We start from the raw sequence: 112688 nt of genomic DNA on the forward strand, positions 1-112688 counted from the left end.
AAGACCACCTTTGCGGATGTCGCGGGCTGTGACGAAGCCAAGGAAGAGGTCAAGGAGCTGGTGGAATTCCTGCGCGACCCCAGCAAGTTTCAGCGCCTGGGCGGCAAGATTCCCCGCGGCGTGCTGATGGTGGGCCCGCCCGGTACGGGTAAAACCCTCCTGGCAAAAGCCATTGCCGGTGAAGCCAAGGTGCCGTTCTTTTCCATCTCCGGTTCCGACTTCGTGGAAATGTTTGTCGGTGTCGGTGCCTCCCGTGTCCGCGACATGTTCGATCAGGCCAAGAAGCAGGCACCGTGCATTATCTTCATCGACGAGATTGACGCAGTGGGTCGCCATCGTGGTGCCGGTCTGGGAGGTGGTCACGACGAGCGTGAGCAGACCCTCAACCAGTTGCTGGTGGAAATGGATGGCTTTGAAGGCAACGAAGGCATAATCGTCATCGCGGCCACCAACCGTCCTGACGTGCTGGATCCGGCGCTCCTGCGCCCGGGTCGCTTCGACCGGCAGGTGGTCGTGAGCCTGCCCGATATCATCGGGCGTGAGCAGATTCTGCGGGTTCACATGCGTCGGGTGCCCATCGCCGATGACGTGGATGTGAGCGTGATTGCCCGCGGCACGCCGGGTTTCTCCGGTGCGGATCTGGCCAACCTGGTGAACGAGGCGGCTCTGTTCGCTGCAAGGGCCAACAAGCGGCTGGTCAGCATGCACGAGTTCGAGCTGGCCAAGGACAAGATCATGATGGGTGCCGAGCGCAAGTCCATGGTCATGTCCGAAAAGGAAAAGCTCAATACGGCTTACCATGAGGCCGGCCACGCGATCGTGGGGCGGCTGGTGCCTGACCACGACCCGGTCTACAAGGTGTCCATCATTCCCCGCGGGCGGGCACTGGGTGTCACCATGTTCCTGCCGGAAGAGGATCGTTACAGCCAGAGCAAGCGGGCTCTCATTTCCAGGATCTGCAGTCTCTATGGCGGCCGCGTCGCGGAAGAGCTGACGCTGGGACCTGACGGGGTGACGACCGGCGCATCCAACGATATCAAGCGGGCGACGGAAATTGCCCGCAACATGGTCACCAAGTGGGGGCTGTCCGACAAGCTCGGCCCGCTGATGTACGACGATGAAGGTGAGGAAGTCTTCCTGGGCCGCAGTGCGGGGCACGCTCCCAAGGTGTATTCACCGGAAACGGCGCAGCGCATTGATGAAGAGGTGCGCCAGATCATCGAGGACTGCTACGAGACCGCGAAGCGGATCCTGACCGAAAACCGCGACAAGCTGGATCTCATGGCGCAGGCCCTGATGAAGTACGAGACCATCGACAGTCATCAGATTGATGACATCATGGCAGGGCGCGAGCCTCGTCCACCCAAGGGCTGGAGTGATGACAAGGGCTCCGGTGGCAGTGCGCCGGTTACGGACGCCGGAGACGCATCGTCCGGCAAGACGGGCCCCGAGCCCGACAAGGATGGCAGTGTCGGCGGGCCTGCCGGCGAACACTGACCACACCCCGGAGGGCTGCCAATCGGCAGCCCTTCTGATTCAACCTTTCGGATCATCACTCATGCAGTTTGGTAACCGTTCACTGGATTTGTCCGTGCCCAGAATCATGGGCATTCTCAATGTCACGCCCGACTCCTTCTCGGACGGCGGGCGATTCTGCGACCTGAATGCAGCTGTCAGCCATGCACTGGCCATGTGCGAGGCGGGTGCGGATTTTATTGATGTCGGGGGCGAGAGCACCCGCCCCGGTGCACAGCCGGTTTCCGTGCAGGAGGAGCTGGATCGTGTCTGTCCCGTGGTCGAGACGCTGCTGAAGCAGACCGATGCCCTGATCTCCGTGGACACCAGTACCCCCGAAGTGATGCAGGAAGTCATCGCCCTGGGCGTGCACCTGATCAACGACGTGCGGGCTTTCAGCCGCCCCGGCGCCGCTGAGGTCGTGCGTGATGCCCCCCAGGCGTTGTGTATCATGCACATGCAGGGTGAACCGGCCACCATGCAGGACAATCCGCAGTACGACAATGTCGTGGAGGACATTCGCCGCTTCCTGCTGCTGCGTGCGCAGGCCCTGACCCGAACCGGGATCAATTCCCGACGCATTTTGATCGATCCGGGCTTTGGTTTTGGCAAGACACTGGCGCATAATGTGGCCCTGTTGAAAGGGCTGGACCGCTTTGCAGACATCGGTTACCCCGTGCTGGTGGGCATGAGCCGCAAGCGCATGATCGGTGAGCTGACCGGGCGGGAGACCCCGGAACGGGTTGTGGGTAGCGCCGTCGCCGCGGCAATGGCCGTGGAACGCGGTGCCGCGATCGTGCGCGTCCATGATGTAGCGCAGACCCGGGACGCCATTCGTGTGGCCATGGCCGTTCGGGAAATGAAGGAGTATGGACATTGAGCAGACGTTACTTCGGAACAGATGGTATTCGCGGGCATGTGGGTGAGGCACCCATCACGCCGGATTTCATGCTGAAACTGGGCTGGGCCGCAGGGCGCGCACTGAGCTCGGGTGCGGAGCGCAAGCTGGTATTGATCGGCAAGGATACGCGCCTGTCGGGTTACATGTTCGAGTCGGCGCTGGAAGCCGGCCTCTCCGCGGCAGGCATTGATGTGGCTCTGCTCGGGCCGCTGCCCACTCCGGCTGTCGCGTATCTCACCCGTACGTTCAGGGCCTGTGCCGGGATCGTGATCAGTGCCTCCCATAACCCCCACCATGATAACGGCATCAAATTCTTTTCGGGCAGCGGATTCAAGCTGCCGGATGAGGTCGAAGCCTGTATTGAAGACTGGCTTGAAAAGCCGCTTGCCATTGACGATGCGGCTGCACTGGGCAAGGCCGTTCGTATCGAGGATGCACGCGGGCGCTATATCGAGTTCTGCAAGAGTACCGTGCCCTTCAGTCTGTCGCTGGACGGCATGAATATCGTGCTGGATTGCGCCCAAGGCGCCACGTATCAGGTCGCCCCGGCGGTGTTCCGGGAGCTGGGCGCAAAGGTGACGGTGCTGGGCAATCAGCCGAACGGACTGAACATTAACGATGGCTTCGGTTCCACGCACCCGGAAGCGCTGCAGAAAGCCGTAGTGGAATCCGGCGCCGACCTGGGGATCGCTTTTGACGGAGATGGCGACCGGGTGCTGATGGTGGATGGTGATGGCCGTCTGGTGGATGGTGACGAACTGCTCTACATCATTGCCTGTCATCGTCAGGACAAGGGGCTGCTCAAGGGAGGTGTGGTCGGTACACTGATGACCAACTTCGGTATCGAGCAGGCATTGCGCAAGCGGGAGATACCTTTTGTCCGCGCCAAGGTGGGGGATCGCTATGTCATGGAAAAACTGTTCGAACATGACTGGTGGATTGGTGGAGAGGGATCCGGTCACCTGGTGTGCCGCGATGTGACCACCACCGGAGACGGCATTGTCTCCGCCCTGCAGGTGCTGGCCGCGTTGCGTGATGCCGGTGCCGCTCACCTGTCCGAGGTCCTGGAAGGTGTGGAGAAGACGCCGCAATCACTGGTGAACGTCCGCATGCGTGAAAAAGAGACGTCACTCAGGTGCCGGAAGTGGCACGGGCTGTTGCTGATGCAGAGAGGGAGTTGGGCGATCAGGGGCGCGTACTCTTGCGCCTTTCGGGCACGGAGCCGGTCGTCAGGGTCATGGTGGAGGGAACTGATGCAAATCGGGTGGCCGGTCTTGCGCAGCGTATCGCAGACGTGGTCGAGAGCCTGGCCTGACAGCCCGCTGATATCCGGAGGAATGAATCATGAGACCTAAAATTGTTGCCGGCAACTGGAAGAGTCATGGCTCCCTGGCATTCTGTGATCAATATGCCAGGGAACTGGTCTCCCGGCTTGAATCGCAGCCCGCCCGGGATGTCGAGATCATGGTGGCGGCACCCTTTGTATATCTTGGTGTCCTGAGTGGCGCATTCAGGGGATCGCCAGTGGCACTGGGGGCCCAGAACTGCTCAGCCACTGGCCCCGGGGCGTACACGGGCGAGGTGACCGCGGAAATGCTGACGGATGTGGGCGTGACCCATGTCATTGTCGGCCATTCCGAACGCCGCAACCTTTACGGCGAAACGGATGAAACGGTACGTCACAAGCTTCAGCAGGCCTTTGCTGCCGGTCTGGTACCGGTGCTTTGTGTCGGTGAAACCCTCGAGGAGCGGGATGCAGGGCAGGCAGAAGAGGTGTGCCGCCGTCAGCTGGGGGTGCTTGAAGGGATGGTGCCGGAAGGGGCGCGACTGGTCATTGCCTACGAGCCGGTCTGGGCCATTGGGACCGGCCGCACGGCCAGTGCAGAGCAGGCACAGGCCATGCATGCGGTGCTCCGCGATGCACTGAACGGCATGGGACTGCCGGGCGAAAGTCTGCCCATTCTCTATGGCGGATCGGTCAAACCGGACAACGCTGCAGGACTTTTTGCCTGTGAAGACGTGGATGGTGCACTTGTTGGGGGTGCATCTCTTGAAGTTGAAAGTTTTGCCTGTATAATTGCAGCCCTCTCTGAGAGGACATGAAATGGGCTTTGTTGAAACACTGGTAGTTGCCGTACATGTGCTGTTGTCAATCGCGCTGATTGCGCTGATTCTGATTCAGCATGGCAAGGGCGCGGATGCAGGCGCAGCCTTCGGTAGTGGTGCATCCCAAACAGTATTTGGTGCTCAGGGCAGCGCATCTTTTCTTCAGCGCTTGACATCCTGGCTGGCTGTATTATTCTTTGCGACCAGTTTCACGCTGGCAGTGTTTGCCAAGCAGCGGGCAGATATCGCGCCTGACGAAGGTATCCCCGGTATTCCGGCGATTACCGAGAGCGCAGCGGATCAGCCGGCACCGCAACCTCAGGCGGGCGAAGGTGCTGAAAAGAATGATGTGCCGGCACTGGATGCGACTGCTGGTGAAGCTGGAGACAGCAACGCAGCACCGGATTTGCAGTAACAGTTTTTGAGTTTTGCCGAAGTGGTGGAATTGGTAGACACGCTATCTTGAGGGGGTAGTGGCCACTGGCCGTGCCGGTTCAAGTCCGGCCTTCGGCACCATATCTGAAGCAGGCGGGCATTGACCCGCCTGTTTTTTTGGGGCTATAATAAGCGCCGCCGCTGACAGGATGTCAGCCAGCAAGAACCCCGTCAGGGGTTTTTTGCTACATGGATCAAGCAGTATTCATAAATGGGCGCTCGGTGCCCATTTTTTATTTGTCACATCAACAAGGCAGTACACATTGGCACGAAAAGACGATCTGGTAGAGCTGATCAGGCCCGTGGTCGAAGGGCTGGGTTACATATTCTGGGGGCTGGACTATCTGTCCCAGGGCCACCGCAGTCTCCTGCGCATTTTTATCGACTCCGAAGACGGAGTGACCATTGATGATTGCGAGAAGGTGAGCCGGCAGATCAGCGGCATCCTGGATGTGGAAGACCCCATCAAGAATGAGTACACCCTGGAGGTTTCCTCCCCGGGGTGGGACAGGCCACTGTATGAGCCCTGGCAGTATCGCCAGTATGTCGGAGAAACAATCAGCTTGCGCCTGAGCGCGCCTTTTGAAGGCCGACGCAAGTACAAGGGTGTGCTGACCTGTGTCGAGGACACAGATGAAATCGGTTTGTATGTGGATGGGGAAGAATATGTCTTTCCTGTTGAGTGGATTGAAAAAGCGAACATCGTGCCGCGGACAGACGGCCCAGCGACAGAGGTATCTGGAAAATGAGTAAAGAATTGTTGATGGTTGTGGAAGCGATCGCCAACGAGAAGGATGTCGACAAGGGCGTCATTTTCGAAGCCATAGAGCTGGCGCTGGCCGCAGCCACGAAGAAGCAGTTTGAAGACGAAGAAGCGGATGTGCGTGTCGAGATAGACCGCAAGACCGGTGAATACAAGGCATTTCGCCGCTGGCTGGTGGTGGACAACGATGCTGTACCGGCACTGGGTACGGAGCTGACGCTTGAGGAAGCGCACGAAATCGACCCCAATCTCAAGCCTGGCGACATCTACGAAATCCCGGTGGAAGCCGTGGACTTCGGCCGCATCGGTGCACAGGCCGCCAAGCAGATCATCGTGCAGAAGGTACGTGAGGCCGAGCGCGCCAAGATCGTCGAAGCCTACCGTGACCGGGTGGGCGAACTTGTGACCGGTACGGTCAAGAAGACGACACGTGACAACATTATCGTGGACCTTGGCAACAATGCCGAAGCGCTGCTGCCCAAGGACCAGACGCTGCCGACCGACCGTTTCCGCATGGGGGAGCGTGTTCGCGCTCTGCTCAAGGAGATTCGGGAGGATGTCCGGGGTGCCCAGCTGATTCTCAGCCGGACCTGCAATGAAATGCTGATCGAGCTGTTCCGCATCGAGGTGCCGGAGATTGCCGAAGAGGTCATCGAAATCAAGGCTGCAGCGCGGGATCCCGGAGCGCGCGCCAAGATTGCCGTCAAGACCAATGACGGACGCATTGACCCTGTTGGTGCCTGTGTCGGCATGCGGGGTGCGCGGGTGCAGGCCGTATCCGGCGAGCTCGGTGGCGAGCGTATTGATATCATCCTCTGGGATGACAATCCCGCCCAGTTGGTCATCAACGCCATGGCACCGGCGGAAGTGGCTTCCATCATCATGGATGAGGACACCCACACCATGCAGGTGGCGGTGGCCGAGGACAACCTGGCCATGGCGATCGGCCGGGGCGGTCAGAACGTGCGACTGGCCAGCCAGCTCACCGGCTGGGAAATCGACGTGATGACAGAGGAAGAAGCGCGCAAGCGTCAGGAAGAGGAACTGAATCAGTACGTCAGGCTCTTTGTGGAAGAGCTGGATGTGGACGAGGAGCTGGCGCAGGTACTGGCGGAAGAAGGTTTCACCAGTATTGAAGAAGTGGCCTATGTCCCTTCAGAAGAAATGCTGATGATCGAAGGGTTTGATGAAGACCTGGTGACGGCATTGCGGCAGCGTGCCAAGGATGTGCTGCTGAACAAGGCGCTGGCGGATGAAGAGAAGCTCGAGCAGGCACAGCCTGCAGAGGACCTGCTCAATATGGAGTCCATGGATCGCCACACGGCGTTTCAGTTGGCCGCCAAAGGCATTATCACTATGGAAGATCTGGCCGAACAGTCCGTTGATGAGCTCATGGACATTGATGGCATGACCGAGGAGCGTGCGGCGGAGTTGATCATGATCGCACGCAAGCCCTGGTTTGAGGATGCTGAAGAGTAACGGCCAACAGGAGAGTCCCGTATGACAGAAGTAACCGTATCCAAACTGGCGGAAGAAATCAGGACGCCAGTCGAAAAACTCCTGAAACAGATGCATGAGGCCGGTATCAAAAAGGCAGCGGCGGATGATGTGGTCACCGCTCAGGAAAAGCAGGCGCTGCTGGCTTACCTGAAGCAGGCCCACGGTGAAGATCTGGCCGAGCCCAGCAAGATCACCCTGAAGCGCAAGAAGACGACAACCATTCGTGCGGGTGCCAACCGTACGGTCAATGTCGAGGTGCGCAAGAAGCGGACCTATGTCAAGCGCGCAGCCATTCAGACCGGGCCGACGCCGGAAGAGCTGGCCGCGAAGGAAGCCGAAGAAGCGCGTCGCAAGGCTGAGGAGGAGGCCGCCGCGGCAGCGGCTGCAGCGGCAGAAGCCAAGGCACGTGAAGAAGCTGAAAAGGCCGCGGCAGAGGCTGCCCGGTCGGCTGAGTCCGAGTCCGGGCAGAAGGATGCCCCGGCAGCAGTGGAAGAGGTAGCCGGTTCACCCGAGCCCGAAACCAAGGCAGAGCCTGCCGAAGACGCACGCCCGCACAAGAAAAAGCATCACGAACCGCGTGATGACAAGGATGATGCACCCAAGCACAAACCCAAGCCCAAGCCCAAGGCGGAGAAGAAGTCGCCCAAGAAGCTGGTGGAAGCCGAGCTTGTCGAGCCCGATGAAGTGGAAGAGGTGGTGGCGGATATTCCGCGTGCCAAGCTCAAGGTTCCCGTCAAGTCCATGCAGCGCCGCAAAAAGAAGGCCAACAGGCAACAGGCTGCACAACAACGTACTCAGCAGCCGGTGGTCAGAGAAGTGGTAATTGGTGAAAGCATAACAGTGGGCGAGCTGGCCCAGAAGATGTCCGTCAAGGCGGCGGAAGTGATCAAGCACCTGATGAAGCTGGGTGTGATGGCGACCGTGAACCAGCCCCTGGAGCAGGAAGTCGCTCAGCTGGTGGCCGAAGAGATGGGACACAAGGTGGTGCTCACCAAGGAAAATGCCGTGGAAGAAGAGGTCATGGAATCCATTACCTACACCGGCGAGCCCGAGCCCCGGGCACCGGTTGTCAGTGTCATGGGTCACGTGGACCACGGCAAGACGTCGTTGCTCGACTACATCCGCCGCACCCGCGTGGCAGCCAAGGAATCCGGTGGTATCACCCAGCATATCGGTGCCTATGCGGTCAAGACGCCGCACGGCAAGATCACCTTCCTGGACACCCCGGGCCACGCCGCCTTCACGGCCATGCGCGCACGCGGTGCCCAGTGTACGGATATCGTCATTCTCGTGGTGGCCGCGGACGATGGCGTCATGCCGCAAACCAAGGAGGCGGTCGAGCACGCGCGTGCCGCCGGCGTGCCGCTGATTGTCGCGGTCAACAAGATTGACAAGGAAGAAGCCGACCCGGATCGCGTCCGCAACGAACTGTCAGCACTTCAGGTCATCCCGGAAGAGTGGGGCGGTGACGTGCAGTTTGTGAATGTGTCCGCACACACGGGACAGGGCATTGATGACCTGCTGGAAGCCATCCTGCTGCAGGCCGAGATTCTTGAACTCAAGGCCTGGCACAAGGGGCCGGCCCAGGGTGTGGTAATCGAGTCCAGCCTCGACAAGGCGCGGGGTTCGGTGGCGACCGTCCTGGTTCAGAACGGTACGCTGCAGCGTGGAGATATTGTGCTGGCCGGTACGCACTACGGCCGTGTGCGCGCCATGCTGGACGAGAACGGCAAGCCGGTGAAGCAGGCCGGCCCGTCAACCCCTGTGGAGATTCTGGGTCTGTCCGGCACCCCGGATGCCGGTGATGAATTCCTGGTGGTGGAAGATGAGCGCAAGGCCCGCGAAGTTGCGCAGTATCGCGAGGAGAAACTGCGTGCCGAGCGACTCGCCCGCCAGCAGAAGGCATCTCTGGAGAACCTGTTCGACAATATCGGCAAGGGTGCGGTGCGTTCGCTCAACATCATTCTGAAGACGGATGTGCGCGGTTCGCTCGAAGCGCTGACCAGTGCCTTGCAGGAGCTGGGTAACGATGAGGTCAAGGTCAACATTGTCAGCAGCGGTGTCGGTGGGATCGCCGAAACGGACGTCTCCCTGGCGGTGGCCTCGGAAGCCATTATCATCGGCTTCAACGTGCGTGCGGATGCCAAGGCCCGCAAGCTGGTCGAGCAGGAAGGCGTCGAACTGCGTTATTACAGCGTCATCTATGACATCATTGATGACATCAAGGCCGCACTGACCGGTATGCTGGAACCCGAGTTCAAGGAAGAGATCGTGGGCATCGCCGAGGTGCGTCAGACCTTCCGCTCGCCGAAGTTTGGCCAGGTGGCCGGTTGCATGGTGGTGGAAGGTACGGTCTACCGCAACAAGCCCATCCGTGTCCTGCGTGACAACGTGGTGATCTTTGAAGGCGAGCTGGAGTCCCTGCGTCGCTTCAAGGATGACGTGTCCGAAGTGCGTGCCGGCATGGAGTGTGGTATCGGTGTGCGCAACTATGAAGTGAAAGTCGGCGACCTGATCGAGGTCTTCGACCGCGTCAAGGTTGAGCGCAAACTGTAAGCGGAGGCGCCTGTGGCACGTGAATTCAGTCGGACCGATCGGGTTGCCGATCAGGTGCAGCGGGAGCTGGCCGTCCTGATCCAGCGGGAGTTGAAAGACCCCCGCCTGGGCATGGTGACGGTCAACGCCGTACGCATCAGCAAGGATCTCATGTACGCGGACGTTTATGTCACGGTGCTCAATACCCGGGACATGGACGATGAGCAGGCGGCACTGGAGTCCCTGGAGATTCTGGAGGGGGCCAAAGGTTTCCTGCGCAGTGAACTGGGCCGGCGCATCAAGATCCGCGTCATGCCCGAGCTGCGCTTTCACTATGATGAAAGTGTAAGCTACGCTCAGCGCATGAACCGCCTCATTGCGAAGGCGCGTGCGCGGGATGGTCAATCCAGTGGTGACGATGGCCAGGAGTAAGTCTCGCGGCAGACCTGTGCATGGCGTTGTGCTGGTGGACAAGCCTCAGGGCATGACGTCCCACACGGTGGTGCAACGGGTGCGCAAGTGCTTTCAGGCGGCCAGGGCCGGGCATACGGGAGCGCTGGATCCGCTGGCCACCGGCCTGCTGCCGGTCTGTCTGGGAGAGGCCACCAAGTTCGGCAATGTGCTGCTTGAGTCGGACAAGGGCTACGAAGCCATAGCCCGCCTGGGACAGACGACGGACACCGGTGATGCTGACGGTCAGGTGCTGGACACCCGGCCCGTTCCCCTTCGGCACGAGGTGGATCTGGATGATCTGGTTCGCCGCTTCAGCGGTGTGATCGAGCAGATTCCGCCCATGTATTCGGCGCTGAAGCACAAGGGTACCCCGCTGCACAAGCTCGCTCGCCAGGGGGTGGAGGTGGAACGCGCACCACGGCCCGTGACCATCCATGCGCTCAATCTGGCGTGGGTGGATGATGAGCGTCTGAAAGTCACCGTACGGTGCTCCAAGGGGACCTATATCCGTGTGCTGGTGGAGGATATGGGGCGCGTGCTGGGTTGCGGTGCTCACGTGGAACAGCTCCGGCGGACGGAAGTGGCCGGATTGCAGGTCAGTGAGGCCGTTCCGCTGGATGTGCTGAGCGAATGTGGTGCACCGGAAGATTATCTGTTGCCCGTGGACACGCTGGTTCAGCATCTGCCGGTTCAGGTGCTGGATTCGGCGCAAAAGCACTCGCTTCTCCATGGGCAACCGGTTACAATAACGCCCCGTTCTGAAGCGGGAGACGTACGACTGTACGGCCCCGGGGGCGAGTTCATCGGACTGGGTATTGCGGAAGGCGCGCAATTGCGCTCGCGACGGCTGGTCAGTACGGACTATCTTCAGATACTGAACCTCTAGCCCGGCTGCAGATATGCGTGGCCGGTGCCGGATTCATTGGCATATTCATCGGAGTACGATCACATGGCACTGAGTGCAGAAGAAAAAGCAGCAATCATCAAGGAATACCAGACCAAAGAAGGCGATACCGGTTCTCCTGAAGTTCAGGTGGCACTGCTGACAGCGAACATCAACAAGCTGCAGGAGCACTTCCAGAACAACAAGCAGGATCACCATTCCCGCCGCGGTCTGATCCGCATGGTCAACCAGCGTCGCAAACTGCTCGACTACCTCAAGGGCAAGAGCACCGATCGTTACGCTGATCTGATCAAGCGTCTGGGTCTGCGTCGCTAAGCTTTTTCAGTGGGGGCGGGCTGTGCCTGCCCCGACAGGTTTTACGCAGTGCCGGCAGGGGAGACCCTGCTGGCTTGCGGCGTTTGTGGCCGCATCATATATTTGAATTGAATGAGCAAGAAAGAGAAATCAAGACTTTAAAGGAGTCACCGTGAATCCCATCCGTAAAACGTTTCAATATGGCCAGACAACAGTAACTTTGGAAACAGGGCGGATTGCCCGGCAGGCCACCGGTGCCGTCATGGTGACCATGGGCGACACAGCCGTACTGGCCACGGTTGTGGCGGCAAAGGAGGCCAAGGAAGGACAGGGCTTCTTCCCGCTGACCGTTCACTATCAGGAAAAGACCTACGCGGTGGGCAAGATTCCCGGTGGCTACTTCAAGCGTGAAGGCCGTCCGACCGAAAAGGAAACCCTGACCTCCCGCCTCATCGACCGCCCCATCCGCCCCCTGTTCCCCAACGGATTCATGAACGAAGTACAGCTTATCTGTACCGTGATGTCCGCCAGCAAGGATCACGATCCGGATATCGCCGCCATGATCGGTGCCTCGGCAGCGCTGGCCGTGTCCGGCATCCCCTTCGAGGGGCCGATCGGCGCCGCCCGCGTCGGCTACACGGACGACAAGGGCTATATCCTCAACCCGGCCAATCATGAGCTGGAGCATTCCCGCCTGGACATGGTTGTGGCCGGTACCGGAGATGCTGTCCTGATGGTGGAATCCGAAGCCAAGGAGCTGTCGGAAGACGAAATGCTGGGTGCCGTGCTGTTTGCCCACGAAGAAATGCAGTGCGTGATCCAGGCCATCAACGAGTTTGCCGCCGAAGCCAATGTGCAGAAGTGGGACTGGACGCCGCCGGCAGAAAATGAGGCGCTCAAGACGCTGGTGAAAGAGAAGTACGCCGCCGCCATTACCGAGGCCTACACCATTTCGGACAAGATGCAGCGCTATGCGCGTCTGGGTGAGCTGCGTGATCAGGCCATCGCCGAGCTGGCTCCGGAAGAGGGTGAGTACAGCGCGGAAGAGGTGAAGAGCTACTTCGGCAAGCTGGAAAAGGAAATCGTCCGCGAGCGCATTCTTTCCGGCCAACCCCGGATTGACGGCCGCGATACCCGTACCGTGCGGCCCATTACCTGTGAAATCGGTGTACTGCCGCGTACCCATGGTTCCGCCCTGTTCACCCGCGGTGAAACCCAGGCGCTGGTGACCGTGACGTTGGGTACGGCCCGTGACGCACTCATCGTCGATGCCCTGGAAGGCGAGCGCAAGGAGCCTTTCCTGTTCCACTACAATTTCCCGCCGTTCTCCGTGGGTGAAGTCAGCCGCTTGGGCTCCGTCGGCCGCCGTGAAATCGGTCATGGTCGTCTGGCACGCCGTGGTGTGCAGGCCGTGATGCCGAGCCAGGATGACTTCCCCTATGTCATCCGTGCTGTGTCCGAAATCACCGAGTCCAACGGCTCCTCGTCCATGGCCAGTGTGTGTGGTTCATCCCTGGCACTGATGGATGCAGGGGTGCCCATCAAGGCACCGGTGGCGGGTATTGCCATGGGCCTGATCAAGGAAGGCGACCGCTATGCCGTGCTGACCGATATCCTCGGTGACGAGGATCACCTGGGTGACATGGACTTCAAGGTGGCCGGTACCGCGGAAGGCGTAACGGCCCTGCAGATGGACATCAAGATCAACGGCATCACGGAAGAGATCATGGAAATCGCACTGGCGCAGGCCCATGAAGCCCGGTTGCACATTCTTGGTGAAATGGCGAAGGTGATCGCCAAACCGCGTGAAGGACTGTCCGATACGGCGCCGCGCATGGTGCAGATCAAGATCGATCCGGACAAGATCCGTGACGTCATCGGCAAGGGGGGTGCTACCATCCGTGCGCTGTGTGAGGAAACCGGTGCGTCCATCGACATCGAGGACGACGGCACGGTGCGCATTTATGCCGACACGGCTCTGGCGGCAGATGACGCCCTGTACCGCATCCAGGAAATCACTGCGGAAGCGGAAATCGGCAAGGTCTACAAGGGCAAGGTGGCGCGCATCGTGGAATTCGGTGCATTTGTGACCTTCCTGCCGGGCAAGGACGGACTGGTGCACATCTCCCAGATCGCCCAGGAGCGTGTCAAGGATGTGAATGATTACCTCAAGGAAGGGGAAGAGGTTTACGTGAAGGTGCTGGATGTGGATCAGCGCGGCCGCGTGAAGCTGTCCATCAAGGAGGTGACCGACGCGGACAAGGCGGAGCTGGAGGGCTGAGTTCATGACGGTTCGCACGCGTATTGCGCCGTCGCCCACCGGTGATCCGCATGTGGGTACCGCCTATATCGCGCTGTTCAACCTCTGTTTTGCCCGCCAGCATGGCGGGCAATTCGTGCTGCGTATCGAAGACACGGATCAGACCCGCAGCACGGCCGAGTCCGAACAGGCGATTCTGGATGCCTTGCGCTGGCTGGGGCTGGAGTGGGACGAGGGCCCCGACGTGGGCGGCCCGCATGGGCCGTACCGGCAGAGCGAGCGCAAGGACATCTATCGCCAGTACGCCGAGCAACTCGTCGAGGCGGGGCACGCCTTCCGGTGCTACCGGACACCTGAGGAACTGGACGCCCTGCGGGAGCAGATCCGTGCCGAGGGTCAGACGCGCGCGCTCAAGCCTTCGGATCTGGAACTGCCGGCTGAGGAGCAGGCACGCCGTGAGGCCGAAGGACATCCGTATGTGATCCGCATGCGTGTGCCCGAGAGCGGCCGTTGTGTCATCCGGGACCGGCTGCGTGGCGAGATCGAGCTGGACTGGGCGCTGGTGGATGCGCAGATTCTGCTCAAGTCCGACGGCATGCCCACCTATCATCTGGCCAACGTGGTGGACGACCATCTGATGGGTATCACCCACGTGATCCGGGGCGAGGAGTGGATCAACTCGGCACCCAAGCACAAGCTGCTCTATGAGTACTTTGGCTGGGAGATGCCCGAGCTGTGTCACATGCCCCTGTTGCGCAATCCGGACAAGAGCAAGCTGTCCAAGCGCAAGAATCCGACCAGCATCCTGTTCTACGAGCGCCTGGGCGTGCTGCCCGAGGCCTTGCTGAACTATCTGGGACGCATGGGCTGGTCCATGCCGGACGAGCGTGAAAAGTTCACGCTGGCCGAGATGATCGCGCACTTCGATATTGACCGGGTGTCGCTGGGCGGACCGGTGTTCGACGTGGAGAAGCTGCGCTGGCTCAATGGTGTCTGGATCCGGGAGGAGCTGGATGATGACGCCTTTGCCGAACGCCTGCTGGACTGGTCATTCCGCCGCGAGCGCCTGATGCCGCTGGTGCCTCACGTCAAGGGACGGATCCACACCTTCTCCGACGTGGCACCAATGAGCGCCTTCCTGTTTTCCGGCATGCTGCCGTTGACGGAAGCAGACTTCGAACACAAGAAGCTGGATCCGGATACGGTGAAGCTGGTGCTCCAGTTTGCCCTCTGGCGTCTGGAAGCGCAGCGTCACTGGACCAAGGAGAACATCTTCGCGGATCTCAAGGCGCTGGCCAAGGGCATGGGCATCAAGATCGGTGATTTCATGGCACCCATCTTCGTGGCCATTGCCGGAACGCCCAACTCCTGGTCCGTGGTGGATTCCATGGAGTGGCTGGGCCCGGACATGAGCCGTGCCCGGTTGCGGCATGCGCTCAATGAGGTGTTGGGCGGCCTGTCCAAGAAAGGTCTGAAGAAGGCGGAGAAGGCGTACGCAGAACTGACGCAAGGCGACGGGTAACCGTTCGCCGCGCTTTTGCCTTCACATCACAAGCCCGGTGTCATCCTCCGGGGACTGCGGATCCGAGGTCGCCTTCACGTACTGGACAAGCCCGGTGCCATCCTCCGGGAACTGCGGATCTGCGATCCTGAGGTTCCCTTCGGATGGCACCGGGCTTCGTTGTGTGCGGGGCTATCGGATTGAGCTTTTCCCGGTTGGCAGATTGCTTATCGGTAACGATCCCTTGCAATTGCGAGGCGGCTCTTTTGTCCACAAGCCCAAGGCGTGCCTCCCTCTTCATTATCGTGAAACCTGCCTCAGCACCCTGAGCATGAATCACCAAACCCGATGCCATCCTCCGGGGACTGCGGATCTGCGATCCTGAGGTCCCCTCCGGATGGCACCGGGGTTCGTTTTGTGCGGGGCTATTGGGTTGAGCCTATCCCAATTGGCAGATTGCTCATCGGTGGCAATCCGATAAGCTCGCAAAGAGGATTATTTTTCCGCAAGTCAAAGGAGTGACCGTGAAGAGAATCTTTCGTTACCTGTCAGTTGCCTGCCTGCTATCTTTGGTTCTGGTTCAGCCTGCATTTGCTCAAACACTCGTGCTGTCTGATCGTCTCAGGATTGAGTTGGACGCTCCCCTCACACTGGCTCATTCCGAACGTATGCTGATCATGAAATACAGTGATTGGTCCCTGATGCACGAGGTCGTCAACCCGGCCGAGATGTATACCCAGATTAACCTGACGGGCATCGAACGGGACTACATCATCGCGATGTTTGACCCACAGAAACGACGACACTTGCCGGGCTGGCTTGCGGCGCTGGCAGACGAACAAGCCAGGATACTGGGTATTGAAAAAGGGCATGTTAACAGGACAGACGCAGGAGATGTTTCGATCTACTCCGTTTATGACCCGGAGCGCCAGGTTGGTCATCTGTACGTTTTTGAGCCCCTGAAGATTCATCATCTGATCATGCAAGGCCCTGAGAGCCGTTTGATGGACGTGATTGGAAAGCTGGGAGGCAAGTAGTGATGGATTTTCATGGGGGGATTTGTGCGCATCCGGCTTTGGTCTGAATCAGGCTGACTGCTTCGCCTGAGAGTTTGCAGAGAAGTCTTCAACCCGTATCGTAACCGGAAGATCAATCACCAAGCCCGGTGCCATCCTCCGGGGACTGCGGATCTGCGATCCTGAGGTCCCCTCCGGATGACACCGGGCTTGGTTCGGTTCAGGCTCGTTGACCCTAATCGCCCAAGATATTAAATCTTAGTTTTGGGGTATGTCTAATGACCATTTAGAGTGTTTTGCCCAATCCATGCTAGACCAACCAGTTTCTAAGATCTTTAGAGATTATTGTATCCCAGTCAGGGTCCTCTTGCTTCTTATGAAAGGCCAAATCTGCCAAGCGCTGTAGGTGTTTTAATAACTGGTCTTCAGCATTTTCGGGCGTATCTGGGACACCAAAACTATCGTTTGCGGCTATATTGGTGATACAGAATGTCATCTCATCGCCAGTATCTGAATTCCGAACACTGATGCAAATTTTTTCAGGGTTGGCTACATGCCATGGTTTTTGAGTGATCTCCCACATATAAATATTCCTCCAAAAATTTGGTTTGGTGAAGATGGCCGGTGACCTGCTCCCCACTTTCTAATCCCCATCTTCCGCCGGTTTCTTCTCCGGACAGTGATAACTGGCCACGATCCGGTCCTCGTCCACGGAATAGAGTTTCACATCAAACCCCCACAAGCGGTGAATGTGCCGCAGCGTTTCCTGAGTGTCTTCGGGATGCAGCGGAATGCGGTCCTGTGGCGTATGACGCAGGGTCAGTGAGCGGTCGCCGCGGATGTCCACGTTCCAGACCTGGATGTTCGGGTCGCGGTAGCTCAGGTTGTATTGTTTCGAGAGCTGCTCACGCACGGCCCGGTAGCCGTTTTCATCATGGATGGCGGTGATCTCGTACTCTTCGCGCTGGTCATCGTCCAGTATGCAGAAGAGCTTGAAGTCCCGGATCAGTTTCGGTGACAGGAACTGCAGGATGAAACTCTCATCCTTGAAGTTGCGCATGGCGAAGTCCAGCGTTTCCCGCCAGTCCGATCCGGCGATATCCGGGAACCATTTCCGGTCTTCGTCCGTGGGGTTTTCGCAGATCCGGCGGATGTCTCGGAACATGTTGAAACCGAGCGCATAGGGATTGATGCCGCTGTACCACGGACTGTCGAACGGGGGCTGGTAGATGACCGCCGTATGACTCTGCAGGAATTCCAGCATGAACCCGTCGGTCACCAGCCCCCTGTCATAGAGGCTGTTGATGAGGGTGTAGTGCCAGAAGGTGGCCCAGCCTTCGTTCATCACCTGGGTCTGGCGCTGCGGGTAGAAATACTGGGCCAGCTTGCGTACGATGCGGATGATCTCGCGCTGCCAGGGTTCCAGCAAGGGCGCATTTTTCTCGAAGAAGTACAGCAGGTTTTCCTGGGGCTCCTCCGGGAAGCGACGGGTTTGCTCCGACTCCGGTTGCGCCTTGGGTGCGGGAATGGTGCGCCAGAGGTCATTGATCTGGCGCTGGAGGTATTCTTCCCGTTCCTGCTGGCGCCGGGCTTCCTCTGTTGCGGAGATGGGCGGCGGGCGCTGGTAGCGGTCCACGCCCTGGTTCATGATGGCGTGGCAGGAGTCCAGAAAGGCTTCCACGGTCTCCACGCCATGGCGTTGCTCGCACTGGGCGATGTAATTGCGGGCAAAGACCAGATAGTCGATGATGGCGCTGGCGTCGGTCCAGGTACGGAACAGGTAGTTGCCCTTGAAAAAGGAGTTGTGGCCGTAGCAGGCGTGGGCGATGACCAGCGCCTGCATCATCATGGTGTTTTCTTCCATGAGGTAGGCGATGCAGGGATTGGAGTTGATGACGATCTCGTAGGCCAGTCCCATCTGCCCGCGCTTGTAGAGCTTCTCTGTCTGCAGGAACTGCTTGCCGAATGACCAGTGGTGATAGCCTACGGGCATGCCGACGGATGAGTAGGCGTCCATCATCTGTTCGGCACTGATGATTTCGATCTGGTTGGGGTAGGTGTCCAGGCCATATTCTTCCGCCAGCGCGGCAATGGCCCGGTCGTAGGCTTCGATGAGCTCGAAGGTCCATTCCGATCCGGTGGAGATGGGGCGGCGGCCGGGTTGCCCCATGCCCTGGCGGTCCCGATCGGTGATGCCGGTGTCGTCACGCGGTGACATGCTCCACCTCCTGTTTGCGGAAGAGCTTGCGGAAGACCGGGTAGATGTCCGAGACATCGACGATCTGCTGCATGGCGAAGCGCTCCCTGAATCTGGCGGCCAGCTTTTCATACTCGTACCAGAGCATCTGGTGGTCGTGGGGTGTAATTTCGATGTAGGAGTAGAACTGGCAGCGGGGCAGGATGTCGTTGGCCAGCAGCTGACCACAGCGGGGTGAGTCGTCGTTCCAGTTGTCGCCGTCCGAGGCCTGGGCGGCATAGATGTTCCAGTCACTGGCCGGATAGCGATCATCCATGATTTCCTTCATCAGCTTGAGTGCACTGGAGACGATGGTGCCCCCGGTTTCCCGGCTGTAGAAAAACTCTTCCTCGTCCACTTCCTTGGCACTGGTGTGGTGCCGGATGAAGACCACCTCGATCTTTTTGTAGTTCCGCTTGAGGAACAGATAGAGCAGGATGAAGAAACGCTTGGCGATGTCCTTGTGCTGCTGGCTCATGGAACCGGAAACGTCCATCAGGCAGAACATGACTGCCGCAGTGGCGGGCTGGGGTTCCTTGACGTGCCGGTTGTAGCGGATATCGATTTCGTCCAGAAAGGGGATGTGGCTGAGCCGGCGCTTGATCTTTTCGATGCGCGCTTCCAGTTCCTCGATCCGGGGACGGGTGTCCAGGGCCGGATCGTCGCTGGCGGGCAGGTTGCGCAGGGTTTCGAGTTCGGCCTCCAGTTCCCGCAGTTCCTTGCGCTTCTTTCCGGACAAGGCCAGACGCCTGGCGTAGGCGCCACGCATGGATCTCACCACGTTGATCTTGGCGGGAGTGCCCTGGGTGGTGTAGCCGGCTCTCACCAGTTTGAAATTGGAGGCTTCCTTGAGCTGTTTCTGTACCAGGTTGGGCAGGGCCAGGTCCTCGAACATGAAATCGAGAAATTCGTCCTGGCTGATCTGGAACACGAACTCGTCCAACCCTTCGCCGCTGTCACTGGCCTGACCCTGTCCGGCACCACCACCTCCGGCACCACCCGGCGGACGGGGCAGGGTGTCGCCGGTGACGAATTCCTTGTTGCCGGGATGCACGACACTGCGCCGGCCCCCCTTGCCGTGATGCAGGGTCGGTTCGCTGATGTCGCGCTTGGGGATGCTGATGCTTTCTCCCCGGTCGATGTCCGTGATGGAGCGTCTGTTCACGGCATCCGCCACCGCTTTCTTGATGTGTTCGCGATAGCGGCGCAGGAAGCGCTGGCGGTTGACGGCACTCTTGTTCTTGCCGTTCAGCCGCCGGTCAATGATGTGCGAGCCGGTCATGGAACCTCCCCGTCAGTGGGATTTGCGAACGCGCAGGTACCATTCGCAGAGCAGGCGGACCTGCTTCTCGGTGTAGCCCCGTTCGATCATGCGGTTCACGAAATCCTTGTGCTTCTTCTGGTCCTCCGCGGAGGCCTTGGCGTTGAAGGAGATGACCGGCAGCAGGTCCTCCGTGTTGGAGAACATCTTCTTCTCGATGACCGTGCGCAGCTTCTCGTAACTCAGCCAGGACGGATTCTTGCCGCCATTGTTGGCCCGTGCGCGCAGTACAAAGTTCACCACTTCGTTGCGGAAATCCTTGGGATTGCTGATGCCGGCGGGCTTTTCGATCTTCTCCAGTTCGTCGTTGATGGCCGAGCGGTTGAAGATCTCGCCGGTCTCCGGATCCCGGTACTCCTGATCCTGAATCCAGAAGTCGGCATAGGTGACGTAGCGGTCGAAAATGTTCTGCCCGTATTCGCTGTAGGATTCCAGATAGGCAGTCTGGATTTCCTTGCCGATGAATTCCACATACTGGGGCGCCAGGTATTCCTTGATGAAGCGCAGATAACGGTCCTGGACTTCCTGGGGAAACTGTTCCTGTTCGATCTGCTTTTCCAGCACGTAGAGCAGGTGTACCGGGTTGGCTGCCACTTCGGTGGTGTCGAAATTGAACACCTTGGAAAGGATCTTGAAGGCGAAGCGGGTGGACAGCCCGTCCATGCCTTCGTCCACGCCGGCAGCGTCCCGGTATTCCTGAATGGACTTGGCCTTGGGATCGGTATCCTTGATGTTCTGGCCGTCATAGACCTTCATCTTGCTGTAGATGCTGGAGTTTTCCGGTTCCTTCAGGCGCGACAGGACAGTGAACTCGGCCAGCATCTTGAGGGTATCGGGGGCGCAGGGGGCACCGGCCAGCGAGCTGTTGCGGATCAGCTTCTCGTAGATCTTGATCTCTTCGGTCACCCGCAGGCAGTAGGGGACCTTGACGATATAGATCCGGTCGAGGAACGCTTCGTTGTTCTTGTTGTTGCGGAAGGCCTGCCACTCGGACTCGTTCGAGTGGGCCAGAACGATGCCCTCGAAGGGCACGGCACTCATGCCTTCGGTGGTGTTGTAGTTGCCTTCCTGGGTTGCGGTGAGCAGCGGGTGCAGCACCTTGATGGGAGCCTTGAACATTTCCACGAATTCGAGAATGCCCTGGTTGGCCTTGTTGAGGCCGCCGGAGAAGCTGTAGGCATCCGGGTCGTGCTGGGGGAAGTCTTCCAGCATGCGGATGTTGACCTTGCCCACCAGCGAGGAGATGTCCTGGTTGTTTTCGTCACCGGGTTCGGTCTTGGCAATGGCGATCTGATCCAGGATGGACGGATAGAGTTTGACCACCCTGAACTTGCGGATATCCCCGCCGAATTCGTGCAGGCGCTTCACCGCCCAGGGCGACATGATGTAGTTCAGGTAGCGTCTGGGAATGCCGTACTGTTCTTCCAGAATGTCCGCATCTTCCTTGGGATCGAAGAGCCCAAGGGGGGATTCGTACACGGGCGAGCCCTTGAGGGCGTAAAACGGCACCTTCTGCATCAGGGACTTGAGCTTTTCTGCCAGCGAGGACTTGCCACCACCCACCGGGCCCAGCAGGTAGAGGATCTGTTTCTTCTCTTCCAGCCCCTGGGCGGCGTGACGGAAGAAGGAGACGATGTTTTCCACCGCCTCTTCCATGCCGTAGAACTCGCTGAATTCCGGATAGCGCTTGATGACCTTGTTGGAGAAGATCCGGCTCAGGCGTGGATCACGCGAGGTATCCACCAGTTCCGGCTCACCGATGGCCATGAGCATGCGCTCCGAGGCCGAGGCGTAGGCCGTGGGATCGGACTTGCACAGCTCGAGATATTCCTCGAGCGAATATTCCTCCTCCTGACGGGATTCATAGCGGCTCATGAACTGGTTGAAGATGGTCATAGGTCCTCCCCTCGTGACTGAAACCGGCAATCTCCCTGTGCCTCAGATCCGGAATGGGTCTGATAAATCTGACTCCTTCAACTTCAGAATAGTTCAGCTTTTGACCATTGGACAGGCAGGAAGATGACGATGCGGTTACAAATTGTACAGATGAGGGTCAGAGTCTGAAGGCAGCCCGGCTCCCGCCCAGGTCCTTGGCCTCTGACAAGGCATCCCGGGCGGCGTTGACCAGTTGCTGCCAGCCCGGCTCCTGGCTGGCCAGTTCGGAGGATACGCCGGCACTGACCGTCACATGCAGGCGTTCGCCTTCCACGTCAAAGACACGGTGGCCGATCCGGTCACACAGCTCTTCGGCGACCTGCATGGCCCCTTCCAGTGGTGTGTGGGGCAGCAGCAGGGCAAAACGGTCACCGTCCAGCTTGAACAGGCTGTCGCCGGCACGCTGCACGCGTGTTTCCAGTACCCGCGCTATCTGGCGCAGAAGTTCGTCGCCGGCAAGGGCGCTGTGTTTCTGGTTGATGTCGCGGAAATCGTCCACATCCAGAAGGATGAGTGACAGCGGGGAAATGGCCCGGGCGCAACGGTTCCACTCCTCTCGCAGGGTGTCGTTGAAATAACTCTGGTTGCGCAGCCCGGTCAGCGGGTCGAGGGTGGCAATGTGTCGCAGCTTTTCCTGGGCATTGGACAGGCGGCTCATGGCATCCTGAAGCTGGCGGCTGCGCAGTTCCAGGCGGTCTTCCATTTCCCGGGCGTAGTGCTCCCGTGCACGCAATGTGGCGGCCTGAGCTTCACGCAGTTCCCGCTCCTGCTGCACCAGGCGTTTTTGCATGGCCAACCGCTGTTCGCGCTCTTCCTGGACGCGGTGCGCCAGTGCGATGGAGAACAGCAGTGCCTCCAGTGCCACGCCCACCTGGGGCGCATACTCGAATTCCGGCAGCCGGGGCAGTATGCCGCCCTTGCTCAGGGAAATGAGAATATTGCCGAGCAGAAATACGAGCCAGCCGAGGGTGAAGTAGCGGGCGGATTGCACGCCCCTCAGCCACTGGTAGCCACCCACGCCAATGCCGATGAGGGAGGCGACGAAGATGGCCAGCAGAATCAGCATGACGGCCGTATGGTAGCTGCCAAAAAGGGCGACTGCCAGACAGATCAGCCCCAGCAGGATGCCGCCCTGAATCAGCCGGCCGGGAATGCCCGGGCGTATGCCGAAGTTCAGGAAGCGATAGGAAAAGGTGGTGGCAAACACCGTTGCCAGAGAAGCCAGAATGACAAAGGCCAACTGCCCCCACTCGGCGGCTTCCGGCCACAGAAACTGCCGGGTAAAACCATGCAGATCCAGCTGAACCAGTCCGATGGATGCAATATAGAGGGTGTAATACAGGAAGGCGCGGTCACGCAGAAAGAGAAACAGCATGAAGTTGTAGGCCGCCATGATCACCAGCAGGCCGAAAAAGGCGGATTGCAGCATGAGAGGTACCTGATCGGCCTCAAAGAAGGCCTGGGGTGACCAGAGCATGAGCGGCACCTGGAGGCTGCCTTCTGTCTGCACGCGCAGGTAGAGGGTGTAGTCCGTATCGGGTTTCAGTTCGAACGGAAACAGGAAGTTGCGATGCCGGATCGGGCGGTGGGAAAAGGGCAGCGCATCACCCGAGCGATAGACGGTCACGACCTGGCCTTCGGCGACCACGTACAGGTCCACGTGATCCAGGAGGGGGTAGGCCACTTCCAGCAACCGTTGAAGCGGCTGGCCGGTGGTGTTGTAAAGCCGCAGTTTCAGCCACCAGGGCTGATTGTCGAGTCCGAAGTTCAGCACGTCCTGCCGGTTTTTCTGCCAGGACAGGTCATCCCGGGCAAGGATGCGGTCAATCTGATCGGCATCCGGGGATGCCTGGGTATACCAGATCTGGTTGGCCACATACACCTGTTGCTGATTGCCGAGCCGCAGAGCGGGTTCCCGGTGCTGGCTCGCCTGCGCATTCAGGCCGAGCGCAAGGAGCAGTACTGTGAGAACCTTGAGAAAGCTTGTCATTCCATGCGGATCGGTTAAGGTGGATGACCGTCAGTATAGATGATAAATGACACGGGAATGCAAAACGTGAAGGCAGTTTTTCTGGATGCGGCAAGCATGGGGGAGGATCTGGATTTCTCCCCTCTGGAAGGGACCGGCGTGGAGCTGGTGTGCTGGCCACAGACCTGCCCGGAACAGGTGGCAGAGCGCCTTTCCGGTGCCGGTGTGGCGATCGTCAACAAGGTGATCCTGAGCCGTGAGGTGCTGGAGGCCTGTCCGGACCTGCGCGTCATCGCGGTGACGGCCACCGGGATGAACAATGTGGATCTGGAGGCAGCACAGGCACTGGGCATCCGGGTGTTCAACGTGACCCACTATGGTACGGATGCAGTAGTGCAGCATGCGCTGACCCTGATGCTTGCGCTCTGTACGCGCCTGGTGGACTACGTTCAGGATGTGCGGGCCGGAATGTGGCAGCAGGCCAGCCAGTTCTGCCTGATGCATCATCCTGTCCGGGAAGTGGCGGGCAAGACCCTGGTGGTGGTGGGATACGGCGATCTGGGTCAGCGCATGGCCAGTGTCTGCCGTGCGCTGGGGATGACGGTGCGGGTGGCTTCGCGGCCCGGTCAGCCGGGCGGTGTGCGCAAGGGCGTCGAATACCTGCCCTTTGATGCGGCGCTGGCCGAAGCGGATGTCCTCTCGCTGCATTGCCTCCTGAGCCCGGAAACGGAGCGCATGATCAATGCGCGGACGCTGGCGCTGATGAAACCGGGGGCTCTGCTGATCAATACCGCTCGCGGCGGTCTCATCGACGAGCCGGCTTTGCTGGATGCGCTGAAATCCGGACACCTTGGCGGTGCCGGGCTGGATGTGCTGTCCAGCGAACCACCGCGGGACGGCAATCCGCTGCTGGATGCGGGGCTGCCCAATCTGCTCATTACACCTCACTGTGCCTGGGTCAGCCGGGAAGCCCGGCAGCGGCTCATTGACCGGACCGCAGAGAATATTCGCAACGGCTTGAAAATACTGGAGGTCACCCCATGAAACTCATGATTCTGGGCGCGACCGGTGCGGTGGGGCGGGAAGTGATGGCTCAGGCGCTGGCGTCGGGACGCTTCGCGGAAGTCGTGGCCCCCACACGCCGGCCCCTGCCGGCCCACAGGGGGCTGGTCAATCCGGTCTGGCCCATGACCGTACCCTTGCCGGACAGCCCTCATTGGTCGGTGGACGGAGTGATCTGCTGTCTGGGCACGACCCTGCGCAAGGCGGGCAGCCGCGAAGCCTTCCGGGTCGTGGATGAAACCCTGGTGCTGGCGGCGGCGCGCAAGGCCTGGGAGGCCGGGGCGCGGACGTTTGTGCTCAACAGCTCCATGGGGGCAGATCCGGGGGCGCCGGCATTCTACCTGCAGGTCAAGGGCAGGGTGGAGCAACAGTTGAAGGACATGGATTTTGAACGCCTGGTGCTGGTGCGGCCCTCGCTCATCGATGCGGAGCGTGAGGAGTTCCGGCCTGCAGAATGGCTGGGACGCAAGCTGTCCCGGGTGGTGCGGCCGCTGATACCGGATCGTTACAAGCCGGTCACGCCCGAGGCCATTGCCCACGCCATGCTTGCAGCGCTGGAGGGGCCGCCGGGCGTGGAGATCATCGAAAATGCGGAGATCATCAACGGAGGCTGACCGTGCAGAAGTTGCTGATTGTTCTGGGGCTGTTTCTGCTGATTCTGGGCCTGCTCTGGCCTTGGCTGGGGCATCTGCCGCTTGGCCGGTTGCCGGGGGATATCGTGATCGAACGCCCGGGCTTCCGGTTCTACATGCCCATTACCACCATGCTGCTGATCAGTCTGGTGCTCAGTGCGGTGCTGTGGCTGTTCAATGGGGCGGGGCGGTGATGTCATGTGGTTCCAGAAAACCCTGACGCTGAAGCCCCGCCCGCGGGGCTTTCATCTCATCACGCCGGAGGTGGAGGCGGCCATACCGGAGCTGGCCCGTTTCCGTGTGGGGTTGTGTCACTTGTTCCTGCTGCATACGTCCGCGTCCCTGACGCTCAATGAAAATGCCGATCCCACCGTCCGGTCCGACATGGAAGCCACCTTCAGCCATCTGGTGCCGGAGAATGCACCCTGGTATGCCCATACGCTCGAAGGGCCGGACGACATGCCGGCACACGTCAAATCCTCCCTGCTGGGCGCCTCCCTGCTGATTCCTGTGTCCGAAGGCCGTCTGGCGCTGGGTACCTGGCAGGGCATCTACCTGTGCGAGCATCGTTACCGCGGGGGAGCACGGCGTCTGCTGGTGACCCTGCAGGGCGCGGCAGAGGTGGACACCTGAGCCGGTCCGTGCCCATAATCAGCAGATTCAGACAGGAGACATACATGAAAAGATGGTTTCTGATGCTGGTGGTCACCGGCGCAATGCTCACTCAGGCCCGGGCCGAAGGCGTGCTCATGCCGGCCTGTCCGGATTCGCCCAACTGTGTCAGCTCGCTGGCGCCGGAGGAGGACAGCCACTACGTGGCGCCACTGAATGTGCCGGCGGACATGAGCGAGACGGAAATGTGGATGCGTCTGCGCACGGCCATAGAGGAAACGGGCGGGGTGATCACCGCGCAGGACAGCATGCGCCTGGATGCCACCTACACGACCCGGTTTCTGCGTTTTGTGGATGATGTGACCGTGATCTGGAATCCGGTGAACCGGACGCTGGATATCCGCTCTGCATCGCGTACCGGATACTATGACTTTGGCGCCAACCGGCGGCGTGTGGAGGCCATTCGCAAGGCCTTCCTGAAGCCCCGGGGCAAGCCGGTATGAGCGTTGAGGTCCTGAAACAGCGGCTGGACTACTGGCTCTGGGAGAAGCCCCGTTCGGCCATGACGGCTGGCGAGATGCGCCTGCGGCAGGTGGCGCGGGTGCTCTATGCGGTCATCCGCGATGCCACCACCGGTCGGCTGACGCTCCACGCCATGGGCCTGGTGTATACCACGCTGCTGTCCATCGTGCCCCTGCTGGCCCTGAGCTTTTCCGTGCTCAAGGCCATGGGTGCCCACAAGCAGCTGGAGCCCCTGTTGTACAGCTTTTTCGAACCCTTCGGAGATCAGGGTGTCGAGATCGTTCAGAATATCCTGTCCTTCGTGGACAACATGAAAGTGGGGGTGCTGGGTTCCGTGGGCCTCGGCATGCTCATTTATACCGTGATTTCGCTGGTGCAGAAGGTGGAACGGTCCTTCAACGAGATCTGGCATGTGTCCCGGCTCCGGCCCTTTGCCCAGCGTTTCAGCAGCTACCTGAGCGTGATCGTGATCGGGCCGGTGCTGGTGGTTTCCGCCCTGGGCGCCACGGCGACGCTGGTCAGCTCCGCCTTCGTGAAGGAACTGATTGCCATCGAGCCCTTTGGCTGGGCCTTTTCCGTCCTCACGCGAATGATGCCGTACCTGATGATCATCGGCCTGTTCACGTTCGTGTACGTGTTCATTCCCAACGCCCGGGTGCGACTGCGACATGCGCTGACCGGCGGCCTGATTGCCGGCATCCTGTGGCAGACAACGGGTTACGGCTTTACCACCTTCGTGGTGAATTCTTCCAAATACGAGGCGATCTATTCCGGATTTGCAGTGGGGATTCTGCTGCTGATCTGGCTTTACCTGAGCTGGCTGATTCTGTTGCTGGGCGCGTCCATCAGTTACTACGCCCAGAACGTGACCCAGATTACGCCGATGGATCGGCAGGAGGCCCCGCCGGCCCTGCTGCAGCGGGCGGGCTGGCTGTTGCTGCACCGGGTGGCACAGCAGGTGGACAGCACGGGCGGAGGCGTTTCGTTTACCGAGCTGGAAGCTGCCTTGGCGCTGCCACCCGAAGAGGTACAGTTTCTGGTCCGTCTGCTCATGGATGCCCGGATACTGGCTTCCGTGGATGCTTCCGATGAAGCCCTGATTCTGGCGCGCTCGCCCGACAAGGTTCAGCTCATGGAGCTGTATGACATCATCAACGGGCAGGCACTGTCTCATCCCACGGGCCAGATGCCGTGCCCGGACGTGGATGCACTGACCTCCGCCATTCATGAGGCCGTCCGTGATCGGCTGGGTACGGCCACGCTGGCAGACTGGGTCCGTGGCTCAGTCCGCTTTGAACTCAAGCCGGGGCTGCCCCCCCTGAGCCTCGACGATGACACCGCAACTGACAAAGCTGCGGGCGGAGAGGCCTGAGAACGTGGCCATGTACCGGTAAATGGCGGCCCGGGCCTCGGCCAGCGCCCGGGACAGGGGCTCCCCCTGAGTGCCGGCCTCAAGGGCGCGTTTGAGCGTCCGGACGGCGGGCAGATCCCTGAGGTCTGCCGGCAGACGTTCGAGTGCATCGGGACTCAGTCCTTCCGCATCACCGGGCCAGGTGACCGGGCACAGCTTCAGGGTGGTGGGGCGCTTGGCCAGCACGGCCTTCATGCCGGCCAGATAATCCATTTGTGTCCTGCCGGGCAGCAACTGTCCGGGGGCATGGGGAGGGGCTCGAAACGCAGCCGGAACAGCTGTTCGCCCGCCAGCGCCACCACCGAGACCACATTGGCGTAGGGAACAAAGGTATTCACGACGTAGGACTTGGCCGCTTCATAAAGCGCCTTTTTCATGATCAGGCCCACAAAGCTGCCCAGCCCCACATCGCTCTTGCCGGCTTCCTGCCGGAAGGGAATGTCCAGGCTGATGGTGCCGTCACCTTCCTTGAGCTGATTGAGGGCCACATCCAGCGGAATGGCCGTGCTTTGGCTGGCGGTATTGCCGGATAGTCCCTTGAGATTCAGCCGCGCCAGCGTGAGCGAGGCGTTGCCTTCAAAGCGCTCCGGGGTGCCCTGGATGGTCACCATGGCATCCAGATCGCCGCTTTCAATCCGGTAGCCCAGCGCATCCTCCAGATAGACAGAGAGGCGGGGCAGGGCAACCTGCTTGCCGGTGAGATTGGCGGTAAACGCAACGGGCGTGGCAAAGGGCCTGATATCCGCCTTCCAGCTCAGTTCCGCCCCCGCATCGGTGCTGAGAGCGGCTTCCACATGCAGTGGACGGTCCGGTTCCGCATTCTGGATATCCGTCACTCTCAGTCGCGAGATGAACAGGCTGCGGTCAAAGGGTGGATTGACCCCGGCGTCGTGAATGTAAACGGCGCTGCTGCTGTCCAGCGTCAGGGTATTGAGGGCAAACCGGAAGCCCGGTGCGTCCGGGGCGTTTTCCTGTGCCGGGACCGGCTTGGCCGAACGGGTCTCCGTGGCTTCCTCGGTGGTGCTTACCGTTGCCCCGGGCAGCGGAATCAGGGTGGTCAGATTGCGGCTGGCATCCAGTGCAACCAGGCTCTGTGCCCCTTCGAAGGCGGCCGATTCCAGATTGAGCCGGTCGGGCGTGAAGTCGATCCTGTCCAGTGTCAGCTGTCGGGTCTGAAGCAGGGGCGGCGCATCCGGTGTATCACCGGGCTGGCGCACACGCGAGACCACAAGATCCGTCAGGATGGCCTGTGGGGCCCGGAAGGAGAGCTCCGGTGCCTGATGCAGTTCAAAGGCGGGAATGCTCAGTTGCTGCCAGCCCAGCCACTGGCCGGCTGCGCCCTCGATACTGAGGGGAGAAAGCATCAGGCCGCCGGTCAGATGGATCTCGGGGGGCTGGCCCTCCGGCAGGAGAATGTCGAGCTGCACATCATTGAGCCGGGTTTCTGCCGCATCGACACTCAACTCCCGGACCTTGGCGGTCAGGTTGCGCAGGGCAATGGCCGGGGCCTTGAGGGTCAGGCCGGGTTGCTCGCCGCCCTGGTACTGCACCTCGCCGGCGAGATCCAGCGTGGCGTTGCCCATTTCTGCAGGAAAGTCGACCAGGCCTTCCAGATCCTCCCGGTGCAGGGTCAGCGTCTCCAGCGTGGCATGGATGAAGGGGGCGGGCTGGCTCAGGACTTCGGCGCTGAGCACAACGCGGGAGGCATGATTGAGCAGGGCATCCAGTTGCAGGGTCGCGGACAGACCGGATGCGCCGGAGCGCAGACGCTGAATCCGGAGTGCGTCAATGGCGAGGTTGTCCGTATACCCGGCGCGTGTCAGTGCGAGACGCGCGGAGGTCAGTGCGCCCTCATCCAGACGCAGGGTCCAGGGCGGCGCCTCCGGGCCGGATTCGTCGCCACTGTTCTGGCTGCCGGGGAGGGGGATGCCTGCAACCTGCCACTGGTTGCCCTCCTGACGGATGTCCACCCGGACATCGGCAACGGACAGCGACCGGATGTGGATCTGGCGCTCCATGAGCGCCGGTGCTTCCACCCGAACATGAATCTCGGGCAGACTGAGGAGCAGGGTGCCGTCGGGCTTGCGCAGGGTCAGCCCCCTGAGCGAGAGCCCGGAGTCGAGAAAATGCACTTCCAGTACCGGCGGTGTGCCTTCCAGATCATGCGCGTTCAGAAACTGGGTGTAGTAGTGTCGGATGGCCCAGGGCAGGCCCCACTGGATGAGCGCGAGGGGCACAACAATCAGGATGATCAGAATGGTTGCGACAATCAGGCTGGCGCGTCTGCGTGGCGTCATGGAGTCCGGGTGTCCGTGTGGGTATAGATCACATCATGGTACCACTGGCTGTCCGGTTGGGCCGAGACAAATCGTTCCAGCTCGTCCGTTGTCAGACGCTGATGGCGCCAGAGATGCCCGAGGTGGGCCATCTGCAGTGTCAGTGCCAGGCCATGTGGCAGGGAGCCGGGCACGCGCGGGGCGTCCTGCTGCAGGTCACGCATGGCATTGCGAAGCCCGGGGGTGAGCTGCCAGTGATCCGCAATGCGCCGGGCAACATGAAAACGGTAGGCCATGGTCAGCTGGGGCATGAGTGACCGGACGTCTTCGGCGCGGAGGTGCCCGGGCCCCGCCAGCTCCAGACCATTGAGGTACAGCGTCAGGTAACCCAGCGCGATCACCAGCGTGCCCAGATAGAGGCTGGCTTCATCCGCATGGTATTGGCGCGTAACCTGACGACTGAGTTCGCCGGCGTCGAGCGCCCATTGCCAGAGCTGTTCGCGGAGAGGATCACTCTGATTGCCACGGATGACCGGCATGGTAAGCGCTGCGGCCACCAGTCGCCGCAAACCGTCCAGCCCGACGACCGCAATGGCACGGGGTACGGTTTCCACCGGATCTGGGCAGGTACGAAACCAGACGGAGTTGGCCAGCTTCAGCAGCGTGGCGGACAAAGCCGGGTCCCTTCCGATGGTATCGGCCAGTTGCCGGTGTGAGACGGTTTCGTCATTGAGCCAGCGAATCAGCTCGGGGAGAACCGCCGGTTGGCGGGGCAGTGTCAGCGCCTGGTCGGCTTCGTGCCGCAGACGCTTGCGCAGGGCCTTGCCCAGATCCCGCAGGGCGGCCTGACTGGCTGAGGTGGCAGCCTGGTGGCCGAAGATGTGCTGGAGATCCAGCCGTGCCCAAGGATCGGGCACAGCAACAGGTTCTCTCAGGTGGGCCTGATCATGTGTTTGCAGCGCTGGTTGCGCCCTGGAAAAGAGGCGTTTCAGAAACCCGGTCATGCATCACTCCTGTGCTGACCGGTCGGGACAGCGCAACCTGTCCGGTCAGGCGTGTGTCAGCCGCTCCAGCAACTGACAACGTTCCTCAATCAAGGTGTCGTAGTGATTCAGTATAGCAGCATCCCGTGTGCCGTGTGCATGACGCATCCGGATCAATCGGCAGGTTTCCCTGAACAGCTTGCGAGTCATGTCATCCCTGATCTTTGCGCGGTCAGCCCTGTGACCGTGTCGGATCAGTGTGTTCACGGTAATGCTCCAAGAAGTGAATATGGATTCAGTTTGTTCCGATTGTATCGCTTTGTCAAAGCGGGGATGTACGTATGAACAGATTCGCATGAATTCTGATCAGAATGGATGTGGCCGGGCCGGCGTGCATGAGTAAGGGTTTATCCTGTGGCCCGGAGCGGTTGGCCGGCCATGGCTATCGGATCGTCACCGCTGAAAGAGGCCCCTGCCGGAGATGAGCCGGCAGGGGCAAGTCAGGGAAAAGGAGGAGGGGTCAGAACTGCCAGTCGAAGACAAAAACCAGCTGGGCCAGACCGGCGAGAAAGCCAAGCACGCCTCCGAGAATGATGAGCTTGATTTCATCCTCCTGAAAGCAAGGACGCAGCAGATCCTGGAATTCTTCCGGGGTCAGGGCTTCCATGCGTTCGCGCATGATGCGTTCGACGCGCTCGGCCCGCTCGTGGTTGAACACGGGGTCGGTGAAGGTGTGTGCCGAGAGTTCGATGGCCATCTCGCCCACGTGTTGCTTGAGCTCGGCAAATCCCTTCGGGCCGATGGCGATCTGGGTAAAGGGCTTGGAGAGGCCTGCCGTGTCATCCACCAGCGGCTTGATGTGCTTGCGGATCAGCGCCCGGGTACGTTGTGAGCGTGGTCCGTTGAGCATGGCGTCCGTGAGGTTGCCGATGGTGAGAATCTCGTGGGTCACGATATGGCAGAAGCTGGCTGCTACTTCGCGCTGGCGCTTGAGGAACAGGCCCTGTAACGTGAAGGGGCCGATCTTGACCGGATTCAGCGGGCGGAAGATGACATTCAGGGCGATCCAGTTGGTGGCCCAGCCCACGATCAGACCGCAGACGGGCAGCAGCCACCAGTTTTGCCAGTAATACCAGACCACCATCTGCCCGATACCGAACAGGCCGCCCAGCCAGAAACCGCTGTTGATGATGAAACGGAATTCCGCATCGCCACACTCGAGGAAGATCCGGTTGAGCAGCCGCTTGTCCTTCTCCAGCTGGTCGATGACCATCTTCTTCACATCCAGCAGGTCTTCCACATTGTGGTTGATGTCCTCCACCAGATTCTTGACCAGTGTCGGCGTGTTCTTGCGCACACGGTCATAGACCATCTGCTTGACGGAGGCCGGCAGGTTTTCCCAGAGGGTCTGATGTTCTCTGACCATGACTTCATCCACGTATTCCTCGATACGAGGATCCACGGTCTTGATGATGTACTCGGCCAGCGCCTGGGGGTCCAGTTGTTCGAAGACTTCCCGGAGCGTGCCGATTTTGGAAATGGTGGCATCCACACTCAGGGCGGCCATTTTCCGGGCCTTGGAGGGGACGATGCCCTGCCAGCCCAGAAAGGGTGGGATACCCACGAATTCCAGTGGATAGAACGTCAGCTTGATGGCCAGCCAGTTGGTGGACCAGCCGATCAGTGCCGCGATGAGGGGGATGCTCAGATGTTTCCAGAGTTCCGGATTCGTTAACAACTCCATGGGTATCACCAAATGAACCTTGTCAGACAACCGATTGCGGCAGTATAGACTGTTACGGGATGTAACAAAACAGGTACCATCGTCCAAATGTTCGAAATCTGACAGGCCTCACGTTTAGGCCAAAAGCCAGACTGTGCTGACGGGTTATTCACATTTTTGATCCGCAGGCGTTGTCAAGCCGTGTTGGAAATGCGCAAAAAGGGCAAAATTTATAAAGCATTGAAATGAAAAGAATTATGCAATCCTGAAAGGGCGTGCAAAAATCGCCGGAGCCCTTGGGGAAGCGGGCTGCGGCGATTTTTCTAAAAGTTTTCCACATGGTTATCCACAGGGCGTCCCCGTTCACGCCAGCGCGTGTTCCGGGCAATGATGCCTTCGATCAGGGACAGAATCACGGGAATGACCACCAGTACCAGCAGGGTCGAAACCAGCAGGCCGAAACTGATGGAAACGGCCATGGGGATCAGGAACTGGGCCTGGAAGGAGGTTTCGAAGAGCAGGGGTGTCAGGCCCGCGATGGTGGTCAGGGAGGTGAGCAATACGGCGCGCAGCCGCAGACAGCTGGCATCGATCAGTGCCTGGATGCGCGGCACGCCTTTCTTGCGCAGTTCCTGATAGAAGCTGACCAGGATGATGGAGTCGTTGACCACGATACCTGACAGGCCAAAGAAACCGAACAGGGAGAGGATGGTCAGATCAATCCCCAGAATCCAGTGGCCAAGCAGGGCTCCGGCCAGACCAAAGGGAATCGCCATCATGATGGCCAGGGGCCAGAACCAGGACGCAAACACCCAGGCCAGAATCAGGTAGATCAGCGTCAGGCCGACCAGTGCGCCCAGCTTCATGTCCGCGCCGGTTTCGCGTTGCTCCTGACTGCGGCCTTTGAACACGTAGTCAAAGCCCATCTGACGGCTGAGGGGCGCGAGGAAACGTTCGTCCAGATCCCCCAGAATGTTGTTGGCATTGTTGCGCGTCGTATCCACTTCCGCCGTGACGTGTACACCGAGGCGGCCATCCGTGTGGCGCAGCAGTTCCAGTCCGCGGCGGGAGGTGAGCTCGGCAACCGTATTCAGGGGCACCACGCCGGCACGGGTCACGATGGGGAAGCTGTCGAGGGCCCACTCGCTGTTGCGTTCGGCCTGATCCATCATGATGCGGACCTCCACTTGATCTTCTTCGTCGAAGAAGATCTGCAGAAGCTGTCCCTCGTATCCGGCCCTGAGCTGGCGGCCGATCTCCTGGACGGTCAGGCCCAGCGCCCGACCGGTGGGGCTCAGGGTGTAGACGAGCTGCTGCTTGCCGAACGGCAGGTCATCCTGGATATTGGTCACGCCTTCATAGCCGGCCAGTTCCGCCTGAATCTGTGCGGATGCGTCCTTGAGCACGTCCGGTTCGGCATTGTTCAGGAAAATGTCGATATCCCGGCCGGGTGGCCCGCCACGGGGTGCGCTGATGGAGAGGATCTCAATGCCCTCGGCCTTGTCCAGGCTGTTCTGCCAGAGTTCCACAATGCGGGCATTGGTGACGGAACGGTCATCCGGCTGGCTGAGCTGAGCAACCACGGAGGCGTACTGCTCGCCGAACTGGCGGTTCTGTCCGCCGTCGAAGCTGGCACTGTTCTCCTTGACCAGGGCATGTTCCACCACCGGTTGCGGTTCATCCAGCTGATCATTGAGCGCCCGGAGTTTCTCTTCCATGTGCAGTGCAAAGGCATGAACCCGCTCCGGGGGTGTGCCGGCAGAAAACTTCACGCTTGCGATCAGGTAATTGCCATCCGGTGACGGAAAGAAGGTGAACGGAATGCGGCCGCCGGCCACGAGGCTCACGCTGAAGACCAGCACCGAAAAGGTCAGGATGAGCGTCAGGGCCCGGTTGTGCAGGGCGGCAGTGATGACCGGCCGGAAAACCTGATCCCGGAACCGGTTGAAGCCTTCATCCAGCCGTTGGCGCAGCGCGGACGGCTGCTTGTGATGGTTGCGGTGGAAACTGTGCCGGAGGTGCCCGGGCAGGATCAGGAAGCTTTCCACCAGCGAGGCAATGATGGTACAGATGATGACGATGGGGATCGCCTTGAGAATGGTGCCGATGATGCCGCTGATGACCAGCAGGGGCAGGAAGGCTGCAATGGTGGTCAGGGAGGAGGACATCACGGGGATGAACATGCGTCGTGCGCCGCCTTCGGCCGCCTGCAGCGAGCTTTCGCCGCTCTGGTAGTGAGCCAGCGCATCCTCGCCCACGACGATGGCATCATCGACGATGATACCGAGAGCCATGATGAGGGCAAACAGGCTGACCATGTTGATGGAGCCGCCAACCAGGTAGAGGACCGCCAGGGTGCCCATGAACGAGATGGGAATGCCCATGGCCACCCAGAAGGCCACGCGGCCGTTGAGAAAGATGTAGAGGATGGCAATGACCAGGATCAGGCCGCCGATACCGTTCTTGAGCAGCAGGTTGATACGGTCTTCCAGCAGGATGTAGGTTTCATTGAACCGGTGCAGGTGGATGGCATCAGGGACGCGCGTCTCGGCCCGGGCAAACCAGTTGTTGAAAATTTCTGCCATTTTCAGGGCATCCGCGGAGCTGAGGCGCTGTACCTTGAGCAGCACGGCCGGTTGACCGCGGTAATAGAGGCGCTGGCTGGCTTCCTTGGGGCGGCGTTCAATATGGGCGATATCACCGAGCCGCAGTTCACGGCCGTCCCGGCTGGTGAGCACGGCCAGCTGACCAAAGCCGTCTGCCGTACGCTGCTTGGTCAGGCTGCGCAGCTCCCGGGCTGACTCCGTTTTCGCCAGAGTACCCGCCGGCAGATCCTGACTCTGCCCCACAACGCGCTGTCCCAGTTCCGGCAGCGTCATGCCCAGTTCGGCAATCGTGGTCCTGGGGATTTCAATGGCCATTTCCTCATCCGGCAGTCCCTCAAAGCTGACGCGGGAAATGCCGGCGTCCAGCAGTTCGCGTTCAAACTGGTGCGCCCAGGGGCGCAGGGCATCCAGCCCGTCTTCCGAGCTGATAATGAGAGAGGCCACGTCCTCGTACCGCTCAATCTTGACGATCTGCGGCTCTTCCGCATCATCCGGCAGGTTCCTCACCTGGGCGACCCGCTCCTTGACCTTGTCGAGTGCCAGACTGAGATCCGAGCCCTGTTCATACTCCAGTACAATGGAACTGAATCCCCGGGTGGAGGTGGAGCGCATTTCCTTGATGTTGTCGAGGCTGCGCAGTTCCTGCTCCAGTGGTGTGGTGATGGAGGTCGCCACATCCTCGGCACTGGCGCCGGCCCAGACCACCCGCACGTTGATGAAGTCCAGATTGAAATGGGGCAGGAACTGGGTATTGAGCTTGATCAGGGCCACGGCGCCGGCCATGAGCAGGATCAGCATCAGCAGGTTGGCGGCCACCCGGTGCTGGGCGAAGCGGCCGATGATGTCATTCTGGTGGGCGGCGGGATCCTGGCTCATGCGTCATCATCCTGAATGACCACGTCCAGACCGTCGATGGCCTTGGGCAGCTGGGTGGTCAGAATCTTCGCGCCGGCTTTGATGTCTCCGGCTTCCACGACTATCCACTCCCGGCCCTGGTCAAACCAGCGGCCGAGTCGCCTGGCCCGATGCATGTGCAGACGGCCTGCCTCGACCGTGTAGATCCGGTCATAGCCATAGAGCGCCGAAAGGGGCAGGGCCAGCCGGCCGGGTGCGGCGGGCAGCTCGATGGTCACATCCACGGTCTGACGATAGATCAGCGCGCCGGGCGCTTCCGGCCGGAAGTGGATTTTCAGTGTGCCTGTATTGGCATCGGCCACCTGGGCCACCTGCGAGAGCGTGAGGCGCACCGGTGTCCCTGCCACGCTGACCGAGGCCGCGACCGGCTGACCGCTGGCCTGTGCGTCCCGGATCTGTCGTGCCCAGTCATCGGGGACCTGGCTGACCACTTCCAGGCGCTGGCGGTCCACCAGGGTCATCATGGGACTGCCGGCCTGAACTCGGTCGCCCGGTGCGGTATGAAGCTGGACAACCAGTGCATCGAAGGGTGCCTGCAGTTGTGCCGTGGCCACATCCCGGCGGGTCTGCTCGAGCAGCGCCTCGGCCCGGGCCAGCCGGGCCTGAAGCTGCTGCAGGCGGCTGGGATGGCTGTCGATAGCCTGCTGTCTGGCCGTCAGGGCCAGCCGGGACTGATTGAGAGCACTGCGTGCCGCATCCAGCCGGTCATCAGATGTGGCCCCGGTTTTCGCCAGACGCATCTGACGCTCAAGTGCCCTTTCAGCCAGGGCCACCAGACGCTTTTCTTCTTCCAATGCCGCCAGATTGGCGCTGTGCCGGGTCTGCTCTTCGGCGATGAGCGCGCGGATTTCCGCGACGTCGGCTTCGCGCTGGATGAGTGCCACCTGAGCATCACGGGCATCAATTTCCGCCAGCAGGGTACCCTGCTGCACGTCTTCCCCGGCCTGAACATGGACAGCCGTGACGGTGCCGGATACACGGGCCTTGAGCTGGGTTTCCGCAGAACCGGTAACCTTGCCCAGCGTTCTCAGTGCCACCGGCAGGCTGGCCGGTTGTGCGGTCATGACACGTATCTGAGGCCGGGTATCCGGCGGGGGCGCCTTCGGGGGTGCCGGGCGGTGTGTGAACAGCCAGCCGGCGGCGGCCAGCAGCATGATGACGACGGCGATGATGACGAGTTTTGCCGGTGCAACAGACTTCACATTATTCTCCTTGTCGGGGGCGGAAGTCCCCCCATTGCCATTGCAGGATGGCGAGCGCCGCCACGGGCGCGGTCTCGGTTCGCCAGATCCTCGGGCCAAAGGTCACGGGCTCGAAGCCCTCGCCTCTGGCCTGCTGAATTTCGCTATCGCTCAGTCCGCCCTCGGGGCCGATCAGCAGGGCTGCGCTGTGCGGTACAGGGCCGTCCAGGGGCGACCCGGTCATCCCCGGTGCGAGCACCAGCTTGCGATCGGCGCTGATCGCGTTTACCCAGCTCCCCAGCGACTGCACGGGGTGCAGCACCGGCACCTGATTGCGACCACACTGTTCACAGGCGCTGATCAGGACCTGTTGCCAGTGAGGCATTTTCTTCTCCAGGCGTTCCGGACTCAGGCGTACCTCGCAGCGCTGGCTGGTCAGGGGCTGAATGGCCGACACGCCCAGCTCGGTGGCTTTCTGTAACGCCCAGTCAAAGCGATCGCCCTTGGAAAGCACCAGCCCCAGGGTGGTATGCAGCGGGCTTTCCCGGCGGACTTCTTCCCGGGTGTCAATGTGCACTGCCACGTGGCGTTTGTCCAGATGCGTGATGTGCCCCGTGTATTCGTTGCCGTCACCATTGAAGAGCCGGACGTGATCACCCGGTCGCATGCGCAGCACGCGAGCCATGTGATGTGCGGGATTGCCCTCGATGCGGACGTCAGTTCCTGTTGTGAGAGAAGTGTCCACGAAAAAGCGGGGTGATGACATGATGCGGGCGACCCTCCGGAAATGTCAGAGGGCATTGTAGGCAAGCTCTGCTCAGGAAGAAAGCCACTCGGCGCTGAAAGGCAGGCCGGCCGACAATAATCCGCGCACCGCGGAGGCGGGTACGGGCGCGCTCAGCACATAGCCTTGTCCGGCATGGAAGCCCAGGTCACGGGCCAGGCGCAGGTGTACCGGAGAGGCCAGTCCCTTGGCAATCACGTGGAGTTGCATGTTGCGTGCCGCATCGACAATGGCCTTGAGCAGCAGGCGTTCATTGTCATCCTTGAGGGCCGCATCCAGGAATCCGGCCTCAAGCTTGAGTTCGGCCACGCCAAAGCCGTTGAGGAAACGCAGCGAGGTGTAACCCGATCCGAAATTGTCCACGCACACCGGTATGCCTGCCCGGGCGGCCGCTTCACACAATCGCTGTGTCTCGCGAGGGTGCTGACGCAGAACGAATTCGGGCACTTCCAGCACGAGCTGACGGGGCAGTTCCTCCTCGCCCGGAAGCATGGATGTGATCGCCGCCAGCGGATGGGAAGACAGCACCTGACGGCGGCTGATGTTCAGATACAACCGGAAATCGCCGGGCAGCCGGTGTGCTTCCCAGTCCTTCAGATCGGCCAGTACGGCTTCCACCACACGTTCGGCCAGGGGTTCGCTGAGCCCCGTATCTTCCGCCAGTTGCACGAACTCGGCAGGGTCCATTTCGCCGTGTTCGGGATGGTTCCAGCGGATCAGGGCTTCACATCCGATCAATGTCATGTCTTCCAGCCGGACGACGGGCAGGTATTCCACAAACAGATGGTTGAAGGCGATGGCATGACGAAGATCGTTTTCCAGCCGGATACGCTCGCGCACGGCAGCGCTCATGCCCGCTTCATAGAAACAGTACTGATTGCGACCGGCGTTCTTGGCCTGGTACATGGCGACGTCCGCGTGCTTGATCAGATCCGTTGCAGAGGTGCCGTCACGGGGGTAGATGGCAATACCGATGCTGGCCCCCACGTGCAGATCGTAACCCTGGACATCGAAGGCGGGCAGGATGTGGGCGATCAGCTTGGTGGCCACGTTGGCTGCAACGGTTTCCTGGGTCAGGCCCGGAAGGATGACGGTGAATTCGTCGCCGCCAAGCCGGGCGATGATGTCGCCTTCTCTCAGATTGCGCTTGAGGCGCTCCGCCGCCTGACGGAGCACTTCATCACCGATTTCGTGCCCCAGGGTGTCGTTGATGTGCTTGAAGTTGTCCAGATCCACGAACAGCACCGCCAGTTGTTCCTGGCGCCGTTCATGCTGGGCCAGCAGGCTGCCCAGGGTTTCCATAAAGTAGGCCCGGTTGGGCAGGTGCGTCAGCATGTCGTGGAAGGCGCGGTACTGTGCCCGCTCTTCAGCCTGCTTCCGTCGGGTGATGTCCTGCAGGATGGCGTGAACAACCGGTCGTCCCCCGGTGTTCAGCCGTGTCAGGAAGGCATCCAGATAGCGGGTTTCGCCATGTGCGCCGGTCACGGTAAAGCAGAGATGATCCGGCGGATTGTCCGGTTGGTCATTCGTCAGGACCGCGCCCGGAAGGAGCTTGCCCGAAAGCGCTGTCTGGCCCAGCAGTTCGCGCGCCGCGGGGTTGCTGTCCAGGATTGCGCCGTCTTCCGGGTCAATCAGCAGCTGGGGTGCGTTGGAGTCATGAAACATGCGGGTATAGCGCTGCTCGCTGCTGGCCAGGGCGCGATGGGAGCGCATCAGATGCAGAAGCACCCAGAATACGGCCATGAGCAGCAGCAGAACGGTGAGTCGTGGCGTCAGACGCTGCCAGATCTGTGCGTCGAGCTGGCGGATGTCGGCCTGGAAAATCAGGCTCCAGGGGGCGCCGTTGATCGGGCGGCGAGCGTACAGCCGGCCATTGTGCGTCATGAATCCGGAAACCGGGATCGCATCCGGGTTGCCGAGCGGAATCACGCCGTTGTCGTCCACCAGACTGGAAAACATGCGCACCTGCTTCGCCTCGGCGGGAGTGTGCCCCGGAGAGGCCAGAATCTGGTGTTCCCGGTTGACCAGCATCAGCTCCACGCCTTCAGCGAGTGAACGGGTCTGCAGCAGCCGGGACAGGGTGCCCAAGGTCATGTCGATGGCTACAATGCCGCTGAAGGTTCCGTCAAAGTAAACGGGGGCGGATGCGGTGACCATCAGGCCCTGGCCATACTCATCCACATAGGCACGGGTCCAGAAGGGACGGCGTTCGGGGTTGCGCACGGGCGTGCCGCGGGTAAAGAATTCCTGGGTCAGGGTTGCGTCGGTATAGTGATACTCGGTGTCATTCACCCAGGGGACATCAATGACAAAACGATTCCGCGATACGTAATAGACCCAGGCACTCTCGGGAAGGTTCTCCTTGACGCTGAGAAAATCCGGTGCAAGCCACAGCGCCATGAACAGTTCCCGCAGGCGAGCCCGGGGCCAGGTACCCGGATGACCTTCACCGGTAATCTGTGCCGTGCGGCCCCACGGAAGCTGATCGGCCGCCTCATCGCGCAGCGCAAATCCCCCCAGGGGCGTGTTTCGAAAAGATCGGGCAGGCGTCTGAGGTGTTCATCCGTGATCAGGGCAGACATGGACTGCGCCTGCCGGCGAAGAATGGTCAGGTGATCATTGACCCTTGCCAGTGTCATCGTGACGGATTGGGCTGACTGGTCCAGAATATCCGTATAGTGATCCAGCCGGGCCTGCTTCAGGGACTGCCAGGACAGGACACCGTAACCGGCCACCAGCGTCAGAGCGAGCGTCAACAGCAGGATGCGCCAGACAAGAATGGGCATGTGAAAGTGATCCGGTTGCCAAGGTGTTGACCAAGTATAGACAACCGGACCACTGTATGCGTAATGGCCTGATCAACGGATCAGAAAGCGACCTTCTCGCTCAGGTTCAGATTGTCCCAGATGGCCAGGGACGGCTCTGCCTGATTCAGCGTGTAGAAGTGCAATCCCGGTGCGCCGGCCTTGAGCAGCCGCTCGCACATGCGGGTTACCACCTCCGTGCCGAACTGGCGGATGCTTTCGCTGTCGTCGGCATAGGCTTCCAGCTGCTTGCGGATCCAGCGCGGGATCTCCGCACCGCAGGCATCGGAAAACCGGGCCAGTTTGCTGTAGTTGGTGATGGGCATGATGCCGGGCACGATGGGAATGTCGATGCCCAGCTTCTCGCAGCGCTCCACAAAGTAGAAATAGGCATCTGCGTTGTAGAAATACTGCGTGATGGCACTGTTGGCGCCGGCCTCCACCTTGCGCTTGAAGTTGAGCAGATCCGCTTCGGCGTTGGGGGCCTGTGGATGGAACTCCGGGTAGGCGGCCACTTCGATCATGAAGTGATCACCGCTGTGCTCGCGGATGAACGCCACCAGCTCATTGGCGTAGCGCAGTTCGCCGGGCGCCCCCATTCCGGAGGGCAGGTCGCCGCGCAGGGCCACAAGGCGCTGGATGCCGTGGTCGCGATACAGGTCCAGCAACTCCGCAATCGATGCCCGTGAGGCGCCGATGCAGGAGATGTGCGGTGCTGTGGAGATACCCTGCTGATGCAGGGTGATCACCGTGTCGATGGTGCGCTCCCGGGTCGAACCGCCGGCACCGTAGGTGCAGCTGAAGAAGTCCGGCTTGCGCGTTGCCAGCTTGTCCCGCACCGCCTGGAGCCTGGCCTTGCCTTCTTCCGTCTTGGGTGGAAAGAATTCGAAGCTGAAGCGGCGCTTGAATTTCAGTTGTGACTGCATGCTGTCCTCGGCAGTTTTAATACTTGTAGTCGTCCGGCTTGTAGGGACCGTCCACGTCCACGCCGATGTAGCGGGCCTGATCCGGTGTCAGGCGGGTCAGTACACCACCGAATCCGGATACCATGTGGCGAGCCACTTCCTCGTCCAGCTTCTTCGGCAAGACACGCACGTACACGTTGGCCGGCTTCTCCTCGGGTGGCAGGTTGGCAAACCCGGCCTTGTACAGGTGGATCTGGGCCAGCACCTGGTTGGCGAAGGAGCCGTCCATGACCCGTGACGGATGACCGGTGGCGTTGCCCAGGTTCACCAGGCGGCCTTCGGACAGGAGGATGAGGTGATCACCGGTGCTTTCGTCACGGATGACCTTGTGCACCTGCGGCTTGATCTCGATCCACTTCCAGTGCTTGCGCATGAAGGCGGTATCAATCTCGTTGTCAAAGTGGCCGATGTTGCAGACCACGGCACCGCACTTGAGCGCCTTGAGCATGTTGGCATCACACACGTTGACGTTGCCCGTGGTGGTGACCAGCAGATCGGTATTCTGCAGCAGGGCCTTGTTGATGCAGGCTTCGGTGCCGTCGTTGATGCCGTTGATGTAGGGGGACACCACTTCATAACCGTCCATGCAGGCCTGCATGGCGCAGATGGGATCCACTTCCGTGACGCGCACGATCATGCCTTCCTGACGCAGGGACTGGGCAGAGCCCTTGCCCACATCGCCGTAACCGATCACCAGCGCCTTCTTGCCGGCGAGCAGGTGATCCGTGGCACGCTTGATGGCGTCGTTCAGGGAGTGGCGGCAGCCATACTTGTTGTCGTTCTTGGACTTGGTGACAGAATCATTGACGTTGATGGCCGGCACTTTCAGCGTGCCGTTCTTCAACCGCTCGATGAGACGGTGCACACCGGTGGTGGTTTCCTCGGAAATGCCGTGGATGTTGTCCAGGAGTTCCGGGAATTCGTTGTGCAGGATTTCGGTCAGGTCGCCGCCATCATCCAGCACCATGTTGGCACCCCAGGGCTTGCCATCCTTGAGGATCGTCTGGCGGATGCACCACTCGTACTCTTCCTCGGTTTCACCCTTCCACGCGAAGACCGGAATGCCGCGGGCAGCGATGGCCGCTGCCGCGTGATCCTGAGTGGAGAAGATGTTGCAGGATGACCAGCGCACCTCCGCGCCCAGTTCCACCAGCGTCTCGATGAGCACGGCGGTCTGGATGGTCATGTGGATGCAGCCCATGATGCGGGCACCCTTGAGCGGCTGCTCCGCGCGATACTTTTCGCGCAGCGCCATCAGCGCCGGCATTTCACCTTCGGCGATTTCGATTTCCCGGCGGCCCCATCCGGCGAGGGAAATATCCGCTACCTTGTAGTCCGTAAATTTTTCTTGTGCAGTCATGTGTTGTGTCCTTTCTCAGATGCCGGCATCGGCACGCAGGGCTTCGGCCTTGTCAGTGCGTTCCCAGGTAAAGGTGTCTTCGGTACGGCCGAAGTGACCGTAGGCCGCAGTCGGGCGATAAATCGGGCGGCGCAGATCCAGCATTTCGATCAGGCCGCGCGGACGCAGGTCAAAGTGCTTGCGTACCAGATCGGCGATCTTGTCGTCACTGATCCGGCCGGTGCCGAAGGTGTTGATGGAAATGGACGTCGGCTCGGACACGCCGATGGCGTAGGACACCTGGATCTCGCAGCGGTCGGCCAGGCCGGCAGCAACGATGTTCTTGGCCACGTAACGGCCGGCATAGGCGGCGGAGCGGTCCACCTTGGACGGATCCTTGCCGGAGAAGGCACCGCCCCCGTGGCGGGCCATACCGCCGTAGGTGTCCACAATGATCTTGCGGCCGGTCAGGCCACAGTCGCCCACCGGGCCGCCGATCACGAACTGGCCGGTCGGGTTGATGTGGAACTTGGTGTCCTTGTGCAGCCACTCTGCAGGCAGGACGTACTTGATGATTTCGTCCATCACCGCTTCGCGGATGTGCTTCTGGGAGATGTCGGGAGAATGCTGGGTGGACAGCACCACGGCATCCACGGCAACCGGCTGGCCGTTTTCATAGCGCAGCGTGACCTGGCTCTTGGCATCCGGACGCAGCCAGGGCAGGACCTTGGCCTTGCGCAGTTCGGACTGGCGCTGGACCAGACGGTGTGCATAGAAGATGGGGGCAGGCATCAGCACTTCGGTTTCATTGGTGGCATAACCGAACATCAGGCCCTGGTCTCCGGCCCCCAGGTCTTTCTCGTCGCCTTCGTCCACACCCATGGCAATGTCGCCGGACTGCTTGCCGATGGCGTTGAGCACGGCGCAGCTGGCGCCGTCGAAGCCCACGTCGGAGCTGTTGTAGCCGATATCCAGGATCACCTGGCGAACGATATCCTCCAGATCCACGTAGGTGTTGGTGCGCACTTCGCCGGCAATGATGGCCATCCCGGTCTTGACCATGGTTTCCACCGCCACGCGGGCATTGGGGTCATCCTTGATGATGGCGTCCAGGATGGCGTCGGAAATCTGGTCTGCCATCTTGTCCGGATGGCCTTCGGAAACGGATTCGGAGGTAAAGATACGGTATTCGCTCATGAGATGATCCTTACTTGGTTGCGTTGGATACAAGGGTGAATGCGGGTTGCGCCGGCTGCACGGAGGCGCCGGTCGCGGGTTGGTCAAAATGACGAATCTGGATCTGGAAGCCGTTGCGGACCCCGATCAGCAGGGTTTCGCCTTCTGTCAGGCCGGCGGCTTCTGCCCAGCGGGTCAGGTCGTCGGCATCAAAGCCGAGCCACAGGTCGCCGCAGGCTTCCCGGGCCCAGGCCTGCTGGTGACGGCACAGGTCACAGAGAATCAGCAGACCCCCCGGTCGGAGCAGGCGCGCGCAGTCCTCGAACAGTTCATGGGGAGCCGGTACATGGTGCAGCACCATGTTCATGACAATGACATCAACCGAGAGGCCGCGGCGCAGGGCTTCGCGCGTGTCGCCCTCAATGAGGGTGCAGTTTCCGAGTTGCTCCTGTTCGATCCAGGCCTGACACTTCTCCAGCATTTCCGATGAGGTGTCCAGCGCCCAGACCTGATCGAAGCGGCCGGACAACTCGCTGAGGAACCGTCCTTCGCCGGGACCAATCTCCAGTACTGTCCGGTGTGCGGGGGACTTGAGCCGGTCCAGCAGTTCGGCGGTGGGCTCCGCGTAGAGGCTGTAATCGGCAATCAGTTCCTGGTGGGCCTGAAGGTGTCCGCCATAGCGGGCAAAGAAGACCTGTGACTGCTGAGCGCGGTGCTGCTTGATCAGGTCAATGGCAGCGCGTACCTCAGCCTGAACCGGCAGGGTATCCACCAGACTGTACACCGCCTCCCGGGCGGCCGTGTAGGTATCGTCTTCCGGCAGGGGCGGACGCCGGTAGAAAATGGTGTTGCCCTCCCGCTGCGGCTCCACCAGCCCGGCGTTGGCCAGCACCTTCAGGTGATGACTCATGGAGGACTGGCGCATGTCAAAGATCGTGCACAGTTCGGCGACGCTGAACGTGTCCCGGGCGAGGATGCGCAGGATGTTCAGGCGCAGGGGATCGCCCGCTGCCTTGAAGAGGGCGGCGAGTTCGGGCGTGTCGGGTGTCTGGTGCAACGGTTCTGCAGTCATCCTGCAAGTTTAGGGGGCGCTTGAATCAGATGCAATATCTGGATCGAAAAAAATGGATAAAGGTTTATCGAAACATCTTGATCAAGCTCCGGTCTGTACAGGTGTCTCAGATACGCAGAGATGCGTATAATGACCTCTGGCAGAGAGAGAACGGATATGAGCAGGCACAAAGACACGGATACGGAAAAAGACACGGATACGCTGGACAGAATCAGGACAGGAAGCTTCGAGCGCAAGCTGAGCCTCACCAAGGCTGGCATTGTGGCCGGTTCACGCATGGCGGGCAGTTACGCCGGCAGCCTCTTTGCCGGCAAGCAGAAGCGTGAAGCCCGGCGCAAGGCCGCACTTTCCCGCCAGGCCCGGTATCTGGCGGATGAACTGGGGCGCCTCAAGGGCAGCGTGGTCAAGATCGGTCAGGTGATGGCCATGTATGGCGAGCACTTTCTGCCCCCGGAGGTGACGGAAGCCCTGCATACCCTGGAGGACAAAACCGTTGCACTGGACTGGCCCGCCATCGAGGAGGTGCTGGTCCGGGAACTGGGGTCCGAGGTGCTGAGCGAGCTGGACGTGGAGCAAGCCCCCATCGGCGCGGCGTCACTGGGTCAGGTACACCGGGCGCGCGTGCGCCGGACAGGACACTACATCTGTCTCAAGATTCAGTATCCGGGCGTGGCCGAGGCGGTGGACTCGGATCTGGATGCGGTGGCTACCCTGATGAAACTGGCGCGGGTGGTGACACTGGGCAAGGACTTTGATGACTGGCTGGAAGAAGTGCGCCAGATGATGCACCGGGAAGTGGACTACCGGCTGGAGCTGAAGACCACGCACCGGTTTGGTGACATGCTGGCCGAGGATGACCGTTTCGTCGTGCCGGAGGTCTATCCGGAATATTCCTCCGATCACGTCATCGCCACCTCCTGGGAGCCGGGGCTGCCCATCACGGCACCCGAGGTGCAGGCCATCAGCCAGGAACGCCGCAACCGGCTCTGTCGTGCCGCACTGGAACTCTTTCTGCGCGAGCTCTTTGTCTGGGGTGAACTGCAGACCGACCCCAACTTCGGCAATTACCGCATCCGTCTGGGTGAGAACGGCGAGCCGGACCAGATCGTGTTGCTGGATTTCGGGGCCGTGCAGAAGTATCCGAAACATTTCATCGAGCCCGTGTGCGACATGATCCGGGCGTCCTATGAGCAGGATCTGGCCGGCGTCATTGCCGGCGCCATCCGCCTGAAGTTCATGCGTCCGGAGTGGCCGAAGGCGGTGCTGGAAGAGTTTGGCACCGTGTGCATGCACTGCCTGGAGCCACTGGCTGACGAATCCGTCCCGGTGCCCGATTTTGCGCTCAACGCGCAGGGCGAATACTGCTGGCGCCGGAGCGATCTTCCGTCGCGCATCGCGAAGGAAGCCACGCTCTCGGCCATCAATCGCTACTTCCAGATCCCGCCCAAGGAATTCGTGTTTCTGAACCGCAAGCTGGTGGGTGTCTATACCTTCATTTCCGTGCTGGACGGCCAGTTCAACGGACGGGACATTCTGCTTCGCTACCTGTATCCGGAGCGGGAATCAGGCTGACACACCCAGAGTGACGGCAATGACCACGGCGTAGCGCATGCCCTTGCCCAGTGCGACCAGTGCCAGGAAAAGCGGCCAGGGAACACGCAGCACCCCGGCCACCAGCGTCAGCGGATCCCCGACAACCGGAAGCCAGGCCAGCAGCAGCGTCCAGACGCCGTAGCGCCGGAAGCGGGTTTCTGCACGTGCGATCTGCTCCGGGGTGAAGGGAAACCAGCGGGCGGACTCGAAGCGGGCGAGCCCCCGGCCCAGTGCGGCGTTCACCACGCTGCCCAGTGTGTTGCCCAGGGTCGCGCAGGCCCAGAGTGCCGGCAGGCTGTATTCGCCGGACACCACCAGGCTGCCCAGCGCCACTTCCGATGCGGCAGGCAGGAGCGTTGCGGCCAGAAAGGCAGAGAGAAAGAGTCCCAGGTAGCCCATCAGCGTTCGAACTTGGTGGACAGTACAATGGAAGACAGGGTTTTCTCGATGCCGTCAATGACGCCGATCTGATCCAGCACCTGATCAATGGCTTCGGGCGTGGCGGCAGCGACCCTGGCAATGAGATCGAATTGGCCGTTGATGGTGTAGAGTGCCCGAACGGCCTCGATGCGGTGTAACGCCGCCACCACCTGTGCATTCATTTTCGGATTGATGCGAATCATCACCTCCGCCTGGATAAGGCGGGCGGCGTGGCCGTCGCCGCGACGAATGGTAAAGCGTTCGATGACACCTTCCCGCACCAGCTTCTGAATCCGTTCATGTACCGCCGTGCGTGACAGCCCGAGCTTGCGGGCGAGGACAGCCGTGGGGGCGCGGGCATCCTGCTCCAGAAGCGCCAGCAGACGCTCCGTGACGGGATCGTTCAGTATGGACATGACAAACCGCCTGATTGAATGACGAATCCGCTAATCTTATCAGTAAAAACGACGGATAATCTATTACGTTCCGACATGCCGCCGCTCTACACTGAAAGACATCACAGTTCCCCATATCAGAACAATGAACCGGAGGTAGAGCATGAAACCAGTGATCGTCATGGGTGCGGGCAAGATCGGAGCCATGATTGCCGACTTTCTGGCCCATACCGGCGACTATGCCGTCAGTGTCTTCGACCAGAATGCTCAGGCGCTGGCCCGCCTGGAAGGCCGTCTTCCCGATATCCGCACCCAGCAGGTCGATGCGACAGACGAAGATGCGCTGACCCGGGCCTTTGAGGGTCACTTTGCCGTGCTCAATGCCTGTCCGTTCGACCTGACTGCACCGGTGGCCCGTGCGGCGGCCAGGGCGGGACTGCATTATTTCGATCTCACGGAAGACGTGGCGAGCACCCGCCTGGTCAAGTCGCTGGCCAGGGATGCGGAAACTGCCTTCGTGCCCCAGTGTGGTCTTGCGCCGGGCTTCATTTCCATTGTCGCCTATGACCTGGCACGCCGGTTCGATACCCTGCATAACGTCAACATGCGGGTGGGCGCGTTGCCCAAGTATCCCACCAATGCGCTCAAATACAACCTGACTTGGTCCACGGACGGTCTGATCAACGAATATCTGAACCCGTGCGAGGCCATCGTCAACGGCAAGATGACCGAAGTGCCGCCGCTGGAAGAACTGGAGCACTTCTCGCTCGACGGCATTGATTATGAAGCCTTCAACACGTCAGGCGGGCTCGGCACCCTTTGTGAAACACTCGAAGGCAAGGTGCGCAACCTCAACTACCGCACTGTCCGCTATCCCGGCCACCGTGACATCATCAAGATGCTGCTCAATGACCTCCGGCTGGCCGAGAACCGTCCGCTGCTCAAGGAGATTTTCGAGAATGCGCTGCCCGTCACCATGCAGGATGTGGTGCTGGTATTCGTCTCGGTCAGCGGCATGAAACAGGGGATGCTGATTCAGGAGACCTTTGCCCGCAAGGTTTACAGCCGGGAAATCAACGGCACCGTACGCAGCGCCATTCAGATCACCACGGCCTCCGGTATCTGCGCCGCGCTGGATCTGCTGGTGGAAGGCAAGCTGCCTCAGAAGGGATTCGTGCGGCAGGAAGACATCCGGTTTGAGGATTTCATTGCCAACCGGTTTGGCAGCAACTACGCCAACAGTGTTGAGGCCGAGACCATTCAGGCCGGCCAGCACGCGGCATGAGGGAGGGAAAGATCATGCGCATTGAAGACATCTGGAACGCCCTGGGCCTGCCGGAGGCAGGACTCGGAACCGGCGGGCGCGTGGTGCGCTCTCCTGTGGATGGTGAAAAGCTGGCGGGGCTTCGGGATCACACTGCGGCGGAACTGGACATGGCCATCGAACGCTCGCTGAAGGCCTTTCGTCAGTGGCGCGAAGTGCCCGCGCCGGCCAGAGGAGAGCTGGTGCGCCTGTTTGGTGAGGTGCTGCGCGAGAACAAGATCGCGCTGGGGCGCCTCATTTCTCTGGAATGCGGCAAGATTCTCTCCGAAGGCGAGGGCGAAGTGCAGGAAATGATCGACATCTGCGACTTTGCCGTGGGGCTCTCCCGTCAATTGTATGGTCTCACCATTGCCAGCGAGCGCCCGGGGCATCATCTGCGGGAGACCTGGCACCCCATGGGGCCTGTGGGCGTGATCTCCGCCTTCAACTTCCCCATGGCCGTGTGGGCGTGGAATGCCGCACTGGCCTGGGTGTGCGGTGACACCGTGATCTGGAAGCCCTCTGAGAAGACGCCGCTTTGTGCGCTGGCCTGCGCGCGGGCCTTCGAACTGGCACTTGAGCGATATGGCAGGGCACCCGAAGGGTTGCTGGAAGTGGTCATCGGCGACCGCATGCTGGGTGAAAAACTCGTGGATGACCCGCGCGTACCCATCATTTCCGCCACCGGCAGCTGCGCCATGGGCCGGGCCGTCGGGCAACGGGTGGCGGCACGGTTCGGGCGTGCCATTCTGGAGCTGGGGGGCAACAATGCGGCCATCGTCACCTCCAGCGCAGATCTTGATCTGGCGCTTCGGGCCATCGTCTTCGGGGCGGTGGGTACGGCAGGTCAGCGCTGTACCACCACGCGCCGCGTATTCGCCCACAAGTCGGTTGCAGCCACTCTGCTGGACAGGCTGGAGAAGGCGTATGCGCAGCTCAGAATCGGCAGTCCGCTGGAACCTGATACCCTGGTGGGGCCGCTCATCGACGAACAGGCGTATGCCGCCATGCAGGCAGCGCTGGATGAGGCTCGGGCAAAGGGTTGCCGGGTGATCGGCGGCGAGCGCGTGCTGGACGATGTCTGGCCGGATGCCTGGTATGTGAGACCGGCGATTGTCGTGGGCGGCAAGGCCATGGATAATGTCAGAACGGAAACCTTTGCGCCCATTCTCTACTTCTTCGAATACGAGGCCCTGGAGGATGCCATTGCGCGGCAGAATGACGTGCCGCAGGGGCTCTCATCCGCCATCTTCACCACGGATCTGCGTGAAGCCGAGACGTTTACTTCCGCAACCGGATCGGACTGTGGCATTGCCAATGTCAACGCCGGCACCAGCGGTGCGGAAATCGGCGGTGCCTTCGGTGGCGAGAAGGAAACCGGTGGCGGGCGCGAGTCCGGGTCCGATGCCTGGAAGGGTTACATGCGGCGCCAGACCAACACCATCAACTACTCCCGCGAACTGCCCCTGGCACAGGGCATCGAGTTCAATCTCTGAATCTCCCTGATCGTGGTGACGTGTCAGCCGGCCCTGTGCCGGCTTTTTTTATTTTGGGTATCTCCACCTGTTTCATGTAGGAAAAAAACTAGAAACATGATCTTGAGTGGTCTTTTTGTGAGTATTATTGCCTATAATTGACGCTGCAATCATTTTTCTGATGTAACGATTACGAAACGGGTGAGATATGAAGTTCATGACAGGGGTGTTGAGCATCTGGATCATGCTCTGGAGTGGCCTGGCCACAGCGTCGCCTTGCCGGCCGGATACTTCCCGCGCGTTACTCACGGGGGAAACTGTCGAAGCGGCGCGCCAGTGTTTGCTTGAGGCAGTGCCTCGGGCCAAAGGGCAGGACTGGGTGGCGTCAGCCAGAGCCTGGCTGCGCGCGCTGGATCATCTGGCTTATGTGTTCCGCCCTGTTGAGAAGGAGCCGGTGGCCATCCGTTCTGTCCGGGAAAGGGGTTGGCTTGCTGATGCCGGACGCGCAGCGGAGGCGCTGGTGGCGGCGCCGGATCGCGCACCGGATCCGGCGCTGAAAGCGTTGGCGGAACAGATCTTTGAGGCCTTGCCTTTGCGTGGGACGGATCCTCGCCTGGCGCAGTACCGGGTCACTGTGGCAGAGCCGGGAGCACGCCTGACGCTGGAGCTGGCAGGGCAGGAGCTGGATGGGGCCGGATTGGTGGCGGAGGCTGGTCGCAGCATCCCGGTCCGGGCCATGGGGAATGGCTTTGGGGCAGACTTGCCTTTCGGGCTGATGCTGAAGCCTGTCGATCATCCGGGCTGGCAGGTGGTGCGTTTGCAGATGCCGGTCCGGGGCAAGGTGCAGACGTGGCATCTCATTTTGCCGCGCATACCGGAGCGGGCGGCGCGCTATGTGCTGACATGGAAAGAAGAGGATCACCGCATTCAGCGGCGAACGCTGACCTTTGAACCGGACATGCTCGCCAGCAGCGTATTGGAAGTCAGAGAGCGGGAAGACCGGTTCTGTCCGGAAGCCGGCTGGCAGTTATTGCCTGACACGCTGAAGGTTGATGTGCTGCATGTGCAGTATGGTGAAGTGCTGGCGCAGGGGGTGCGGGATGGCTGCGCGTACGTGCGGCTCAAGGCCAGGCCCTATGGCGCGGCGTTCGGCAGCAAGTACATCAAGCGTGGCGAGATACAGGTTCGTTTGACCGTGGACGCACAGTCCGGTGAGCGGGTCGTCAGGCCGGGTGGCCAGCGGCAGGGCGATCTGCTTTGGGGGCAGCCGGTCAGGCTGCAGGTGCCTGCCAGGGCGCGTGAGGTCACGCTGGCCCTGGAATGGCTGGATGGTGAACGTGAAGTGATCCGGCCGGACAGCAGCATCACCCGTGCACGCTGGGGAGAAATCACTCCGGCAGGTGAGGGTGGCTGGGAGTTCTCGTCGCGTGGGCTGGATCGTTACCTTCGCCGGGTGTACTGACCGCATACTCCAAACGGGCGGGTCGGCGTGTCACAGGTTTCTGACCGCCTCCTCCGCACCCTTCTGGGTGTAGCGGCCCTTGTTCTCGGGACGCTGAAGGAAACGTTTGACGGCAATGCCCGTGTGACCCCGATCCCGAAGCCGGCGAATGTCATCAAGCGTTGTCTTGTCGGGCGGGGGGAATACCCCTCGCCATATCTGGATGTAGTCGTAAGCCTGTGCGATGCCCCAGAGTATCAGCGACACAACCGTCACGAGGAACAGAAAGCTGGCCCATGTCATGCCTTTTCCCCGGGCGTGCATGGGTTGGCTGGATGTGCAGGCAGCATATCATTTCCCTTTGAAGGTGGTACTTTCCATGTGTTCGGTTTCAGTTTAGGGATGTCTGCGCTGATGTCAATGCCGAGGCAAGGGAGGCGGGCAGTGGGGGATGGGAGCGCATCAGGTGCCGGATGCTGAGTGTACTGCTGAACGGTCTGCTCACTTCTGGCCAACAGGCTTGCATGATCAACGCATTCTGAGCCGGCAAAGTGCTGGTGTCATGAAAAAGGTTTGGGTATTCGGGCTGGGGAGATTCGTGGAGTGGTGCCCAGGGGCGGAATCGAACCACCGACACGGGGATTTTCAGTCCCCTGCTCTACCGACTGAGCTACCTGGGCAACAACGGGGCGCAATTAAACCGGTTTTCCCTTTTCCTGTCAATACGCCGCCGCAACTTTTTTTCAGTGTGTCCGCAATGTGCCGGCTGCGGGTGCTTGTCCGGGAGCCTAGAGCGTATCGTCCGAAGCCGGCGGGACGTAGCCTTCCGCCTGGTCAATCTCTTCACCATTGAAGAATCTGTCCATCTGGTCGGACAGATAGGCGCGGGCTTCCGGGTCCATCAGGTTCAGGTGTTTTTCGTTGATCAGGCGGGTCTGATGGGCCAGCCAGTCCTGCCATGCCTGGGCAGAAATGTTCTCGAAAATTTCCTGTCCCTTCGGACCGGGCATGGGCGGACGGGGGAGGCCGGCCAGGTTTTTCTGGTATTTCTTGCAGAATACGATACGGGTCATGCTTGCTCTCCTGAAAGTGAATGGGTCAGCCAGCGCCGGAAGGGGGCCGGCAGACCATGTGTCTCCGTCCGGGCCTGCACCGCACTCAGCGGAGCATCCTGATCCTGCCTCGTCAGCATCTGATCCATCCATTCTACCCCGACACGGCGGCCTACGGGTACCACATGGAGACGGAAGTGGGTGAACGTGTGCTGAAAACCGGGCAAACCGGTCAGCGCATCGGCGGCCAGCCCGAAGCGGCTTGCCAGTTGGGCCCGGGCCTGTTCGGCCGGCACATCCCATCCCGACAGGGGTGGACACCACAGGCCGCCCCAGATCCCCGATCCCGGGCGACGCTCCACCAGTACGCGACCCTGCTCGTCGTGCAGGATCAGGGCGACCACGCTGCGCTCGGGCACGGTCTTGCGGGGTTTGGGAACCGGCAGTGAGTCAGTGAGGTTTTGCGCATGGGCCAGGCAATCCTCCCGGACGGGGCAGGCTTCGCACAGCGGGTTGCGCCGGCGGCACACGGTTGCGCCGAGATCCATGATGGCCTGGGTGTAATCGCACGCCCGTTCAGTCGGGGTGAGTGCTTCGGCAAGCTGCCAGAGCTGTTGCTCGGTTTGGCGTTCACCGGCCCAGCTTCGGATGGCCCGGTGCCGACACAGAACCCGCTTCACGTTGCCGTCCAGAATCACGCCGCGACGGCCAAAGCCCATGGACAGAATGGCACCGGCAGTGGATCGACCGACCCCCGGCAATGCCATGAGGCCTTCCAGCGTACCGGGAAGTTCGTGCTGACCCGCGGCAACCAGTTCCCGGGCAGCGCGATGCAGATTGCGGCCGCGGGCGTAATAACCGAGGCCTGCCCACAGGGCCAGCACCTCGTCCTCACTGGCCGAGGCCAGCGCCCCGAGGGTCGGGAAGGCGGCCATGAAACGTTCAAAGTAACCGATAACGGTCTGAACCTGTGTCTGCTGCAGCATGATTTCCGAAATCCACACCCGGTAGGGCGTGCGCGGGTGCTGCCAGGGCAGGTCGTGCCGGCCGTGGCGGTCAAACCAGTCCAGAAGGCGGGTGGAAAACGGTAGCAGGGCAGTCATTGCGGTTCAGTACGACAGTCTGTGGTTGCCAAGCGGCTGGCGGAGCGGCTACCATGGCGAAAAAACAAGGCACGGTCAAGCCGTGCGTGCTTTAAGGAGAAGACAGAAAGTGGCCATTACAATCAGTATAGAAATCAGCCGCACCTTTGACGTCAATGCCAGTCCGGATCAGGCGTATGAACTGCTTGCCGACGTGCCCCGTTCGGCGGCGCACTTTCCCAAGGTTGACCAGCTTGTGGATCTGGGCAACAACAGCTATCGCTGGGAAATGAAGAAAATCGGCGTCGACAAGCATGCCATCCAGACCATCTATGCCTGCCACTACGAAGCGGATCCGGCCAGCCGGACCATTCGCTGGACACCGGTCAAGGGCGAAGGCAATGGCACGGTGCAGGGCGAGTGGAAGATCGAAGACAACGGCAAGGGCGGAACCACCCTGCGCTTTCACACCACCGGCGAGCTGTCCCTCCCGCTTCCCGGCATCCTCAAGCTGGCGGTCAGCCCGGTCGTCAAGCATGAATTCAATGCGCTGGTCGATACCTACGTCGAGAATCTCAAGGCGGCATTGAACGGCTAGACTTCAGCCCATGGCGGGATAAGGCTATACTATGCGCCTTTCCCGCACCGCTGGAGACAGGCATGGCTGAACGCAAGGCCGACATTACACGCAACACCCTGGAAACACGCATCCGCTGCCAGATCAATCTCGATGGCACCGGCAAGTCCGATCTGGATACCGGTGTGCCCTTTCTGGAGCACATGCTGGATCAGGTCAGCCGTCATGGCCTGATTGACATTACGCTCAAGGCCGAAGGCGATCTGCATATCGACGCCCATCATACGGTGGAAGACGTGGGCATCACGCTCGGGCAGGCGATTGCCAGTGCCGTCGGAGACAAGCAAGGCATCCAGCGCTACGGCCACGCCTATGTGCCGCTGGACGAGGCGCTGTCCCGCGTTGTGGTGGATTTTTCCGGGCGGCCGGGGCTGGACATGAATGTCACCTTCAGCCGCGCCATGATCGGCAACTTTGATGTGGACCTGTTCTACGAGTTCTTCCAGGGGCTGGTCAATCATGCCCGGATCACCCTGCACATCGACAATCTCAAGGGCCGCAACGCCCATCACCAGGCAGAAACCATCTTCAAGGCCTTCGGGCGTGCGCTGCGCATGGCACTGACGCCTGATCCGCGCATGGCGGGCATCATGCCGTCCACCAAGGGCACACTCTGAGGACATGGCCGTGAACCGGATTGCTGTAGTGGATTACGGGATGGGTAACCTGCACTCGGTGGCCAAGGCACTTGAACATGCCGCTGGCGATGCCCGTGTTGTCGTGACGGCTGACCCGGAGATTGTACGTCAGGCAGACCGTGTGGTGTTTCCCGGTGTGGGTGCCATTCGTGACTGCATGGCAGAGATCCGCCGGCTGGGATTTGACGAGTTGGTCAAGGACGTGGTCCGTTCCGGCCGGCCGCTGCTGGGGATCTGTGTGGGCATGCAGGCCCTGATGCGCGACAGTGAGGAAAACGGCGGCGTACCCTGCATCGGGCTCTTTGACGATCCGGTACGCTTTTTCGGTGATCCGCTTCTGGATGCGGATGGCAACCGGCTGAAAGTGCCTCACATGGGCTGGAATCAGGTCTGGCAGACGCAGGCGCACCCTCTCTGGCAGGGCATTGACGATGGCACGCGCTTCTACTTCGTGCACAGTTACTATGTGCCTGCGGATTCGGACGGCGTCGTGGGCCGCTGCGAATACGGTGTCGGGCTGGCAGCCGCTGTCGCCCGGGACAATATCTTTGCAACACAGTTTCATCCGGAAAAAAGTCAGCAGGCCGGTCTGGCGCTGCTGGCCAATTTTGCCCGCTGGGCACCCTGAGACAGGACAGGCGAACCGATATGCTGATTATTCCCGCAATTGATCTCAAGGATGGCGCCTGTGTGCGCCTGAAACAGGGACGCATGGAAGACTCCACGGTATTCTCATCCAACCCCGTGGACATGGCCCGCAAGTGGGTCGACGCCGGCGCCAGACGGCTGCATCTGGTGGATCTCAACGGCGCCTTTGCCGGCAAGCCCGTCAACGGTGATGTGGTGACCGAGATTGCGCGCACCTGGCCGGAGTTGCCCATTCAGATCGGTGGCGGTATCCGCTCGCTCGACACGATCGAATACTACCTGAAGGCCGGGGTGAAGTGGGTCATCATCGGCACCATGGCCGTGAAGAATCCGGCCTTTGTGGAAGAGGCCTGCAAGGCCTTCCCGGGACATGTGATTGTCGGCATTGATGCAAAGAACGGGCGTGTGGCCACTGAAGGCTGGGCCGAAGTGAGCGAGGTGCTGGCAACGGATCTGGCCCGGGATTTCCGGGATGTCGGAGTCTCGGCCATCATCTACACCGACATTGCCCGTGATGGCATGATGCAGGGTGTCAACGTCGAGGCAACGGCGGAGCTGGCGCGCGAGTCCGGCATGCCGGTCATTGCCTCCGGTGGCGTCACCAATATGGATGACATCCGCAGCCTGGCGGCCGTGGCATCTGCCGGCATCATCGGCGTGATCACAGGCCGGGCGATTTATGAAGGGACGCTGGATCTGGCGGAAGCCCAGCGCTGGTGCGATGAGAACGTGCCGGGGGGCAACTGATGGGGCTGGCCAGACGCATTATCCCGTGCCTTGACGTGGACAAGGGACGGGTGGTCAAGGGTGTTCAGTTTGTGGACATCCGCGACGCGGGTGATCCCGTGGAGGTGGCCCGCCGTTACGATGAGCAGGGCGCCGACGAAATCACCTTCCTGGATATCACGGCCAGCCACGAGGACCGGGAAACCACGCTGCATACGGTGGAGCGCATGGCCAGCGAGGTGTTCATTCCGCTGACCGTGGGCGGTGGCGTTCGCAAGCTGGAGGACATCCGCAACCTGCTCAATGCCGGTGCCGACAAGGTCAGCATCAATACAGCCGCCGTATTCAATCCTGAATTTGTCGGTGAGGCGGCACAGCGTTTTGGCAGTCAGTGCATCGTGGTGGCCATTGACGCCAAGCAGGTCAATGCTGAAGGTGAACCGTTACGTTGGGAAATCTTTACCCACGGCGGGCGCAAGCCCACCGGTCTGGATGCGGTGGAATGGGCGCAGCGCATGGTAAAGCTGGGAGCCGGCGAAATCCTGCTGACCAGCATGGATCGGGACGGCACCAAGAACGGCTTTGATCTTGCCCTGACGCGTGCGGTCAGCGAGGCGGTACCGGTGCCCGTGATCGCCTCGGGAGGCGTTGGCAATCTGCAGCATCTGGCTGACGGTGTGTTGCAGGGCAAGGCCGATGCGGTACTGGCCGCCAGCATCTTTCACTTCGGTCAGCATACCATCCCGGAAGCCAAGGCCTTCATGGCAGCACAGGGGATAGAGGTTCGCCTGTAGCCGTAAGTTGTTGCTCACTCTGAATTTATTTCCGAGAATGCGGCGCCTTTTGGGCGCTGTTTTTTAGGAATTTAAGGAGTTAGTAATCATGAGGAAGGTTGTGCTCGCAGGAGCGTTGGTCTGGATGGCAAACACGGGTCTTGCGGCTGAGGTCGGAGAGTTTGGTCAGGGCCATATGGGGCTGGGATATGGTCTTGCAAATTTGGACTTTGAAGTTGATTTGGGCTCAGAAAAGGTAAGCATGGGCTCTTCTCCGCAATTGGCAGAAGTGTGGTGGAAGGGCTATCTCAATCGCTACGTAGCGCTTGAGGGACGCTTTGGTGTGGGTACCAATGATGACGAGTCGGATGTTTCCCTGGGCAGCTTCTCAGCAAATACGGACGTTGTAACATGGGAAATTGACCATTACGCAGCCGTCAATCTGGTATTTCAGTATCCCTTTGGAAAGGTGGCACCGCGTCTTTCTGTGGGGTATAACAAGGTCAACCTCAAGGTTAACCTCAAAGACTTTGGATCTCTGTCAGATACGGATGGCGATGTATATGTAGGAATTGGTGCAGATATTCAGGTGAGCCCGAAGTGGGGTGTTGCACTGGATTTTTCAGACCATTATGGAAAGAAAGATGATGGGGTTGATGCCTCCATCACCTCCTTCCGTATGGGTATCTATCACACCTATTGAATCAGCGTGACACCTGCTTCGGCAGAGACGCCAGCTGGTTTTGTGAAGGCCAGCGCTGCACAGGGAAGTGCATGGCCACCCCGTTATACTTCTGAAGCCAGAGCCCCTTTACGGTGGCAATGGCAATGCCTTGCGCGTCCAGAGTGGGCAATACCTTTTCGAGATAGGCGACAGTCTCCGGATGCGGGTGCCCAATGGCAATAGCGTGTCCGGTCTTGCGGGCGATTTCCAGCAAGCGTCGGAACTGGGCGTCGATGGATGCCGTGTTGACTTCATTGTCCAGAAACACATCACGGGAGAGCGCGGGAATCCCGGCCGCCTGGGCGGCACTGTAGGCTTCCGTTTCCGCCGTGGTGCGGGAGTCCACAAAATACAGCGGATACTGCCGCAGTTCGGTCATGATCCAGTCCATGTGCTTGCGGTCTGCCGTATAGGCGCTGCCCATGTGGTTGTTGACGCCTTCCACGTTGGGGATGACACGCAGCGCATCCCGCAGCGTCTGCATCACGGCCCAGGGGCTCATACCAAGGGTGATGGCCCCGGCGCCCAGAGGAAGGCCCTTGGTGTTTTCCATGGGAATATGCAGCATGACTTCCTTGCCATATTTCGGTGCCATGCGCGCCTGCCGTTCGGTAAAGGGCCGGTAGGGCAGGTATGCGAGCGTCATGGGCACCGGAATGCGCAGCAGGCGTTCGCCCAGCGCCCCCTGGTTGCCCAGGTCATCAATGATGATGGCGATGGTGGGCGGCGGTGCCTCGGCGCGGGCAAGCAGAGACACCAACAGCAGGACAGCGCTCAGCCAGTACCGCATGTCAGCTTCCGTCAGCGGCCGCAGGCTGGTAAGCGGCCTTCATGATGCTCAGGCCCTTGAGCAGATTGAGTGCTTCGCGAAGCTGGAAGTCCCGGTCCAGCAGAGTCTGCACTTCCTGATCCGGTGTGTCGGCAGCTTCCGGGTCCGGGGTATCGCTGGTCTCGCTGCTGCCCGAGAGATGTCCGGAGAGCTCCGCTTCCTTGATGAAGCCCTGATTCTTCACTTCCTTGATCTGGGCCATCCCGACTTCCACATCCGGGACAATGCCCCTGGCCTGAATGCTGCGGCCGTTGGGTGTGTAGTAGCGCGCGGTGGTGAGCTTCAGGCCGTAGTCACTGTCCAGTGGCAGGATGGTCTGGACGGAGCCCTTGCCGAAGCTCTGCGTACCCATGATGAGCGCCCGGCGGTGATCCTGCAGGGCACCGGCGACAATCTCCGAGGCAGAGGCCGAACCGCCGTTGATCAGTACCACCACCGGCGCACCGTTGAGCAGGTCACCGGGGGTTGCCACAAAGCGAAGCTTGCTGGATTTGATGCGTCCTTCCGTATAGACAATGAGACCCTCGTCCACCAGTGCATCCACCACTTCCACCGCCGCCTGCAGAATGCCGCCGGGGTTGTTGCGCAGATCCAGCACAAGGCCCTTGAGCTCACCCTTGTTGTCCTTCAGCAGCTTCTCAACAGCCTTCTCGAAATCGTGGCCGGTCTGGGCCTGGAATTGGGTGATACGGATGTAGCCAAAGCTGTTGCCCAGATCCCGGGTCTTGACGCTGCGCACACGGATGACATCACGTGTGATGGTGATCTCCAGTGGCGCGCTCTCGCCCTTGCGTACCACGGTCAGCCTGATCTGGGTACCCGGTGCGCCGCGCATGCGCTTGACGGCTTCGTCCAGCGTCATGTCCTTGGTGGTTTCGTTGTCGATCTTGATGATCAGGTCGCCCGCCTGAATGCCGGCCTTGTGGGCGGGCGTGTCATCAATCGGCGAGATGACCTTGATGAAACCGTCTTCCTGACCCACTTCGATGCCCAGGCCGCCGAACTCCCCGGTGGTGGTTTCCTGCAGGTCTTCGAATGCAGTGGGCTCCAGATAGGCGGAATGGGGATCCAGACCGCTGAGCATGCCCCGGATCGCGTTGTTGAGCAGCGTCTTGTCATCCACGGGTTCCACATAGGCTTTCTTGATGCGGTCATAGACATCCACGAAGCGCCGCAAATCTTCCAGCGGCAGTCCTGCGGGGGCGGCCTTGTCCGCTACCGGTGCGGGTTCCGGGCTGTCCGCCCGGACAGGAGAGTGGAGCAGGGCGACGGAGAACAGTGCAATCAATGCGTGGCGAATACGGGGTGTGAACATGCGAATCCTTGTTTCAGCGTTTCGAAAGCCATGATAGCGGGTTTACCGGCTTGCCTTTGTGGCGTATCTCAAAGTATAGCCCGCTTTTTTCCTGCCCACCGCTGGTGCCGGCACTGGCGATCACGTCACCACTGCGGACCCATTCCCGGGGGATCTGAGCAGTGCCTGATTATAACCATACAGTGACATATAACCATCACCGTGATCAAGAATCATCAGCAGGCCGAAGCCGCGCAGCCAGTCCGCGAAAATGACCCGGCCGTGATGGATGGCCCTGACCGGTGCCTCCGGTCTGGCTGCGATGACCATGCCGGTGGAGCGTGCGCCACTCTGAAACTGCTCGCCGAAGCGCCTGACAATTTCCCCTTCCAGGGGCCAGGGGAGCTTGCGCCTGAGCTGGGCGAAGGGGCGCGCGTCGGGTGACCGGTCGAGTTCAGTGAGGGATTTTTCCACTTCCTGAACCAGGCTTTCCAGTTCCTTCTGATCCCGTTCGAGCTTGCTGATCTGGCCGGCCTTGCCTGAAATGTCCTTTTGCAGTGCGGCCAACAGGCGGGTGCGTTCCGCCTTGCGTTCGGCCAGCCGCGCACGGTTCTTTTCCGCCGCGGCCTTGCGCTCCAGCAGGGCCTGGTTGCGCCCGAGGATATCTGCCCGCACCTTGCGAATCTCCTCCATGAGCGCGCGGGTGCGCCGGATCAGTGCTTGACGCGCTTCGCCGGTCTTGCGCAGGTAGGTGAGCATGCGGTCAATGTCTGCAGGGGAGTTGCCGCTGAGCATGAGCTTGAGAGCAGGTTGCTGCCCCAGTTTCCACTGCTCCCTCAACGCCTTGCCCAGTTGCCGGGTCTGAACGTCGAGATCCCGGCTCAGCGCCTGCTCGCGATTGCGCAGGTCATCCAGTTCCTTTTCAATGGCTTCCGTTTCTTCGGCAAGTTGCCGGGCGGTCCGGGTCAGGGCCTGGATGTCGCGCTCCAGGTCGGCCAGCTCACGTTCGAGGCGGGACTGACGGGCACGTGCCTGGCCCATCCATCCCTGGAGGTTGGCCAATTGCTTGCGGATGGACTCCAGCCTGGCCTGATCTTCGGTATTGTCTTCCCAGCCGGCACCCCGTGCGGGGGTGCCGGAAATCAGCAGCAGACCAAGAAGGAGAATCAGGATGCGAGCAGGCATTCACCGCTCATTTCTTTGGGAATGTCCAGGTCCATCAGCTGGAGAAGCGTCGGCGCGATATCGCTCAACCGGCCGCCGTCACGCAGGCTGACTGCTCTGGGGCCGATGTAGATCAGCGGCACCGGATCCGTGGTGTGCGCAGTATGAGGCTGTCCCGTCGCGGGGTCAGCCATCATTTCCGCATTGCCATGATCGGCGGTGATCAGGCATTGACCGCCAACGGCCTCCAGGGCTTCCGCCACCCGTGCCAGACAGGTGTCGAGCGTCTCCACGGCTTTCACGGCGGCCTCGTAGACACCTGTGTGGCCGACCATGTCACCATTGGCGTAGTTGCAGACGATCAGGTCGTAGTCACCGGAATGGATGGCCTTGACCAGTTCATCCGTCACTTCCGGCGCGCTCATTTCGGGCTTCAGGTCGTAGGTGGCTACCTGAGGTGAAGGAATGAGCTTGCGGGTTTCACCCCCGAAGGGTTCTTCACGGCCACCACTGAAGAAGAAGGTGACGTGTGCGTATTTTTCCGTCTCGGCAATGCGAAGCTGTGTCTTGCCCAGCTTCGACAGGTATTCGCCCAGGGTATTGACCAGTGTCTCGGGCGGGTAGGCGCAGCTTGCGGGAATGTCCTCGGCGTACTCGGTCAGCATCACAAAGTCTGACAGCGCCGGCCGGGCCTTGCGCTCAAACCCGCCGAAGTTGTCTTCGACGAAGGCGCGGCTCAGTTCCCGGGCTCGGTCGGCGCGGAAGTTCATGAACAGGACTGTATCGCCATCCTCAATGGCGGCGTCTTCCTGACCTTCCGCCTGAATCCGGGTAGGCTGGACAAATTCGTCATCCTCACCGCGCTCATAGGCGGCAGCCAGCCCGTCGGCAGCGCGAGCCGCCGTGAAGGGGGCTTCGCCCAGGGTGAGCAGATTGTAGGCCTTCTCGACCCGGTCCCAGCGATTGTCGCGGTCCATGGCGTAATAGCGGCCCACGATGGAGGCCGTCCGGCCACAGCCGAGTTCGGCAAACACGGCGTCAGCCTTCTCCAGCGACGGTTCGGCACTGCGCGGCGGCATGTCGCGGCCGTCCAGGAAGGCATGCAGGTAGATCCGCCGTGCTCCGCGGCTGTGTGCCAGTCTCAGGGCCGCGAACAGGTGGTCTTCATGGCTGTGCACGCCGCCGGGCGAGAGCAGGCCCATGACGTGCACCGCCTTGCCGGCCTGTACGGCCTTGTCGATGGCGTTGACCAGCACCGGATTGGTCTGGAAGGTGCCGTCTTCAATGGCCTTGGTGATGCGGGTGAAGTTCTGATAGACCACACGGCCGGCCCCCAGATTCATGTGACCCACTTCGGAGTTGCCCATTTGCCCTTCCGGCAGGCCGACGGCCATGCCCGAGGTGTTGATGAGGGTGTGGGGGCGTTCCTTCCAGATGCGGTCCCAGAAGGGCTTGCGTGCGTTGGCAATCGCATTGTTGGTGGTGTCTTCCCTGTAACCCCAGCCATCGAGAATGATGAGCATGGTGGGTATGCGCGTGGTCATAGAACAGCTGCTCCAAACGTGATTGACGGTCGGTGTGGTGATTTTACCTCAAACGGGTGTGTGGAAGGAAATGCAATGCCGTGACGGGGTGCCTGACCTTGGCGCTTTCCCGGGCAGCTGTGTATAATGCCGGTCCTTTCCAACAATGAGCAGGGCCATGGAGCATTTTATTCTGTTTGTCACCAAGCATTGGATTCTGAGCAGTACCTTTGCCGGACTGTTGCTGGCACTGTGGTGGATTGAGCGTCTGCGTGCCGGGCAGACCGTGAGCCCGCAGCAGGCCGTCCTCCTGCTCAACCGCGAGGAAGCGGTTGTGGTGGACATCCGTGACAAGAAGGATTACGGCTCGGGCCATATCAAGGGGAGCGTTCACATTCCCATGGCCAAGATCCTCGAGCGGGCAACCGAACTGGATCGCTTCAAGGGCAAGACGCTGATCATTGCCTACAAGATGGGGCAGCACTCCGCAACCGTGGCCAAGCAGTTGCGCGAGAAGGGCTATGCCAATGTGGTGCGGCTGTCAGGCGGCATTGCCGAGTGGCAGGCGCAGAATCTGCCGCTTGCCAAGAAGTAATGGTGCACGGATGGCCGAGGTAGTACTCTATACAACCCGATTTTGTCCCTTCTGCATCCGGGCCCGCCAACTGCTCAAGAGCAAGGGGGTGGACTTCGAGGAGATTGCCGTGGATGGCAACCCTCAGCTGCGGCAGGAGATGATGGAAAAGAGTGGCCGCCATACGGTTCCCCAGATCTGGATCAATGGGGAACATGTGGGTGGCTGTGACGATCTGATGGAACTGGAACGTACCGGCCGGCTGGACGAGATGCTGGGCCGGGCCAGCAACTGAACAAGGTAGAACAACAATGGCAGAAAACAACGCACAAGCCCAGGGCAAGCAACCCGCATTCGCGCTTCAGCGGCTGTATCTGAAGGACCTGTCTTTCGAATCCCCGAATTCTCCGCTCATTTTCCAGACCGAGTGGCAGCCTCAGGTGGGCATGGATCTGAACACCAACAATACCCAGCTCAGTGACAACCAGTGGGAAGTGGTGCTGACTCTCACCATCACGGCCAAGCTGGGTGACAAGACAGCCTTTCTGGTGGAAGTGCAGCAGGCCGGCATTTTCCTGATCGACGGTCTGGCGCCGCAGCAGCTGGCACACACATTGGGCGCATTCTGTCCGAACATCCTGTTCCCCTATGCACGTGAAGCCATCGACTCAGTCGTCATCAAGGGTTCCTTCCCGGCGCTGATGCTGCAGCCGATCAATTTTGATGCCATCTATGCCGAGGCGATCCAGAAGCAGCAGGCCGGCGCTCAGACGAACTGACCTGGCACCGGTTGGATCCCGGAAAAAAATGCCGCGATGAGCGGCATTTTTTTCGGTTGTTGCTCAGCCTCCGGACACAAACCCGCACTGCCGCCAGGCTTCGTAAAGCGCAACGGCAACGGTATTGGACAGGTTCAGGCTGCGGCTGTGGGGCTGCATGGGCAGGCGCAGACGGTGGTCCGCATCAAACTGGTTGAGTACCGTGTCAGGCAGGCCACGGGTTTCAGGACCGAAGAGCAGGGCATCCCCGGGCTGAAAGCGGGCGGTATGGTAGAGCCGGCTGCCCTTGGTCGTGAAGGCGTAGACGTTGGCCGGGCCGATGGCCGCCAGCGCGTCATCCAGTGACAGATGGCGCTGCACGCGGGCAAACTCGTCATAATCCAGGCCGGCACGGCGCAGGCGCTTGTCTTCCCAGATGAAACCCAGCGGCTCTATGAGGTGGAGCCGGGCGCCCGTATTGGCACACAGACGGATAATGTTTCCGGTGTTGGGCGGAATTTCGGGTTGGTAAAGGATGATATGCAGCATGGGGCACTCCTGTCTGACGGGCACAGTGTATCGGCTCTCGGGCGAGAGGCAAGCGTGGAGCAATGCATGGGGATGCGCTATGCTTCAACGGAACCACAAGGCGGCATGCAAGCAAATTGTGATGGAGACGAAGACATGATGGAACGGATCGGGAGGTGGGTGCTGTGGAGCCTCCTGATGTGGTCGGTACAGGCCAGCGCCCAGAAGCTGATCCTGAGCACCTTTGACTATGAGTCACCGATCATGGAGGGGGTGGCAACGCTGATGCAGGGACTGTATGAAGCGGAAGGGCTGTCCTTTGAGGTCAGGCGGCTGCCCGGACGCCGGTCATTGATGGAAGCCAATTCCGGTCGGGTGGACGGCGAGCTGGTGCGCATCGCTCTGCCCAGATCCGAGTTTCCTCATCTGGTACCGGTGCCCGAACCCTTGCTGACCATCCATGTCGGCGCCTGGGGGTTTCATCCGGGCATCAGCGGGGTGAAAAGCTGGAATGATCTGAAGGGCATGCGTATCGCGGCACTGAGGGGCATGTTGCTGGCAGAAGCGAACCTGGACGGCGAGGTGATCTGGAGTTCCACGGTCAGAAGCCTGTTCGAAATGCTGGACCGGCAACGGGTGGATGCGATCATCCTGCCGGATGAGATTGTGGCGATGGCGGTGCGACGTCAGGGGCTGATGCCGGGAGAGATGTACCGTTCTGCAACACTGGCCAGCTTTGATGTCTACCACTATCTGAATGAACGCCATGCGGCATTGGCGGAGCGCCTGGCGAAGCGGATAAGAGAGTTGAAATCCACCGGAGAGTGGCAGAAGCGCCTCGAAGGCCTGCTTGACGTGAATATCCGAGAGGGCAGCGCCGAAACGCTGCCCGAGTGAGCCGGTCAGTCGCGCTCGACCGCCAGTGCAACGCCCATGCCGCCGCCGATGCAGAGGGTTGCAAGCCCTTTCTTCGCGTCGCGGCGCTTCATTTCGTGGAGCAGCGTGACCAGAATCCGGCAACCGGAGGCGCCGATGGGATGGCCCAGTGCAATGGCTCCACCGTTGACGTTGACCTTGCCGGTATCCCAGCCCAGATCCTTGTTGACGGCCATGGCCTGAGCGGCGAAGGCTTCGTTGGCTTCCACCAGATCCAGATCGTCCACCTGCCAGCCCGCCTTGGCCAGGCAGCGACGGGTAGCGGGTACCGGGCCGATGCCCATGATGGACGGATCCACCCCGGCATTGGACCAGGCTGCAATCCAGGCCAGCGGTTCCAGGCCCAGCTCCCTGACCTTGCGTTCGCTCATGAGTACGACGGCTGCCGCGCCGTCATTGAGGGAGGAGGCGTTGCCAGCGGTGATGACGCCATCCTTCCTGAAGGCCGGGCGCAGTTTGGCCAGTTGCTCCGCCGTGGTGTTCGGGCGCGGGTTTTCGTCCGTATCCACGATGCGGGGATCGCCCTTGCGCTGCGGTACTTCAACCGGAACGATCTCGTCACGGAAACGACCGGCTTCCATGGCAGCCTGGGCCTTTTGCTGGGACTGTGCGGCAAATGCGTCCAGTGCTTCGCGGGTCAGGGCGTATTTTTCCGCCAGATTTTCGGCCGTGATTCCCATGTGATAGTCGTTGAAGGCGTCCCAGAGGCCGTCATTCACCATGGTGTCCACCATGTTCCAGGGGCCCATGCGCTGACCATCCCGGGAGTGGGGCAGGACGTGGGGAGACTGGCTCATGCTTTCCTGACCGCCGGCGATGATGATGTCCGCATCGCCCAGAAGAATGGCCTGTGCGCCCAGGTGTACCGCCTTGAGGCCGGAGCCGCAGACCTTGTTGATGGTCATGGCGGGCGTGCTGTGGGGCAGACCGGCATGAATGGCAGACTGGCGTGCCGGATTCTGGCCGCAGCCGGCTGTCAGGACCTGGCCCAGCAGGACTTCGTCAATCTGTTCGGGCTTCAATCCGGTCTGTTCGAGCAGGTCGCGGATGACGACCGTGCCGAGGTCCGAGGCCCTGAGGCTGGCGAGACTGCCGTTGAAGGCGCCGATGGGGGTGCGACGGGCGGCAACGATGGCTACTCGTGTCATGATGAATCCTCCTGATGTGATGGGATGTTGTCCTGCAACCACTGACGGATCAGCGTGTCACAAGCATACTGCAATCTGATGACGGGCATCATTGGCGATTGGTCGAGCCCGGGGGGCGGTTGGAGCTGGCCCGCCGGATGGCCTCGAGGCGGGCCTTGTCCAGTGCCTCTCCCAGGGCCTTGCCGGTCAGCCCCTGTGCAACCAGTTCGCGGGGATCCGGTTGCCGTGCGGCCCGGGCCAGGGTGCGCAGCCAGTCGGCCTGGGGGTAGGGCAGATGTTCCCGGCCCGTCCGGCCCCGGGCGTCCGCTTCGGCCACAATCAACAGGCCTTCCAGGCGTTCCGGACGGCGCCACAGGTCGCAGGCCCGGAACAGGCGCAACACGGTGGAAGGCTTCAGTTCCAGGGCCCGGTGCACATGGGTGTGGTACTCACAGGCGAGCAGGGCGGCATCCAGATGCCGGCGTGGTGCGCGGAGCCGTTCGCAGAGTGCCCGGACAGGCTTGAGGCCACGCTTTTCGTGGGCGATGTGACGCGGCCATTCGGATCTGGGGGTGAGGCCCTTGCCCAGGTCGTGAACGAGCGCTGCCCAGCGCAGGGACGTATCGGGGGTCAGGCGTGCGGCCTGTTCAAGGCTGAGCAGTGCGTGTAACCCCGTGTCCACTTCCGGGTGCCAGGTTTCCACCTGAGGGACACCGAACAACCGGTCCAGTTCGGGGAAAATCACGCGCAGGGCACCACACTGGTGCAGGACGTCAATGTACACCCGGGGTGACGCGGAGGCCAGTGCCCGTTCGGTTTCCTGCCAGACCCGCTCGGGGGTAAGCGTATCCAGCTCTCCGGCTTCGCTCATCTGGCGCATGAGGCGGAGGGTTTCCGGGGCGATGGTAAAGCCCAGGGAGGCAAAGCGGGCGGCAAAGCGGGCGACGCGCAGCACGCGCAGGGGATCTTCCACGAATGCGGGAGAGATGTGGCGCAGGATGCGGGCTTCCAGATCCTTCAGGCCCCCGCAGGGATCAATGATCCGGCCCTGTTCATCCTGGGCCAGTGCGTTGATGGTGAGATCCCGGCGAAGCAGGTCGTCTTCGAGACGAATCTCCGGAGAGAAGTCACAGATAAAGCCCTTGTAGCCCTTGCCGGCCTTGCGTTCGGTTCGGGCCAGCGCATATTCCTCACCCGTTTCCGGGTGCAGGAAAACGGGGAATTCCGCACCCACCTGCCGGTAGCCGGCCCTGAGCATGTCTTCCGGGGTGGCGCCGGTAACGACCCAGTCGCGGTCCTTGACCTCAAGGCCCAGCAACCGGTCGCGTACGGCACCCCCGACGAGATAGGCTTGCATACGCTGTCCTCCGAAAGGCTGACAGGGTACTCAAGCCGGATGCATTAGTAAACGGCCGTCAGCTGAACGGAGCCCCCCACGTCCTTGTCAGACATCGCACCGGTGATGTCCAGGCCCATGCCCAGAACGGAGAAGGCCAGTCCCGCCGTGCCCTGTGTGGTGCTGGCAATGCTGTCGCTTTCCGAATTGTCCGAGGCCAGGTTATGGGCGACGCCGGCACGCAGGGCAAACCAGGTGACCGGTGCCCACTCGGCGCCAAGGCGCAGGTACTGCTTGTCGCCTTCAAATCCGGCACGTTTGGTCTTCAGCAGTTCCAGGTCGCCGGTGACTGTCCAGGTCGCCCGGTTCAGTGCCACGCCCACCCGGGCAACCGGGTCAATGCTGACCTTGCGTCCGCGCTTGGTTTCCACATCCTTCGGGATCAGGTTCTTGACGCTGAAGCCCACCACCACATCTCCGTCCGGGCCAAAGGTGCGTGCGGCACCGAGGTCCAGGTTGAAGGTGGAAGTGTTGCTTTCGTAGTCATTGGCGTCAAAGTCGCTGTCATCAAAGGTGTTCACGTCGGCCTTGTAGTCAAAGGTCCGGATGTTCAGTACCTTTGGCGACGCGCCGAGATACCATGTCTGGCCACCCAGGGTGACGGGGCGTGACAGGGCAAATCCCACTTCCGTGAGGGCCAGTACCAGGGCTTCACCGTTGGATTGAGGAGTGCTGCCGAGATCGGCGAGATCGGTGGATGAAGGCTTGGTATTGTTCTGGATATCCTTTGCGGTCGAAATGATGGACCGGATCAGCGGACTGTCCTCGTAACGCGCAATGCCACTGGCTTCCACGCTGGTGTCGGCAAAGACACCGAAACTGATGCCCTGGCCGCGCGGGATCACCAGCGCCAGTGAACCCTGCAGGTCCGCGCGCAGGGCGTCCCGGTCGATCTGTAAAAGCAGCCGGTCAGCTTCTTCACCGGCCGCAATGACCTTGTCCAGGGCTGCGTCAATCTGGGCCTTGGTGGGGCTGCCATCGTTCAGGTTGTTGAAATCCTGAATGGCCTGATCCAGTTTGTCCCAGACGTTGCTGTTCTGGAAGGCATCCACGTCATCCACCAGCTCGTTATCGGCAGCCACGATGGCACCAACCTGCAGGCTCAGGCCAAAGTTGTCCCGGCTGGGTGGCTGGGGCAGGGACATCAGGGCCGGATTCAGTATGGCCGCGGCATTGGGGTGACTGGCAGCGGTGCCGGTTCCACCCATGGCAAAGCTACGCGCATCACCCGCGGGCAGGGGCGCGGCCTGAAGGGTGGCTGTGGCACAGGCAAGGACGGTCAGCAAAAGTTTCTTCATCGTACACTCCTCTCTGGCATGAACCTTTCGGTCTAATGCTAGCCGAACATTTCCGGAGTTGGCATGATCATTTCATTACTGACTGTAACCGGAACGAACGGCAAACCTTTGCAGGGGTGAACTGATGAAGCAAATCATGCTGGCGGGTCTGCTGACCCTCTTGAGCGGCTGTGCGGCGCTGATGGAACCCGTACCTTCACCGGAGGAGCAGGCGGTGGCCAGGATGGATCCCATTGTGGTCCGCGTGACCGGCTATGGTACCTATTCGGACACCAAGGACCGGATGGACCCGCGCAAGCGTCTTCTGGCCATGCGTGCCTCCAAGCTGGATGCCTACCGTGCGCTGGCGGAGCGGATCTACGGCACCGTGATTTATGGCAATTCCACTGTGCGCGACCTGGTTCTTCAGGAGGACACCTTCAAGACCTTCGTGGACAGCGTGATCCGTGGCGCACGGGTCGTGAGCGTATCCGAGCTCAGGAGCGGCGGGTTTGAAACGGTGCTGGAGGTGGTGCTGGAGCCGAAGTTCCGTCTCTGCCTGACCAACGTGAACTACTTCCGCTACACCGAAGAATGCCGCATGCCGCTTCCCCATGGTGATCCGCAGCTCTCGCTGTCCAATGGCGGCACCGGACTGGGCGGCGCGCACTACTACATTGACAAGGAGTAGACCATGCGCGGGTTCTGGCTGATAGCGGGGCTGTGCCTGGCCCTGTCTGCACGGGCGGACTGGGTGACGGCCCGAGGCGAGGCACCCATCATTGACGGCGACGTCAACCAGGCCCGGGCGGCCGCACACAAGGCCGCGCTGGGTCAGGCGGCGTTGCTGTTCGAGGCGCATGTCACCTCCTATGATGAACTGCGTGATGGTGAGCTGATCCGGTCCACGCTCGAGGTGACCAGCCAGGCCCGGGCGCGCCGGGTCGTGGTGGAGCGTGAAGAGGTGCTGCCGGACCGGGTCCGAATGATTGTCCGGGCGGACATGGTGGCGGCACCGGCCTGTGACGGCCGCGCCGTCAATACCTACCGCAAGCGGGTGGTGCTCATGGGTACGGCGGTGGCGCACCCGGACCGGGCCGGATGGGGCGGGCTGACCGGGATCGGCAGAGGTTTGCCGGCACGCTTGCAGCGCAGTCTGCTGCGAGCGCCGGGTGTGGAGGTGCTTCAGGCCTCTCATCTTGGCATCTATCAGGACTGGAACAATGCGCCCGCCCATGAAACGGATCAGCGCACGCTCACCCAGGCCGTGGATATTTCCCGCGAACTGGGCGCCCAGTTTGTCGTGTCCACGGTGGTACGGGATGCCAGCCTGACGTCGCCGGAAACCTTCGGATCCAGCGTGGTGAAGACCGCCTGGCGTCTGACCCCGTGGGCTGACCGGTCGCGCCGGTTTGTATTGGATGTGTTCGTGCACGACGGTTTCAGTGGCGCACTCATCTACCGCAACGAATACACGACTTCAGGGGAGTGGACGCTGGACCCGGCCCTGCCGGTGGTGTTTGCGTCAGACCGTTTTCTGAGTCAGCCCTATGGCGAGCAGGTGGAGCGCCTGCTGGAACGGGCAGCGGATGATCTGGCCGATACCCTGCGCTGCCAGCCCTTCATGACTCGCATCAAGCAGGTGGAGGATCTGCGGCTGTTGCTGGATTCGGGGGCCAATGCCGGCATACGGCCGGGCGATCAGTTCCGTGTCTACCGTTCACGCCTCATCTACGATGGTACGCGGCTCAAGGGCACGGAACTGCGGGACGTGAGTCTGGCGGTGAAGGTTGTCCAGGTGCAGCCGGATTTTGCCATTGCGACCTTTCCCCGGAACCCCAGTCGCCTGAACATTCAACGGGATGATGTGCTGATCGCGTGGTGAGCGGCTTCCTTCATCTTCTGTACCATGGCCCGGACACCATTGCCTCGCGTGGGACTGAGATGTTTGAGCAGTGACAGGCGCTCGAAGATGGCTTCCATGTCCGTGGCGGCGACTTCCGCCGGCGTGCGGTTGTTGAGCGCGCAGAGGACGATGGCGGCCAGACCGCGGACGATGAGGGCATCGCTGTCCACCACATAGCGCATGCGGCCGCTATCCGGGTCATACCGGCTGACCATCCAGACCTGACTCTGGCAGCCCCGGATCAGGCGGTCCTCGGTGCGGAATTCATCCGGCAGACGAGGCAGCTGCTTGCCCAGATCAATGACGTAGCCGTAGCGATCTTCCCAGTCATCAAAGAATTCGAAGTTGTCCAGCACTTCGTCCAGGGTGACGGTCTGGCCCATGGGGTTGGCATCAAAAAGCGAAGCGTCGGGTACGGCTGTCGTCATCAGAACATTCCCAGTTCGAGTTTGGCTTCATCACTCATGCGATCACTGCTCCAGGGCGGATCGAAGACCAGTTCCACATCCACGCCATCCACGTTGGGAACCGCTTCGACCCGGCGCCTGACGTCCTCTGCGATGGAGGGGCCCATGCCGCAGCCCGGCGCGGTCAGCGTCATGCGGATGTAGACGTGATTCTTGCCGTTCTCCTTGCGGATGTCCACCCCGTAGATCAGCCCCAGGTCGACGACGTTGACCGGGATTTCCGGGTCGAAGACACTGCGCAGGGCGTCCCAGACATGGTTGATGTTGACTTCCCCCTCGACCACATCGTCGTAATCCATCTTCGGCGGTTCCTTGCCGAGGGCATCCGCATTCTTGGCATCTATCCGTGCCAGATTACCGTTGACGGCAACGGTAAAGTGACCGCCCAGTGCCTGGGTGATGGTCACGAAGGTGTCCTTGGGAATGGTAATGGGCGTTCCCGAGGGAACAAGCAGGGCTTCGGTGTCCCGTTTGGTCAGTACAACTTCTCGTTCCATGGCGCTCACTCGTCAAAGGCGAAGCTTTCGCCGCAGCCGCAGGCGCCGCTGGCACGGGGATTGTCGAAACGGAAGCTGGCATTGAGCCCTTCCTTGACGAAGTCGATCTTCGTGCCGTTGACGTAGGGCAGGCTCCCGGCATCCACCACGATGCGTACACCGTCCTCTTCCCAGATCTGATCACCGGCGTTGACCTCATTGGCCAGGTCAACCTGATACATGAAGCCGGAACAGCCGCTTTCCTTGACATACAGGCGCAATCCCTGTGCCTCGGGGTGGCGGCTCAACTGATTGCGGATATGCGCTCTGGCGGCTTCAGTGACCGTCAGCTGCAATGTCGGGTTAAAGGTTTCAACTGTCATGGTGCCCTCCGTTACAGCAGGAATTTGAGTGCCTTGTGCAGCCCCTGGATGAGGCGTTGCACGTCGTCTTCGGTATTGTAGAAGGCAAAGGAGGCACGTACGGTGCCCGGTATGCCCAGTGCCTGCATGAGCGGCATGGTGCAGTGATGCCCGGTGCGTACCGCGATGCCCTGCTGGTCCAGCAGGGTGCCGATATCCGCCGGATGGGTGCCGTCGATGAGGAACGAGAGTACCGCCACCTTGTCGTCGTGATCGCCGATGATGCGCGCGCCGGGCAGTTCCCGAAGCCCTTCGGTGGCCAGCTTCAGCAGATGCTGTTCATGGGCTTCCAGTGCCTGACGATCCTGAGCGTTCAGGTAGTCGATGGCGGCTGCCAGGCCAATGGCCTGAGCAATGGCCGGTGTCCCGGCTTCAAACTTGAACGGCAGCACATTGGGGGTAAATCCCTCGAGCGTGACGTGTTCGATCATCTCGCCACCGCCGTGCCAGGGCGGCATGGCTTCCAGCCGTTCGCGGCGGCCATAGAGCGCGCCGATGCCGGTGGGGCCGAAGACCTTGTGGCCGGAAAAGGCATAGAAGTCACATCCCAGCGCCTGGACGTCCACGGTGAAATGGGGCGTGGACTGGGCGCCATCCACGACGGTGACGGCGCCGGCCTGCCGTGCTTCCTGTACCATCTGCGCAGCCGGGTTGCGGGTGCCGATGGCGTTGGAGACATGGCCGAAGGCGACCAGTTTCGGTTCCTGCGCCAGCAGGGCAAGCCAGGCGTCCCGGTCCAGACGACCTTCCGGCGTCACGGGAACGGCCGCCAGGCGTGCGCCGGTCTGTTGTGCGAGGATCTGCCAGGGCACGATGTTGGAGTGGTGATCCAGCGCCGTGATGACAATCAGATCGCCTTCCCGGATGTGGCTGCGTCCCCAGCTCTGGGCAATGAGGTTGATGGCCTCGGTGGTGCCCCGCGTCCAGATGATTTCTGCCTGCTCCCGGGCATTGAGGAAGGCCCGCACGGTTTCCCGGGCGGCTTCGAAATGATCGGTGGCGCGCTGACTGAGGGTGTGAACGCCGCGGTGAACATTGGCGTTGTCCCGGGCGTAATAGGCTTCCAGCGCCGCCAGCACGGCTCGGGGTTTCTGGGAGGTGGCGGCATTGTCCAGGTACACCAGCGGTTTGCCGTGAACAGTCTGGTTCAGGATCGGAAAGTCTTCCCGCAGTGTGCTGACGGCGTGCAGGCTCATGTCGTTCATGCGCGCTCCGCGATGCGTGTGTGAAAGCTTTCGGCCAGCGTTGTGGCCAGATCACGACTGCTGTCTTCCGGGAAGGCCTCGACGACGGCACGAATGAAGGCACCGCTGAGCATACGGAAAGCTTCGGCGCGGTCAATGCCGCGACTCTGGAAATAGAACAAGGCGGTGCTGTCCAGGCTGCCGACCGTGGCGCCATGGGCACACTTGACGTCATCCGCGTAGATTTCCAGTTCCGGCTTCGTATCCACTTCGGCGCGGTCGGAAAGCAGCAGATTGTTGTTGTTCATTTCCGCCCGGGTTTTCTGGGCATGCGGGTGGATGTGAATCCGGCCGTTGAAGATGGCCCGGCTTTCATCGGCAATGATGCCGCGCCAGAGTTCGTCCGTCTCGCAGTGCGCCGCCACGTGGTCGACGACCGCGCGGACATCGAAATGCTGTTTTTCCCGGGTGAGATACACACCATTGAGCTGCAGGGCAGCGCCTTCTTCGATGTGCTGGACGGAGAGATCCAGCCGGCGGAGGCCGCCGCCGGTGGCGCAGGTGTTCAGTGCCAGGTGGCTGCTGCGCCGGATACGGGCATGTACCCCGTGTACGGCAAACCCATCGGCTTCCGGCAGGAGCAGGGTATGGGTGGCGCGGGCCTCCGGAGCGAGATCGACGTGCATCAGGCTGTTGAGCAACTGGCCGGCCGGTTGCGGGCTGAAGTGCTCGATCAGATCCGCCCGGGCGAAGCGACCGAGCCGGAGCCAGAGGCGGGGATGGGCACTGCCGGGTACATCCCCTTTCATCTGATAGTCGATGACCAGCGGATGCTGGAGACTGACGCTGTCATCCACCTCGATCAGGAGCGCCTCGCTGAGCAGGGCCTGATTGACCACCGCCATGGGGTGCTCGGGCACCTTGTGCAACTGTGCGCAGGTTTCCAGAAAAGCTTGCTGCTCGGCGTCGTCCAGTTCGTCGAAGGTGCGGACGCTGACACCATCGTCCTCGATGCTGACGGAGGCCAGATGGCCGTTGACGAAGACGATCCGGTTCGGTGAGGACAAGGCTGCCGGTTCCGGATCTTCCGCGTCGAGCATGTGCCGCAGGGCACCGGCTTCCACCAGCGGAAAGATGGAGGTATAACGCCAGGCCTCCAGTTTGCGGTTGGGCAGGATGCGGTCTTTCAGGGCTTCGCGTCCGGCATGGCGCAGCGGTTCCAGGCTGTCGGGCGTCTGCGCCAGCAGGCGTGCATGATCCTGAATGTGTTCGCGCAGGGCGTCCTGTGGCAAAACGGGTGCGTTCATGGCTTACCCCTGTGTGTCCGTGTCTTCCTGGATGCCGAGCCAGCCGTAGCCTTTCTCTTCCAGTTCCAGTGCCAGTTCACGGCCGCCGGACTTGATGATCTGCCCCTTGGCCAGTACGTGCACGTAATCGGGAACGATATAATCCAGCAGGCGCTGATAATGGGTCACGAGTACGATGGCCCGGTCCGGGCTGCGCATGGTGTTGACGCCGTGGGCCACGGTTTGCAGGGCATCGATGTCGAGACCGGAGTCCGTTTCGTCCAGCAGCATCAGGCTGGGCTCCAGCAGCAGCATCTGGAGAATTTCGTTGCGCTTCTTCTCGCCGCCGGAGAAGCCTTCGTTCACGCCGCGCTTGAGAAAGTCGGCAGGCAGATTCACTTCCCGGGCCTTTTCGCGGGCCAGCTTCAGAAATGCGGCCGCATCCAGCTCGTTCTGGCCGCGTGCCTTGCGGACACTGTTCACGGCCGTGCGCAGGAATTGCAGGTTGCTGACGCCGGGAATTTCCACCGGGTACTGGAACGCCAGGAACAGGCCGTCCCGTGCGCGTTCTTCGGGGGCCATGGACAACAGGTCCTTGCCCTTGAACGTGACACGGCCGCCGGTCACTTCATAGCCGTCCTTGCCCGCCAGGACGTGGGTCAGGGTGCTCTTGCCCGAACCGTTCGGGCCCATGATGGCATGGACTTCGCCGGGTCGTACGTGCAGGTTCAGGCCGCGCAGGATTTCTTTGTCCTCCACGCGTGCGCGCAGGTCTTCAATGTTCAGCATGTCAGGTTCTCACAGCAATTCAGAATTCGGTCAGGGTCATCGGCGCCTTGGGGCGCTCTCATGGTCGTATTGGATCCCGGCGTCGGGGCCTTGTCAGCCCACGGCGCCTTCGAGGCTGACTTCCAGCAACTTGCCGGCTTCCACCGCAAACTCCATCGGCAGCTCCTTGAAGACTTCCTTGCAGAAGCCGTTGACGATCATGGAGACCGCCCGCTCCGGGTCAATGCCGCGCTGCTGGCAGAGGAACAGCTGATCCTCGCTCACCTTGGAGGTGGTCGCCTCGTGTTCCACCACCGCACGGCTGTTCTTGCTCTCGATGTAGGGGAAGGTGTGTGCCCCGCATTCGGAGCCGATCAGCAGCGAGTCGCACTGGGTGAAGTTGCGTGCACCTTCCGCCTTGGGCGAGATGCGGACCAGGCCGCGGTAAGTGTTCTGGCTGCGGCCGGCTGAAATGCCCTTGGAGATGATCGTGCTGCGCGTGTTGCGGCCCATGTGGATCATCTTGGTGCCGGTGTCCGCTTCCTGACGGTTGTTGGTCAGGGCCACGGAGTAGAATTCACCCACGCTGTCATCGCCCTTGAGGATGACACTGGGGTATTTCCAGGTGATGGCCGAGCCGGTTTCCACCTGGGTCCAGGAAATCTTGCTGCGCGGGCCGGCACAGAGGCCGCGCTTGGTGACGAAGTTGTAGATGCCGCCACGACCTTCCTCGTCACCGGGGTACCAGTTCTGCACCGTGCTGTACTTGATCTCGGCGTCGCCCAGGGCCACCAGTTCCACCACGGCGGCATGCAGTTGGTTCTCGTCGCGCATGGGCGCGGTGCAGCCTTCCAGGTAGGAGACGTAGCTGCCTTCGTCGGCAATGATCAGGGTGCGCTCGAACTGTCCGGTTTTCGCCGCATTGATGCGGAAGTAGGTGGACAGTTCCATCGGGCAGCGCACGCCCTTGGGCACGTACACAAAGGAGCCGTCACTGAATACGGCGGAGTTGAGCGCGGCGAAGAAGTTGTCCTTCACCGGCACCACACTGCCCAGATATTTCCGGACCAGCTCCGGATAGTCCCGGATGGCCTCGGAAATGGGGCAGAAGATGACGCCTGCCTCGGACAGCTTCTCCTTGAAGGTGGTTGCCACGGAGACAGAGTCGAACACCGCATCCACTGCCACGCCGGCGAGGGCTGCGCGCTCATGCAACGGAATGCCCAGCTTTTCGTAGGTTTCCAGCAGCTTCGGGTCCACCTCATCCAGGCTCTTGGGGCCGTCCTTGTTTGTCCGGGGGGCCGAGTAATAGATGATGTCGTTGTAGTCGATGGGCTCATAACGCACATGGGCCCAGTTCGGCTCGGTCATCTTCAGCCATGCCCGGTAGGCATTCAGCCGCCATTCGAGCATGAACTCGGGCTCGTTCTTCTTGGCCGAGATGAAGCGGATCACGTCCTCGTTGAGGCCGGGCGGCAGCGCATCGGACTCGATGTCGGTCACGAAGCCCGCGTCATACTGGCGTTTGATCAGGTGTTCTACGGAGGTATCTGGGCTGCTCATGGGGGCTCCAGCGGTCTGGATGCAGAATGAATTTACACTGGCCTCAATATTAGTTAATGTGTGTTGTCAAATCAATACCAATTCGGTAATGAACGACAGAGGACACCGCAGATGATTCGATTGGCGCGCCTGGCAGACTATGGCTTGCTCATCAGTGCTGCACTGGCAGATCTGGGGCCGGAACTGGTCAAGCTGGAGCAGGTGGCCGAGCGGACCGCGCTGACCGTGCCGACCGTCCGCAAGGTCATGAAGCTGCTGGTGGATGGCGGCGTTGTGGCGTCCGAAAGGGGCGCGCGCGGGGGTTACCGCCTCAGCCGGCCGGCATCGGACGTGACCCTGGCCGATGTCATTCACGCGGTGGAAGGGGGTGTGGCGCTGACCGATTGCTGCCGCACCGAGGTGGAATGCGAGGTGGCCGGAAACTGTACCATCCAGGCAAACTGGCTGGTGGTGAACGGGGCGGTGAACGACATCTTCGAACGCATTACGCTGGCCGACATGCTGGCCCGCCCCATGACCCGCCGTGACGTGCTGCTCAAGGCAGAACGGGCACCCATTGCGGCGATACACGTCGAGTCGTGATTTTTACACAATTTCGGGTTGTATCGCAGGATGTTGTTGGACATAATCGCGCCGGACAGAATTTGGGCTATCTTTGCCTTGGTGGGATGACTTCTGACGAGGGTTGATGCATGAGTGATAACGATTTCGTAACCGGCCGCAAGTACTTCGACAACAAGTACTTTCCACGGGGCTTCCGGCGCTCCGGAGAATTTACCCGGGCTGAAGCTCAGATCCTGGAGGACTGCGGCGTCGCGCTCAGGGCGCTGATGACCGGTGAAAAGCAGCCTGAAACCGAGGCGGAAAAACATTTCATGTCAGTGGTCAGCGGCGAGATCGAACCGGAAACCCCGGTGGAAAAGGCCTGGATCAAGTACATGAAGTACATTTCTCAACCCCGTCTGGCCTATGTGACGGCCATGAGTCGTCCGGTGGATTCGGACGATCTGGTGGATTATACGGATTTTGATATGGACTGACCGGTTCCGGTCGTTCACCATAAGGCCCTGACATGTTCAGGGCTTTTTTGTCTGGAGATCAGATTGATGAAATATGCCGCCATCCTGCCGGGCAACCGGAGCGTGCTCTTTGCCAATCTCGGGCGTTACTGGCCCGGCAAGGAAGCCGGGGATCCGGAGCGTCTGGCGGCGTTCTGGAAGGATGTGGCCCGGTATTCGCCGGCCTGCTTCCGGGCGGAGCTGGAAGCGCTGGCGGAACAGGCGGCTGCAGGAGAGGTGGTGACTGCCCAGCTGACGCAGAGCACCCTGTTTCTGCCCTGGGAACAGCGCATGCTGGCACTGGCGCTGGCCATCGGACGGCCCCGGGAAGGCTTTGCCCGGGTCTGCGACGCCTATGTGCCCGTTGCCCGCTCCGGGCGGGCGCTGATCTGGCAGATGCTGTTCATCTACGGGCTCTTCTGGCTGGCGCTGATGGTGGTGGTGTCGCTTTCGGTCGGTCCCCTGGGCACGCGTCTCGCCGTACTGGCCGGACTGGGTGTGCTGGCCGTGGTGCTGGCGCCGGTGCTTGGCAAGCGGTTGATGGCATTGTGGATTGATCCCGAGTCGGCGTTGTGGACCCGTCTGCAGTCCTTTTCTCTGGGGCGCTCGGTGGTGGTGACGCGCAGTCTCTATCAGTACCTGCTCAATCTGGGCTGGTGCATTCAGGCCGGCATGGATGTGCGCCAGAGCGCGGCCCTGAGTGCCGAGACGGAGCCGCGGGCAGCGCTGCGTGCCCGTTATCAGCAGGCGGCCCGGGCGGTGGCGGAGGGGCAGAGTCTGTCCAAGGCCTTCGTGTTGACGGGGGTGCTTCAGGAAGCCCGGCTGGTTTCGGCGCCGACGACGCAAAGTGGCGGCAAGCTCTGGGAGCCGGGTGTCACCGATGTGGTGCGTCAGTCCTGGGAAGAACAGCTGCGCTGGGTGGCCACCATGCTGCCGGTGGCCGTGGGGCTGGTGGTATTCACTGCGCTCCTGCTGGTGACTCTGCTGGTGCTCTGAGCGTATAACGGGCCACAATTTCCTGCAGAATGCCCCTGCGCTGCAGTTGTTCGACGGTCAGGTTGAACTGTTCCACGAAGTCCCTGGACACGCTCTTGCGCGAAAAGAGGGCATAGGTGGGGGCTTCGTGGACAGGGGCGAGCACCTGGACAGAGCCTGTTTCCCCCATCAACTGCAGCGCCGCAGCAGCCGACACCGGATCGGCAAGCATGGCGTCCGCACGGGCATTCAGAAGCATCTGATACGCCAACTGATCTGAGCTGACCAGCATCAGCCGGTTCTGCGCCAGAAGCTCCGGCCGCAGGGCTTCAAAATCGTCCCCGTAGAAATAGCCGATCGTACCCACCAGGCGCATGGGCAAGTGCTGCAGGTCCGACAGTGAGCGGACCTTGCCTTGCCACAGGGTATTGCGCTGGGTCAGCAGCACGACCCGTTCCGTTCGCAGGGGGATGCTGTAGCGGCCAAAGGCTTCGCGTTCCGCCGTTCGGGAGGCACTCGACACCACATCCAGCTCTCCGCGTTGCAGGTGCAGCAACTGCCGTTTCCAGGGTAGTTGCTGAAAGCGGATTTCGCAGCCCATGGCATCGAACACGGCCTGCATCAGTTCAATGTCGAGCCCGGTCAGTACACCCTGTTCATTCACGTACTGGTAGGGTGGCCACGGATCCCAGCCGAGCCGGTAGGCGCGCTCGCAGGATCGGGCAAGCGCCGGGAAGGTGAGCAGGATCGCAATCAGAAGTGTGCAGCAGCGGAACCGGATCATGATGGGCCTCCTGCCTTCAAGCATAGCCTTGCGGAGCGTCCGTTCTTAGACGGATATGGCACTTCCGGCAGCGTTTTAAGTGTGAAATTGTGTTAAAAGTCGGCTTGAAGCGTCATATTTTACATGTTTTAACAGCCTGATACCGTCAAAAAAATAGCGTTTGACGCTGTTTAACAAATATACAGTTTGATTTTTGACGTTTGCATGGGGGCAGGGCCATAGTGATAGGCACGTGATCGGGTTAACAGATGGTCTGTGAATCCGGAAGACCAAAGGAGCCACCCATGGACAGCGTCATCCTGGCACATGAAGGATTGAGGGGGCGGGACATGATTCTCATCCGCAACCTGTCGCGCATGGATGAAACCTGGTACGGCATGTTTGCCCTGGCGCATCCCCGCAGCCCGCACGAAGGGCAGGTCCTGTTGATTGATGTGGACACGCCTGAACGCTGGCACCGGGCGGAATATGCCATCGCCAATCATCTCTACGAGGCGGTCATCACGCTGTCCGACCATGCGGTGGGCCCGCCGGGCAGCATTCACCTGACGCGGCCGCTGCTGTTCCGCAAGCTGGCTCACGCCCTGGAAGAGGCCACGGCCTTCCGGCAAGCGGAGGCGGAGGAAACGCATGTGCTCAATGTGCTGGTGGTGGATGACAGCCTGCCGGTCCGCACCTTCATGAAGCAGAAACTCCATGAGCTCTTCCGGCTGCGCATCGGTGTGGATGTGGCCGAGTCGGGGAGGACGCACTGTTGCTCTGTGCCCGGCATCATTACCCGCTGGTGTTCATGGATGTGATGATGGAAGGAATGGATGGCTATCAGGCCTGCCGGCAGATCAAGAAGCTGTCGGGCTCCCACGTCATCATGCTCACCAGCAAGACTTCCGCCTACAACCGCGTCAAGGCCCGGATCGCGGGCTGTGACGGCTATATCACCAAACCGCCCCAGGATACGGAACTGCGAGATGCTGTGACCCGTTTTCTGGCTTCCGCTTCCCGTGAAGAGCGGATGTTGCCTGCCCAAACCCGGCTTGCCTGACAGGAGCGTACCATGAACCGCAAGATACTGATTGTAGATGACAGCCAGACTGACCTGACCTATCTGGCCAACATTGTCCGTGATGCGGGCTTTACCCCCATCCTCGCCAGTGATGGTGCAGAAGCCGTGGCCAGGGCCCGACAGGAAAAACCGGGCATGATCCTCATGGATATCATCATGGATGGCATGGATGGTTTCGCCGCCTGCCGGGAAATCACCCATGATCCGGCACTGAAGGATATTCCGGTGGTGTTCGTCTCCAGCAAGAAGCAGAAGGCGGATCATCTCTGGGCGCTCAAACAGGGTGCCCGCGCACTCATCTCGAAACCCTACGAGCAGACGCAGATTGTGACTGAAATCGAGCGTTACTGCGCCTGATCCGGACCGGGAGATACCGTCATGAACGAACGCCTCCGAAACGGGCAGGCGGGGCTGCTTGCACCCCGGGAAGCCCTGGCTGTGCTGCAGCAGCAGCGCAACGCATGGCTGAGCGCGACCGGACCCGACGGGGCCCGGGAAGCGGACCGGTCTCCGGAAGCGGAAATGCTTTCGGGATACCTGCTGCCTGGCCTGAGCCTGCCATTATGGGTATCCCGGTCCTTTACCCGCGCCCTTCTGGACGAAATCCGGATCTGTCAGGTCCCCGGGGCACCCGGCGCACTGGAAGGCTTCATCCTCCATGCCGGTGACATCATCCCGGTCTGGAACCTGAGGACACTCGCGGGCGAGGCGGGTGCGGAGTCGGTCCTGCCAACCGGACGTCGCCGGCAGTATGTGCTGGTTCTGGTTTGTGATGGTCATCTGCTCGGTCTGCTCCTGGATAGCGTGCCTGCCACACGGAACCTGCCGGCCGACGCATTGCAGCCGTCCGGTGGAGATCTGCCGCAACCCTGGATGCAGGGCGTGGCGAGCATACAGGATCAGCGCATCGCCTGTCTGGATGTGCAGGCACTGTTTGAAACCTGCGGCCCGTCCGGGACCGCCCACTCTGTCACAAGGAGGCACTCATGAAATCCCTGCATTGGTTCAAGGTGTTTGCCGGGCTCTGCTGCTTGCTGCTGGCGTTGCCCGTCCGGGCTGCCGTACCGGGCGTGTATCCCGATCGTATCGTCATTGGCGGTGTCATGGATCTGGAGGGCCACTCACGCGGTCTCGGCCAGGGCATGCGTGACGGCATTCTGGCTGCCTTGGAGGGCGAGACCATCCGCGGCAGAAGAATCGAATACATCACCCTCAATGATTCCTACAACCCTGCACTCACGGTCCAGCGGGTCAATGAACTCATCGAGCGCGGCATTTTTGCCATGGTCGGCAATGTGGGGACGCCGACCGCCAAGGTGGCACTGCCGATCCTGGCGCGCAACAGCATTCCGGCGGTGGGCTTTTTCACGGGCGCCGGACTCCTGCGGCCGGGCGTGGGCGATGTGATCAACTTCCGCGCCAGTTACGTGCAGGAAACCGCAGCGGTGATTCAGCAGGGTCTCCGGAACGGGCTGAAACCGGCCGAAATCTGCGCCTTCGTGCAGAATGATGCCTACGGGATGGCGGGGGTTCAGGGGATCCGGCAGGCGTTGTCCGGCGCCCCCGGCAGCACTGTCATCCTTGACAAGCTGGATCGCATTCTGGCCGACGAGAGCGGTCGCCAGCGCAACAACATCGGACCTGTGGGGGTCTATGAGCGCAACACGCTGGCCAGTCGGGCGGGATACGATTCACTCAAGGCCTGGGAGCGCAGCCAGAATACGCACTGCAGACTGGTGGTGACCGTAGGTACATACAGTGCCGTGGCCCGGTTTGCGGCCTATGCCCGCCAGAAGGGCGATGACTGGCTTATCAGTGCCGTGTCCTTTACCGGTGCGGACAATCTGCGCGATACCCTGGCCCGTTTCAATGTGCGCGACCGGGTCGTCATGACTCAGGTCGTACCGGATGTGGGCTCGGATCTGCCCATTGTGGAGGAGGCGCGGCGCAAGCTGGGTGAACGCTTCTCGCATGTGAGCTTGGAAGGCTACATCGTCGGGCGCATGTTCGTGGCACTGATGAACCGGATTGAAGGGCCGCTGACACCGCGTGCCCTGGTGCGGGCCGCTCAGGGCCAGCGTTTCGGGCTCGGGGGGCTGACGCTGGACTTCACGGACGACAATCAGGGCTCCGATCTGGTGACCCTGACCTATTTCAACAACAACCGCTATGACACGATGCAGGCATCGCTCTGGCAGCAGCTTTTCTGAGAGGGAGGACGCAACATGAACATCAAACCTGAATGGCGCCTGGACCGCCTGCACATCGGTCAGCGACTGGGGCTGCTGTCCGGTATCTCCATCGGCGCACTGGTGCTCGTCATCGCCTTCGCGGCACTGGGCCTGACCTGGAGCCGGACACAGTCTTCCGAGCTTCACCACAAGGTGGAAGAGTCGGGCCAGGTCGTGCAGCTGCGACAGGCACTGCAGCGTGGCTTTGTCGATACGCTGAATCAGCTGCTGACCGGGAAGCTCACCTGGGAGGAAGCAGCGGCGCGTGTGGGCCAGGCGCGTCAGAACTTTGCGGCGCAGTGGTCGGCCTTTCGTTCCGAACATGCCGGCGAGGGTGAGGAAAACCCGGCCGAGGCGGCCATTCAGGGCGAGCTCGAGCGCTCCCGGGCGGATGTGGAAGCGGCCTTCTCGGCGTTTGAAGATCTGGCCAGCCGGCAGTCCCAGGCTGAGCTGGAGCTGTTCGTACTGAATGATCTGGATGCACAGACCGGCGGCTTCATTGATGCCCTGAACCGCTATTCCCGGCAGCTGACTCAGGCGGCGGACAATGCCTTTGCGGAGGTCCTGTCCACGCAGGCCCGGCTTGCAGCGGGAGGCGCGGTGCTGACACTCTCCATTCTGGCCATGACGGTCTGGCTGGCGCTGGCCATTCGCCGATCCATCATCGACCCGGTTGCACGGATCGGTGCGACGGTCAGTGCCATTGCCGAAGGTCAGACGGATGTGCGCACCCGGATGGAAGGGGACGATGAGCTGGCGCAACTGGCCCAGGCTCTGGACCGGCTGCTGGATGACCGGGTGGCCACACTGATCCGGATAGAACAGGAAAACGAGCAGCTCAACGATTCCATCATCGAGCTGCTGGAAGGCACCTCCAGACTGGCCGAACGGGACTTCAACACGCGACTGACGGTGCGCGAGGACATTACGGGGCCGGTGGCGGACTCCCTCAACCTGGTCACGGATGCCACGGCCGACGCCCTGCTGAAAATCCGGCAGATTGGTGATCTGGTGGAGGTTTCGGGCAATGCGGTGGCGGCACAGAGCCACAAGGTGAGTCAGGTGGCGGCCCAAGAGCGCATGCTGGTGGAACAGATGGTGAAACGACTGGAAAAAGTGGTGGCCGCGATGCGCCAGGTTTCCGATCAGTGTCGCCATGCCAGCGCCACCACAGACAAGGCGTCGGCTTCAACCGGCCAGGCCTTTGAAACCGTGGGCAACACCGTACGGGCCATGGCCGAAATCCGGGATGTGATCTCGGAAACGGAAAAGCGCATCAAGCGCCTGTCCGAACGCAGCCAGGAAATCAGCACCATCACCGACATGATCGGCAGCATTTCCGAGCGCACGCATGTACTTGCCCTCAACGCCAGCATGCAGGCCGCAGCCGCCGGTGAAGCGGGTCGCGGTTTTGCCGTGGTGGCGGACGAAGTGCAACGTCTGGCGGAAAACTCGCGCAACTCGACGGCGCAGATCAGTGCGCTGGTCCGCAACATCCAGTCCGAGACAGCCGCGGCAGTGGAGGCCATGAACCGCACCATCGGACAGGTGGTTCAGGGGTCGCGTCTGGCTGAAGAAGCCGGGCAGGCCATGCAGACCACACAGACCATTACTGCCGCGCTGGTGGATGAAGTGGGCCAGGTGTCGGCCAGTACGACAGAGCAGGCTGACGCATTGGCCGAGCTGCGCAAGCAGGCGGACAGACTCATCCGTTCCACACGGCTCACGGACCAGGAGTTGCGTCGTCAGGCCGCGCATATCGGTCGCCTGAAGTGGTCGGCACAGCATCTGACCGAGACGGTCACCCTGTTCAGTCTGCCCGAACGGGAACTGCCGCCTCTGGACATCACCGCAGACGGCAAGGCGGCGGAAGTGGCAGTACTGACGGACAGGGCAGACGGTCCGGCAAGGCCTGCCGTGCGTCACGCAGTTTGACGGGAGATGCGGCATGACCAACTGGTGCACGCGGCTGGAAGGACTTCTGGAAAGTCTGCAGCCCCAATGGACGCAGTGGCAGGCCCGGGGAGACGAGGCGGATTTTGAAGCCCTCATCGCCCCGCTGGCGGAGCTGACCGGCGATATTCAGGCCGAGGGCGCGCAGCCGCTGGGAGAAATCATGGAACTGGCCTGTGTCCGGCTGATGGATGCACAGGAAACCGGCAACCGGCCCGATGAGGCCTGGTTTCCCGAGCTCATGTGTGCACTGCTGGCACTGGCGGAGCAACCGGATGAGGCACCGGACGAAGAGGTCATGGCCGTCATCGGTGCATTGACCGGATGCCAGCTGGAGACTCCGGAAACGGAAGGCGGCGTGCCGGAGGATCGGGGCGAGGCCGAACCCGAGGCACCGGCCCTGTCCGCGGAGGCATTGTCACTGCAACCGGATCACCAGGTGTCAGCGGATGTCTGGCGCGCATTCATGGAGGATACACCGCGCCATCTCGGGATCCTGCGTCAGCGTCTCGCCACCTGGCAAGCAGGGCAGGTGCTGCAGCCGGAAACCGTGCATGCCTGCGAGCGGGCCAGCCATACCATCAAGGGCGCTGCGGCACTGGTTGGTGTGCGCGGGCTGTCCACGCTGGCCCATGCACTGGAAGACCGGTTCGAACAGATGGCAGCGCAACCCGGACCGCTGGACGAGGCGTCCGTGAATCTGATGCTGGAGACGGTGGACACCATGGATGCCTGTCTGGGCAGTCTGCGTGGCGACGAGCCACCTCCGGCCAATCTGGGGGCACTGGTCTGCCAGCTTCGCGGACTGGAGGCACCTGCTGAGCTGACCCGTGCCGAGGCTGAGGTACCGCAACCCTCCGGGGGAGCGGTTCAGCCTCCCGGTGCCGCTGTCCCCGCACTGGATGCTGACACCCTGGGGCCCATCCGCCGGCTGGCCGAGGAGCTGGGGGTTTCGGCCGTGCGGGGGCGCGAATTGCTGCGCAGACTGAGTGCCGACATGGCCCTCGCACAACTGGCCGAAAATCAGCTTGATGACAGTCGTTACGAGCTGGAAAAGCTGGTGGATACCCGCAGCATGACCCGGCTGCACCGGACCGATGGTGCGGGCACCGGATTCGATGCCCTTGAAATGGATGAGTACGACGCGCTGCATCTGGTGACCCGGCAGACGACCGCTCTCATGGCCGAGATGCGCGAGAAGTACGCCTCGGTCCGCGAACGGCTGGGCATGATGGAAACGCTGGTCAGACAGCAGTCCCGTCAGATCGAAGAATTGCAGTGCCGTGTTCTGGAAGGCTACCGCGAGCCCCTGAGCCGCCTCAATCCCAGACTGGAGCGTTGCGTCCGGCAGGCCGCGCGCGCCTGCGGCAAGCAGGTGGCGCTGCGTATCCGCGGAGACAGTCTGCGCATCGACAGACAGATCCTCGACGCACTGCCCGAGCCGCTCATGCACGTGTTGCGCAATGCCGTGGATCATGGCATTCCGGACAGGGGCGACATCAGCGTGGCCTACAGCACACTCGGACATGCGCTGGAAATTTGCATTCAGGACAGCGGTCCGGGCGTGGACTTCAGTCGCCTTCGCCAGCGTGTGGCGCTGACGGATCCGGCGCTGGCGGATGCACCGGATGCGGTCCTGCTGGAATCCCTCTGGAAACCGGGCTTCAGTACGCGGGATCAGGTCACGGAGCTCTCGGGCCGCGGCATCGGCATGGACGCGGTGCGACAGGCGGTGACGGAACTGGGCGGCAGCGCGACACTCGAACAGCCCTCCGAAGGCGGGCTTTGCGTCAGATTGCAGATCCCGTTGCTGCGCATGACCGAGCACATGCTGATTGTCGAGGCGGGGGGGCGCTCATGGGCGCTGCGCAGCCGCGATCTGTATCGCATCCTGCCGCCCCGGTCGCGCACGCTGGACACCCTGGGATCCCGGCGGGTGCTGCGGGAAGAGGGGGAGGACTGGACCTGGCATGATCTGGGATTGCGCTTGCATGGCGAACAGGTCTCTCCGGACGAGACCGGCCAACCGCTGCTGCTCATCAGGACGGATGCGGGAGGCCATGCCCTGGCCGTTGACCGGATTCTCATGGGGGAGCAGCTCACGTTGCGGCGTTTTCCCGAAACGGTGGGTCCGATGCCCGGCGTGTCGGGCCTGGCTGTCATGGGCGATGGCAGTCTCGTACCCGTTCTGGAGCCGGGATACTGGTGTCAGGATGACCGGACGCCCGGCCCGGTTCACCGCAAGGCCCGCGCGCGGACCACCCTGCCGCAGGTCCTGGTGGTGGATGATTCGCACTCGGTTCGCACCACCCTTAGGGAAGTGCTCGAAGACGCAGGCTTCCCCGTACTGACCGCGACCGACGGGCAGGATGCGCTGGCCCTGATTCACCAGCATCCGGTGCAGGTGGTTGTCACCGATCTGGAAATGCCTGTCATGGATGGCCTGGCACTGACCCGGCAGCTCAGGGCCGGGCCGGACCACGCCGGTCTTCCGGTCATCATGCTCACCTCCCGCGACCAGCCGCATCACCGGGAGCTGGCGCGCCATGCGGGAGTGAATGCGTACCTGACCAAGCCCTTTGACGAAAACACCTTGCTGGATACCGTACAGGAGATGCTCACATGTGGACGGGAAGCCTGAAACACACACGCGGCTGGTATGGCTACGACCTGCCGGCCGGACGCTTCTGCACCCCGGCAGAGGACGTGTATTACCTGGGGGACCGGAGTCAGCTGGAGGTGGTGGAAGGCATTGCCTGTCTCAATCTGCCCGGCTGGGTCTGTCCGGTGTATCACTACGGTGAACGGCTGCAGCCCCGAAGCGGTTGCGGTGAACACCGTCAGATTCTGGTGCTGCAGTCACGATCCGGGCAGCGTGAGGGCACGATGCTGGTGGCTCTGGCGTGTGACCACGTGATCAAGTTCAGGACAGCCCGTGATCCGGTCAGGGTACCGGCCTGCATGGGGCGCGGGCCGGTGGGAGGTGTGCTGATGCAACAGGGCAATCCGGTCTGGCTGCTCAGTGCAGACCGGCTCATTCACCATATTGAACAGGTGGCACGTCATGTCGATGACGACCGAAGCGCTCGGCGCCTGGCGGGCTGAAGTCGCCGGCGGACAGCAACTGCTGTTCTGGACCCTTTCGGCAGCCGGATATGTCACCCGGGTGCCGACCCTGCTCATACCGGGCAGTGAACCGCCCTTCACCCGGCTGGGGCAGTGGCAGACGCACTGGATACCGGTTCTCGATGGCCGCGACGACTGTCTGCCGCACATGCTGGTGCTGCACGTGATGCGTCAGCAGGACGTTCGCTGGCTGGGCATCCCTTTGGAGAAGGCGCCCCGGCCCGTTACGCTGACGGACGCGCAGTTCACAGGCTTTGATGCGGGGGCTTGCGGTCACTGGGCCGAAGCGGCCATCTCCGGAATCCGTGACGGGGAGGTTCACCTCCCCATCATTGATCCGGATCGCCTGTTCGGGCTGGCGTTTCTGGATCACTGGCGCGCCGGGGCAGAAACCGGTTCAGCAGCATGAGTCCCAGAATGCCGGAAACCAGCGAACCCAGCAGGATCCCCAGACGGGCGTCAAAGTGCTTCTGGGTGGCGGCCGTCTCGAAGGCCAGACCGGCAATGAACAGGCTCATGGTGAAACCGATGCCGGCCAGCAGCGCCACCGCTGACAGGGTGGACCAGCTCAGGCCCTCCGGCAGCCGGCTGCGGGTGATCAGCAGCGAGAGCAGCGAACCGGCAGCGATGCCGACCGGTTTGCCCACGATCAGACCCAGCGTGATGCCCAGCGTTACCGGATGCATGACGGACTGGATGTCCATGGCCAGCACGTAGACTCCCGCATTGGCGAGCGCAAACACCGGCAGGATGCCGAAGCGCACCGCATTTTCCAGATCATGCATCAGGCTGTTCAGCGGTTCCACCGTCTTGCCTTCATAGTTGGTGGCCTTCGCCGGAATGAAAAAGGCCAGTACCACGCCAGCAAGGGTGGCGTGCACACCTGACTTGAGCAGCGCGACCCACATCACCACACCCACCAGCAGATAGGGAGCAATTTCTGCCGTGTTGGCGCGGTTCAGACGCCACAGCCACAGACAGCAGGCACCACTGATGGCCAAAGCAATCATGGACAGGTTGTCCGTATAGAACAGGGCAATGACGATGATGGCAATGAGGTCGTCAAACACGGCCAGGGTCAGCAGAAAGATGCGCAGGGCGGGGGGAACCCGACTGCCGAACAGGGCCAGCAGGCCGATGGAAAAGGCGATATCCGTGGCGGTAGGGATGGCCCACCCGCGCTGATAGAGCGCGTTGTCCATGTTCAGGGACAGGTAGACCAGTGCCGGGACGGCAACACCACCCACCGCGGCCAGAATCGGCAGCACCGCCGACGCGGGCCGGCTGAGCTGGCCATCCAGTACTTCCTTCTTCAGTTCCAGCCCGACCAGAAAGAAGAAAACCGCCATCAGGCCGTCGTTGATCCAGAGCAGCAGGGGCTTGTCGATCTCAAGGGGCCCCACCCGGACCGCCACCGGCATGTCCAGCAGGAGATTGTACCAGGTACTCAGGGGCGTGTTGGCGGCCAAGAGAGCAAACAGGGCGGCCAGCATCAGCAGGACCCCGGTTGCCGCTTCATCACCCACTCGTTGGCGCAAGGTTTTCAGCATGGTCTTTCCTTGTTCGGTTCAGCTATATTCAATCTGTACGGGGTTTGAATTGTGTGCTACAAACAGTGGCTTAAATCAGCATAGAGGTCAAGGAGACAGCATGCAACTGTACGGCTCCCTCACCAGCCCCTATGTCCGCAAGATCCGTGTTGCGCTGGCACTCAAGGGCGTGGATTACCGTTTCGAAGAGACCATTCCCTGGAATGATGACAGCCCCGTTCACCAGATCAACCCGCTGGGCAAGGTGCCGGTGCTGAAAGAGGACAGCGGTGCCGTCTGGTACGACTCAGCCGTCATCGCGGAGGTTCTGGAGGCACGTGTTCCGCAACCGGCCCTGTTCCCGACCGAAACGGAAGCGCGGCTGCAGGTCCGTCAGCTTCAGGCGCTGGCCGACGGCATCTGTGATGCCGGAGTACTGATCTTTCTGGAAAGGAAGCGCGAGCCGGCGCAACAGAGCGAAGCCTGGATCGCCCGCCAGGAGACAAAGATCAACAAGGGTGTGGCCGCACTCGCCCGGCATCTCGGTGACCGCAGCGTCCTGGTGGGCGACAGCATGACGCACGCGGATATTGCTGCGCTTTGCGTTCTGCAATGGCTGGACATCCGCGCGGGCCTGCGGGCATGGAAGGATGCGTATCCCGAACTTGCCCGCTGGGTGGAAAGCCAGACCCGTCAGCCGGCCTTTGCAGAGACCGTTCCGCCAGCCGCCTGACGAGCCGGAGCGCGAATCACTTGTAAATGTCGATGCTGATTCGCGCTTCAATGCCGCGCTCGCGGAAACCGGCCATCAGCTCCTCCGCCACGCGCTGCGCCACGTGGCGCTGGATGAGCCCCGGAGACATCTTTGCCAGCACACCGCCGACGCTCGATTCCGAACGGGCGACCTGCAGGGGATTGAGCAGTTCCACGTGCAGAACCGGCGGTGCTTCGCCATGCTCCGTGATGGTACGTACCTCGATGCCCCGTTGCAGAATCTGACGGACCGACGTCACCTGAATGGCAATATAGGCCGCCAGTCCGGTCAGTATGATCAGCAGCACAATGGTCAGCGTCATGCCTTGCCTTGCTTGCGACGAGGTTTATCTCCCTTGCCCGGCGGCTGGATGCCCGCGGCCCACTCCAGTTCCACCAGACCGTTCTCAAGATGATCCAGCAGGCGCTGCAGACTGGGCAGTGTGCGCCGGCAGCCAATGAGACCGAACTCGATCTGATCCACATAGCTGGTCAGGGTAATGTTCAGCGCCATGCGATCCAGCACGATGGACACCGGATAGACGCCCTGCAGTCGCGCACCGTTCCAGTACAGGGGCTCGCGGGGGCCGGGCACGTTGGAAATCACCACGTTGAAAGTCTGAAGCTTGGGTACCATGCCGGTGAGCAACTGCAGGCCCGCCGGCGCCAGCGTGAGCGCGGTAAAGTTGATGATTTCGGCCGGTGTCATGCTGGCGAAGCGATCCTTGCAGGCCTGGATGGAATCCTGAATGGCCAGCAGACGCTTGGTCGGATCTTCGATGTGCGTGGCCAGACTCGTGATGATCATGCCGATCTGGTTGCCGCCGACACCATCATCCTGGCGCAGATTCATGGGAACCATGGCCACCAGGGGTTTCTCCGGCAGGGCATTCTGGCTGATCAGATAGTTGCGCAGGGCGCTGGCACACATGGCCAGCACCACATCGTTCAGCGTGGCATCGTAGGCCTTGCCCACGGCCTTGATCCGGGACATGGACCAGGACTGGGCCGCGAACCGGCGGGAGCCGGTGATCTTCTGATTCAGGATGCACTCCGGCGCATCGTACAGGTAGCCATAATCCGGGTGTGCCTGCGCATCCCGGATGGTCCGGTACAGGGCAGACACCACGCCGGGGATGGTGGAAATCTGTTCCTTCACGCCCTCGGTGAGATGGCGCAGCGAACCGATCACGTCGGTCGGGATGATGGCGGATTCATCCCGGTTTTTGCGGATGGGCTGTACCCAGGGCGGCGGCATGTTGCGCTGGTTGGGATTGGGCGACAGGGCGCGCTGGGCGAGGCGCATCGCCGATACCCCGTCGGTGACGCTGTGATGGATCTTGCAGTAGAGCGCAAAGCGCCGGTCCTGAAAGCCCTCGATCAGGTGCGCCTGCCAGAGTGGCCGTTCGCGATCGAGCAGGTGGCTGTGTTCGGCAGACACCAGGGCCAGCAGTTCGCGGATACGTCCGGGTTTGGGCAGCGCTTCATGGCGGAAATGGTGCTCAAGATCGAACAGCTTGTCCCTGTCCCAGAAATACTGGCCCCAGCGCTTGACCAGTCGCTGGTCAAAGGGAGCGGTGGGTTGCGTGAAGGCCTTGCAGAACTCGGCCAGTTCGGTCACGTATTCGGGCCCCGCGTCTTCCGGGAACTCGAACAGTTCCAGCCCGGCCACGTGCATGGGCTGCTGGCGTTTCTCCAGCCACAGGAAAATCTGGTCAACAGGACTGAGTGCTTTCAACGGTGACTCCTTGATGGTGCGGACGACTGATTATGATTATATGTCCTGCACTTTAAGAAAAAGCGGGACAAAAACCAACTGTTTCCGCACGACAAGGTGAGCCCCGGCATCGGAGTGCGACATCGGGGTCGGCCGGCTCAGTGTGCGCCGGCCGGTCCCTGCGCCGCCGGTGGCAGCCGGCGTACCCGCCAGATGGCCGGTATCAGCGCCAGGAACAGCAGGGCCAGGCCACGGAAGCCGGTGCTGAACGCATCCAGCTGTCCCTGGGCGGTCCAGCGCAGATCCGCCAGTCGCAGTGCCCGCTCCGGACTGCCGGTCAGTTCCAGCAGGTGCTGGTAGTACAGTTGCCACCGGGGAGAGGCGGGATCGCTGTGGGCCACGAAGATCACCCGGTCCATGTCGGTGATGCGGGTCAGAAAGGTGACCAGTACGGCAATCCCCACGGCACCGCCCAGGTTGCGCATGAAGGCCATCATGGCGGAGGCCTGGTTGGTGGCACCCGGAGGTAGGCCGCTGAAACCGATGGTTGTCGTGGGGATGAACAGGAACGCCAGACCTGCCGCCTGCCAGACCCGCAGCCAGACCAGTTGTTCATGGCTGATGGACAGGGTCAGGTTGCCCAGGGTCCAGAGTGCGGCAGCACTGCACAGCAGCCCGGCGGTAATCAGAGCCCGGAGATCAAGTTTGCTGCTCAGCCGTCCCACAACAGGCATCATCACCATGATGGCCAGTCCTCCCGGTGACAGGACCAGCCCCGCATCCAGCGCCGTGTAGCCCAGCAGCATCTGCATGAACAGGGGCAGCATGGCCGTGGAGCCCATGAGCACGGCGCCAAGGATGAACATGACCAGATTGGCGAGGGCGTAGTTGCGGTAACGGAACAGGGACAGGTCAATGATGGGCGCTTCCTGATCCAGTGCCCGGGCAATGTAGTAGCCGGTTGCGACGATGCAGAGGAGGGTCATGCCCACGATCACATCCGAATTGAACCAGTCTTCCGTCTGGCCACGGTCAAGCACCCACTGCAGGGCACCCAGGCCGGTGGCGATCAGGCCGAAGCCGATGTAATCGACCGGTTTGCGTGTGTGGGCTTCCGGTGCATCGTCCGCCGGAAGATAGCGCTTGAGCAGCATGAGCAGAACGAGGCCCACCGGCACGTTGATCAGGAAGATCCAGTGCCAGCTGTAAGTATCGGTGATCCAGCCGCCCAGCGTGGGGCCGATGGCCGGTGCCGCCACGACAGCGATGCCATAGATGGCGAAAGCCATCCCATGTTTGGAGGGCGGGAAAACATCCGCCAGGATGGCCTGGGAAACAGGCTGAAGGGCGCCGCCGGTCAGCCCCTGGATGGTCCGGAAGAGGATCAGCGCCTCCAGTGAAGTGGCCGTGCCGCAGGCCAGAGAGGCCACGGTGAACCCCAGGATGCAGGCATTGAAAAAGCGGGTGCGACCGAAGTACTCGGACATCCAGCCCGAGACCGGCAGGGCAATGGCATTGGTGATGAGATAGGCCGTCAGGATCCAGGTGGACTCCTCCGGGCTCGCCCCCAGATTGCCGGCAATATGCTGAAGCGAAACATTGGCAATGGAGATGTCGAGCACCTCCATGAACGCAGCCAGCGCAACCAGTGGCGCAATGAACCAGGGATTAGTCCGCGTCACGGCCTGTATCCACCACCACGGTCGCGGACAGGCCGGCGGCCAGCTCCCGCCCTTCCGGTAACGGGGTGTCCAGCTCAATGCGCACCGGCACCCGCTGCACCACCTTCACGAAATTGCCACTGGCATTTTCGGGCGGCAATACGCTGAATCGGGCACCGGTTCCCGGCTGAAATGACGCCACCCGGCCGGTCAGCACCTGATCCGGCAGGCTGTCCAGCTCGATACGTACGGGTTGCCCCGCTTTCATCCGGGCGAGCTGGGTTTCCTTGAAGTTGGCCTTCAGCCAGGGCTGTCCGCTGACCAGTATGGCCACCGGCCTGGTCGGCCCCACCTGGCTGCCCGGATGAACCTCGATATGAGTCACCACGCCGTCTGCCGGGGCCAGAATGCGGGTATGAGACAGATCCAGACGCGCACTTTCGACCCGGGCCCGGGCGGCTTCGAGAGTGGCTTGTGCCGCCTTCACCTCGGCCAGGCGCACGGTTTCCAGTGATCGCCGGGCCAGGACCGCATCCCGATGTGCTTCGGCTTCGGCCACCGCCTGCACCTTGACTTCCACTGCGGCATCCAGTGAAGCAACCTGGGCTTCCAGTGCGGATACCCGCGTCTGCGCCTGATCCAGTTGCTGCTGGGAGACCTGCCGCTGGCGTGCCAGCTGGGCGTAACGTTTGGCATCGCGGCGCGCCTGGGCCAGTTCGGTTTGCAGCTGGGCGCGCTGGGCACGGGTGGCGTTGAGGTCAGCACGAGCCACGGCGATCGCCTGTTCCGCCGTGCGTTCATCCGCGGCCTGCTGTGCCCGGAACGCGGCCAGTGCCGCTTCGGCACGGGCCACGCCTGACGCTGCCTCATCACGCGCCGCCTCGGCCTGCTGAACCGCCAGCCGGAAGGGGGCCGGGTCAATCTCGGCAATCAGGTCGCCTTCGCTGACCTGGGCATTCTCCGTGACCGCGACCCGGATCAATGGTCCGGCGACCCGGGGTGCCAGCCAGGTGACATCTCGCTCGATGAAGGCGTCATCGGTTTTTTCTTCATTTTGGTGGAGCCAGACCCATGTCCCCAGGGCCAGGCCGGCAATCAGAAATATCAAAGTGAGCTTGCGGGTTGCGGTCATGATGTCCTGCTGATTGGAAAACTGAACGGTTCAGTTTAGAATCTCCCAAAATGTTCAGGGAGTCAACGCATGCCTGCCGAAAATGCCGCCCGACGCACACGTATCCTGAATGCCGCCGTGGCCGCCTTCTGCGAGGAGGGGTTCGGACGCACCAGCATGGATCGTGTGGCCCGGCAGGCCGGCGTCTCGAAAGCCACTCTTTACAAGTATTTCCCTTCCAAACAGGTGCTGTTCGAGGCCGTGGTGTCGGCGGTCAGTGCACAGTTCGTGGCACGGGTCGTCACCCCGGAACGCCTGACCCAACCGCTGGCCGAAGCACTGGAGCAGATCGCGCTGGATTTCCTCGGCACTCTGCTGGCACGTGACAATCTGGCCGCGGTCCGGCTGATCATCGGTGAAGTGCAGTCCAACCCGGATATCGGGCGACTCTTCTATCGTGCCGGGCCGGAGCAGGCGCTCAGGGCGGTCAGCCGGTTTTTCCGGTCCCGTCAGGAGGCAGGGGAACTGCCCGGCGATGATCCGGACTTTCTGGCCCGCCAGTTTGTTGCGGCCTTTCGGGGAGACATCTACTGGCAGGCCCTGTTGGGTCTGGACATGGATGCGCCGGCCAGGGCGGCCCACGTCAGGCGGGCTGTGGTGCTGTTTCTTCGCGGACTTGGTGTCGTCTGAAAAACCACCAGGCCAGCAGCGCTGCACTCAGCCAGCAGATGGCGGCGGTGGTGAGATCATGGCTCAGGAAATGGGCGCCGCGGATTTGCTGATCCACCCCGAGCGTTCCACCCAGAATGACCGGCACCAGCAAACCGGCCCTTGTCATCGACGGCCGCAGGTATCGGGCAAAAAAATACAGGCTGAAGAATCCGTATCCGGCACTGGCATGCCCTGCCGGGAAGGCATGCCCCACAGGCAGTCCCGCCGGCACCGGATCGAACAGCCGAAGATGAGGCAGGTTGCCTCCGAATTCACGGATGACCCAGGGCGTATACAGGTGAGTCATGGATTTGAGTACGGAGACCACGACGGGACCTGCCAGCGAGGCCACCAGCAGATAGCCCAGGGGGCGTCGCCAGGCCCGCAGTCCGGGGCGGATGAAAGTCAGCACCCAGGCCAGGAGCATGAGGACGGCAATCAGCACGATTGTCTTGCGTGCCCCGGCATGCAATACCGTGCTGGTCAGCCAGGTGTCCCGCCAGGGCCACTGGTGTGCCGAAGCATCGTAAAAATGGCCGGCCAGCCAGAGATCCAGGCCGCTGTACTGTGACGCCACGGCCAGCGCAAAGAGCAACGCGGCAATTCCGATATCCCTGCTGATCACGATTCCCCCGAAATCCGTACCGTCAGATGAGCTGGCCGAAAGTCTATCCGGGGCAACTTAACGCTGCCTTAAGGCCTGACCCGGCACCTGTCAACTCCCCACTGATCTGCACAGCGACATCCAGTGTTCCAGACCCGGAGAACGGTACTTCTGGCGATGCAGAATGAAGTAAAGCTCGCGTTTCAGGTCGCGTCCCGGCGTGCTGAGCGGGATCAGTGAGCCGCGTGCAAAGGCATCTTCCAGTGTCAGGCGGGACAGGCAGCTGATCCCCAGGTTGGCCTCCACCGCGCGCTTGATGGCTTCCGTATGCTGCAACTCCAGCACGATGTTCAGCTCCGGAAGCAGGCCGTGCATGGCATGCTCGAAAGCCTGACGGGTGCCGGAGCCCGGTTCGCGCATGATCCAGCGGGCGCTGCGCAGATCCGCATCCGTGAGTTCGGGGCGCGAGGCAAAGGGGTGGGAGGGAGAGCAGAAGACGACCAGTTCATCCGGCCGCCAGGGGATGACCTCCAGCTCCGGCTCATTCAGTTCGCCCTCCACCATCCCCATGTCCAGCTCGAAGTCCAGCACCTGCCGGGCGATCTCCCGGGTGTTGGCGACGGTCAGTCCAACCTGAAGGGGGGTGCGTTCCTGTTGCATGGAGGCCAGGATGCGTATGGCCAGGTAATTGCCGATGGACAGGGTGGCCCCCACCTTCAGCGGGCCGCCTTCCGCATGCTGACGCAGCGTCTGATCCAAGGCCCCCGCCTGATCCAGGACAGACTGGGCCAGCGCACGAACCCGGCGCCCTTGTTCGTTGAGCACCAGGCGTTTGCCGTTGCGGTCAAACAGACGCACGCCGTAGGCACTTTCCAGTTCCTTGAGCGCAGAGCTGGCGGCCGACTGGGACAGCCCCACGACCTCGGCCGCTCGCGAGATGTTCTGATGACGGGCCGCTTCCACAAATACCTGAAGCTGTCGGAGGGTATACCTGATATTCATAAAATCGATTAGATATACATTTAATATCCATTTTACAGGATTTATCGGCGGTCATACACTGGTTTCATACTGAAATCCGGAGGTCACACATGGCAGGTTTTCTGACCGAAACCGTAACGCACGTTCATCATTGGAATGAGACACTGTTCAGTTTTCGCACCACACGCAATCAGAGACTGCGATTCCGCAATGGCCAGTTCGTGATGATCGGGCTGGAAACCGAGGCACGCCCCATCATGCGGGCCTACAGTATCGCCAGTGCCAACTATGAAGAAGAAATGGAGTTCTTCAGCATCAAGGTGCCCGACGGTGCGCTGACCTCGCGCCTCCAGCAGATCCGGCCGGGAGATCAGATTCTGGTCAGCCGCAAGCCGACCGGTACCCTGCTGGTGGACGATCTGCTCCCCGGCCGCAACCTGTACCTGCTCAGCACCGGCACCGGACTGGCGCCCTTCATGAGCATCATCAAGGATCCGGACGTCTATGAGCGTTATGACCGCATCATCCTGACCCATGGGGTGCGCTACGTCTCCGAGCTGGCGTACAGGGATACCATCCAGCGGGAGCTGCCCGAAAATCCTTGGTTCGGCGAGCAGGTGCGGGAGAAGCTGGTGTACTACCCCACGGTGACACGGGAAGCCTTCGAGCGGACCGGGCGTCTGACGCACCTGTTCACCACGGGGCAGATGTTCCATGAACTCGGATTGCCGGAACCCAGCCCCGAGCATGACCGCTTCATGATCTGCGGCAGTCCGTCCATGCTGCGGGATTTTGTCGATATTCTTGACGCGCGCGACTTCCGCATGACCCAGCAAGGTGAACTCGGGCACTACGTGATAGAGCGTGCGTTCGTGGAGAGCTGAGTTGCGCATGGTATGAGTCCCGGGCCGGATTGCCCGGGGCGGGTGACCGGAAAGGTCACCGGCTTTGAACGGAAAAATCATTGGCGCCCGGCCTGCGAGTTGTCAGACTGAAGAAAATGACAACAACATGCCGAGGTGACCATGATTCCCAGAACCCTGTTTGATGCCGACCACGAAGGATTCCGAGACGCGTTCCGCAAGTTCCTGGAGCAGGAGGCGGTTCCCTATCACGATCAGTGGGAAGAAGCCGGGCAGGTCAGCCGGGCACTCTGGGAGAAGGCCGGGGAAATGGGTTTCCTGTGCCCGACTCTGCCGGAACAATATGGCGGGGCGGGTGCCGATTTCCGCTTTTCAGCCGTCATCATCGAAGAACTGGCCCGTCTTGGCCTTTCCGGTGTCGGGTTTGCGCTGCACTCGGACATTGTTGCACCCTATATCCTCCATTATGGCAGCGAGGAACTGAAGGCCCGCTATCTGCCGAAGCTTGCCCGCGGCGAGATGATCGGGGCCATCGCCATGACCGAGCCCGGAGCAGGTTCCGACCTGCAGGGCGTCAAGACCACCGCACTGCCTGACGGGGATCACTACGTACTCAACGGCTCCAAGACCTTCATTACCAATGGCCAGATGGCGGATCTGGTCATCGTCGTGGCCAAGACCAAGCCGGGGAGGGCGCAAAGGGCATCACCCTTTTTGTTGTGGAGTCAGGCTGGGAAGGCTTCTCGAAGGGACGCAATCTCAAGAAGGTGGGTCTGAAGGCTCAGGATACTTCGGAACTGTTTTTCCAGGATGTGCGCATACCGAAGGACAACCTGCTGGGCGCGGAAGGGCAGGGTTTCATTCAGCTCATGCAGGAACTGCCCCAGGAACGCCTCCTGGTCGGCATCACCGCCATGGCCGCCTGTGAAGCCGCACTGGAGTGGACCATCGCCTATTGCAAGGAGCGCAAGGCTTTCGGCAAACCCATCATGGCCTTCCAGAATACCCGCTTCAAGCTGGCGGAACTGAAATCGGAAATCACGGCAGGCAGAGTCTTTCTCGACCGCTGTCTGGAACTGCATCTGAACGGCAAGCTGGACGTGCCGACCGCCGCCATGCTCAAGCAGTGGACCACGGACCTGCAGTGTCGGGTCATGGACGAATGTGTCCAGCTTCACGGAGGATACGGATACATGTGGGAGTACCCGATTGCCCGGGCCTGGGCCGATTCCCGCGTCCAGCGCATTTATGCCGGCACCAATGAAATCATGAAGGAAATTGTCGCCCGCTCGCTCTGAGCCGGCTGATCGCGGGCACAACCGGGCCGGGTGGCCCGGCTCCGTGCCCGTAACGACTGCCGGGTGGTCAAAATCCGGCAGGTGCAGTACACTGGCCCTGTCAACCAGACAGGGGTAAAGGGAATGAAGGATTCGGGTGCCCTCACTGTGCCGGTGTACGAGCGCATGAAGCGGTTTGCCGCACTGGCGCGCCTTTCCGATGAGCAGCGTGTGGTCCTCTCTGCCAGGGCAGAATTCCGGCGCTACCCCCGGGCAGCCTCATTCTCAAGCGTGGCAGTCAGGACGCCTGGGACTATTTCCTGTGGGAGGGCCGGATCCGGCTGCGCGCCCAGGACGGCCGTGAGATTCATCTGAACCCCGATTCTCCCTCTGCCGCCCAGGCCATTGCCCATCTGCAACCCCGTCAGTACGACGTACTCTCGGACACGGAAGTGGTCATGCTGGTGGTGGAGCAGGCAACACTGAACCAGATGATCCGGGAGGCGCCCCGTCAGGGCTACGGTGTTTCGGACATCCGGGCTGATGATGACCCGGCCTATGCCCTGATCGCCGCCATTCAGGAAGCGCTGAAGCAGAACAGTCTGCGCCTGCCGAGCCTGCCGGACATGGCCTTCATGATCCGTCAGGCAGCCGACCGGCCGGACTGCTCGGTGGATGACCTGGTTCAGCTGATCACCCGCGATCCGGCCATGACGGCCAAGCTCATTCACGTGGCCAACAGCCCATTGTTTCGCGGGTTCCGGGAGATCGAAAGCTGCAAGGATGCGGTGATCCGTCTGGGACTGGAGGCGACCCGTCAGCTGGTGACCATCTATGCGCTTCGGGAGCTGTTCTCGACGCGCCACGCAGCCTTGCGCCAGCGCATGCAAAGGCTCTGGGAGCATAGCATCCAGATTGCAGCGCTTTCCGGCGTGCTGGCCAACATGACGCCCGGCCTGAGCCGTGAACGCGCGGTGCTGGCCGGCATTCTGCACGACATCGGCGCCATCCCCGCCATTCTCTTTGCGGAAGATCAGCCGCAGCTGGTCAGCAACCCGGAACTGCTCGAGCGCCTCATCTCGGAAACCCAGGCCGATATTGGCGCGGCGCTTCTCCAGCACTGGCAGTTTGCCGGCGACCTCATCGAGGTGGTGACGCACGCGGAAGACTGGCAGTGGGAAAGCGGACAGGATCAGGCCACCTATGCGGATGTGGTCATCATCGCCCAGATGCATCAGGCCGTCCGCGAACACCGGATTGGCCTGCCGCCCATGGACCAGGTGCCGGCTTTCCGCAAACTGGCCTTGGGCGAACTCACACCCGAGCGCAGCCTGCAGGTGCTGCACATGGCGGAAGACGATATTCAGCAACTCAAGCGGACACTCACTGCATGACGCCACGACAGCTTGAGCTCCCGCGTACCCGGATCCCGGATCTGCCCCTTGTGGACTTTACTGTGCAGGTCGAAGTTCAGGCCATGCACATCAACGAAGCCCATCATCTGGCCTTCACTGCCATCCCGGTCATGCTGGATCAGGTGCGCAAGGCCTGGTTCGCTCGTCACGGAATGGATGAACAGCACCTTGACGGTGCCGGCGTCATCGTGGCCGATCTGCAGGCTCAGTACCAAAGTGAAGCCCATCTGGGGGAAACCTTGCGTGTGGACATGATGGTAGCGGATGTCGGGCAGCGCAGTTGCCAGCTCCTCTATCGCGTTGCGGAATCCGCGAGCGGCCGGATGGTGGCGCGGGCCCGCACGGCCCTGGTCTTCTTTGATTACCGCAACAAGCAAGCGGTTCCCGTACCGGCCTGTGTGCTCGGTCTGCTCGGGAGTACGCCCGAATGACCCGGGGCAGGTTGCCGGCCAGCGTCATCGCGCTGGGAGTGGTCAGTCTGCTCATGGACATGTCCTCGGAACTGATCCACGCTCTGCTGCCGGTCTTTCTGGTGACCTCCTTGGGTGCCAGCATGGTGACGGTGGGTCTCATTGAAGGTCTGGCAGAGGCCACGGCGCACCTGCTCAAGGTGTTTTCCGGAGCGCTTTCCGATTACTGGCGGAAGCGCAAGCCACTGATTCTTGCCGGATACGGGCTGGCCGCACTGACCAAGCCCTTCTTCCCGCTGGCCACCATGCCCGTGCATATCCTGGCTGCGCGGCTGATCGACCGCGTCGGCAAGGGTATCCGGGGCGCACCCCGTGATGCCCTGATCGCGGACGTCACACCGGAATCCCTGCGCGGCAGTGCCTACGGCCTGCGTCAGAGCATGGATACGATGGGTGCGGTACTGGGGCCGCTGGCCGCACTCGGGCTCATGGCGCTTCTGAATGACGACATCCGGGCGGTTTTCTGGGTGGCAGGCGTGCCCGCCGCGCTGGCCATCGCTGTGATTCTCATCTGGGTCCGGGAGCCGCCGCGTGTACAAGCGCCGGATGACGGCCGGGAGGCTGCGCCACGACGATTTCCCCTGAGCCGCGGGGCACTGAAACAACTGCCGCGCACCTTCGTGCCCCTGCTGGTCCTGGCTTTTCTGGTCCACCTGGCCCGGTTTTCGGAAGCCTTTCTGATTCTGCGGGTGCAGGAAGCCGGCCTGAAGCTGGGCTGGATCCCGCTGGTCCTGATTGTCATGAACATCAGCTATACCCTGAGTGCCTGGCCCCTGGGGCGCCTGGCGGATCGCTGGCCGCCCGGCCGGGTGCTGGCGCTGGGAATGGGGTTGCTTGTGGTGGCTGACCTGATGCTGGCGCTGGGCTCGGGGTTGCCCGCTCTGTTCGGGGGTATTCTGGTCTGGGGCGTGCACATGGGGGCCACGCAAGGGGTATTGTCGGCCATGGTGGCTGCCGAGGCACCCGCCGGACTGCGAGGTACGGCCTTCGGGCTCTACAATCTGGTCACGGGCGCGGCCTTGCTGCTGGCCAGCGTCATTGCCGGCGGGCTGTGGAGCAGTGCAGGCAGCACATTCACCTTTGTCGCAGGCGCGATGCTCGCCGGGCTGGCCATGCTCTGGCAATGGCGGGTGGCCAGGGCAGCCTGACGGGGTCAGCGGTTCAGGACACGCCAGGCAAGGATCGACGAAATATCGTACCGGATCTTGTGATCCCGGGTTCTGCCCCCATCTTGAATGGTGGACACCGGTCGGACAGTGAGCCGAAGTCACCAGAGCGCAGGGCTGGCTCAGGGTGGCCAAGAGGCCGGGAGGTTCCTGACCTGAGGAGGAACGACCATGATGGGATTTGGATGGAGTCACGGCATGTGGGGAGGTACCATGGGATTGGGGTGGTTGATCGCGGCAATACTGGTGGTCTGGCCCATGTGGCGGATCTGTGAGCGGGCCGGTTATCACGGTGCCCTGAGCCTGCTGATTCTGGTGCCGCTGGCCAATCTGGCGCTGATCTATTTTCTGGCCTTTGCCGAATGGCCGGCACTGAAGGCCGGTTCGGCGCCCGGGAAGGACCAGCCTCCCGGGCCGGGGCAGGGCGATTCCGGGAACTCTGCACCACCTGTCGTGCAGCGGCGCGACTGAAAGGGCTCCCGCCAGTCAGCATCAGAACTGGCGGGCCCATGACGTCATGACGGGAGCGTGATACCTGCGCCGTACAGGTGCAGGGTATCCGGCAACCTGAGTACGGCATAGGCGAGCCAGAGCACCGCCACCGCCAGTACCATCCTGTAGCCCTGTGTACCCGGCCAGACCGGACGCCGATCGAGCGGGCTGAAGAGCACCCGGAACGTGGCCACCAGAAAGAGGCCCCAGAGCCATCCCCCTGCCACGTCAGTCATCCAGTGGACGCCCAGCACCACCCGGGAAATGCCCACAAGCAGCGGAAAGGGGGCCGCCATCAGGTAAATTCGCCAGCGCTCCCGCCTGGGACGTTCCCGTGCAATGAAGGTCGCCAGCAGGCCCGTCAGCACCGTGGCCCCTACGGCATGTCCGCTCGGGAAGGCGCCGCTGTGGAAAACCGCTCCGCCGTCTGGCCGGACGATACCAAAGGCCTGTTTCATGGCCGAGGTGGACAGGTGCGTCATCAGTCCGGTGAGCATGACACCCACGGCGGCCTGCCAGTGCCGCCCGGTGACCCATAGCCCCGCCACAATCGCCATGAAGCCCAGATAGAGAAATGCCGGATCACCCAGTGTCGTGATCACGGCCATGGCCGAGCGTACCCCGAGCGCCTGGAGAACGGTGACCTCTCCGGCAATCCACTGGTTCAGAATCCAGATGCGATGCCCGTGTACCACCAGCAGCGCCAGCAATGCAAAGGCCACCAGACTGCTCAACGCCAGGAGCAGGGACGGAAGCGGATACTCGGGGTATCCGTGCCGGTAACTGGCCATGCGCCGCATCCACAGGCGAACCACTGCCCATTGGCGTGCATGGCGCACAAGCCAGTTGTAGAACCGCCCTTCCGGGCGTACGTGCCAGTGGAGGAGTGAAAAGAGACCGGCCAGGGCCCCCAGCAGCAGCACCAGTGAAATCAGTGTCGGGTAAAAGCCGGGTGGAACCGTTCGCTCGTCTGAGACGGAAAGCCCGACACCATAGCCGGGCAGCAGGTACACCGGCGCCCAGCCCAGCGCCGAGATGAAATTGAAGAGCAGGAAACGCCCTGCCGGCATGCCGAACATGCCTGCCACCAGCGGCATGATGGCGCGCAGGGGGCCGACAAAGCGGCCCAGCACGATACTTTTGCCGCCATGCTGGTGGAAGAAGCGTTCCCCCTGATCCAGCAGGTTCGGATAGCGATTCAGTGGCCACAGTGTCCGGATGCGCTCATGAAAGATCCGCCCCAGTGCAAAGCTGATCCCGTCTCCCAACAGCGCACCCACCACACCGGCTACCAGGATTTCCCAGACAGGAATGCCTGCACTGCCGGCCAATCCTGCCGCACCGAAGAGCAGGACAACACCGGGCACGATCATCCCGGCTATGGCCAGCGATTCCACCAGGGACAGAAAGGCTACGGCAAAGGTGATCCAGTCCGGATGGGCATTGAGCCAATCGAGGAAGACCTGACCGTCCATCACGCTGCGTCTGAGCCCACGAATTGTCCAAGCTGAACCCGGTTGTGACCGCTGGCCTGTGCCTGCTGCAGCGCCAGATCCACCACGTCACGCAGCGTGCGGTCTTCGGTCATGCCGGCCGGACGCGTGAAGCAGCCGACACTGACTGTCAGCGAATGCACTTCCGGCCAGTCGGTTTCCTCAACCATCCGGCGAACACGTTCCGCAATGACCAGCAGGCCTTCTTCGGGCGTGTTGGGCAACAACAGATAAAACCGTCCGTTGCGGTCATAGTAGAGGCTGTCGCCGGCACGCGTCATGCCCTGAAGTTGCCGTGCCAGAGCGACAATCACCTCCTGGGTAATGTTCTGGCCATGCACGTCCAGAAGCTGGTCGTAATAGTCCACTTCCAGTGCAATCAGGGAGAGCGGATGCCCGGTGGTCTCGGAGCGGGACACTTCCTGTTTCAGCGTGAAGTCCAGATGGCGGAGATTGAATGCACCGGTCAGCGGATCATGATGCGTCTGGGTGACGTAATAGCGGGTCTTGTGGTGATAGAGATACGCATACATGCCGGCAAGACCTGCCAGCAGCGCATAGCTGGTGGCAAACCTCAGACTGTCATAAAACCCGCTCTGCCATCCCAGCGCAACCGCCATGAGTACCAGAATGCCGGTATTGACCCGAAAGGCCGTTCTCAGCGGCAGGACAATGAAGCTGATCAATGCAACGGCATAAAGCCAGTGCACCGCCGCGGGATGGCCAGCGAGGATCAGCCAGAAGACGCCAGCCACCGGCGTGACCAGAATCAGAACATGCCCCGGCTGGTGTTGCGGACGGTTGCGCATCCACCAGCTCAGTACCGCGCCGCCGGCCCAGACCGGCACCAGCATCAGACCGATGTAGAACAGATCGTAAAGGCCGTAACGGACATTCTGGAGCGCCATCAGCAGAAATAGAGCGGCGAGGCCCAGATACAGGGTGACCAGGGTGCGCGCCCGCAACAGGTTTTCATTGCGAATCTGCATGGACGCCTCCCTGTTCACTCTCCTCGGGTGCCAGCTCCTCGAAGGCCACGCTCTGGCTTGGTCCCTGTCGCCGTGCCTGCTCCAGCGCCATCAGGGCATGTCGGATCAGGCTGTGGGCATCATCGCCGGCGTTGAGCGTCACCAATCCCACGCTCGCCGTCACCGCCTGCCGGTCATCGCTGAGTGTCTCGCGGATGGCGCGCCGCAGGCGGGTACTGGTCTTCAGTGCTGCCCGGGATCCGGTATGGGGGAGGATGATCACGAAGCGCGTGTCGTCATGGCGGTAATAGCTGTCAAACAGTCTCAGCGTCCCGTGCAGCAGGCGGCCCAGCCGGTGCAGCAGCAGATCCCGGCCTTCCTCGTCCAGGCCTGCAACGCTTTCCGGATCCAGTCCCAGTGCCATGACGGACAGGTCCGTTCCCTCGCGCTCACTGCGCTGGATTTCCTTTTCCAGATCCTGGATCAGATATTCCCGCGTCAGCGCCTGAGTCAGATTGTCCGTCTTCCTCAGGGGCTTGAGCTGCTCCTCGCGAATCTCCCTGAGATACACAAAGGCCACGGTCAGCATGAGCACGGCGAGGTAGGTGAAGAAGATCTGAATGCGCTCCGGGCCGTGATACAGGGTGACCAGGGCCGCGGAAAGGACCAGTGAATACACTGTGACCAGCGTGGTCGCCACCTTCAGCCGATAGATGAGAAAGGCCACGAGCGGCACCAGATAGCTCCAGTGCTCGGCCGTTTGAGGAAAGCGTGCCACAGCCACCAGCGTCAGCAGGCAGAGCAGGGCCATGAGGGCATTGGAGAGATTTTCGAAGGCACGCTGATGCCCGTGTGCTACGAACCAGCTGTTGATCCACAGCAGCGCACCGAAGGCACCGGCGATGGCCGCCACCGGATAGCGCCCGCTGATGAGGCAGCCCAGCATCAGCACGGCCATCACAAAGGCTGCGAGGCGATAAACGCGGCAGCGCAACTGGTCATTCAATTCTATGGGGGTTATCATTCCTGCCATGGAATACGCCTTGAGGTCTTTTTTTGTTTGGCCTGTTTGAGGCCAGTATAATACCGCAGCCTGTGTTAGTCAGGCTCAGACGCAAGAAAATCCTGAGTGGGGAATCGTACGGGATGGATGTCAAAGCTTACATGATCGAAACCGGGCAGCGGGCCAGAGAGGCGTCCCGGGCCATGGCGCGGGCCAGTACTGCCGAAAAGAATGCTGCACTGAACGCCATTGCCGAGGCACTTGAAGCGTCCCGCGAAGCGCTTGCCGGGGCCAACCGGAAGGATCTGGAAGCCGGCCGCGCCAACGGGCTGGATGCGGCCATGCTGGACCGGCTGGAGCTGACGCCGGCACGTATTGACGGCATGATTGAGGGGCTGAAGCAGGTGGGCGCGTTGCCGGATCCGGTCGGCGAGATCACGGATGTGAAATATCGCCCCTCCGGCATTCAGGTGGGCAAGATGCGTGTTCCCCTGGGTGTGATCGGTATCATTTACGAATCCCGGCCCAACGTGACCGTGGAAGCAGCGAGCCTCTGCCTCAAATCCGGCAATGCCACCATCCTGCGCGGGGGCAGTGAGGCCATTCATTCCAATCAGGCCATCGCAGCCTGCATCCGTCGCGGACTGGAAGCGGCCGGCCTGCCTCAGAGTGCCGTACAGGTGGTGGAAACCACAGACCGTGAAGCTGTGGGGCACCTGATTACCATGCAGGAATACGTGGACGTGATCGTGCCGCGTGGCGGCAAGGGACTGATCGAGCGGATCAGCCGGGAAGCCCGGGTGCCGGTCATCAAGCATCTGGACGGGATCTGCCACGTCTATATCGACAGAGATGCAGATCCGGACAAGGCCCACCGCATCGCACTGAACGCCAAGACCCACCGCTACGGTGTCTGCAACGCCATGGAAACCCTGCTGGTTCACGAGGCCGTGGTGGCCCGTGTGCTGCCCGGCCTGGCGACTGCCTTTGGGGAGAAGGGCGTGGAACTGCGTGGCTGCGAGCGCACCCGGCAGATCATTGATGCCCTGCCGGCGACGGAAGAGGACTGGTCCACCGAATACCTGGCGCCCATCCTGTCCATCCGGGTGCTGGACAGCATGGAAGCGGCCATCGGGCATATCAATACCTACGGCTCTCACCATACGGACGCCATCGTGACCGAAAACTACACCCGGGCACGCCACTTCCTGAGCGAGGTGGATTCGAGCTCGGTCATGGTCAATGCCTCAACCCGTTTTGCTGACGGCTTCGAGTACGGACTGGGTGCGGAAATCGGCATTTCGACCGACAAGATTCACGCCCGGGGCCCTGTCGGTCTGGAAGGGCTGACCTCACAGAAATATGTCGTCTTCGGAGACGGCCACATCCGTGTCTGACCCATCGGCATCCTGGTCTTCCGGCATGCCCCCCGTCCGTATCCTGTACGGGGGGACCTTCGATCCCGTCCATGTGGCCCACCTGCGCAACGTGCTTGAAGCTCAGGCCGCCGTGGCCGACTGTCTCGGCGTGTCCACGGGGCGGGTACCGGTTCACCTGCTGCCCTGTGCACAGCCCGCGCACAGGGCCCAACCGGGTGCCGGTGCACAAGACCGCCTGCGCATGCTGGAGAGCGCCATCGAGGGGGTGCCCGGATTTGTTGCCGATCCCCGCGAACTCTACCGTTCAGGCCCCAGCTATACGGTGGATACCCTGGCGTCGTTCCGTTACGAATTCGGACCGGACGTCGCACTGATCCTGCTCATGGGCCGTGATGCGTTCCGGAACTTTCATACCTGGCATCGCTGGTTGGAAATTGTCCGGCTGGCGCATATAATGGTCATGAACAGACCCGGAGAGGACAGGCCATTCGATGGCCCCGTAAAAGACCTGTTGAGTACACACGAGACCGATACACTTTTCGATCTGATACACGCCCCGTTCGGGCGCATACACGAGCGCACGTTCAGATTGCTCGATATCTCATCCACCGAAATCCGGGCCGCCGTCGCAAACGGCAAGTCCATTCGCTATCTGGTGCCGGATGGTGTCTACACCCATATTCAGACCCACCGGCTCTATCAGCAGTGATAGTCGGCCATGATTCCATTCATTCCCCTGTGAAACCGGAGCCTATGCAAGCCAACGAATTGAAAGATCTTGTTGTCAATGCCCTGGATGACATGAAAGCCAAGGATATCCGAGTGCTGGATGTGCATGACCGCACCAGCGTGACGGATTACATGATCATTGCCAGCGGAAACTCCAACCGGCACGTCAAGTCCATCGCCGACAACGTGGTCTCGGAAGCCCGCGAGCAGGGCATCCGGGCCCAGGGCGTCGAAGGTGGCGGCACATCCGACTGGATCCTGGTGGATCTGGGCGATGTGGTCGTGCACGTCATGCTGCCCGCGGCACGGGAGTTCTACGATCTGGAGCGTTTCTGGGAGGATGCGCCTGCCGAAGGTGCCGCCTCCGAACCGCTTCAGTCTGCCGGGCACTGATCACATGCGGATTCGCCTGCTTGCCGTGGGGGAACGGATGCCCGGCTGGGTGCAGGCCGGTTACGAGGAATACAGCAAGCGCATGCCCCGTGACATGGCGCTGGAGCTGGTCGAAGTGCCGGCTGCACGGCGGACCCGCAACACGTCTTCCGCAAAACTGTGCATGGATGAGGGCGAGCGTCTGCTTGCCCGACTCAGGGACACCGACTACGTGGTGGCGCTGGATGTCGGTGGCAAGTCTCACAGCACCGAATCCCTGTCCGAATGGATGGGAACATGGCGCATGATGGGGCGGGATGTGGCACTGCTGATCGGAGGTCCGGACGGCCTGTCCGATGCGGTGCTGGGTCGTGCCGATGCACGCTGGTCGCTGTCACCGCTCACCCTGCCGCACCCCCTGGTTCGCATTGTTCTGGCCGAACAACTTTATCGTGCCTGGACCCTGCTGAGCGGTCACCCCTACCACAGAGCCTGAGACCCCATGGCCGTCAGTGAACTGAAGGACCCCAGACGCGAACGGCGCATTTTCCTTGCCCGGGCCATCGTCAGCGTCATCGTCATGCTCGGCTGCTTCGCGGTACTCGCCTGGCGTTACGGCTACCTGCAGATCGAGCAGCACAAGGTGTATCGTACCTTGTCGGACAAGAACCGGATGCAGTTGCAGAGCATTCCGCCCACCCGCGGACTCATCCTGGACCGGAACGGCAACCTGATTGCCGACAACCAGCCGACCTTCTCGCTGCTGATCGTGCCCGAGCACGTGAAGGACATGTCCGGGCTCATTGATGAGCTCGGGATGCTGATCGAACTGGACGAAGACGATCTGGAGTCCTTTGAGAAGCGCCTCAGACGCAGGCGCAGGCCATATGAGGGGGTTGCCATTCGCAGCCGCCTGACTGATGAGGAAATCGCACGCATTGCGGTCAATCGTCACCGTCTCAAGGGGGTGGAAATCAGCGCCGAGCTGATTCGCAGTTATCCTTACGGCGACCTGTTCGCCCATGCGGTGGGTTATGTGGGACGGATCAACGAACGTGAGCTGGAAAAGCTGGATCCGGCGGATTATGACGGTACCCATTACATCGGCAAGACCGGGGTGGAGCGCTTCTACGAAGATCTGCTGCATGGTGATGCCGGTTTTCAGACCGTGGAAAAGGATGCCCGCATGCAGGTGCTTCGGGTATTGGACAAGACGCCACCCGTGCCCGGCAAGGATCTGCGCCTGACGCTGGATGTCCGGCTGCAGCAGGTGGCAGCCGACGCGCTGAAGGGGCAGCGCGGGGCAGTGGTGGCCATCGATCCCCGTGACGGGGGAATTCTGGCGCTGGTCAGCCAGCCGGCGTTTGACCCCAACTGGTTCGTCACGGGTATCAGCACCAAACGCTACTCGGTCTTGCGCGATTCCCTTGATCTGCCCCTGTTCAACCGGGCGACCCGGGGACGCTACCCGCCCGGCTCCACGATCAAGCCGGTGATTGCCCTGGCCGGACTGGACACCGGAGTGGTCACTCCGGAGTATCGTCTCTGGGATCCGGGTTGGTATCAGCTGGAAGGCGACGACCGGCTGTACCGAGACTGGAAACGCGGTGGTCATGGATGGGTGGATCTGAATATCTCGCTTGCCGAGTCCTGTGACGTGTATTTCTACGATCTGGCCTACAAACTGGGTGTGGACAGAATGGCCCAGTATCTGGCCATGTTCGGGATCGGCAGCGTCACTGCCGATGATGTGGTGGATGCCAGCGCCGGAATTCTGCCCACGCGGGAATGGAAGCGAGCGGTCAGGGGGCGCAAGTGGTATCACGGTGATTCACTGAACATGGGCATCGGACAGGGGTTCATGGTCACCACGCCGCTGCAGCTGGCCACCATGACGGCCGTGCTGGCCAATCGCGGCAAATGGGTGGTGCCTCATCTGCTGCAGAACGCCGGTGATGAAGTCTGGACACCACGTGAAGTTCATCCCGATGTGTCGGTCAAGAATCCCTGGGCCTGGTCTCATGTGATCAAGGGCATGGAAGCGGTCATGCATGACAGGCATGGCACGGCGCGCCGTTCTGCCCTGGGTGCACCCTACCGGATGGCAGGCAAGACGGGGACGGCTCAGGTGGTGGGTATCCCGCAGGGTGAGAAATACAACAAGGAAGAATTGGCCGAGCGGCTTCAGGATCATGCCCTCTTCGTGGGCTTCGCGCCGCTGGATGACCCGAAAATTGCCGTCGCAGTGGTCGTGGAAAACGGCGGTGGCGGCAGTACGGCGGCAGCCCCCATCGCCCGAAAGCTCTTTGATGCCTGGCTGCTCGACCGGACGCCGGAAGAGCTGGACGGAACGGAAGTGGCGGAGAACAGACCATGAGTCAGCGTGATTTTGTCCGGCAGCTCGAGCATGGACCCGGCTGGTCATCCAGCCGGCTGGGAGACAAGCTCCACCTTGACTGGCTGCTGATGGCGCTGGTGCTGATGGTGTGTCTGGGGGGGCTGGTCGTGCTCTACAGTGGTGCCGATGGCAATCTGAGCATGGTTTACCGGCAGGCTGCCTACATGGGGCTGGGATTTTGCAGCATGATCGTGCTGGCACAGATTCCGCCATCCACCTATCGCCGTTTTGCCTTGCCCGTCTATCTGATGGGCATTGTCCTGCTGGTGGCCACCCTGTTTGCCGGTACCGATGCCAAGGGGGCACAGCGCTGG

108 protein-coding genes, 2 tRNA genes and 4 pseudogenes (2 of these 114 running past the window's edge) are annotated in these 112688 nt (G+C 61.4%); 64 read left to right on the forward strand and 50 right to left on the reverse strand.

All coding sequences use genetic code 11. From position 1 onward, the window contains the following. The 15 genes and pseudogenes from ftsH to AAIA72_RS16095 all read left to right on the forward strand — a co-directional run. Positions 1 to 1497, forward strand: the 3' portion of a protein-coding gene (gene ftsH / locus AAIA72_RS16025) for an ATP-dependent zinc metalloprotease FtsH (protein ID WP_369601287.1). It extends 453 nt beyond the left edge of the window; the window shows 1497 of its 1950 coding nt (coding positions 454-1950); its start codon lies off the left edge, out of view; it ends in the stop codon at positions 1495 to 1497. 61 nt (positions 1498 to 1558) lie between these two features. Continuing rightward, positions 1559 to 2395 (forward strand): dihydropteroate synthase, encoded by an 837-nt coding sequence (folP, locus tag AAIA72_RS16030; RefSeq protein WP_369601288.1) that lies wholly within the window; start codon positions 1559 to 1561, stop codon positions 2393 to 2395. Then, positions 2392 to 3731: pseudogene (glmM, locus tag AAIA72_RS16035) on the forward strand (phosphoglucosamine mutase). Before folP ends, glmM begins: the two are co-directional and overlap by 4 nt. A gap of 29 nt (positions 3732 to 3760) precedes the next feature. Beyond that, on the forward strand, positions 3761 to 4519 hold the full coding sequence (gene tpiA, locus AAIA72_RS16040; protein WP_369601289.1) for a triose-phosphate isomerase: 759 nt from the start codon (positions 3761 to 3763) through the stop codon (positions 4517 to 4519). Position 4520: 1 nt separating this feature from the next. Next, a complete protein-coding gene (gene secG / locus AAIA72_RS16045) occupies positions 4521 to 4937 on the forward strand; it encodes a preprotein translocase subunit SecG (protein ID WP_369601290.1) in 417 nt (138 codons plus the stop codon). Between the two features lie 15 nt (positions 4938 to 4952). Further along, positions 4953 to 5038: transfer RNA gene (locus AAIA72_RS16050), tRNA-Leu, on the forward strand. 182 nt (positions 5039 to 5220) lie between these two features. Continuing rightward, positions 5221 to 5706 (forward strand): ribosome maturation factor RimP, encoded by a 486-nt coding sequence (gene rimP / locus AAIA72_RS16055; RefSeq protein ID WP_369601291.1) that lies wholly within the window; start codon positions 5221 to 5223, stop codon positions 5704 to 5706. Then, positions 5703 to 7199, forward strand: coding sequence for a transcription termination factor NusA (nusA, locus tag AAIA72_RS16060; RefSeq protein ID WP_369601292.1), 1497 nt, complete (start codon positions 5703 to 5705; stop codon positions 7197 to 7199). The genes rimP and nusA overlap by 4 nt, the downstream gene beginning before the upstream one ends. Positions 7200 to 7220: 21 nt before the next feature. Beyond that, the gene (gene infB, locus AAIA72_RS16065; RefSeq protein WP_369601293.1) at positions 7221 to 9776 is read left to right on the forward strand and encodes a translation initiation factor IF-2; all 2556 of its coding nucleotides are present in this window, start codon (positions 7221 to 7223) and stop codon (positions 9774 to 9776) included. Between the two features lie 12 nt (positions 9777 to 9788). Further along, positions 9789 to 10187 carry a 30S ribosome-binding factor RbfA gene (rbfA, locus tag AAIA72_RS16070; protein ID WP_369601294.1) on the forward strand — a complete coding sequence of 133 codons (399 nt, stop codon included), beginning with the start codon at positions 9789 to 9791 and terminating at the stop codon, positions 10185 to 10187. Then, positions 10174 to 11094 carry a tRNA pseudouridine(55) synthase TruB gene (gene truB, locus AAIA72_RS16075; protein ID WP_369601295.1) on the forward strand — a complete coding sequence of 307 codons (921 nt, stop codon included), beginning with the start codon at positions 10174 to 10176 and terminating at the stop codon, positions 11092 to 11094. Before rbfA ends, truB begins: the two co-directional genes overlap by 14 nt. Before the next feature lie 63 nt (positions 11095 to 11157). Further along, positions 11158 to 11427, forward strand: coding sequence for a 30S ribosomal protein S15 (gene rpsO, locus AAIA72_RS16080; protein ID WP_369601296.1), 270 nt, complete (start codon positions 11158 to 11160; stop codon positions 11425 to 11427). A gap of 151 nt (positions 11428 to 11578) precedes the next feature. Next, positions 11579 to 13687, forward strand: coding sequence for a polyribonucleotide nucleotidyltransferase (gene pnp, locus AAIA72_RS16085; RefSeq protein WP_369601297.1), 2109 nt, complete (start codon positions 11579 to 11581; stop codon positions 13685 to 13687). A 4-nt stretch (positions 13688 to 13691) separates the two neighbouring features. Next, a complete protein-coding gene (gene gltX / locus AAIA72_RS16090) occupies positions 13692 to 15188 on the forward strand; it encodes a glutamate--tRNA ligase (protein WP_369601298.1) in 1497 nt (498 codons plus the stop codon). A 503-nt stretch (positions 15189 to 15691) separates the two neighbouring features. Beyond that, complete coding sequence (locus AAIA72_RS16095) at positions 15692 to 16204, forward strand: hypothetical protein (protein ID WP_369601299.1); 513 nt, start codon at positions 15692 to 15694, stop codon at positions 16202 to 16204. Positions 16205 to 16493: 289 nt separating this feature from the next. Here the strand turns inward: AAIA72_RS16095 and AAIA72_RS16100 are convergent, their stop codons facing one another. The 5 genes from AAIA72_RS16100 to AAIA72_RS16120 form a co-directional block, all read right to left on the reverse strand. Next, positions 16494 to 16766, reverse strand: a complete 273-nt coding sequence (locus AAIA72_RS16100) for a hypothetical protein (RefSeq protein WP_369601300.1) — start codon at positions 16764 to 16766, stop codon at positions 16494 to 16496. A 60-nt stretch (positions 16767 to 16826) separates the two neighbouring features. Then, the gene (locus tag AAIA72_RS16105; RefSeq protein ID WP_369603022.1) at positions 16827 to 18353 is read right to left on the reverse strand and encodes a SpoVR family protein; all 1527 of its coding nucleotides are present in this window, start codon (positions 18351 to 18353) and stop codon (positions 16827 to 16829) included. Between the two features lie 34 nt (positions 18354 to 18387). Next, positions 18388 to 19701 (reverse strand): YeaH/YhbH family protein, encoded by a 1314-nt coding sequence (locus AAIA72_RS16110; protein ID WP_369601301.1) that lies wholly within the window; start codon positions 19699 to 19701, stop codon positions 18388 to 18390. A gap of 12 nt (positions 19702 to 19713) precedes the next feature. After that, positions 19714 to 21636 (reverse strand): PrkA family serine protein kinase, encoded by a 1923-nt coding sequence (locus AAIA72_RS16115; protein WP_369601302.1) that lies wholly within the window; start codon positions 21634 to 21636, stop codon positions 19714 to 19716. Positions 21637 to 21793: 157 nt separating this feature from the next. Continuing rightward, on the reverse strand, positions 21794 to 23665 hold the full coding sequence (locus tag AAIA72_RS16120; RefSeq protein WP_369601303.1) for a 7TM diverse intracellular signaling domain-containing protein: 1872 nt from the start codon (positions 23663 to 23665) through the stop codon (positions 21794 to 21796). Between the two features lie 57 nt (positions 23666 to 23722). On the opposite strand from AAIA72_RS16120, the gene AAIA72_RS16125 reads away from it, so the two are divergent. Genes AAIA72_RS16125 through AAIA72_RS16150 form a run of 6 tightly spaced genes read left to right on the forward strand, consistent with a single transcriptional unit; the run spans position 23723 to position 27844 of the window. Beyond that, positions 23723 to 24688 carry a D-2-hydroxyacid dehydrogenase gene (locus AAIA72_RS16125; protein WP_369601304.1) on the forward strand — a complete coding sequence of 322 codons (966 nt, stop codon included), beginning with the start codon at positions 23723 to 23725 and terminating at the stop codon, positions 24686 to 24688. After that, positions 24685 to 25320: an oxidoreductase gene (locus tag AAIA72_RS16130; RefSeq protein WP_369601305.1), complete on the forward strand. Its 636-nt coding sequence runs from the start codon at positions 24685 to 24687 to the stop codon at positions 25318 to 25320. Before AAIA72_RS16125 ends, AAIA72_RS16130 begins: the two co-directional genes overlap by 4 nt. 2 nt (positions 25321 to 25322) lie before the next feature. After that, positions 25323 to 25532: a DUF2905 domain-containing protein gene (locus AAIA72_RS16135; protein ID WP_369601306.1), complete on the forward strand. Its 210-nt coding sequence runs from the start codon at positions 25323 to 25325 to the stop codon at positions 25530 to 25532. A gap of 4 nt (positions 25533 to 25536) precedes the next feature. Further along, on the forward strand, positions 25537 to 25971 hold the full coding sequence (locus AAIA72_RS16140) for a secondary thiamine-phosphate synthase enzyme YjbQ (protein WP_369601307.1): 435 nt from the start codon (positions 25537 to 25539) through the stop codon (positions 25969 to 25971). A gap of 44 nt (positions 25972 to 26015) precedes the next feature. Next, entirely contained in the window at positions 26016 to 26453 is a 438-nt protein-coding gene (locus AAIA72_RS16145) for a DUF1499 domain-containing protein (protein WP_369601308.1), read from the forward strand. Continuing rightward, on the forward strand, positions 26450 to 27844 hold the full coding sequence (locus tag AAIA72_RS16150; protein WP_369601309.1) for a YihY/virulence factor BrkB family protein: 1395 nt from the start codon (positions 26450 to 26452) through the stop codon (positions 27842 to 27844). The genes AAIA72_RS16145 and AAIA72_RS16150 overlap by 4 nt, the downstream gene beginning before the upstream one ends. On the opposite strand, the gene AAIA72_RS16155 is transcribed toward AAIA72_RS16150, so the two are convergent. The 13 genes from AAIA72_RS16155 to AAIA72_RS16215 all read right to left on the reverse strand — a co-directional run bounded on the left by AAIA72_RS16155 (position 27755) and on the right by AAIA72_RS16215 (position 45692). After that, positions 27755 to 28096, reverse strand: a complete 342-nt coding sequence (locus AAIA72_RS16155) for a hypothetical protein (protein WP_369601310.1) — start codon at positions 28094 to 28096, stop codon at positions 27755 to 27757. The two genes, AAIA72_RS16150 and AAIA72_RS16155, sit on opposite strands and share 90 nt — an antisense overlap. Continuing rightward, positions 28075 to 30180 (reverse strand): DUF748 domain-containing protein, encoded by a 2106-nt coding sequence (locus tag AAIA72_RS16160; protein ID WP_369601311.1) that lies wholly within the window; start codon positions 30178 to 30180, stop codon positions 28075 to 28077. The genes AAIA72_RS16155 and AAIA72_RS16160 overlap by 22 nt, the downstream gene beginning before the upstream one ends. After that, on the reverse strand, positions 30177 to 31163 hold the full coding sequence (locus AAIA72_RS16165) for an HDOD domain-containing protein (RefSeq protein WP_369601312.1): 987 nt from the start codon (positions 31161 to 31163) through the stop codon (positions 30177 to 30179). Before AAIA72_RS16165 ends, AAIA72_RS16160 begins: the two co-directional genes overlap by 4 nt. Positions 31164 to 31208: 45 nt before the next feature. Further along, complete coding sequence (locus AAIA72_RS16170; protein WP_369601313.1) at positions 31209 to 31409, reverse strand: hypothetical protein; 201 nt, start codon at positions 31407 to 31409, stop codon at positions 31209 to 31211. Between the two features lie 253 nt (positions 31410 to 31662). Continuing rightward, positions 31663 to 32886, reverse strand: a complete 1224-nt coding sequence (locus tag AAIA72_RS16175; protein ID WP_369601314.1) for a DUF445 domain-containing protein — start codon at positions 32884 to 32886, stop codon at positions 31663 to 31665. 302 nt (positions 32887 to 33188) lie between these two features. Further along, on the reverse strand, positions 33189 to 36347 hold the full coding sequence (locus tag AAIA72_RS16180; protein WP_369601315.1) for an efflux RND transporter permease subunit: 3159 nt from the start codon (positions 36345 to 36347) through the stop codon (positions 33189 to 33191). Beyond that, positions 36344 to 37588, reverse strand: a complete 1245-nt coding sequence (locus AAIA72_RS16185) for an efflux RND transporter periplasmic adaptor subunit (RefSeq protein WP_369601316.1) — start codon at positions 37586 to 37588, stop codon at positions 36344 to 36346. Before AAIA72_RS16185 ends, AAIA72_RS16180 begins: the two co-directional genes overlap by 4 nt. A 1-nt stretch (position 37589) precedes the next feature. Beyond that, positions 37590 to 38333 (reverse strand): 16S rRNA (uracil(1498)-N(3))-methyltransferase, encoded by a 744-nt coding sequence (locus AAIA72_RS16190; protein WP_369601317.1) that lies wholly within the window; start codon positions 38331 to 38333, stop codon positions 37590 to 37592. A 51-nt stretch (positions 38334 to 38384) separates the two neighbouring features. Continuing rightward, a complete protein-coding gene (locus AAIA72_RS16195) occupies positions 38385 to 40751 on the reverse strand; it encodes a diguanylate cyclase (RefSeq protein ID WP_369601318.1) in 2367 nt (788 codons plus the stop codon). 466 nt (positions 40752 to 41217) lie between these two features. Continuing rightward, on the reverse strand, positions 41218 to 42081 hold the full coding sequence (gene metF / locus AAIA72_RS16200) for a methylenetetrahydrofolate reductase [NAD(P)H] (protein WP_369601319.1): 864 nt from the start codon (positions 42079 to 42081) through the stop codon (positions 41218 to 41220). Between the two features lie 16 nt (positions 42082 to 42097). Continuing rightward, a complete protein-coding gene (ahcY, locus tag AAIA72_RS16205; RefSeq protein ID WP_369601320.1) occupies positions 42098 to 43480 on the reverse strand; it encodes an adenosylhomocysteinase in 1383 nt (460 codons plus the stop codon). A 15-nt stretch (positions 43481 to 43495) separates the two neighbouring features. Next, positions 43496 to 44656, reverse strand: a complete 1161-nt coding sequence (gene metK / locus AAIA72_RS16210) for a methionine adenosyltransferase (RefSeq protein WP_369601321.1) — start codon at positions 44654 to 44656, stop codon at positions 43496 to 43498. 10 nt (positions 44657 to 44666) lie between these two features. Beyond that, complete coding sequence (locus AAIA72_RS16215) at positions 44667 to 45692, reverse strand: metalloregulator ArsR/SmtB family transcription factor (RefSeq protein WP_369601322.1); 1026 nt, start codon at positions 45690 to 45692, stop codon at positions 44667 to 44669. A gap of 171 nt (positions 45693 to 45863) precedes the next feature. Here AAIA72_RS16215 and AAIA72_RS16220 point away from each other — a divergent pair, with 171 nt between their 5' ends. Beyond that, positions 45864 to 47279: an ABC1 kinase family protein gene (locus AAIA72_RS16220; RefSeq protein WP_369601323.1), complete on the forward strand. Its 1416-nt coding sequence runs from the start codon at positions 45864 to 45866 to the stop codon at positions 47277 to 47279. Here the strand turns inward: AAIA72_RS16220 and AAIA72_RS16225 are convergent. Together AAIA72_RS16225 and AAIA72_RS16230 are read right to left on the reverse strand one after the other, a co-directional pair. Then, a complete protein-coding gene (locus AAIA72_RS16225) occupies positions 47271 to 47699 on the reverse strand; it encodes a YqaA family protein (protein ID WP_369601324.1) in 429 nt (142 codons plus the stop codon). The genes AAIA72_RS16220 and AAIA72_RS16225 overlap by 9 nt on opposite strands. Next, the gene (locus AAIA72_RS16230; RefSeq protein ID WP_369601325.1) at positions 47699 to 48136 is read right to left on the reverse strand and encodes an Lrp/AsnC family transcriptional regulator; all 438 of its coding nucleotides are present in this window, start codon (positions 48134 to 48136) and stop codon (positions 47699 to 47701) included. Before AAIA72_RS16230 ends, AAIA72_RS16225 begins: the two co-directional genes overlap by 1 nt. Positions 48137 to 48278: 142 nt before the next feature. Here AAIA72_RS16230 and AAIA72_RS16235 point away from each other — a divergent pair, with 142 nt between their 5' ends. The 3 genes from AAIA72_RS16235 to AAIA72_RS16245 all read left to right on the forward strand — a co-directional run bounded on the left by AAIA72_RS16235 (position 48279) and on the right by AAIA72_RS16245 (position 52355). Beyond that, entirely contained in the window at positions 48279 to 49400 is a 1122-nt protein-coding gene (locus AAIA72_RS16235) for a saccharopine dehydrogenase family protein (RefSeq protein ID WP_369601326.1), read from the forward strand. Positions 49401 to 49414: 14 nt separating this feature from the next. Further along, entirely contained in the window at positions 49415 to 50914 is a 1500-nt protein-coding gene (locus tag AAIA72_RS16240; RefSeq protein WP_369601327.1) for an aldehyde dehydrogenase family protein, read from the forward strand. A 196-nt stretch (positions 50915 to 51110) separates the two neighbouring features. Then, positions 51111 to 52355: a hypothetical protein gene (locus AAIA72_RS16245; RefSeq protein WP_369601328.1), complete on the forward strand. Its 1245-nt coding sequence runs from the start codon at positions 51111 to 51113 to the stop codon at positions 52353 to 52355. 30 nt (positions 52356 to 52385) lie between these two features. Here AAIA72_RS16245 and AAIA72_RS16250 read toward each other — a convergent pair whose 3' ends face one another. The 4 genes from AAIA72_RS16250 to mutY all read right to left on the reverse strand — a co-directional run bounded on the left by AAIA72_RS16250 (position 52386) and on the right by mutY (position 54489). Beyond that, entirely contained in the window at positions 52386 to 52637 is a 252-nt protein-coding gene (locus tag AAIA72_RS16250) for a hypothetical protein (RefSeq protein WP_369601329.1), read from the reverse strand. A gap of 301 nt (positions 52638 to 52938) precedes the next feature. After that, a tRNA-Phe gene (locus AAIA72_RS16255) sits at positions 52939 to 53014 on the reverse strand. Positions 53015 to 53122: 108 nt separating this feature from the next. Continuing rightward, the gene (locus tag AAIA72_RS16260; protein WP_369601330.1) at positions 53123 to 53407 is read right to left on the reverse strand and encodes an oxidative damage protection protein; all 285 of its coding nucleotides are present in this window, start codon (positions 53405 to 53407) and stop codon (positions 53123 to 53125) included. Further along, positions 53404 to 54489 carry an A/G-specific adenine glycosylase gene (gene mutY / locus AAIA72_RS16265; RefSeq protein ID WP_369601331.1) on the reverse strand — a complete coding sequence of 362 codons (1086 nt, stop codon included), beginning with the start codon at positions 54487 to 54489 and terminating at the stop codon, positions 53404 to 53406. The genes AAIA72_RS16260 and mutY overlap by 4 nt, the downstream gene beginning before the upstream one ends. A 109-nt stretch (positions 54490 to 54598) precedes the next feature. Here mutY and AAIA72_RS16270 point away from each other — a divergent pair, with 109 nt between their 5' ends. From AAIA72_RS16270 to AAIA72_RS16295, 6 genes are all read left to right on the forward strand, one after another. Then, a complete protein-coding gene (locus AAIA72_RS16270; RefSeq protein ID WP_369601332.1) occupies positions 54599 to 55066 on the forward strand; it encodes an SRPBCC family protein in 468 nt (155 codons plus the stop codon). A 62-nt stretch (positions 55067 to 55128) separates the two neighbouring features. Beyond that, positions 55129 to 55722 carry an imidazoleglycerol-phosphate dehydratase HisB gene (gene hisB, locus AAIA72_RS16275; protein ID WP_369601333.1) on the forward strand — a complete coding sequence of 198 codons (594 nt, stop codon included), beginning with the start codon at positions 55129 to 55131 and terminating at the stop codon, positions 55720 to 55722. A 10-nt stretch (positions 55723 to 55732) separates the two neighbouring features. Next, complete coding sequence (gene hisH / locus AAIA72_RS16280; RefSeq protein ID WP_369601334.1) at positions 55733 to 56371, forward strand: imidazole glycerol phosphate synthase subunit HisH; 639 nt, start codon at positions 55733 to 55735, stop codon at positions 56369 to 56371. A 20-nt stretch (positions 56372 to 56391) separates the two neighbouring features. Next, complete coding sequence (hisA, locus tag AAIA72_RS16285; RefSeq protein ID WP_369601335.1) at positions 56392 to 57138, forward strand: 1-(5-phosphoribosyl)-5-[(5-phosphoribosylamino)methylideneamino]imidazole-4-carboxamide isomerase; 747 nt, start codon at positions 56392 to 56394, stop codon at positions 57136 to 57138. Beyond that, a complete protein-coding gene (hisF, locus tag AAIA72_RS16290) occupies positions 57138 to 57911 on the forward strand; it encodes an imidazole glycerol phosphate synthase subunit HisF (protein WP_369601336.1) in 774 nt (257 codons plus the stop codon). Before hisA ends, hisF begins: the two co-directional genes overlap by 1 nt. 88 nt (positions 57912 to 57999) lie before the next feature. Beyond that, positions 58000 to 58593, forward strand: coding sequence for an outer membrane beta-barrel protein (locus AAIA72_RS16295; protein ID WP_369601337.1), 594 nt, complete (start codon positions 58000 to 58002; stop codon positions 58591 to 58593). Between the two features lies 1 nt (position 58594). Here the strand turns inward: AAIA72_RS16295 and AAIA72_RS16300 are convergent, their stop codons facing one another. The 4 genes and pseudogenes from AAIA72_RS16300 to gpmM all read right to left on the reverse strand — a co-directional run bounded on the left by AAIA72_RS16300 (position 58595) and on the right by gpmM (position 63445). After that, positions 58595 to 59404 (reverse strand): divergent polysaccharide deacetylase family protein, encoded by an 810-nt coding sequence (locus AAIA72_RS16300; RefSeq protein WP_369601338.1) that lies wholly within the window; start codon positions 59402 to 59404, stop codon positions 58595 to 58597. 1 nt (position 59405) lies between these two features. Then, positions 59406 to 60758 (reverse strand): S41 family peptidase, encoded by a 1353-nt coding sequence (locus tag AAIA72_RS16305; protein WP_369601339.1) that lies wholly within the window; start codon positions 60756 to 60758, stop codon positions 59406 to 59408. Between the two features lie 13 nt (positions 60759 to 60771). Further along, positions 60772 to 61922: pseudogene (locus AAIA72_RS16310) on the reverse strand (murein hydrolase activator EnvC). After that, entirely contained in the window at positions 61904 to 63445 is a 1542-nt protein-coding gene (gpmM, locus tag AAIA72_RS16315) for a 2,3-bisphosphoglycerate-independent phosphoglycerate mutase (RefSeq protein ID WP_369601340.1), read from the reverse strand. The pseudogene AAIA72_RS16310 and the gene gpmM overlap by 19 nt, the downstream one beginning before the upstream one ends. A gap of 157 nt (positions 63446 to 63602) precedes the next feature. Here gpmM and AAIA72_RS16320 point away from each other — a divergent pair, with 157 nt between their 5' ends. From AAIA72_RS16320 to secB, 3 genes are read left to right on the forward strand one after another with little or no spacing between them, the layout of a single operon-like run. Next, positions 63603 to 64019 (forward strand): rhodanese-like domain-containing protein, encoded by a 417-nt coding sequence (locus AAIA72_RS16320; protein WP_369601341.1) that lies wholly within the window; start codon positions 63603 to 63605, stop codon positions 64017 to 64019. A gap of 10 nt (positions 64020 to 64029) precedes the next feature. Beyond that, positions 64030 to 64293, forward strand: a complete 264-nt coding sequence (grxC, locus tag AAIA72_RS16325; protein WP_369601342.1) for a glutaredoxin 3 — start codon at positions 64030 to 64032, stop codon at positions 64291 to 64293. Between the two features lie 16 nt (positions 64294 to 64309). Then, complete coding sequence (secB, locus tag AAIA72_RS16330) at positions 64310 to 64777, forward strand: protein-export chaperone SecB (protein WP_369601343.1); 468 nt, start codon at positions 64310 to 64312, stop codon at positions 64775 to 64777. A 63-nt stretch (positions 64778 to 64840) separates the two neighbouring features. Here secB and trmL read toward each other — a convergent pair whose 3' ends face one another. Continuing rightward, a complete protein-coding gene (gene trmL / locus AAIA72_RS16335) occupies positions 64841 to 65305 on the reverse strand; it encodes a tRNA (uridine(34)/cytosine(34)/5-carboxymethylaminomethyluridine(34)-2'-O)-methyltransferase TrmL (protein ID WP_369601344.1) in 465 nt (154 codons plus the stop codon). A 135-nt stretch (positions 65306 to 65440) separates the two neighbouring features. On the opposite strand from trmL, the gene AAIA72_RS16340 reads away from it, so the two are divergent. After that, on the forward strand, positions 65441 to 66181 hold the full coding sequence (locus AAIA72_RS16340) for a substrate-binding periplasmic protein (protein ID WP_369601345.1): 741 nt from the start codon (positions 65441 to 65443) through the stop codon (positions 66179 to 66181). Positions 66182 to 66186: 5 nt separating this feature from the next. Here AAIA72_RS16340 and AAIA72_RS16345 read toward each other — a convergent pair whose 3' ends face one another. The 3 genes from AAIA72_RS16345 to traF form a co-directional block, all read right to left on the reverse strand. After that, entirely contained in the window at positions 66187 to 67368 is a 1182-nt protein-coding gene (locus AAIA72_RS16345; RefSeq protein ID WP_369601346.1) for an acetyl-CoA C-acetyltransferase, read from the reverse strand. A gap of 88 nt (positions 67369 to 67456) precedes the next feature. Continuing rightward, entirely contained in the window at positions 67457 to 68704 is a 1248-nt protein-coding gene (locus AAIA72_RS16350) for a multifunctional CCA addition/repair protein (protein ID WP_369601347.1), read from the reverse strand. A 44-nt stretch (positions 68705 to 68748) separates the two neighbouring features. Next, positions 68749 to 70041, reverse strand: a complete 1293-nt coding sequence (gene traF, locus AAIA72_RS16355; RefSeq protein WP_369601348.1) for a conjugal transfer protein TraF — start codon at positions 70039 to 70041, stop codon at positions 68749 to 68751. Positions 70042 to 70165: 124 nt separating this feature from the next. Between traF and AAIA72_RS16360 the strand changes: the two genes are divergently transcribed. Further along, positions 70166 to 70711 (forward strand): LPP20 family lipoprotein, encoded by a 546-nt coding sequence (locus AAIA72_RS16360; RefSeq protein WP_369601349.1) that lies wholly within the window; start codon positions 70166 to 70168, stop codon positions 70709 to 70711. Positions 70712 to 70714: 3 nt separating this feature from the next. Next, positions 70715 to 71905 (forward strand): flagellar assembly protein T N-terminal domain-containing protein, encoded by a 1191-nt coding sequence (locus AAIA72_RS16365; RefSeq protein ID WP_369601350.1) that lies wholly within the window; start codon positions 70715 to 70717, stop codon positions 71903 to 71905. Here the strand turns inward: AAIA72_RS16365 and AAIA72_RS16370 are convergent. The 7 genes from AAIA72_RS16370 to sufB form a co-directional block, all read right to left on the reverse strand. Further along, positions 71875 to 72354, reverse strand: coding sequence for a SufE family protein (locus AAIA72_RS16370; RefSeq protein WP_369601351.1), 480 nt, complete (start codon positions 72352 to 72354; stop codon positions 71875 to 71877). The two genes, AAIA72_RS16365 and AAIA72_RS16370, sit on opposite strands and share 31 nt — an antisense overlap. Next, positions 72354 to 72890, reverse strand: a complete 537-nt coding sequence (gene sufT / locus AAIA72_RS16375) for a putative Fe-S cluster assembly protein SufT (protein WP_369601352.1) — start codon at positions 72888 to 72890, stop codon at positions 72354 to 72356. The genes AAIA72_RS16370 and sufT overlap by 1 nt, the downstream gene beginning before the upstream one ends. 5 nt (positions 72891 to 72895) lie before the next feature. Beyond that, on the reverse strand, positions 72896 to 73252 hold the full coding sequence (locus AAIA72_RS16380) for a HesB/IscA family protein (protein WP_369601353.1): 357 nt from the start codon (positions 73250 to 73252) through the stop codon (positions 72896 to 72898). Positions 73253 to 73263: 11 nt separating this feature from the next. Beyond that, positions 73264 to 74496: an aminotransferase class V-fold PLP-dependent enzyme gene (locus tag AAIA72_RS16385; protein ID WP_369601354.1), complete on the reverse strand. Its 1233-nt coding sequence runs from the start codon at positions 74494 to 74496 to the stop codon at positions 73264 to 73266. Further along, entirely contained in the window at positions 74493 to 75782 is a 1290-nt protein-coding gene (gene sufD, locus AAIA72_RS16390) for a Fe-S cluster assembly protein SufD (protein ID WP_369601355.1), read from the reverse strand. The genes AAIA72_RS16385 and sufD overlap by 4 nt, the downstream gene beginning before the upstream one ends. A gap of 3 nt (positions 75783 to 75785) precedes the next feature. Then, positions 75786 to 76550: a Fe-S cluster assembly ATPase SufC gene (gene sufC / locus AAIA72_RS16395; RefSeq protein WP_369601356.1), complete on the reverse strand. Its 765-nt coding sequence runs from the start codon at positions 76548 to 76550 to the stop codon at positions 75786 to 75788. Between the two features lie 93 nt (positions 76551 to 76643). After that, entirely contained in the window at positions 76644 to 78092 is a 1449-nt protein-coding gene (gene sufB / locus AAIA72_RS16400) for a Fe-S cluster assembly protein SufB (protein ID WP_369601357.1), read from the reverse strand. 111 nt (positions 78093 to 78203) lie between these two features. Between sufB and AAIA72_RS16405 the strand changes: the two genes are divergently transcribed. The 3 genes from AAIA72_RS16405 to AAIA72_RS16415 all read left to right on the forward strand — a co-directional run bounded on the left by AAIA72_RS16405 (position 78204) and on the right by AAIA72_RS16415 (position 80146). Further along, on the forward strand, positions 78204 to 78674 hold the full coding sequence (locus AAIA72_RS16405; protein ID WP_369601358.1) for an SUF system Fe-S cluster assembly regulator: 471 nt from the start codon (positions 78204 to 78206) through the stop codon (positions 78672 to 78674). A gap of 110 nt (positions 78675 to 78784) precedes the next feature. Then, on the forward strand, positions 78785 to 79132 hold the full coding sequence (gene maoP / locus AAIA72_RS16410; RefSeq protein ID WP_369601359.1) for a DUF413 domain-containing protein: 348 nt from the start codon (positions 78785 to 78787) through the stop codon (positions 79130 to 79132). A 66-nt stretch (positions 79133 to 79198) separates the two neighbouring features. Further along, positions 79199 to 80146, forward strand: coding sequence for a hypothetical protein (locus AAIA72_RS16415; protein ID WP_369601360.1), 948 nt, complete (start codon positions 79199 to 79201; stop codon positions 80144 to 80146). On the opposite strand, the gene AAIA72_RS16420 is transcribed toward AAIA72_RS16415, so the two are convergent. After that, entirely contained in the window at positions 80109 to 80909 is an 801-nt protein-coding gene (locus AAIA72_RS16420; protein ID WP_369601361.1) for a substrate-binding periplasmic protein, read from the reverse strand. The genes AAIA72_RS16415 and AAIA72_RS16420 overlap by 38 nt on opposite strands. 284 nt (positions 80910 to 81193) lie before the next feature. Here AAIA72_RS16420 and AAIA72_RS16425 point away from each other — a divergent pair, with 284 nt between their 5' ends. The 9 genes from AAIA72_RS16425 to AAIA72_RS16465 are packed head-to-tail and all read left to right on the forward strand — an operon-like array spanning position 81194 to position 89691. Next, a complete protein-coding gene (locus tag AAIA72_RS16425) occupies positions 81194 to 81709 on the forward strand; it encodes a hypothetical protein (protein ID WP_369601362.1) in 516 nt (171 codons plus the stop codon). Further along, positions 81709 to 81951: a PleD family two-component system response regulator gene (locus AAIA72_RS16430; protein WP_369601363.1), complete on the forward strand. Its 243-nt coding sequence runs from the start codon at positions 81709 to 81711 to the stop codon at positions 81949 to 81951. Before AAIA72_RS16425 ends, AAIA72_RS16430 begins: the two co-directional genes overlap by 1 nt. Before the next feature lie 12 nt (positions 81952 to 81963). Then, positions 81964 to 82329, forward strand: coding sequence for a PleD family two-component system response regulator (locus AAIA72_RS16435; RefSeq protein WP_369601364.1), 366 nt, complete (start codon positions 81964 to 81966; stop codon positions 82327 to 82329). A 21-nt stretch (positions 82330 to 82350) separates the two neighbouring features. Continuing rightward, on the forward strand, positions 82351 to 82962 hold the full coding sequence (locus tag AAIA72_RS16440; RefSeq protein WP_369601365.1) for a chemotaxis protein CheW: 612 nt from the start codon (positions 82351 to 82353) through the stop codon (positions 82960 to 82962). After that, a complete protein-coding gene (locus AAIA72_RS16445) occupies positions 82959 to 84182 on the forward strand; it encodes an ABC transporter substrate-binding protein (protein WP_369601366.1) in 1224 nt (407 codons plus the stop codon). Before AAIA72_RS16440 ends, AAIA72_RS16445 begins: the two co-directional genes overlap by 4 nt. Positions 84183 to 84197: 15 nt before the next feature. Next, complete coding sequence (locus AAIA72_RS16450; RefSeq protein WP_369601367.1) at positions 84198 to 86138, forward strand: methyl-accepting chemotaxis protein; 1941 nt, start codon at positions 84198 to 84200, stop codon at positions 86136 to 86138. A 13-nt stretch (positions 86139 to 86151) separates the two neighbouring features. Beyond that, positions 86152 to 88797 (forward strand): response regulator, encoded by a 2646-nt coding sequence (locus tag AAIA72_RS16455; RefSeq protein ID WP_369601368.1) that lies wholly within the window; start codon positions 86152 to 86154, stop codon positions 88795 to 88797. Then, complete coding sequence (locus AAIA72_RS16460; RefSeq protein WP_369601369.1) at positions 88779 to 89261, forward strand: hypothetical protein; 483 nt, start codon at positions 88779 to 88781, stop codon at positions 89259 to 89261. Before AAIA72_RS16455 ends, AAIA72_RS16460 begins: the two co-directional genes overlap by 19 nt. Beyond that, entirely contained in the window at positions 89221 to 89691 is a 471-nt protein-coding gene (locus tag AAIA72_RS16465; RefSeq protein WP_369601370.1) for a hypothetical protein, read from the forward strand. Before AAIA72_RS16460 ends, AAIA72_RS16465 begins: the two co-directional genes overlap by 41 nt. Here the strand turns inward: AAIA72_RS16465 and nhaA are convergent. Beyond that, a complete protein-coding gene (gene nhaA / locus AAIA72_RS16470; RefSeq protein WP_369601371.1) occupies positions 89612 to 90832 on the reverse strand; it encodes a Na+/H+ antiporter NhaA in 1221 nt (406 codons plus the stop codon). The two genes, AAIA72_RS16465 and nhaA, sit on opposite strands and share 80 nt — an antisense overlap. A 100-nt stretch (positions 90833 to 90932) precedes the next feature. On the opposite strand from nhaA, the gene AAIA72_RS16475 reads away from it, so the two are divergent. Then, positions 90933 to 91544, forward strand: a complete 612-nt coding sequence (locus AAIA72_RS16475) for a glutathione S-transferase (RefSeq protein ID WP_369601372.1) — start codon at positions 90933 to 90935, stop codon at positions 91542 to 91544. Positions 91545 to 91560: 16 nt separating this feature from the next. On the opposite strand, the gene AAIA72_RS16480 is transcribed toward AAIA72_RS16475, so the two are convergent. The 4 genes from AAIA72_RS16480 to AAIA72_RS16495 all read right to left on the reverse strand — a co-directional run bounded on the left by AAIA72_RS16480 (position 91561) and on the right by AAIA72_RS16495 (position 96074). Next, entirely contained in the window at positions 91561 to 91887 is a 327-nt protein-coding gene (locus AAIA72_RS16480) for a hypothetical protein (RefSeq protein ID WP_369601373.1), read from the reverse strand. After that, entirely contained in the window at positions 91884 to 93302 is a 1419-nt protein-coding gene (locus AAIA72_RS16485; protein WP_369601374.1) for a wax ester/triacylglycerol synthase family O-acyltransferase, read from the reverse strand. The genes AAIA72_RS16480 and AAIA72_RS16485 overlap by 4 nt, the downstream gene beginning before the upstream one ends. Before the next feature lie 137 nt (positions 93303 to 93439). Continuing rightward, positions 93440 to 94963: a DHA2 family efflux MFS transporter permease subunit gene (locus tag AAIA72_RS16490; protein ID WP_369601375.1), complete on the reverse strand. Its 1524-nt coding sequence runs from the start codon at positions 94961 to 94963 to the stop codon at positions 93440 to 93442. Further along, a complete protein-coding gene (locus tag AAIA72_RS16495; protein ID WP_369601376.1) occupies positions 94950 to 96074 on the reverse strand; it encodes an HlyD family secretion protein in 1125 nt (374 codons plus the stop codon). Before AAIA72_RS16495 ends, AAIA72_RS16490 begins: the two co-directional genes overlap by 14 nt. A gap of 69 nt (positions 96075 to 96143) precedes the next feature. On the opposite strand from AAIA72_RS16495, the gene AAIA72_RS16500 reads away from it, so the two are divergent. Then, positions 96144 to 96743 (forward strand): TetR/AcrR family transcriptional regulator, encoded by a 600-nt coding sequence (locus tag AAIA72_RS16500; RefSeq protein ID WP_369601377.1) that lies wholly within the window; start codon positions 96144 to 96146, stop codon positions 96741 to 96743. Here AAIA72_RS16500 and AAIA72_RS16505 read toward each other — a convergent pair. Both AAIA72_RS16505 and AAIA72_RS16510 read right to left on the reverse strand, forming a co-directional pair. Further along, positions 96697 to 97389 (reverse strand): phosphatase PAP2 family protein, encoded by a 693-nt coding sequence (locus AAIA72_RS16505; RefSeq protein ID WP_369601378.1) that lies wholly within the window; start codon positions 97387 to 97389, stop codon positions 96697 to 96699. The genes AAIA72_RS16500 and AAIA72_RS16505 overlap by 47 nt on opposite strands. A gap of 90 nt (positions 97390 to 97479) precedes the next feature. Then, positions 97480 to 98364, reverse strand: coding sequence for a LysR substrate-binding domain-containing protein (locus AAIA72_RS16510; protein ID WP_369603023.1), 885 nt, complete (start codon positions 98362 to 98364; stop codon positions 97480 to 97482). A gap of 95 nt (positions 98365 to 98459) precedes the next feature. On the opposite strand from AAIA72_RS16510, the gene AAIA72_RS16515 reads away from it, so the two are divergent. From AAIA72_RS16515 to AAIA72_RS16545, 7 genes and pseudogenes are all read left to right on the forward strand, one after another. After that, positions 98460 to 99233: a ferredoxin--NADP reductase gene (locus AAIA72_RS16515; RefSeq protein ID WP_369601379.1), complete on the forward strand. Its 774-nt coding sequence runs from the start codon at positions 98460 to 98462 to the stop codon at positions 99231 to 99233. Between the two features lie 141 nt (positions 99234 to 99374). Next, a pseudogene (locus AAIA72_RS16520) lies at positions 99375 to 100510 on the forward strand (acyl-CoA dehydrogenase family protein). A gap of 299 nt (positions 100511 to 100809) precedes the next feature. Then, a pseudogene (locus AAIA72_RS16525) lies at positions 100810 to 100932 on the forward strand (hypothetical protein); the annotation flags it as partial. 15 nt (positions 100933 to 100947) lie between these two features. Beyond that, positions 100948 to 101883: an HDOD domain-containing protein gene (locus AAIA72_RS16530; RefSeq protein WP_369601380.1), complete on the forward strand. Its 936-nt coding sequence runs from the start codon at positions 100948 to 100950 to the stop codon at positions 101881 to 101883. Then, positions 101880 to 102335 (forward strand): acyl-CoA thioesterase, encoded by a 456-nt coding sequence (locus AAIA72_RS16535; protein WP_369601381.1) that lies wholly within the window; start codon positions 101880 to 101882, stop codon positions 102333 to 102335. The genes AAIA72_RS16530 and AAIA72_RS16535 overlap by 4 nt, the downstream gene beginning before the upstream one ends. Beyond that, a complete protein-coding gene (locus tag AAIA72_RS16540; protein ID WP_369601382.1) occupies positions 102332 to 103522 on the forward strand; it encodes an MFS transporter in 1191 nt (396 codons plus the stop codon). The genes AAIA72_RS16535 and AAIA72_RS16540 overlap by 4 nt, the downstream gene beginning before the upstream one ends. 189 nt (positions 103523 to 103711) lie before the next feature. Continuing rightward, positions 103712 to 104011, forward strand: a complete 300-nt coding sequence (locus AAIA72_RS16545) for a hypothetical protein (RefSeq protein WP_369601383.1) — start codon at positions 103712 to 103714, stop codon at positions 104009 to 104011. Positions 104012 to 104055: 44 nt separating this feature from the next. On the opposite strand, the gene AAIA72_RS16550 is transcribed toward AAIA72_RS16545, so the two are convergent. The 3 genes from AAIA72_RS16550 to AAIA72_RS16560 are packed head-to-tail and all read right to left on the reverse strand — an operon-like array spanning position 104056 to position 107526. Next, positions 104056 to 105507 carry a VTT domain-containing protein gene (locus tag AAIA72_RS16550; protein ID WP_369603024.1) on the reverse strand — a complete coding sequence of 484 codons (1452 nt, stop codon included), beginning with the start codon at positions 105505 to 105507 and terminating at the stop codon, positions 104056 to 104058. Next, on the reverse strand, positions 105507 to 106514 hold the full coding sequence (locus AAIA72_RS16555; protein WP_369601384.1) for a GGDEF domain-containing protein: 1008 nt from the start codon (positions 106512 to 106514) through the stop codon (positions 105507 to 105509). Before AAIA72_RS16555 ends, AAIA72_RS16550 begins: the two co-directional genes overlap by 1 nt. Beyond that, complete coding sequence (locus AAIA72_RS16560) at positions 106498 to 107526, reverse strand: GGDEF domain-containing protein (RefSeq protein ID WP_369601385.1); 1029 nt, start codon at positions 107524 to 107526, stop codon at positions 106498 to 106500. Before AAIA72_RS16560 ends, AAIA72_RS16555 begins: the two co-directional genes overlap by 17 nt. A 113-nt stretch (positions 107527 to 107639) precedes the next feature. Here AAIA72_RS16560 and AAIA72_RS16565 point away from each other — a divergent pair, with 113 nt between their 5' ends. The 6 genes in view from AAIA72_RS16565 to rodA are tightly spaced (at most 44 nt apart) and all read left to right on the forward strand, a layout consistent with a single transcriptional unit that may run on beyond the window. Continuing rightward, positions 107640 to 108893 carry a glutamate-5-semialdehyde dehydrogenase gene (locus AAIA72_RS16565; protein WP_369601386.1) on the forward strand — a complete coding sequence of 418 codons (1254 nt, stop codon included), beginning with the start codon at positions 107640 to 107642 and terminating at the stop codon, positions 108891 to 108893. Then, positions 108886 to 109584 (forward strand): nicotinate-nucleotide adenylyltransferase, encoded by a 699-nt coding sequence (gene nadD / locus AAIA72_RS16570; RefSeq protein ID WP_369601387.1) that lies wholly within the window; start codon positions 108886 to 108888, stop codon positions 109582 to 109584. The genes AAIA72_RS16565 and nadD overlap by 8 nt, the downstream gene beginning before the upstream one ends. Positions 109585 to 109628: 44 nt before the next feature. Continuing rightward, entirely contained in the window at positions 109629 to 109997 is a 369-nt protein-coding gene (gene rsfS / locus AAIA72_RS16575; protein ID WP_369601388.1) for a ribosome silencing factor, read from the forward strand. A gap of 4 nt (positions 109998 to 110001) precedes the next feature. Further along, positions 110002 to 110472, forward strand: coding sequence for a 23S rRNA (pseudouridine(1915)-N(3))-methyltransferase RlmH (rlmH, locus tag AAIA72_RS16580; RefSeq protein ID WP_369603025.1), 471 nt, complete (start codon positions 110002 to 110004; stop codon positions 110470 to 110472). 6 nt (positions 110473 to 110478) lie between these two features. Continuing rightward, positions 110479 to 112353, forward strand: a complete 1875-nt coding sequence (gene mrdA / locus AAIA72_RS16585; protein ID WP_369601389.1) for a penicillin-binding protein 2 — start codon at positions 110479 to 110481, stop codon at positions 112351 to 112353. Further along, a protein-coding gene (gene rodA, locus AAIA72_RS16590; RefSeq protein WP_369601390.1) for a rod shape-determining protein RodA crosses the window boundary here: on the forward strand, positions 112350 to 112688 show its beginning. 807 nt of this gene lie beyond the right edge of the window; the window shows 339 of its 1146 coding nt (coding positions 1-339); it begins with the start codon at positions 112350 to 112352; its stop codon lies beyond the right edge, outside the window. The genes mrdA and rodA overlap by 4 nt, the downstream gene beginning before the upstream one ends.

Origin of the sequence: Thermohahella caldifontis (assembly GCF_041153465.1) — a bacterium.
Lineage (GTDB): Bacteria > Pseudomonadota > Gammaproteobacteria > Pseudomonadales > Oleiphilaceae > Thermohahella > Thermohahella caldifontis.

Excerpts from the sequence above, each read along its gene's own strand:
- folP (WP_369601288.1), top strand. The coding sequence starts at position 1,559 with ATGCAGTTTGGTAACCGTTCACTGGATTTGTCCGTGCCCAGAATCATG.
- tpiA (WP_369601289.1), top strand. The coding sequence starts at position 3,761 with ATGAGACCTAAAATTGTTGCCGGCAACTGGAAGAGTCATGGCTCCCTG.
- secG (WP_369601290.1), top strand. The coding sequence starts at position 4,521 with ATGGGCTTTGTTGAAACACTGGTAGTTGCCGTACATGTGCTGTTGTCA.
- nusA (WP_369601292.1), top strand. The coding sequence starts at position 5,703 with ATGAGTAAAGAATTGTTGATGGTTGTGGAAGCGATCGCCAACGAGAAG.
- infB (WP_369601293.1), top strand. The coding sequence starts at position 7,221 with ATGACAGAAGTAACCGTATCCAAACTGGCGGAAGAAATCAGGACGCCA.
- truB (WP_369601295.1), top strand. The coding sequence starts at position 10,174 with ATGGCCAGGAGTAAGTCTCGCGGCAGACCTGTGCATGGCGTTGTGCTG.
- rpsO (WP_369601296.1), top strand. The coding sequence starts at position 11,158 with ATGGCACTGAGTGCAGAAGAAAAAGCAGCAATCATCAAGGAATACCAG.
- gltX (WP_369601298.1), top strand. The coding sequence starts at position 13,692 with ATGACGGTTCGCACGCGTATTGCGCCGTCGCCCACCGGTGATCCGCAT.
- AAIA72_RS16100 (WP_369601300.1), bottom strand. The coding sequence starts at position 16,766 with ATGTGGGAGATCACTCAAAAACCATGGCATGTAGCCAACCCTGAAAAA.
- AAIA72_RS16105 (WP_369603022.1), bottom strand. The coding sequence starts at position 18,353 with ATGGGGCAACCCGGCCGCCGCCCCATCTCCACCGGATCGGAATGGACC.
- AAIA72_RS16110 (WP_369601301.1), bottom strand. The coding sequence starts at position 19,701 with ATGACCGGCTCGCACATCATTGACCGGCGGCTGAACGGCAAGAACAAG.
- AAIA72_RS16115 (WP_369601302.1), bottom strand. The coding sequence starts at position 21,636 with ATGACCATCTTCAACCAGTTCATGAGCCGCTATGAATCCCGTCAGGAG.
- AAIA72_RS16120 (WP_369601303.1), bottom strand. The coding sequence starts at position 23,665 with ATGACAAGCTTTCTCAAGGTTCTCACAGTACTGCTCCTTGCGCTCGGC.
- AAIA72_RS16125 (WP_369601304.1), top strand. The coding sequence starts at position 23,723 with ATGCAAAACGTGAAGGCAGTTTTTCTGGATGCGGCAAGCATGGGGGAG.
- AAIA72_RS16130 (WP_369601305.1), top strand. The coding sequence starts at position 24,685 with ATGAAACTCATGATTCTGGGCGCGACCGGTGCGGTGGGGCGGGAAGTG.
- AAIA72_RS16140 (WP_369601307.1), top strand. The coding sequence starts at position 25,537 with ATGTGGTTCCAGAAAACCCTGACGCTGAAGCCCCGCCCGCGGGGCTTT.
- AAIA72_RS16145 (WP_369601308.1), top strand. The coding sequence starts at position 26,016 with ATGAAAAGATGGTTTCTGATGCTGGTGGTCACCGGCGCAATGCTCACT.
- AAIA72_RS16150 (WP_369601309.1), top strand. The coding sequence starts at position 26,450 with ATGAGCGTTGAGGTCCTGAAACAGCGGCTGGACTACTGGCTCTGGGAG.
- AAIA72_RS16155 (WP_369601310.1), bottom strand. The coding sequence starts at position 28,096 with ATGGATTATCTGGCCGGCATGAAGGCCGTGCTGGCCAAGCGCCCCACC.
- AAIA72_RS16160 (WP_369601311.1), bottom strand. The coding sequence starts at position 30,180 with ATGACGCCACGCAGACGCGCCAGCCTGATTGTCGCAACCATTCTGATC.
- AAIA72_RS16165 (WP_369601312.1), bottom strand. The coding sequence starts at position 31,163 with ATGACCGGGTTTCTGAAACGCCTCTTTTCCAGGGCGCAACCAGCGCTG.
- AAIA72_RS16175 (WP_369601314.1), bottom strand. The coding sequence starts at position 32,886 with ATGGAGTTGTTAACGAATCCGGAACTCTGGAAACATCTGAGCATCCCC.
- AAIA72_RS16180 (WP_369601315.1), bottom strand. The coding sequence starts at position 36,347 with ATGAGCCAGGATCCCGCCGCCCACCAGAATGACATCATCGGCCGCTTC.
- AAIA72_RS16190 (WP_369601317.1), bottom strand. The coding sequence starts at position 38,333 with ATGTCATCACCCCGCTTTTTCGTGGACACTTCTCTCACAACAGGAACT.
- AAIA72_RS16195 (WP_369601318.1), bottom strand. The coding sequence starts at position 40,751 with ATGGCGCTGTGGCTTGCACCGGATTTTCTCAGCGTCAAGGAGAACCTT.
- metF (WP_369601319.1), bottom strand. The coding sequence starts at position 42,081 with ATGCAGTCACAACTGAAATTCAAGCGCCGCTTCAGCTTCGAATTCTTT.
- ahcY (WP_369601320.1), bottom strand. The coding sequence starts at position 43,480 with ATGACTGCACAAGAAAAATTTACGGACTACAAGGTAGCGGATATTTCC.
- metK (WP_369601321.1), bottom strand. The coding sequence starts at position 44,656 with ATGAGCGAATACCGTATCTTTACCTCCGAATCCGTTTCCGAAGGCCAT.
- AAIA72_RS16220 (WP_369601323.1), top strand. The coding sequence starts at position 45,864 with ATGAGCAGGCACAAAGACACGGATACGGAAAAAGACACGGATACGCTG.
- AAIA72_RS16225 (WP_369601324.1), bottom strand. The coding sequence starts at position 47,699 with ATGGGCTACCTGGGACTCTTTCTCTCTGCCTTTCTGGCCGCAACGCTC.
- AAIA72_RS16230 (WP_369601325.1), bottom strand. The coding sequence starts at position 48,136 with ATGTCCATACTGAACGATCCCGTCACGGAGCGTCTGCTGGCGCTTCTG.
- AAIA72_RS16235 (WP_369601326.1), top strand. The coding sequence starts at position 48,279 with ATGAAACCAGTGATCGTCATGGGTGCGGGCAAGATCGGAGCCATGATT.
- AAIA72_RS16240 (WP_369601327.1), top strand. The coding sequence starts at position 49,415 with ATGCGCATTGAAGACATCTGGAACGCCCTGGGCCTGCCGGAGGCAGGA.
- AAIA72_RS16245 (WP_369601328.1), top strand. The coding sequence starts at position 51,111 with ATGACAGGGGTGTTGAGCATCTGGATCATGCTCTGGAGTGGCCTGGCC.
- AAIA72_RS16250 (WP_369601329.1), bottom strand. The coding sequence starts at position 52,637 with ATGACATGGGCCAGCTTTCTGTTCCTCGTGACGGTTGTGTCGCTGATA.
- AAIA72_RS16260 (WP_369601330.1), bottom strand. The coding sequence starts at position 53,407 with ATGACCCGTATCGTATTCTGCAAGAAATACCAGAAAAACCTGGCCGGC.
- mutY (WP_369601331.1), bottom strand. The coding sequence starts at position 54,489 with ATGACTGCCCTGCTACCGTTTTCCACCCGCCTTCTGGACTGGTTTGAC.
- hisB (WP_369601333.1), top strand. The coding sequence starts at position 55,129 with ATGGCTGAACGCAAGGCCGACATTACACGCAACACCCTGGAAACACGC.
- hisA (WP_369601335.1), top strand. The coding sequence starts at position 56,392 with ATGCTGATTATTCCCGCAATTGATCTCAAGGATGGCGCCTGTGTGCGC.
- hisF (WP_369601336.1), top strand. The coding sequence starts at position 57,138 with ATGGGGCTGGCCAGACGCATTATCCCGTGCCTTGACGTGGACAAGGGA.
- AAIA72_RS16295 (WP_369601337.1), top strand. The coding sequence starts at position 58,000 with ATGAGGAAGGTTGTGCTCGCAGGAGCGTTGGTCTGGATGGCAAACACG.
- AAIA72_RS16300 (WP_369601338.1), bottom strand. The coding sequence starts at position 59,404 with ATGCGGTACTGGCTGAGCGCTGTCCTGCTGTTGGTGTCTCTGCTTGCC.
- AAIA72_RS16305 (WP_369601339.1), bottom strand. The coding sequence starts at position 60,758 with ATGTTCACACCCCGTATTCGCCACGCATTGATTGCACTGTTCTCCGTC.
- gpmM (WP_369601340.1), bottom strand. The coding sequence starts at position 63,445 with ATGACCACGCGCATACCCACCATGCTCATCATTCTCGATGGCTGGGGT.
- AAIA72_RS16320 (WP_369601341.1), top strand. The coding sequence starts at position 63,603 with ATGGAGCATTTTATTCTGTTTGTCACCAAGCATTGGATTCTGAGCAGT.
- grxC (WP_369601342.1), top strand. The coding sequence starts at position 64,030 with ATGGCCGAGGTAGTACTCTATACAACCCGATTTTGTCCCTTCTGCATC.
- secB (WP_369601343.1), top strand. The coding sequence starts at position 64,310 with ATGGCAGAAAACAACGCACAAGCCCAGGGCAAGCAACCCGCATTCGCG.
- trmL (WP_369601344.1), bottom strand. The coding sequence starts at position 65,305 with ATGCTGCATATCATCCTTTACCAACCCGAAATTCCGCCCAACACCGGA.
- AAIA72_RS16340 (WP_369601345.1), top strand. The coding sequence starts at position 65,441 with ATGATGGAACGGATCGGGAGGTGGGTGCTGTGGAGCCTCCTGATGTGG.
- AAIA72_RS16345 (WP_369601346.1), bottom strand. The coding sequence starts at position 67,368 with ATGACACGAGTAGCCATCGTTGCCGCCCGTCGCACCCCCATCGGCGCC.
- AAIA72_RS16350 (WP_369601347.1), bottom strand. The coding sequence starts at position 68,704 with ATGCAAGCCTATCTCGTCGGGGGTGCCGTACGCGACCGGTTGCTGGGC.
- traF (WP_369601348.1), bottom strand. The coding sequence starts at position 70,041 with ATGAAGAAACTTTTGCTGACCGTCCTTGCCTGTGCCACAGCCACCCTT.
- AAIA72_RS16360 (WP_369601349.1), top strand. The coding sequence starts at position 70,166 with ATGAAGCAAATCATGCTGGCGGGTCTGCTGACCCTCTTGAGCGGCTGT.
- AAIA72_RS16365 (WP_369601350.1), top strand. The coding sequence starts at position 70,715 with ATGCGCGGGTTCTGGCTGATAGCGGGGCTGTGCCTGGCCCTGTCTGCA.
- AAIA72_RS16370 (WP_369601351.1), bottom strand. The coding sequence starts at position 72,354 with ATGACGACAGCCGTACCCGACGCTTCGCTTTTTGATGCCAACCCCATG.
- sufT (WP_369601352.1), bottom strand. The coding sequence starts at position 72,890 with ATGGAACGAGAAGTTGTACTGACCAAACGGGACACCGAAGCCCTGCTT.
- AAIA72_RS16380 (WP_369601353.1), bottom strand. The coding sequence starts at position 73,252 with ATGACAGTTGAAACCTTTAACCCGACATTGCAGCTGACGGTCACTGAA.
- AAIA72_RS16385 (WP_369601354.1), bottom strand. The coding sequence starts at position 74,496 with ATGAACGACATGAGCCTGCACGCCGTCAGCACACTGCGGGAAGACTTT.
- sufD (WP_369601355.1), bottom strand. The coding sequence starts at position 75,782 with ATGAACGCACCCGTTTTGCCACAGGACGCCCTGCGCGAACACATTCAG.
- sufC (WP_369601356.1), bottom strand. The coding sequence starts at position 76,550 with ATGCTGAACATTGAAGACCTGCGCGCACGCGTGGAGGACAAAGAAATC.
- sufB (WP_369601357.1), bottom strand. The coding sequence starts at position 78,092 with ATGAGCAGCCCAGATACCTCCGTAGAACACCTGATCAAACGCCAGTAT.
- AAIA72_RS16405 (WP_369601358.1), top strand. The coding sequence starts at position 78,204 with ATGATTCGATTGGCGCGCCTGGCAGACTATGGCTTGCTCATCAGTGCT.
- maoP (WP_369601359.1), top strand. The coding sequence starts at position 78,785 with ATGAGTGATAACGATTTCGTAACCGGCCGCAAGTACTTCGACAACAAG.
- AAIA72_RS16415 (WP_369601360.1), top strand. The coding sequence starts at position 79,199 with ATGAAATATGCCGCCATCCTGCCGGGCAACCGGAGCGTGCTCTTTGCC.
- AAIA72_RS16420 (WP_369601361.1), bottom strand. The coding sequence starts at position 80,909 with ATGATCCGGTTCCGCTGCTGCACACTTCTGATTGCGATCCTGCTCACC.
- AAIA72_RS16425 (WP_369601362.1), top strand. The coding sequence starts at position 81,194 with ATGGACAGCGTCATCCTGGCACATGAAGGATTGAGGGGGCGGGACATG.
- AAIA72_RS16430 (WP_369601363.1), top strand. The coding sequence starts at position 81,709 with ATGATGGAAGGAATGGATGGCTATCAGGCCTGCCGGCAGATCAAGAAG.
- AAIA72_RS16435 (WP_369601364.1), top strand. The coding sequence starts at position 81,964 with ATGAACCGCAAGATACTGATTGTAGATGACAGCCAGACTGACCTGACC.
- AAIA72_RS16440 (WP_369601365.1), top strand. The coding sequence starts at position 82,351 with ATGAACGAACGCCTCCGAAACGGGCAGGCGGGGCTGCTTGCACCCCGG.
- AAIA72_RS16445 (WP_369601366.1), top strand. The coding sequence starts at position 82,959 with ATGAAATCCCTGCATTGGTTCAAGGTGTTTGCCGGGCTCTGCTGCTTG.
- AAIA72_RS16450 (WP_369601367.1), top strand. The coding sequence starts at position 84,198 with ATGAACATCAAACCTGAATGGCGCCTGGACCGCCTGCACATCGGTCAG.
- AAIA72_RS16455 (WP_369601368.1), top strand. The coding sequence starts at position 86,152 with ATGACCAACTGGTGCACGCGGCTGGAAGGACTTCTGGAAAGTCTGCAG.
- AAIA72_RS16460 (WP_369601369.1), top strand. The coding sequence starts at position 88,779 with ATGTGGACGGGAAGCCTGAAACACACACGCGGCTGGTATGGCTACGAC.
- AAIA72_RS16465 (WP_369601370.1), top strand. The coding sequence starts at position 89,221 with ATGTCGATGACGACCGAAGCGCTCGGCGCCTGGCGGGCTGAAGTCGCC.
- nhaA (WP_369601371.1), bottom strand. The coding sequence starts at position 90,832 with ATGCTGAAAACCTTGCGCCAACGAGTGGGTGATGAAGCGGCAACCGGG.
- AAIA72_RS16475 (WP_369601372.1), top strand. The coding sequence starts at position 90,933 with ATGCAACTGTACGGCTCCCTCACCAGCCCCTATGTCCGCAAGATCCGT.
- AAIA72_RS16480 (WP_369601373.1), bottom strand. The coding sequence starts at position 91,887 with ATGACGCTGACCATTGTGCTGCTGATCATACTGACCGGACTGGCGGCC.
- AAIA72_RS16495 (WP_369601376.1), bottom strand. The coding sequence starts at position 96,074 with ATGACCGCAACCCGCAAGCTCACTTTGATATTTCTGATTGCCGGCCTG.
- AAIA72_RS16500 (WP_369601377.1), top strand. The coding sequence starts at position 96,144 with ATGCCTGCCGAAAATGCCGCCCGACGCACACGTATCCTGAATGCCGCC.
- AAIA72_RS16515 (WP_369601379.1), top strand. The coding sequence starts at position 98,460 with ATGGCAGGTTTTCTGACCGAAACCGTAACGCACGTTCATCATTGGAAT.
- AAIA72_RS16530 (WP_369601380.1), top strand. The coding sequence starts at position 100,948 with ATGCTGGTGGTGGAGCAGGCAACACTGAACCAGATGATCCGGGAGGCG.
- AAIA72_RS16535 (WP_369601381.1), top strand. The coding sequence starts at position 101,880 with ATGACGCCACGACAGCTTGAGCTCCCGCGTACCCGGATCCCGGATCTG.
- AAIA72_RS16540 (WP_369601382.1), top strand. The coding sequence starts at position 102,332 with ATGACCCGGGGCAGGTTGCCGGCCAGCGTCATCGCGCTGGGAGTGGTC.
- AAIA72_RS16545 (WP_369601383.1), top strand. The coding sequence starts at position 103,712 with ATGATGGGATTTGGATGGAGTCACGGCATGTGGGGAGGTACCATGGGA.
- AAIA72_RS16550 (WP_369603024.1), bottom strand. The coding sequence starts at position 105,507 with ATGGACGGTCAGGTCTTCCTCGATTGGCTCAATGCCCATCCGGACTGG.
- AAIA72_RS16555 (WP_369601384.1), bottom strand. The coding sequence starts at position 106,514 with ATGCAGATTCGCAATGAAAACCTGTTGCGGGCGCGCACCCTGGTCACC.
- AAIA72_RS16560 (WP_369601385.1), bottom strand. The coding sequence starts at position 107,526 with ATGGCAGGAATGATAACCCCCATAGAATTGAATGACCAGTTGCGCTGC.
- AAIA72_RS16565 (WP_369601386.1), top strand. The coding sequence starts at position 107,640 with ATGGATGTCAAAGCTTACATGATCGAAACCGGGCAGCGGGCCAGAGAG.
- rsfS (WP_369601388.1), top strand. The coding sequence starts at position 109,629 with ATGCAAGCCAACGAATTGAAAGATCTTGTTGTCAATGCCCTGGATGAC.
- rlmH (WP_369603025.1), top strand. The coding sequence starts at position 110,002 with ATGCGGATTCGCCTGCTTGCCGTGGGGGAACGGATGCCCGGCTGGGTG.
- mrdA (WP_369601389.1), top strand. The coding sequence starts at position 110,479 with ATGGCCGTCAGTGAACTGAAGGACCCCAGACGCGAACGGCGCATTTTC.